100 protein-coding genes and 9 pseudogenes (1 of these 109 running past the window's edge) are annotated in these 107,519 nt (G+C 71.7%); 48 read left to right on the forward strand and 61 right to left on the reverse strand.

Going from position 1 to position 107,519, the window contains the following annotated elements; genetic code table 11:
* Nucleotides 1–1,486 carry the 3' portion of a right-handed parallel beta-helix repeat-containing protein gene (locus tag ABTX62_RS11920; protein WP_352116029.1) on the forward strand. 950 nt of this gene lie to the left of the window's left edge, so only the last 1,486 of its 2,436 coding nucleotides appear in the window; its start codon lies beyond the left edge, outside the window; the stop codon is at nucleotides 1,484–1,486.
* Between the two features lie 7 nt (nucleotides 1,487–1,493).
* On the opposite strand, the gene ABTX62_RS11925 is transcribed toward ABTX62_RS11920, so the two are convergent.
* Nucleotides 1,494–3,848: a hypothetical protein gene (locus ABTX62_RS11925; RefSeq protein WP_352116030.1), complete on the reverse strand. Its 2,355-nt coding sequence runs from the start codon at nucleotides 3,846–3,848 to the stop codon at nucleotides 1,494–1,496.
* Between the two features lie 288 nt (nucleotides 3,849–4,136).
* Here ABTX62_RS11925 and ABTX62_RS11930 point away from each other — a divergent pair, with 288 nt between their 5' ends.
* Nucleotides 4,137–4,967 carry a DeoR/GlpR family DNA-binding transcription regulator gene (locus ABTX62_RS11930; RefSeq protein ID WP_352116031.1) on the forward strand — a complete coding sequence of 277 codons (831 nt, stop codon included), beginning with the start codon at nucleotides 4,137–4,139 and terminating at the stop codon, nucleotides 4,965–4,967.
* Nucleotides 4,968–5,706: 739 nt separating this feature from the next.
* On the opposite strand, the gene cds1 is transcribed toward ABTX62_RS11930, so the two are convergent.
* The gene (cds1, locus tag ABTX62_RS11935; protein ID WP_352116032.1) at nucleotides 5,707–6,831 is read right to left on the reverse strand and encodes an L-cysteine desulfhydrase Cds1; all 1,125 of its coding nucleotides are present in this window, start codon (nucleotides 6,829–6,831) and stop codon (nucleotides 5,707–5,709) included.
* 488 nt (nucleotides 6,832–7,319) lie between these two features.
* Between cds1 and ABTX62_RS11940 the strand changes: the two genes are divergently transcribed.
* Both ABTX62_RS11940 and ABTX62_RS11945 read left to right on the forward strand, forming a co-directional pair.
* Nucleotides 7,320–7,643: a hypothetical protein gene (locus ABTX62_RS11940; RefSeq protein ID WP_352116033.1), complete on the forward strand. Its 324-nt coding sequence runs from the start codon at nucleotides 7,320–7,322 to the stop codon at nucleotides 7,641–7,643.
* 183 nt (nucleotides 7,644–7,826) lie between these two features.
* Nucleotides 7,827–8,360 carry an ATP-binding protein gene (locus ABTX62_RS11945; protein ID WP_352116034.1) on the forward strand — a complete coding sequence of 178 codons (534 nt, stop codon included), beginning with the start codon at nucleotides 7,827–7,829 and terminating at the stop codon, nucleotides 8,358–8,360.
* A gap of 223 nt (nucleotides 8,361–8,583) precedes the next feature.
* On the opposite strand, the gene ABTX62_RS11950 is transcribed toward ABTX62_RS11945, so the two are convergent.
* A complete protein-coding gene (locus tag ABTX62_RS11950) occupies nucleotides 8,584–8,757 on the reverse strand; it encodes a hypothetical protein (protein ID WP_502997940.1) in 174 nt (57 codons plus the stop codon).
* Nucleotides 8,758–8,778: 21 nt separating this feature from the next.
* On the opposite strand from ABTX62_RS11950, the pseudogene ABTX62_RS11955 reads away from it, so the two are divergent.
* Nucleotides 8,779–8,895, forward strand: a pseudogene (locus ABTX62_RS11955) (phosphotriesterase family protein); the annotation flags it as partial.
* A 579-nt stretch (nucleotides 8,896–9,474) separates the two neighbouring features.
* On the opposite strand, the gene ABTX62_RS11960 reads toward ABTX62_RS11955, so the two are convergent.
* The 4 genes from ABTX62_RS11960 to ABTX62_RS11975 all read right to left on the reverse strand — a co-directional run bounded on the left by ABTX62_RS11960 (nucleotide 9,475) and on the right by ABTX62_RS11975 (nucleotide 13,321).
* Nucleotides 9,475–9,792, reverse strand: coding sequence for a DUF6355 family natural product biosynthesis protein (locus ABTX62_RS11960; protein ID WP_352116035.1), 318 nt, complete (start codon nucleotides 9,790–9,792; stop codon nucleotides 9,475–9,477).
* Nucleotides 9,793–10,282: 490 nt separating this feature from the next.
* Nucleotides 10,283–11,173, reverse strand: coding sequence for an NAD(P)-dependent oxidoreductase (locus ABTX62_RS11965; protein ID WP_352116036.1), 891 nt, complete (start codon nucleotides 11,171–11,173; stop codon nucleotides 10,283–10,285).
* 142 nt (nucleotides 11,174–11,315) lie between these two features.
* Nucleotides 11,316–12,563 (reverse strand): ROK family protein, encoded by a 1,248-nt coding sequence (locus ABTX62_RS11970; protein ID WP_352116037.1) that lies wholly within the window; start codon nucleotides 12,561–12,563, stop codon nucleotides 11,316–11,318.
* A gap of 116 nt (nucleotides 12,564–12,679) precedes the next feature.
* Nucleotides 12,680–13,321, reverse strand: a complete 642-nt coding sequence (locus ABTX62_RS11975) for an alpha-ketoglutarate-dependent dioxygenase AlkB family protein (RefSeq protein ID WP_352116038.1) — start codon at nucleotides 13,319–13,321, stop codon at nucleotides 12,680–12,682.
* Nucleotides 13,322–13,389: 68 nt separating this feature from the next.
* Here ABTX62_RS11975 and ABTX62_RS11980 point away from each other — a divergent pair, with 68 nt between their 5' ends.
* Nucleotides 13,390–14,520, forward strand: a complete 1,131-nt coding sequence (locus tag ABTX62_RS11980; RefSeq protein WP_352116120.1) for a methyltransferase — start codon at nucleotides 13,390–13,392, stop codon at nucleotides 14,518–14,520.
* Here the strand turns inward: ABTX62_RS11980 and ABTX62_RS11985 are convergent.
* Nucleotides 14,510–15,370, reverse strand: a complete 861-nt coding sequence (locus ABTX62_RS11985; RefSeq protein WP_352116039.1) for a class II fructose-bisphosphate aldolase — start codon at nucleotides 15,368–15,370, stop codon at nucleotides 14,510–14,512. The genes ABTX62_RS11980 and ABTX62_RS11985 overlap by 11 nt on opposite strands.
* Nucleotides 15,371–15,383: 13 nt before the next feature.
* Nucleotides 15,384–16,265, reverse strand: coding sequence for an SIS domain-containing protein (locus ABTX62_RS11990; RefSeq protein ID WP_352116040.1), 882 nt, complete (start codon nucleotides 16,263–16,265; stop codon nucleotides 15,384–15,386).
* Between the two features lie 116 nt (nucleotides 16,266–16,381).
* On the opposite strand from ABTX62_RS11990, the gene ABTX62_RS11995 reads away from it, so the two are divergent.
* The 3 genes from ABTX62_RS11995 (at nucleotide 16,382) to ABTX62_RS12005 (ending at nucleotide 20,139) form a co-directional block, all read left to right on the forward strand.
* A complete protein-coding gene (locus tag ABTX62_RS11995; protein WP_352116041.1) occupies nucleotides 16,382–17,161 on the forward strand; it encodes a DeoR/GlpR family DNA-binding transcription regulator in 780 nt (259 codons plus the stop codon).
* 91 nt (nucleotides 17,162–17,252) lie between these two features.
* A complete protein-coding gene (locus ABTX62_RS12000; protein ID WP_352116042.1) occupies nucleotides 17,253–19,088 on the forward strand; it encodes a glycoside hydrolase family 15 protein in 1,836 nt (611 codons plus the stop codon).
* Nucleotides 19,089–19,437: 349 nt separating this feature from the next.
* Nucleotides 19,438–20,139 carry a phosphatase PAP2 family protein gene (locus ABTX62_RS12005; RefSeq protein ID WP_352116043.1) on the forward strand — a complete coding sequence of 234 codons (702 nt, stop codon included), beginning with the start codon at nucleotides 19,438–19,440 and terminating at the stop codon, nucleotides 20,137–20,139.
* Nucleotides 20,140–20,419: 280 nt separating this feature from the next.
* On the opposite strand, the gene ABTX62_RS12010 is transcribed toward ABTX62_RS12005, so the two are convergent.
* From ABTX62_RS12010 to ABTX62_RS12030, 5 genes are all read right to left on the reverse strand, one after another.
* Nucleotides 20,420–21,184: a cupin domain-containing protein gene (locus tag ABTX62_RS12010; RefSeq protein ID WP_352116044.1), complete on the reverse strand. Its 765-nt coding sequence runs from the start codon at nucleotides 21,182–21,184 to the stop codon at nucleotides 20,420–20,422.
* Entirely contained in the window at nucleotides 21,178–22,104 is a 927-nt protein-coding gene (locus tag ABTX62_RS12015) for a DUF6807 domain-containing protein (RefSeq protein ID WP_352116045.1), read from the reverse strand. Before ABTX62_RS12015 ends, ABTX62_RS12010 begins: the two co-directional genes overlap by 7 nt.
* Nucleotides 22,101–23,216, reverse strand: coding sequence for a Gfo/Idh/MocA family protein (locus ABTX62_RS12020; RefSeq protein WP_352116046.1), 1,116 nt, complete (start codon nucleotides 23,214–23,216; stop codon nucleotides 22,101–22,103). The genes ABTX62_RS12015 and ABTX62_RS12020 overlap by 4 nt, the downstream gene beginning before the upstream one ends.
* A 414-nt stretch (nucleotides 23,217–23,630) precedes the next feature.
* A complete protein-coding gene (locus ABTX62_RS12025) occupies nucleotides 23,631–24,122 on the reverse strand; it encodes a hemerythrin domain-containing protein (protein WP_352116047.1) in 492 nt (163 codons plus the stop codon).
* 92 nt (nucleotides 24,123–24,214) lie between these two features.
* Complete coding sequence (locus ABTX62_RS12030; protein WP_184567467.1) at nucleotides 24,215–24,385, reverse strand: DUF5670 family protein; 171 nt, start codon at nucleotides 24,383–24,385, stop codon at nucleotides 24,215–24,217.
* A 249-nt stretch (nucleotides 24,386–24,634) separates the two neighbouring features.
* Here ABTX62_RS12030 and ABTX62_RS12035 point away from each other — a divergent pair.
* The 4 genes and pseudogenes from ABTX62_RS12035 to ABTX62_RS12050 form a co-directional block, all read left to right on the forward strand.
* Nucleotides 24,635–24,868: pseudogene (locus ABTX62_RS12035) on the forward strand (FAD-dependent oxidoreductase); the annotation flags it as partial.
* Between the two features lie 238 nt (nucleotides 24,869–25,106).
* Nucleotides 25,107–26,090 carry a Bug family tripartite tricarboxylate transporter substrate binding protein gene (locus ABTX62_RS12040; protein ID WP_352116048.1) on the forward strand — a complete coding sequence of 328 codons (984 nt, stop codon included), beginning with the start codon at nucleotides 25,107–25,109 and terminating at the stop codon, nucleotides 26,088–26,090.
* The gene (locus ABTX62_RS12045) at nucleotides 26,087–26,626 is read left to right on the forward strand and encodes a tripartite tricarboxylate transporter TctB family protein (protein ID WP_352116049.1); all 540 of its coding nucleotides are present in this window, start codon (nucleotides 26,087–26,089) and stop codon (nucleotides 26,624–26,626) included. Before ABTX62_RS12040 ends, ABTX62_RS12045 begins: the two co-directional genes overlap by 4 nt.
* A 22-nt stretch (nucleotides 26,627–26,648) precedes the next feature.
* A pseudogene (locus ABTX62_RS12050) lies at nucleotides 26,649–26,847 on the forward strand (tripartite tricarboxylate transporter permease); the annotation flags it as partial.
* Nucleotides 26,848–26,932: 85 nt separating this feature from the next.
* Here ABTX62_RS12050 and efeB read toward each other — a convergent pair.
* Both efeB and efeU read right to left on the reverse strand, forming a co-directional pair.
* Nucleotides 26,933–28,219: an iron uptake transporter deferrochelatase/peroxidase subunit gene (gene efeB / locus ABTX62_RS12055; protein WP_352116121.1), complete on the reverse strand. Its 1,287-nt coding sequence runs from the start codon at nucleotides 28,217–28,219 to the stop codon at nucleotides 26,933–26,935.
* Nucleotides 28,220–28,269: 50 nt separating this feature from the next.
* Nucleotides 28,270–30,321, reverse strand: coding sequence for an iron uptake transporter permease EfeU (gene efeU / locus ABTX62_RS12060; protein ID WP_352116050.1), 2,052 nt, complete (start codon nucleotides 30,319–30,321; stop codon nucleotides 28,270–28,272).
* Nucleotides 30,322–30,895: 574 nt separating this feature from the next.
* On the opposite strand from efeU, the gene ABTX62_RS12065 reads away from it, so the two are divergent.
* From ABTX62_RS12065 to ABTX62_RS12080, 4 genes and pseudogenes are all read left to right on the forward strand, one after another.
* The gene (locus ABTX62_RS12065) at nucleotides 30,896–32,005 is read left to right on the forward strand and encodes a GDSL-type esterase/lipase family protein (protein ID WP_352116051.1); all 1,110 of its coding nucleotides are present in this window, start codon (nucleotides 30,896–30,898) and stop codon (nucleotides 32,003–32,005) included.
* 473 nt (nucleotides 32,006–32,478) lie between these two features.
* A complete protein-coding gene (locus ABTX62_RS12070; protein WP_352116052.1) occupies nucleotides 32,479–34,116 on the forward strand; it encodes a cellulase family glycosylhydrolase in 1,638 nt (545 codons plus the stop codon).
* 68 nt (nucleotides 34,117–34,184) lie between these two features.
* Nucleotides 34,185–34,523, forward strand: a pseudogene (locus ABTX62_RS12075) (CBM35 domain-containing protein); the annotation flags it as partial.
* Between the two features lie 175 nt (nucleotides 34,524–34,698).
* Nucleotides 34,699–35,046, forward strand: coding sequence for a hypothetical protein (locus ABTX62_RS12080; RefSeq protein ID WP_352116053.1), 348 nt, complete (start codon nucleotides 34,699–34,701; stop codon nucleotides 35,044–35,046).
* A gap of 345 nt (nucleotides 35,047–35,391) precedes the next feature.
* Here ABTX62_RS12080 and ABTX62_RS12085 read toward each other — a convergent pair whose 3' ends face one another.
* Together ABTX62_RS12085 and ABTX62_RS12090 are read right to left on the reverse strand one after the other, a co-directional pair.
* Entirely contained in the window at nucleotides 35,392–36,372 is a 981-nt protein-coding gene (locus ABTX62_RS12085; RefSeq protein ID WP_352116054.1) for a M56 family metallopeptidase, read from the reverse strand.
* A gap of 6 nt (nucleotides 36,373–36,378) precedes the next feature.
* Entirely contained in the window at nucleotides 36,379–36,765 is a 387-nt protein-coding gene (locus ABTX62_RS12090; protein WP_283968860.1) for a BlaI/MecI/CopY family transcriptional regulator, read from the reverse strand.
* Between the two features lie 144 nt (nucleotides 36,766–36,909).
* Between ABTX62_RS12090 and ABTX62_RS12095 the strand changes: the two genes are divergently transcribed.
* The 3 genes from ABTX62_RS12095 (at nucleotide 36,910) to ABTX62_RS12105 (ending at nucleotide 38,465) form a co-directional block, all read left to right on the forward strand.
* Nucleotides 36,910–37,485 carry a TerD family protein gene (locus ABTX62_RS12095; protein WP_283968859.1) on the forward strand — a complete coding sequence of 192 codons (576 nt, stop codon included), beginning with the start codon at nucleotides 36,910–36,912 and terminating at the stop codon, nucleotides 37,483–37,485.
* Nucleotides 37,486–37,561: 76 nt separating this feature from the next.
* The gene (locus ABTX62_RS12100) at nucleotides 37,562–38,125 is read left to right on the forward strand and encodes a hypothetical protein (RefSeq protein ID WP_352116055.1); all 564 of its coding nucleotides are present in this window, start codon (nucleotides 37,562–37,564) and stop codon (nucleotides 38,123–38,125) included.
* Nucleotides 38,126–38,213: 88 nt separating this feature from the next.
* Entirely contained in the window at nucleotides 38,214–38,465 is a 252-nt protein-coding gene (locus tag ABTX62_RS12105; RefSeq protein WP_352116056.1) for a twin-arginine translocase TatA/TatE family subunit, read from the forward strand.
* A 13-nt stretch (nucleotides 38,466–38,478) separates the two neighbouring features.
* On the opposite strand, the gene htpG is transcribed toward ABTX62_RS12105, so the two are convergent.
* From htpG to ABTX62_RS12135, 6 genes are all read right to left on the reverse strand, one after another.
* Complete coding sequence (gene htpG, locus ABTX62_RS12110) at nucleotides 38,479–40,377, reverse strand: molecular chaperone HtpG (protein WP_352116057.1); 1,899 nt, start codon at nucleotides 40,375–40,377, stop codon at nucleotides 38,479–38,481.
* An 86-nt stretch (nucleotides 40,378–40,463) separates the two neighbouring features.
* On the reverse strand, nucleotides 40,464–41,180 hold the full coding sequence (locus tag ABTX62_RS12115; protein ID WP_352116058.1) for a class F sortase: 717 nt from the start codon (nucleotides 41,178–41,180) through the stop codon (nucleotides 40,464–40,466).
* A gap of 175 nt (nucleotides 41,181–41,355) precedes the next feature.
* Nucleotides 41,356–42,177, reverse strand: coding sequence for a hypothetical protein (locus ABTX62_RS12120; protein ID WP_352116059.1), 822 nt, complete (start codon nucleotides 42,175–42,177; stop codon nucleotides 41,356–41,358).
* Between the two features lie 193 nt (nucleotides 42,178–42,370).
* Nucleotides 42,371–42,658 carry a DUF3040 domain-containing protein gene (locus ABTX62_RS12125; RefSeq protein WP_352116060.1) on the reverse strand — a complete coding sequence of 96 codons (288 nt, stop codon included), beginning with the start codon at nucleotides 42,656–42,658 and terminating at the stop codon, nucleotides 42,371–42,373.
* 559 nt (nucleotides 42,659–43,217) lie between these two features.
* The gene (locus ABTX62_RS12130; RefSeq protein ID WP_352116061.1) at nucleotides 43,218–44,681 is read right to left on the reverse strand and encodes an L-fucose/L-arabinose isomerase family protein; all 1,464 of its coding nucleotides are present in this window, start codon (nucleotides 44,679–44,681) and stop codon (nucleotides 43,218–43,220) included.
* Nucleotides 44,682–44,683: 2 nt separating this feature from the next.
* Nucleotides 44,684–45,970 carry an MFS transporter gene (locus ABTX62_RS12135; protein WP_352116062.1) on the reverse strand — a complete coding sequence of 429 codons (1,287 nt, stop codon included), beginning with the start codon at nucleotides 45,968–45,970 and terminating at the stop codon, nucleotides 44,684–44,686.
* A gap of 208 nt (nucleotides 45,971–46,178) precedes the next feature.
* Here ABTX62_RS12135 and ABTX62_RS12140 point away from each other — a divergent pair, with 208 nt between their 5' ends.
* The gene (locus ABTX62_RS12140; RefSeq protein WP_352116063.1) at nucleotides 46,179–50,135 is read left to right on the forward strand and encodes a glycosyl hydrolase; all 3,957 of its coding nucleotides are present in this window, start codon (nucleotides 46,179–46,181) and stop codon (nucleotides 50,133–50,135) included.
* Here ABTX62_RS12140 and ABTX62_RS12145 read toward each other — a convergent pair.
* The 3 genes from ABTX62_RS12145 to ABTX62_RS12155 all read right to left on the reverse strand — a co-directional run bounded on the left by ABTX62_RS12145 (nucleotide 50,132) and on the right by ABTX62_RS12155 (nucleotide 52,279).
* The gene (locus ABTX62_RS12145; protein ID WP_502997941.1) at nucleotides 50,132–51,199 is read right to left on the reverse strand and encodes a LacI family DNA-binding transcriptional regulator; all 1,068 of its coding nucleotides are present in this window, start codon (nucleotides 51,197–51,199) and stop codon (nucleotides 50,132–50,134) included. The genes ABTX62_RS12140 and ABTX62_RS12145 overlap by 4 nt on opposite strands.
* A 69-nt stretch (nucleotides 51,200–51,268) precedes the next feature.
* A complete protein-coding gene (locus ABTX62_RS12150) occupies nucleotides 51,269–51,547 on the reverse strand; it encodes a hypothetical protein (RefSeq protein WP_352116065.1) in 279 nt (92 codons plus the stop codon).
* A 300-nt stretch (nucleotides 51,548–51,847) separates the two neighbouring features.
* Nucleotides 51,848–52,279, reverse strand: coding sequence for a helix-turn-helix domain-containing protein (locus tag ABTX62_RS12155; protein WP_352116066.1), 432 nt, complete (start codon nucleotides 52,277–52,279; stop codon nucleotides 51,848–51,850).
* Nucleotides 52,280–52,367: 88 nt separating this feature from the next.
* On the opposite strand from ABTX62_RS12155, the gene ABTX62_RS12160 reads away from it, so the two are divergent.
* Genes ABTX62_RS12160 through ABTX62_RS12170 form a run of 3 tightly spaced genes read left to right on the forward strand, consistent with a single transcriptional unit; the run spans nucleotide 52,368 to nucleotide 55,060 of the window.
* Nucleotides 52,368–53,219 carry a class I SAM-dependent methyltransferase gene (locus tag ABTX62_RS12160; RefSeq protein WP_352116067.1) on the forward strand — a complete coding sequence of 284 codons (852 nt, stop codon included), beginning with the start codon at nucleotides 52,368–52,370 and terminating at the stop codon, nucleotides 53,217–53,219.
* Nucleotides 53,220–53,270: 51 nt separating this feature from the next.
* A complete protein-coding gene (locus tag ABTX62_RS12165; RefSeq protein WP_352116068.1) occupies nucleotides 53,271–53,981 on the forward strand; it encodes a ThuA domain-containing protein in 711 nt (236 codons plus the stop codon).
* Nucleotides 53,951–55,060: a Gfo/Idh/MocA family protein gene (locus ABTX62_RS12170; RefSeq protein WP_352116069.1), complete on the forward strand. Its 1,110-nt coding sequence runs from the start codon at nucleotides 53,951–53,953 to the stop codon at nucleotides 55,058–55,060. The genes ABTX62_RS12165 and ABTX62_RS12170 overlap by 31 nt, the downstream gene beginning before the upstream one ends.
* Before the next feature lie 2 nt (nucleotides 55,061–55,062).
* Here the strand turns inward: ABTX62_RS12170 and ABTX62_RS12175 are convergent, their stop codons facing one another.
* The gene (locus tag ABTX62_RS12175; RefSeq protein ID WP_352116070.1) at nucleotides 55,063–56,541 is read right to left on the reverse strand and encodes a glutamate-cysteine ligase family protein; all 1,479 of its coding nucleotides are present in this window, start codon (nucleotides 56,539–56,541) and stop codon (nucleotides 55,063–55,065) included.
* A gap of 441 nt (nucleotides 56,542–56,982) precedes the next feature.
* On the opposite strand from ABTX62_RS12175, the gene ABTX62_RS12180 reads away from it, so the two are divergent.
* Both ABTX62_RS12180 and ABTX62_RS12185 read left to right on the forward strand, forming a co-directional pair.
* Nucleotides 56,983–57,861, forward strand: coding sequence for an SDR family oxidoreductase (locus ABTX62_RS12180; protein WP_352116071.1), 879 nt, complete (start codon nucleotides 56,983–56,985; stop codon nucleotides 57,859–57,861).
* A 65-nt stretch (nucleotides 57,862–57,926) separates the two neighbouring features.
* Entirely contained in the window at nucleotides 57,927–58,655 is a 729-nt protein-coding gene (locus tag ABTX62_RS12185) for a maleylpyruvate isomerase family mycothiol-dependent enzyme (protein ID WP_352116072.1), read from the forward strand.
* Nucleotides 58,656–58,671: 16 nt separating this feature from the next.
* Here the strand turns inward: ABTX62_RS12185 and ABTX62_RS12190 are convergent.
* Nucleotides 58,672–58,843: pseudogene (locus tag ABTX62_RS12190) on the reverse strand (winged helix DNA-binding protein); the annotation flags it as partial.
* A 107-nt stretch (nucleotides 58,844–58,950) separates the two neighbouring features.
* Here ABTX62_RS12190 and ABTX62_RS12195 point away from each other — a divergent pair.
* Nucleotides 58,951–59,226 carry a DUF6332 family protein gene (locus ABTX62_RS12195; RefSeq protein ID WP_352116073.1) on the forward strand — a complete coding sequence of 92 codons (276 nt, stop codon included), beginning with the start codon at nucleotides 58,951–58,953 and terminating at the stop codon, nucleotides 59,224–59,226.
* On the opposite strand, the pseudogene ABTX62_RS37885 reads toward ABTX62_RS12195, so the two are convergent.
* Nucleotides 59,196–59,334 (reverse strand): annotated as a pseudogene (locus ABTX62_RS37885) (DNA-binding response regulator); the annotation flags it as partial. The gene ABTX62_RS12195 and the pseudogene ABTX62_RS37885 sit on opposite strands and share 31 nt — an antisense overlap.
* A 320-nt stretch (nucleotides 59,335–59,654) precedes the next feature.
* Nucleotides 59,655–60,347, reverse strand: a complete 693-nt coding sequence (locus ABTX62_RS12200) for a TetR/AcrR family transcriptional regulator (RefSeq protein ID WP_352116074.1) — start codon at nucleotides 60,345–60,347, stop codon at nucleotides 59,655–59,657.
* A 170-nt stretch (nucleotides 60,348–60,517) separates the two neighbouring features.
* Between ABTX62_RS12200 and ABTX62_RS12205 the strand changes: the two genes are divergently transcribed.
* Nucleotides 60,518–60,967 (forward strand): nitroreductase family deazaflavin-dependent oxidoreductase, encoded by a 450-nt coding sequence (locus ABTX62_RS12205; protein ID WP_352116075.1) that lies wholly within the window; start codon nucleotides 60,518–60,520, stop codon nucleotides 60,965–60,967.
* On the opposite strand, the gene ABTX62_RS12210 is transcribed toward ABTX62_RS12205, so the two are convergent.
* A complete protein-coding gene (locus tag ABTX62_RS12210; protein WP_352116076.1) occupies nucleotides 60,951–62,192 on the reverse strand; it encodes a geranylgeranyl reductase family protein in 1,242 nt (413 codons plus the stop codon). The genes ABTX62_RS12205 and ABTX62_RS12210 overlap by 17 nt on opposite strands.
* 190 nt (nucleotides 62,193–62,382) lie before the next feature.
* Here ABTX62_RS12210 and ABTX62_RS12215 point away from each other — a divergent pair, with 190 nt between their 5' ends.
* Together ABTX62_RS12215 and ABTX62_RS12220 are read left to right on the forward strand one after the other, a co-directional pair.
* Nucleotides 62,383–63,738 carry a dipeptidase gene (locus ABTX62_RS12215; protein WP_352116077.1) on the forward strand — a complete coding sequence of 452 codons (1,356 nt, stop codon included), beginning with the start codon at nucleotides 62,383–62,385 and terminating at the stop codon, nucleotides 63,736–63,738.
* A 60-nt stretch (nucleotides 63,739–63,798) separates the two neighbouring features.
* Nucleotides 63,799–64,304: pseudogene (locus ABTX62_RS12220) on the forward strand (MBL fold metallo-hydrolase); the annotation flags it as partial.
* 133 nt (nucleotides 64,305–64,437) lie between these two features.
* On the opposite strand, the gene ABTX62_RS12225 reads toward ABTX62_RS12220, so the two are convergent.
* From ABTX62_RS12225 to ABTX62_RS12285, 13 genes are all read right to left on the reverse strand, one after another.
* The gene (locus ABTX62_RS12225) at nucleotides 64,438–65,523 is read right to left on the reverse strand and encodes an ABC transporter ATP-binding protein (RefSeq protein WP_352116078.1); all 1,086 of its coding nucleotides are present in this window, start codon (nucleotides 65,521–65,523) and stop codon (nucleotides 64,438–64,440) included.
* Nucleotides 65,524–65,549: 26 nt separating this feature from the next.
* Nucleotides 65,550–66,650, reverse strand: coding sequence for an ABC transporter ATP-binding protein (locus ABTX62_RS12230; RefSeq protein ID WP_352116079.1), 1,101 nt, complete (start codon nucleotides 66,648–66,650; stop codon nucleotides 65,550–65,552).
* A 26-nt stretch (nucleotides 66,651–66,676) separates the two neighbouring features.
* A complete protein-coding gene (locus ABTX62_RS12235) occupies nucleotides 66,677–67,669 on the reverse strand; it encodes an ABC transporter permease (protein WP_352116080.1) in 993 nt (330 codons plus the stop codon).
* Between the two features lie 74 nt (nucleotides 67,670–67,743).
* Nucleotides 67,744–69,420: an ABC transporter substrate-binding protein gene (locus ABTX62_RS12240; RefSeq protein ID WP_352116081.1), complete on the reverse strand. Its 1,677-nt coding sequence runs from the start codon at nucleotides 69,418–69,420 to the stop codon at nucleotides 67,744–67,746.
* Between the two features lie 75 nt (nucleotides 69,421–69,495).
* Entirely contained in the window at nucleotides 69,496–70,527 is a 1,032-nt protein-coding gene (locus ABTX62_RS12245; RefSeq protein WP_352116082.1) for an ABC transporter permease, read from the reverse strand.
* A 307-nt stretch (nucleotides 70,528–70,834) separates the two neighbouring features.
* Nucleotides 70,835–71,878 (reverse strand): NUDIX hydrolase, encoded by a 1,044-nt coding sequence (locus ABTX62_RS12250; protein WP_352116083.1) that lies wholly within the window; start codon nucleotides 71,876–71,878, stop codon nucleotides 70,835–70,837.
* 143 nt (nucleotides 71,879–72,021) lie between these two features.
* Nucleotides 72,022–72,219 (reverse strand): hypothetical protein, encoded by a 198-nt coding sequence (locus tag ABTX62_RS12255; RefSeq protein ID WP_352116084.1) that lies wholly within the window; start codon nucleotides 72,217–72,219, stop codon nucleotides 72,022–72,024.
* Between the two features lie 64 nt (nucleotides 72,220–72,283).
* Nucleotides 72,284–72,520, reverse strand: coding sequence for a hypothetical protein (locus ABTX62_RS12260; RefSeq protein WP_352116085.1), 237 nt, complete (start codon nucleotides 72,518–72,520; stop codon nucleotides 72,284–72,286).
* Between the two features lie 50 nt (nucleotides 72,521–72,570).
* Nucleotides 72,571–72,846, reverse strand: coding sequence for a hypothetical protein (locus ABTX62_RS12265; RefSeq protein ID WP_352116086.1), 276 nt, complete (start codon nucleotides 72,844–72,846; stop codon nucleotides 72,571–72,573).
* A gap of 143 nt (nucleotides 72,847–72,989) precedes the next feature.
* Nucleotides 72,990–75,386, reverse strand: a complete 2,397-nt coding sequence (locus tag ABTX62_RS12270; RefSeq protein ID WP_352116087.1) for an ATP-binding cassette domain-containing protein — start codon at nucleotides 75,384–75,386, stop codon at nucleotides 72,990–72,992.
* A 148-nt stretch (nucleotides 75,387–75,534) separates the two neighbouring features.
* Nucleotides 75,535–75,951: a VOC family protein gene (locus tag ABTX62_RS12275; RefSeq protein WP_352116088.1), complete on the reverse strand. Its 417-nt coding sequence runs from the start codon at nucleotides 75,949–75,951 to the stop codon at nucleotides 75,535–75,537.
* A 10-nt stretch (nucleotides 75,952–75,961) separates the two neighbouring features.
* A complete protein-coding gene (locus ABTX62_RS12280) occupies nucleotides 75,962–76,405 on the reverse strand; it encodes a helix-turn-helix transcriptional regulator (protein WP_283974724.1) in 444 nt (147 codons plus the stop codon).
* 593 nt (nucleotides 76,406–76,998) lie between these two features.
* Nucleotides 76,999–77,952, reverse strand: a complete 954-nt coding sequence (locus tag ABTX62_RS12285) for an ROK family protein (RefSeq protein ID WP_352116089.1) — start codon at nucleotides 77,950–77,952, stop codon at nucleotides 76,999–77,001.
* A 274-nt stretch (nucleotides 77,953–78,226) separates the two neighbouring features.
* Here ABTX62_RS12285 and ABTX62_RS12290 point away from each other — a divergent pair, with 274 nt between their 5' ends.
* Both ABTX62_RS12290 and ABTX62_RS12295 read left to right on the forward strand, forming a co-directional pair.
* The gene (locus tag ABTX62_RS12290; RefSeq protein ID WP_283974730.1) at nucleotides 78,227–79,213 is read left to right on the forward strand and encodes a LacI family DNA-binding transcriptional regulator; all 987 of its coding nucleotides are present in this window, start codon (nucleotides 78,227–78,229) and stop codon (nucleotides 79,211–79,213) included.
* Nucleotides 79,214–79,220: 7 nt separating this feature from the next.
* The gene (locus ABTX62_RS12295; RefSeq protein WP_352116090.1) at nucleotides 79,221–80,036 is read left to right on the forward strand and encodes a hypothetical protein; all 816 of its coding nucleotides are present in this window, start codon (nucleotides 79,221–79,223) and stop codon (nucleotides 80,034–80,036) included.
* Nucleotides 80,037–80,236: 200 nt separating this feature from the next.
* Here ABTX62_RS12295 and ABTX62_RS12300 read toward each other — a convergent pair.
* Nucleotides 80,237–80,809 (reverse strand): annotated as a pseudogene (locus tag ABTX62_RS12300) (serine/threonine-protein kinase); the annotation flags it as partial.
* A gap of 176 nt (nucleotides 80,810–80,985) precedes the next feature.
* On the reverse strand, nucleotides 80,986–82,281 hold the full coding sequence (locus ABTX62_RS12305; RefSeq protein WP_352116091.1) for a DUF6986 family protein: 1,296 nt from the start codon (nucleotides 82,279–82,281) through the stop codon (nucleotides 80,986–80,988).
* Between the two features lie 194 nt (nucleotides 82,282–82,475).
* Between ABTX62_RS12305 and ABTX62_RS12310 the strand changes: the two genes are divergently transcribed.
* A complete protein-coding gene (locus tag ABTX62_RS12310) occupies nucleotides 82,476–83,381 on the forward strand; it encodes an endonuclease/exonuclease/phosphatase family protein (RefSeq protein ID WP_352116092.1) in 906 nt (301 codons plus the stop codon).
* 65 nt (nucleotides 83,382–83,446) lie between these two features.
* Here the strand turns inward: ABTX62_RS12310 and ABTX62_RS12315 are convergent, their stop codons facing one another.
* The 4 genes from ABTX62_RS12315 to ABTX62_RS12330 form a co-directional block, all read right to left on the reverse strand.
* Nucleotides 83,447–84,409 (reverse strand): electron transfer flavoprotein subunit alpha/FixB family protein, encoded by a 963-nt coding sequence (locus tag ABTX62_RS12315; RefSeq protein WP_352116093.1) that lies wholly within the window; start codon nucleotides 84,407–84,409, stop codon nucleotides 83,447–83,449.
* Between the two features lie 55 nt (nucleotides 84,410–84,464).
* The gene (locus ABTX62_RS12320; RefSeq protein WP_352116094.1) at nucleotides 84,465–85,253 is read right to left on the reverse strand and encodes an electron transfer flavoprotein subunit beta/FixA family protein; all 789 of its coding nucleotides are present in this window, start codon (nucleotides 85,251–85,253) and stop codon (nucleotides 84,465–84,467) included.
* Nucleotides 85,254–85,471: 218 nt separating this feature from the next.
* Nucleotides 85,472–85,963: a flavin reductase family protein gene (locus ABTX62_RS12325; protein WP_352116095.1), complete on the reverse strand. Its 492-nt coding sequence runs from the start codon at nucleotides 85,961–85,963 to the stop codon at nucleotides 85,472–85,474.
* An 83-nt stretch (nucleotides 85,964–86,046) separates the two neighbouring features.
* Nucleotides 86,047–86,460, reverse strand: a complete 414-nt coding sequence (locus ABTX62_RS12330) for a thioredoxin family protein (RefSeq protein ID WP_352116122.1) — start codon at nucleotides 86,458–86,460, stop codon at nucleotides 86,047–86,049.
* A 65-nt stretch (nucleotides 86,461–86,525) separates the two neighbouring features.
* Between ABTX62_RS12330 and ABTX62_RS12335 the strand changes: the two are divergent.
* Both ABTX62_RS12335 and ABTX62_RS12340 read left to right on the forward strand, forming a co-directional pair.
* A pseudogene (locus ABTX62_RS12335) lies at nucleotides 86,526–86,960 on the forward strand (DUF4395 family protein).
* 187 nt (nucleotides 86,961–87,147) lie between these two features.
* Nucleotides 87,148–87,876, forward strand: coding sequence for a lysophospholipid acyltransferase family protein (locus tag ABTX62_RS12340; protein ID WP_352116096.1), 729 nt, complete (start codon nucleotides 87,148–87,150; stop codon nucleotides 87,874–87,876).
* 18 nt (nucleotides 87,877–87,894) lie between these two features.
* Here ABTX62_RS12340 and ABTX62_RS12345 read toward each other — a convergent pair whose 3' ends face one another.
* The 5 genes from ABTX62_RS12345 to ABTX62_RS12365 form a co-directional block, all read right to left on the reverse strand.
* Entirely contained in the window at nucleotides 87,895–88,596 is a 702-nt protein-coding gene (locus ABTX62_RS12345) for a B3/B4 domain-containing protein (protein ID WP_352116097.1), read from the reverse strand.
* A gap of 12 nt (nucleotides 88,597–88,608) precedes the next feature.
* Nucleotides 88,609–89,181, reverse strand: a complete 573-nt coding sequence (locus ABTX62_RS12350) for a transglutaminase domain-containing protein (protein WP_352116098.1) — start codon at nucleotides 89,179–89,181, stop codon at nucleotides 88,609–88,611.
* Between the two features lie 69 nt (nucleotides 89,182–89,250).
* Nucleotides 89,251–90,321, reverse strand: a complete 1,071-nt coding sequence (locus tag ABTX62_RS12355) for a threonine aldolase family protein (protein ID WP_352116099.1) — start codon at nucleotides 90,319–90,321, stop codon at nucleotides 89,251–89,253.
* Entirely contained in the window at nucleotides 90,318–91,112 is a 795-nt protein-coding gene (locus ABTX62_RS12360) for an SDR family NAD(P)-dependent oxidoreductase (RefSeq protein ID WP_352116100.1), read from the reverse strand. Before ABTX62_RS12360 ends, ABTX62_RS12355 begins: the two co-directional genes overlap by 4 nt.
* Entirely contained in the window at nucleotides 91,109–92,506 is a 1,398-nt protein-coding gene (locus ABTX62_RS12365) for a DUF6421 family protein (protein WP_352116101.1), read from the reverse strand. The genes ABTX62_RS12360 and ABTX62_RS12365 overlap by 4 nt, the downstream gene beginning before the upstream one ends.
* A 250-nt stretch (nucleotides 92,507–92,756) precedes the next feature.
* On the opposite strand from ABTX62_RS12365, the gene ABTX62_RS12370 reads away from it, so the two are divergent.
* Nucleotides 92,757–93,440, forward strand: coding sequence for a glycerophosphodiester phosphodiesterase (locus ABTX62_RS12370; protein WP_352116102.1), 684 nt, complete (start codon nucleotides 92,757–92,759; stop codon nucleotides 93,438–93,440).
* Nucleotides 93,441–93,637: 197 nt separating this feature from the next.
* Here the strand turns inward: ABTX62_RS12370 and ABTX62_RS12375 are convergent, their stop codons facing one another.
* From ABTX62_RS12375 to ABTX62_RS12390, 4 genes are read right to left on the reverse strand one after another with little or no spacing between them, the layout of a single operon-like run.
* The gene (locus ABTX62_RS12375; protein ID WP_352116103.1) at nucleotides 93,638–94,645 is read right to left on the reverse strand and encodes a COX15/CtaA family protein; all 1,008 of its coding nucleotides are present in this window, start codon (nucleotides 94,643–94,645) and stop codon (nucleotides 93,638–93,640) included.
* A gap of 54 nt (nucleotides 94,646–94,699) precedes the next feature.
* Nucleotides 94,700–95,416 carry an ABC transporter permease gene (locus ABTX62_RS12380; protein WP_352116123.1) on the reverse strand — a complete coding sequence of 239 codons (717 nt, stop codon included), beginning with the start codon at nucleotides 95,414–95,416 and terminating at the stop codon, nucleotides 94,700–94,702.
* 56 nt (nucleotides 95,417–95,472) lie between these two features.
* Nucleotides 95,473–96,396: an ABC transporter ATP-binding protein gene (locus ABTX62_RS12385; protein ID WP_352116104.1), complete on the reverse strand. Its 924-nt coding sequence runs from the start codon at nucleotides 96,394–96,396 to the stop codon at nucleotides 95,473–95,475.
* A gap of 49 nt (nucleotides 96,397–96,445) precedes the next feature.
* Complete coding sequence (locus ABTX62_RS12390; protein ID WP_352116105.1) at nucleotides 96,446–97,240, reverse strand: AAC(3) family N-acetyltransferase; 795 nt, start codon at nucleotides 97,238–97,240, stop codon at nucleotides 96,446–96,448.
* A 161-nt stretch (nucleotides 97,241–97,401) separates the two neighbouring features.
* Between ABTX62_RS12390 and ABTX62_RS12395 the strand changes: the two genes are divergently transcribed.
* The 8 genes from ABTX62_RS12395 to ABTX62_RS12430 are packed head-to-tail and all read left to right on the forward strand — an operon-like array spanning nucleotide 97,402 to nucleotide 103,992.
* Nucleotides 97,402–98,124 (forward strand): helix-turn-helix transcriptional regulator, encoded by a 723-nt coding sequence (locus ABTX62_RS12395; RefSeq protein WP_352116106.1) that lies wholly within the window; start codon nucleotides 97,402–97,404, stop codon nucleotides 98,122–98,124.
* Entirely contained in the window at nucleotides 98,121–99,542 is a 1,422-nt protein-coding gene (gene sufB / locus ABTX62_RS12400) for a Fe-S cluster assembly protein SufB (RefSeq protein WP_062926168.1), read from the forward strand. Before ABTX62_RS12395 ends, sufB begins: the two co-directional genes overlap by 4 nt.
* Before the next feature lie 54 nt (nucleotides 99,543–99,596).
* Entirely contained in the window at nucleotides 99,597–100,817 is a 1,221-nt protein-coding gene (sufD, locus tag ABTX62_RS12405) for a Fe-S cluster assembly protein SufD (RefSeq protein WP_352116107.1), read from the forward strand.
* Entirely contained in the window at nucleotides 100,814–101,131 is a 318-nt protein-coding gene (locus ABTX62_RS12410; RefSeq protein WP_351359864.1) for a non-heme iron oxygenase ferredoxin subunit, read from the forward strand. Before sufD ends, ABTX62_RS12410 begins: the two co-directional genes overlap by 4 nt.
* 7 nt (nucleotides 101,132–101,138) lie before the next feature.
* Nucleotides 101,139–101,924 carry a Fe-S cluster assembly ATPase SufC gene (sufC, locus tag ABTX62_RS12415; protein ID WP_352116108.1) on the forward strand — a complete coding sequence of 262 codons (786 nt, stop codon included), beginning with the start codon at nucleotides 101,139–101,141 and terminating at the stop codon, nucleotides 101,922–101,924.
* Nucleotides 101,921–103,177: a cysteine desulfurase gene (locus tag ABTX62_RS12420; protein ID WP_352116109.1), complete on the forward strand. Its 1,257-nt coding sequence runs from the start codon at nucleotides 101,921–101,923 to the stop codon at nucleotides 103,175–103,177. The genes sufC and ABTX62_RS12420 overlap by 4 nt, the downstream gene beginning before the upstream one ends.
* 15 nt (nucleotides 103,178–103,192) lie before the next feature.
* Nucleotides 103,193–103,663 carry a Fe-S cluster assembly sulfur transfer protein SufU gene (sufU, locus tag ABTX62_RS12425; protein WP_033310795.1) on the forward strand — a complete coding sequence of 157 codons (471 nt, stop codon included), beginning with the start codon at nucleotides 103,193–103,195 and terminating at the stop codon, nucleotides 103,661–103,663.
* On the forward strand, nucleotides 103,660–103,992 hold the full coding sequence (locus tag ABTX62_RS12430) for a metal-sulfur cluster assembly factor (RefSeq protein WP_028809645.1): 333 nt from the start codon (nucleotides 103,660–103,662) through the stop codon (nucleotides 103,990–103,992). Before sufU ends, ABTX62_RS12430 begins: the two co-directional genes overlap by 4 nt.
* A gap of 59 nt (nucleotides 103,993–104,051) precedes the next feature.
* On the opposite strand, the gene ABTX62_RS12435 is transcribed toward ABTX62_RS12430, so the two are convergent.
* Nucleotides 104,052–104,900, reverse strand: a complete 849-nt coding sequence (locus tag ABTX62_RS12435; protein WP_352116110.1) for an AbfB domain-containing protein — start codon at nucleotides 104,898–104,900, stop codon at nucleotides 104,052–104,054.
* Between the two features lie 180 nt (nucleotides 104,901–105,080).
* Here ABTX62_RS12435 and ABTX62_RS12440 point away from each other — a divergent pair, with 180 nt between their 5' ends.
* From ABTX62_RS12440 to ABTX62_RS12455, 4 genes are all read left to right on the forward strand, one after another.
* The gene (locus tag ABTX62_RS12440) at nucleotides 105,081–105,401 is read left to right on the forward strand and encodes a DMT family transporter (protein WP_352116111.1); all 321 of its coding nucleotides are present in this window, start codon (nucleotides 105,081–105,083) and stop codon (nucleotides 105,399–105,401) included.
* Nucleotides 105,401–105,937 carry a TetR/AcrR family transcriptional regulator gene (locus ABTX62_RS12445; RefSeq protein WP_352116112.1) on the forward strand — a complete coding sequence of 179 codons (537 nt, stop codon included), beginning with the start codon at nucleotides 105,401–105,403 and terminating at the stop codon, nucleotides 105,935–105,937. Before ABTX62_RS12440 ends, ABTX62_RS12445 begins: the two co-directional genes overlap by 1 nt.
* Before the next feature lie 147 nt (nucleotides 105,938–106,084).
* A complete protein-coding gene (gene dapD / locus ABTX62_RS12450) occupies nucleotides 106,085–107,074 on the forward strand; it encodes a 2,3,4,5-tetrahydropyridine-2,6-dicarboxylate N-succinyltransferase (RefSeq protein ID WP_352116113.1) in 990 nt (329 codons plus the stop codon).
* A 114-nt stretch (nucleotides 107,075–107,188) separates the two neighbouring features.
* Entirely contained in the window at nucleotides 107,189–107,419 is a 231-nt protein-coding gene (locus ABTX62_RS12455) for a hypothetical protein (RefSeq protein ID WP_352116114.1), read from the forward strand.
* The last annotated feature ends 100 nt before the right edge of the window (nucleotides 107,420–107,519 follow it).

The raw sequence follows: 107,519 nt of genomic DNA on the forward strand, positions 1-107,519 counted from the left end.
GACGGCGGTGCTCGACTCGTGCCGGGTGCACGACGTGCCGGACGCGCTGTTCGTCCTGGACCGCGGTTCGCGCGCGGACGTCGTCGACACCGACCTCTCGCAGGTGCGCAACACGGCCGTGTCGGTGAGCGACGGCGCGACCGCTCAGCTCGACGACTGCCGGATCCGGGACGCGGCGACGGGCGCCTGGTTCCGCGACCACGGCAGCGGTGGCACGCTCAGCAACTGCACGGTGGACGGCACCCAGACCGGCGTGATCGTCACCAAGGGCGCCGATCCCACCGTCGAGCGCTGCACGATCGACTCCCCGGCGGAGGCCGGTGTCTACGTCTCGGCCGGTGGCCGCGGCAGCTTCCTGAACTGCCGGGTCACGGGCAGTGGCGGCTACGGCTTCCATGTGATCGACGGCAGCCGTACGACGCTGCGGAAGTGCCGCACGGAGCGGTGCGTGCGCGGCGGCTACGAGTTCGCGGACGGCGGTGCGGACGCGGCCTCCGGAGCGAGCCCGCTGGTCGAGGACTGCACGAGCGACGAGAGCGGTGGGCCGCGCACGCCCGCGGCGCGGGAGACGGCCGTGCAGACGGCGAGTCACTCCCCCGGCCTGCTGGGCGCGGTCCCGGGGCAGCGCGCCGAACCGGAGCCCTTGGCACCGGTCGCCGAGCCCGAGCAGCCGGGCCGCGCCTCCAAGGATGTCCTGGGTGAACTGGACGCGCTGGTGGGCCTGGAGAGCGTCAAGCGTGAGGTGCGTGCCCTCACCGACATGATCGAGGTGGGCCGGCGCCGGCAGGAGGCGGGTCTGAAGGCGGCGTCGGTCAAGCGGCACCTGGTCTTCACGGGCTCCCCCGGCACCGGCAAGACGACGGTCGCGCGGCTCTACGGCGAGATCCTCGCCTCCCTCGGTGTGCTGGAGAAGGGCCATCTGGTCGAGGTGTCCCGCGTCGACCTGGTCGGCGAGCACATCGGCTCGACGGCGATCCGCACCCAGGAGGCCTTCGAGAAGGCGCGTGGCGGCGTGCTGTTCATCGACGAGGCGTACGCGCTGTCCCCGGAGGACGGGGGCCGCGACTTCGGCAAGGAGGCCATCGACACCCTGGTGAAGCTGATGGAGGACCACCGGGACGCGGTCGTGGTGATCGTCGCGGGCTACACGGCGGAGATGGAGCGCTTCCTGTCGGTGAACCCGGGGGTGGCGTCCCGCTTCTCACGGACCATCACCTTCAGCGACTACGGCCCCGATGACCTGCTGCGGATCGTGGAGCAGCAGGCCGAGGAGCACGAGTACCGGCTCGCGCCGGGCGCGGCGGAGGCCCTGCGGAAGTACTTCACGGTGCTCCCCAAGGGCCCTGCGTTCGGCAACGGCCGTACCGCGCGGCAGACCTTCGAGGCCATGGTCGAGCGGCACGCGAGCCGGGTCGCCCAGGTCGTGGAACCGAGCACGGACGACCTGACGCTGCTCTACGCCGAGGATCTGCCCGAGTTGCTGTGAGACCCCCTCAGGCGGCGGGCGGCTCGGGTTGGGGACGGGGCGAGGGCACCTCCGGGACGTCCGGCCGCAGCCGGGCCAGCAGCTTGCGGCGTTCCTCGGCGAAGGCCGGATCGGCCCGGTAATCGGAGTGACCGAGGATCGGCGCGGGCAGCGGCAGGAGATCGGTGCGGCCGTAGGCGAGCGGGTCCCTCAGCGGGGCGTGGTCGACCTGCGGGGCGCGGTCGCCGGGCAGGCGCACCGGGCCGCCGATGGGGTCGGTCAGCCGGTACAGGTTTCGCCAGCAGTCGACGTCCCGGTGCAGGGAGCTGAGCGCGGCGGGTCCGAAGTGCGCCGGGAACCAGCGGCCGTAGAGGCGCTCCAGAGGTGAGCCGTAGGTGAGCAGTGCGACCCGTTTGCGGGCGGACGGGGCGAGTTGCCAGGCCGCGGCGGCGGCGAGCACGCTGCCCTGCGAGTGGCCGGAGAGGACCAGCCGTCCGCCGGTGACTCGGGTCCAGGTCGCTATCCGCCAGGTCAGGTCGGGCACCGCGCGCTCGGCGTAACAGGGCGGGGCGAAGGGGTGGGAGGCGCGCGGCCAGAAGGTGCCGACGTCCCACAGGATGCCGATGGTGCGGCGGGCCGCGGCGTCCTTGTAGGCGCGACGGCCCCAGGTGACGAAGAGTATGAAGCCGAAGCCGATGAGCCAGGACCCGAGCGCCTGAGCGGTCTCGGCGGCGCCGTGGACGACGGGGTAGGTGCCCTGCGCGGCCTCGCCCGGGGTTTCGTCGGTGACCAGGGCGCCCACCAGGGCTCCGGCGCCGAGCAGCAGCGTGACACCGGAGGTGACGGCCACGACGCGGGGTCCCCGGTCGGTGAGCGCGGCCATCGCCCGGGTGTAGGCGATACGGCGGGTGCGGGCGGGGTCCAGGTTCTCGTCCGGGTAGTCGAGTGCCACGGCGGTCCGCTCGGCCCGGGCGAGTCGCCAGGCACGATGGCCCAGCCAGCCGATGAGCCCCAGCAGGACGACGAGCAGCGGCGGGATCACGGACGCCTGCCAGGTCAGCAGGACCGGCGGGCCCTCGATCGACGCTCCGGTGCCGTCCAGCCAGTCGGACACGCGCTGGGACACGCCGCCGGACATCACCCCGCCCAGTGCGCAGGCCAGCATCGCCACGGCCGGTCCGCCCAGGCCCCGCAGCACGGCCCGCCGGTCGGGGTCGGTACGGTGGAGAACGTGGGCGACGGCACCGAGGACGACCACGAGCAGGCCCTGGATCAGGGCGATCCCGCCGAAGGTCGTGTCACCCGGCAGTCTGCCGTGCGACGTCCATCCGGGGCGCTCCCATCCGGCGTACAGCAGGGCGAGGGCGAGCAGGACGAGCGCGGCGAGCGGCAGACGTCGTACCAAGCGCTCGTCGAGCTCCCGGTCCAGCCGTTTCTCGCTGCGGCCCCGGCGGCACACCACGCACAACACGGCGACCGCGCAGGCCGCGAGGGCCGCTTCCAGGATCAGACCCAGGGTGTCGAGGACGGCGGGGCCGCCGGGCCGGCGGTCGTGGCGGGCGGCGGCGCCGCCGACCGCGGCGGCGACCGTGATCAGGCCGGCGGCGGTGTGGGCGGCACGCAGGCGCGCCACCAGCCGGCGTCCGTACCAGAACCCGGGCCGGCCGAGTGCCGTCGGGCCGCCGTCGGCTTCGGCCTCGGGGGCGCGTTCGATCGGCTGCTGGGACTCGTAGTCGCTCCACGTACGCCGGGACAGGTACCACAGCAGGAGGGTCAGGGCGGTGGGGACGGCCGCGGCGAGGGCTAGCCTGCGGCCCGGGGCGCTCCACCAGCCGCCGTCCGAGACAGTGGGTGAGAGGAAGCCCAGCCAGGTGTGGCGGTCGGCGCAGGCGGTGGTGCCCGCGCACTGCCAGGCCGCCAGATCCAGGGCGACCTCGCAGGCCGCGGCGACGAGCAGCACCGTCAGTGTGAGCCCGGCGAGCCGCACCAGGAGGCCGTACAGACGCACGGCGCGGCGGCGGCCTCGGGCGGTGGGGCGCATCCAGTGGGCGAGGTTGACGACCATGAAGGGCAGCAGCAGCAACCACAGGGCGCGGGTGCCGTTGCCGGAGGTGAGGTTGCACCAGACGTACGCCTCGGGCACCGGTCCGTCGCGGCGGCGGTCGTCGGGGCTGTGCTCGGCGTCGACGTCGTCGGCGCGCCGGAAGACGGCCGCGGTGTCGTCGCCGGTGATCCGCACCGTGCGCGGATCGTTGAGCATCTCCTGCGGCGTGGTCCCGCCCACGCCGTGGACCAGGAGTTCCAGTGCGGTCCCGGTTTCGCCGGGCCGCGCGGCGGGACCGTCCGGTCCGCCGGTCGAGGCATGTTCCCGCGCACGTTCCACTGATTCGCACTTCCCCCGTGACACGCCGTCGGCTCCGTCCGTGCGGGCACAAGGATCTCCACTTCCGCGGCGGCGTACACCTCCTGTCACGGAATCTCCCCGATCCGTGATGAACCGCGGCGACGCATGAACCACGGGTGACATGTGCGCGACGAGCAGTCGGTGGCGCTCCCCGCCCCGCGACATGCGAGGATGAGACGTCCTCGCACCGGAGCCGGGAAGAATGTCCCAGTCGGAGCCGGTGTGGGGTGTGTCGGACGGCATTGAGGCGAAAGGACCGGAGCGTACGTGAGCGAGAATCAGAACCTCCTCGCGGAGCAGCGGAGATCCCTGATCCTCGACGAGGTCCGCCGCCGGGGCGGTGTCCGGGTCAACGAGCTGACCCGCAAGCTCGGCGTGTCGGACATGACGGTCCGCCGCGACCTCGACGCGCTCGCCCGCCAGGGCGTGCTGGAGAAGGTGCACGGCGGCGCGGTCCCGGTGGTCGAGGCGAGTACCCACGAACCGGGCTTCGAGGCCAAGTCCGGCCTGGAGCTGACCGCCAAGGAGGACATCGCGCGCGCCGCGGCCAAGCTGGTCGCGCCGGGCGCGGCGATCGCCCTGTCGGGCGGTACGACGACCTTCGCGCTGGCGCACCAGCTGCTGGACGTCCCGGACCTCACGGTGGTCACCAACTCGGTGCGGGTCGCCGACGTGTTCCACGCGGCGCAGCGCACCTCGGGCCCGCGGCAGGGCGCGGCCACGGTCGTGCTGACGGGCGGGGTGCGCACGCCCTCCGACTCGCTGGTGGGTCCGGTGGCCGACCAGGCGATCGCGGCGCTCCACTTCGACCTGCTGTTCCTGGGGGTGCACGGCATATCGGTCGAGGCCGGTCTGTCGACGCCGAACCTCGCCGAGGCCGAGACGAACCGGCGGCTCGTCCAGTCCGCGCGCCGTGTGGTCGTGGTCGCGGACCACACCAAGTGGGGCAAGGTGGGCCTGAGTTCGTTCGCCTCGCTGGAGCGGATCGACACGCTGGTCACGGACGCCGGTCTGCCGGAGGAGGCGCGCGGGGTGGTCGCCGAGCACCTGCGGCGCCTGGTGGTGGCCGGGGAGCCCGAGGGCGATTCGGACGCCTGACGGGGCGCCGGCCGGGGCGACGATCCACGGTCGCGACCGCTCCCCCTGACGGGGCTCCGGCCGGGGTTGACGCACCTCGGTCTCGACCATTCCCGTTCAGGAGAGCTTGGTCCCTGGCTCGTCGACTGCGCCCGATCCCGGACACCCTCACCGACCGCGGCAACGCCAAGCTCTTCGTCAAGCTCTACGCCTCCGACTACCGCTACGTGTCCCGGATCGGCTGGTTCCGGTGGGACACCACCCGCTTGGGCTCGACTTCGTCGGGAGCGCGCCCGTCCGGCACGTTTTCGCCCGCGTGTGCTGCGCCCCGGTGGAACAGCTCTACGACGGCGGAACAGCTCTACGGCGCGCTCGCGCGCGTGCCCGGCTGCACCGACTGGTTCCGTTCCCGCAGGTGACGGCCGCCCGCCCGGTCGACGCGGGCGCGAGGCGCGAGGCGCCAGGCGCGACATCAGGCTCACGGGCCGCATCCGCTTCCGCGAGTCGATCATCGAGGCGGAGGCGCCCGAGGTGTACGCCTGTGCGTCGACGTCACCGACGTGCCGGGCGTGCGGGCGAGGGCCGAGGAGTGGCGGCTCGCGCCGGTCGGTGGCGGTACCCGGGGTGCGGTGGACGTTCGCCACCGACGGGGCGGCTGCGCACCGGCCGGTCGTGCGGGCGGTGTGCGGGGGCCAGGCGCACGCGTTCCGGGACGCCAGGACGGCACCGGAGCGGCGGCTGGGCACCTGAGGGTCCGGATTCAGTCGTGCCAGACGCCCGTTTTCAGCAGCGAGTCGATCGCGGCCGTGTACGGCTCGATGTCCAGCCCCTGGGCCGCCAGCCAGGCGTCCGAGTAGTACTTGTCGAGATACCGGTCCCCCGGATCGCACAGCAGGGTCACGACGCTGCCCCGCCGCCCCTCCGACACCATCTCGGCGACGATCTTCAACGCGCTCCACAGCCCCGTGCCGGTCGAGCCGCCCGCCTTACGGCCGATGGCGCGCTCCAGGGCCCGCACGGCGGCGACGCTGGCCGCGTCGGGCACCTTCATCATCCGGTCGATCGCGCCGGGCACGAAGCTCGGTTCCATCCGGGGCCGGCCGATGCCCTCGATACGGGAGCCGCAGTCGCAGGTGACGTCCGGATCGCCGGCGGTCCAGCCCTCGAAGAAGCACGAGTTCTCAGGGTCGGCCACGCAGACGCGCGTGTCGTACTGCATGTAGTGGACGTAGCGCGCGAGGGTCGCGGAGGTGCCTCCGGTGCCCGCCGTGGCGACGATCCACGCCGGCTCGGGGAACCGCTCCAGGCGCAGCTGACGGAAGATGGATTCGGCGATGTTGTTGTTCCCGCGCCAGTCCGTGGCCCGCTCGGCGTAGGTGAACTGGTCCATGTAGTGGCCGCCGGTCTCGGCCGCGAGGCGGGCGGACTCCTCGTACATCGTGCGGGGGTCGTCCACGAAGTGACACCGGCCGGAGTGGAACTCGATGAGGCGGATCTTCTCGGCGCTCGTCGTGCGCGGCATGACGGCGATGAAGGGCACGCCGATCAGCTTCGCGAAGTACGCCTCGGAGACGGCCGTCGAGCCGCTGGAGGCCTCGATGACGGGGCGGTCCGGCCGGATCCAGCCATTGCAGAGGCCGTAGAGGAAGAGGGAGCGGGCGAGGCGGTGCTTGAGGCTGCCGGTGGGGTGGGTCGACTCGTCCTTCAGGTACAGATCGATGCCCCACCGCTCGGGCAGGGGGAACTGGAGCAGATGCGTGTCGGCCGAGCGGTTGGCATCGGCCTGGACTCTGCGGACGGCTTCTTTGAGCCACGCCCGGTAGGCGGTGTCGCTGTGGTCGACGTCGAGGGTCACACCGGTCCGGGTCTGCTGGGGAGTGCTCACGAGGGGGCTCCTAACGCCGCGCGCCGTCGACGCGCCGCGCGGCCGACACCTCCGATCATAAGCACCTTGCTCACGCTTCTCACCTGCATAAACGCATCTTTGAGCCCCCCAAAGCGCCCCCAGGGGCAGGGCCGGTGCAAGGGGGCGCGCAGACCGGGGGGCGCATGGGCGGGCGTGCTGCGGGCGCCCCCCGGCGACGGGCTCGCGGGCACTGGTGCTCACCGCCCGGCGGAGGCAGACTGCACGGCGGGACCAAGGCCCCGGCGGGTGACCGCAGGGGTACGACGCAGCGTCCGGAGCCGGCTTCCGGGTACGGGCCGGCGGGGGTTCGGTGGACAACACCGTACGGTCAAGCCGACGTTCGGGCCGGGCACCGCCCCTGAGGGGACCGCGGGTCCGGACGGGGCACACTGGATCAGGACACGAGCCCGTACCGGGCGTCGCGCACGGCGCGCCGGTACACCGAGACGCACCAGGGGGCGGGTGGCATGGGAGAACCGGAGTTCAGGGCCACGGGCGTGCGGATCGGGAAGCGGCTGCGGTCGCTCACCCGGGCCGGGCAGGTCCGGATCAGCGACGGCAGGCTCGAGCTGCTGACCAGCTACGGCAGTGAGATCGACAGCGCGCCGGTGCAGGCCGTGCGTGCCTCCAGGCCCTGGTTCGGCCCCGATGACCGGGCCACGGCGGATCTCAACGGCAATCGGTACCTGCTCACCCTGGGCGATCACGACCCCGCACCGGGAGAGCCGGGCCCGCCGGCCGCGCGGCGCTTCATCGAAGCCGTGCGCCGGGCGTCGGGGCGTGACGGCTGAGATGTCCGCGAGTTGCGGTACCTCATCCCCTGCGCCACTCTGGTCTCACGTCACTCTGGGTTTACCGGCGATAACGCTGCGAACCAGCCCGCCGGCCACGACAGCAGGCGGCAGCGTCACGCAGGCGCCCTGCTGGATCCGAACTCCGTGTTCTTCCGGACCTCACGTCGGGGAGTCGCAGCCGTGATCAGCTACCCAAGCAGGCACTGCACGGTGGAGCTCCAAGCCCTGCCGTCGCGGATCGGCCAGGTCCGCAGAATCGTATCTGCGCAGTTGCGCTACTGGCATCTCGACCCCCTGATCGACCGGGCCTCGCTCGGCGTGACGGAGCTGCTGTCCAACGTCCACCGGCACGCCCAGCCCGACAAGACGTGCACCGTGGAGATAGAGCTGCTGCTCGACCGGCTCACCGTCTCGGTGCGCGACGGCGATCCGCGGATGCCCGTGGTCGACGACGCCGAGCCGCTGGCGACCTGCGGACGCGGGCTCGCGATGGTGGCCGCCATGAGCGAGAGCTGGGGCGTCCGGCCGGACGGCGAGTCCGGCAAGGTCGTGTGGTTCACGCTACCGACGTCTCCTCCCGTGGTGACGGCGCCGCCGCTCCGGTCGCGGCGCACGGTCCAGGAGAAGCCCGCGCGCAGGTTCGCCGAGGTCGGGGCCTCCACCGACGGGCTCCGGCCCGACCATGCTCCCGCCCGGTCCGCCGTTGCCGGCTGACCGGGCGGTGACCACCGTTCCTCCGGGGGTTCGGGACACGTGCGCCGCCGGGTGCGCCCCCGGGGCGCACGTCGCTCCGTGGCGACGACCCGCAGTACGTCCGGGCATGCCGCGCGCCGGGCCGGACGCGGTCCCGCAAGAGGAGCGGCCGGGGTGTCGAGGCCGGCCGGTCCTCTTGCCCTTGCGGGACTGACCGAGGCGTCGAGGCCGGCCGCGCCGCGCATCAGGGCGGACGGGCCGGAGCCCAAGGGCCCCGCGACCGCGGTGAAGCGGCCGGGAGGGTCATGGTGACGACGTCGAGGGCGCGTACGGCGCTGCCGCCACCGCCGTACGCCTTCACCGCGCCGACGACCGGGGCGGCGGGTCGCGTCGTCGTCGGGGCGGCCATCGTGGTCATGCCGCGCCTCCCTTGCGGCCGCATCTGGCTCCTGACGGCCCGTCATTAGCCCACCACGCCACGGACTCGCGGATGCCGGAAGCCGTACTCGCCCTCGCCGAGGCGGGGTTCGGCGACCGGCTGCTGCTGGGCGCGGACAAGCCGCCTGTTCATGACAGAAGGGGAGAGCTGATCACGCGGGGCGGGACCGGAGCAACCCCTTGGCAGGAGTCTTTGAACGCTGGTCGTGAGGTGTGCACGGCTGGATGATCTGGCATGTGGCGTCTGACGGGGAGGGCAGGCGGTACTGCCGGGAGTGTGGTGATCCGCTTCCGTTGTCGATGGCGGCAGAGGGACGCTGGGCTGCGGCCTTCGCAGCGCCGGGCGTCGGCGAGGTGCCGCAGCCGCCGTCCGAGGCCACCGTCCAACCCGTCGACGGGGACGGGCGGACGGTGGGCGTTTCGGGGGGCTCCGCGACGGGTGTGCCACGTCTCCTCAAGGGACTCGCAGGCGCTCCTCACGGATCTGGGGCGCCCGGTCACGGCACAGGTGACGAGACGGGACCCGGCGGGTCTAGTGCCGTGGCAGGCAACGTTTGCCCGTCAAGGAGCGGCGTCCGGTGCGTGCTCTCGGCGTGCCGGGTGCAAGCCCTCGTACTGGGTGTACTTGGGCTTGCGCCCGGTGCGGCGAGAGTGCGTGCCGGGCGTCGCGACGGGGCGAACGTTGCCTGCTGCGGCACTAGCCGCAGGTGCCCTCGATGGCCCAGGCGTTGTCGATCTCGTCGGTCGTGCCGAGATGGGTCTCGCCCGGCGGGACGCACCTCTTGATGTCGGTCGGCCACCAGTCGATGTCGACCTGGATCTTGACCCAGGTGCTGCCGCAGTGTCCGTAGTACGAGTCTGTCTGCGTCTCGTAGTAGCCGCAGGCCTTGACCCCCATCTCTGCGGCTTTCCCCTCGGGCGCGGCGTGGGCACTTCCGGAGAGCGCCGTGCCCGCGAGGAGTACAGCGCTGAACGCGGCCGCGGCGAGACGGAGCTTGCTTGCGGTTTTCTGCATGGAAGGGTTCCTCACTTGTGCGAGTCGATGGAAGGAGGCGACTTCGGCTGGTGGAAAGGTGCCTTGCCTGCGAGCGGCTGTCGGCACGCGAGGTGCAAGGCGGCACTCGCGCCGCCCGGCTCACGGACAAAGTCCCCCGGCTGCCGCGGTGTCGTGCACACCGCGGTCCGCCCGTCGACCGGGATGGCGCGTCCGGCGATCGGGGCAGCGCTCACACACTCACACGGCGGTGTCATTGCTGTCAGCACCTGGGGCCATGCACGATCCCTGGCCGTCGATAAGGTCGACCTTATGACTGCAGGCAGGCAGTGGGGAGCTGACGCCGGTTCAGGCGCTGGCAAGTCGGGGAACCGAGCCTTCATCAACTTCGGCTCTACCTCACGCTGCGCGAGGAACTCCACTTCCACCCCGGAGCCGTTCCCCTTCCCCCAACCTCACTCCGGGAAGCTGCCCACGATCGACCGAGACCACCCAACGTAACGAAGCACTGCTAAGAGCCGGTCTTCTCGTCGAAGCTGGCGAAGTAGGCCGCCGCCATGTCCTCGTCGGCGTGGCCCTGGGCGGCGGCGCGCTCCATGCGGGCGGCGGCCGCTTCGGCGACATCCAGGCGTACGCCGTTGTCGGCGCCGGCCTGGACGATCAGCCGGGCGTCCTTGGCGGCCGTGGTCACCGCGAACTGGGGCGGTGTGAGCCTGTCCTGGAGAACGAGATCGGACTTGGCGCGCAGATAGCCCATGTCGAGCGGGCCACCGGCGACGAGGTCGAAGAAGCCGTCCGGGTCGACGCCGAGGGCCTTGGACAGGGCGAGGGCTTCGCCGGCGGCGGTCGTGACGGCGAGGACCCAGCTGTTGGCGACCAGCTTGAGGCGGGTCGCGCCGCCCGCCGCGCCGTCCTCGCCCGACCAGACGGTACGGGCGCCGACCGCGTCGAACACCGGTGTGACCCTCTCCCGCCCCTCGGTGGGGCCGGCCGCGAGCACGGTCAGCTTCCCGGCCTCGGCGGGCTGGCGGGTGCCCAGGACGGGGGCGTCGTAGAAGACCAGGCCGTGCCGGTGGGCGAAGGCGGCCAGTTCGGCGATGTCCTCGATGCCCGCGGTGGTGGACTGCACCCAGGCGGTGCCCGGGCGCAGGGCGGGGACGGCCTCGCGCATGGTGTCCAGCGCCGCGGGACCGTCGTAGAGCATGGTCAGGACGACGTCGGCGTCCTGGACGGCCTGCGCGGGGGTGTCGGCGATGCGCACGCCCTCGGCGGCCAGCGGTTCGGCCTTGGCCCGGGTGCGGTTCCAGGCGTGGACCGTGTGTCCGGCGCGGGCGAGGTTGCGGGCCATCGCGGCGCCCATGATGCCGGTGCCCAGGACGCTCACGGTGAGCTTGTCGGTCATTGCGTCTGCTTCCTCGGTGGTGCGGTGTGGGCGGACTGCCCGAGGACCAGCCTGCCCGCTCGGCGACGAGCCTTCCCGCAGGCGGCGCGGACAAGCCTGACACCCGTGGGGGCAGGCTCTTCGGAGCACGTCCGGACCGCGCTCACCCCCGCGCGGTCAGCGCTCGGAGCGGATCGTCCAGGACGGGCTGCCAGGCCAGTTCCGCCGCGCCGACCAGGCTGTTGTGGTCGAGCGTGCACGGCAGGATGGGGACGCCGCCGCTCTGCCCCCACAGGCTGCGGTCGGCCACGACCGCGCGCAGGCGGCCGGGGTCGGCGTCGAGGAGGGTGCGGTGCAGGCCGCCGAGGATGATGCGGTCCGGGTTGAGGATGTTGACCAGGCCGGCCAGGCCCAGACCGAGACGGTCGATCAGGGCTTCGGCGGCGGCGCGGACGCCCGGGTCGTCGTAGTGGTGGCGGATCAGGTCGATGGACTGCTGGAGCAGGGACACCTCGGGGCCGGGTTCGCGCCCGGCCTGCGTGAGGAAGGCCAGCGGGTCGGTCTCGACATCGAGGCAGCCGCGGCCGCCGCAGTGGCAGGGACGGCCCTCCGGGTGCACGGTGAGGTGCCCGACCTCCAGCGCGAGGCCCGAACTGCCCCGGTGCAGGCGGCCGTCGAGGACGAGCGCGCCGCCGACACCGCGGTGACCGGTGGCCACGCACAGCAGGTCGCGAGCGCCGCGGCCGGCGCCGTGCCGGTGCTCGGCGATCGCGGCGAGGTTGACGTCGTTCGCGGCGAACGCGGGCCCGACGATTCCGGCCGCGCGCACCTGCTCGGCGAAGATGTCCCGGACCGGCGCGCCCGCGGGCCAGGCCAGATGGAGGGGGTTCAGCGCCAGACCCTCGGGTTCGGCGACGGCGGACGGTACGGCGAGACCCGCGCCCACACACCGCAGTCCGGTCTCGCGCAGCAGCTCGGCACCGGCCGCGACGACCGAGGCGAGCACCTTGGCCGGGTCGGCGTCGACGACCTCGCAGCCGGGCGCGGTGGCGACGATCCGGCCGCCCAGCCCGACCAGCGCCGCCCGGAAGCCGTCGGAGTGGACCTGCGCCGCGAGCGCGACGGGCCCGTCGTCGGCGACGGCCAGCCGGTGCGAGGGCCTGCCCTGCGAGCCGGCCGCCGCGCCGGGCCGGGCGTCGACCCGGATCAGCCCGAGCGCCTCCAGCTCGGCGGCGACCGCGCCAGCCGTCGCCCGGGTCACCCCGAGCTCGGCGGTGAGGACGGCCCGGGTCGGCGCGCGTCCGGTGTGCACGAGCTCCAGCGCCGGTCCGAGCGCTCCGCGCCCCCGGTCCAGCCGCGTCCTCGACGTGCTCCCGTCCCCCGCCTGCCGGGGGTCCGCCTTCCCGCTCATGAGGGCGAGTCTCCCATGATCCGCCCGGTGGTGGCCCGGCGTGCCCGCCGGGAGCCGGGGTGTCCGCGGAGTCCTGCCTGCCGCGACGCCCGTGGCCACCCCCCTCGTGCACACCTTCAGCGGCCACTGACCCGGAGTGTGATGTTGAGCCGGCCTGTCAGGCCCAGCCCCGGCGGTGCCGTGCCGGTGTGGACGCGGGGGACGCCGTGGTAGGCGAGGCGGGCAGGGCCTCCGAAGACGAACAGGTCGCCGCTGCGCAGTGCGACGTCGGTGTAGGGCCGCGTGCGCGTCCGCGTGTTGCCGAAGCGGAAGACGCAGGTGTCACCGAGGCTCAGCGACACCACCGGCGCGTCCGACTTCTCGTCGCTGTCGCGGTGCATGCCCATGCGGGCGCCGGCGTCATAGAAGTTGATCAGCGCGATGTCGTAGTCCGGGGCGGGTCCTCCCAGGGTGTCGCGGACCGCCCGGCGGCCCAGTTCGCCGAGCCACCGCGGGAACGGCTTCACCGGGGCGCCGTCCCCGTCGGCGACCGTGCGGGCATAGCCGTACGGGTACCAGTGCCAGCCGAGGCAGACCTGCCGGGCGGTCATGGTGCCGCCGCCCGGGGTGCGGACGGTGCGCAGGCCGGCGGGTGGCCGGGCCCACGCGCGGCAGGCGTCCAGCAGTGCCCTCTGTTGTTCCGCTTCCAGCCAGTCAGGCAGGTGGACGGCACCGGGCGCCACCTGCGTATGGGCTCTGGAGAACAGCTCGGCGTCCATGCCTTCCATGGTGCCCGACCCGTCCTGAGCTGCGGCTCGGCTAGCCTGGTCGCACGATGAACGACCGTATGACGACGCCGTGGGGCGAGCCGGCGCTGACCCGTTTCCCCGAGGACCCGCGCGACAGGCTGCGCGCCTGGGACGCCTCGGACGCATATCTGCTGCGGCATCTCGCCGAGGAGCGGGTGCCGCTGGACGGCACGGTCGTGGTCGTCGGGGACCGTTGGGGGGCACTGGTCACGGCGCTCGCGGCGCACGGGCCGGTGCAGATCACCGACTCCTACCTCGCGCAGGAGGCGACCCGCGCCAACCTCGCGCGGGCCGGGGCCGAGCCGGGCGCGGTCCGGCTGCTCACCACGCAGGACCCGCCGCCGGAGCGAGTCGACGTGCTGCTGGTGCGGGTCCCCAAGAGCCTGGCGCTGCTGGAGGACCAGTTGCTGCGTCTGGCGCCGGCCGTGCACGCGGGGACGGTCGTCGTCGGCACGGGCATGGTGAAGGAGATCCACACCTCGACGCTGCGGCTGTTCGAGCGGATCCTCGGCCCGACCCGCACCTCGCTCGCCGAGAAGAAGGCCCGGCTGATCTTCTGCACGCCTGATCCGGCGCTGGAGCGGCCCGGCAGTCCGTGGCCGTACGTCTACGCGCTGCCGGACGACATCGGCCCGGCTGCGGGCAGCACGGTCGTGAACCACGCCGGGGTCTTCTGCGCCGACCGGCTCGACATCGGGACGCGGTTCTTCCTGCGGCACCTGCCGGACGGCCGGGGCCGCCGGGTGGTGGATCTGGGGTGCGGCAACGGCGTGGTGGGCACCGCGGTGGCGCTCGCCGATCCGGACGCCGAGGTGCTGTTCGTGGACGAGTCGTTCCAGGCCGTGGCCTCGGCGGAGGCGACGTACGAGGCCAACGGCGCGCCGGGGCGTGCCGAGTTCCGGGTCGGCGACGGGCTGGCGGGCGTGCCGTCCGGCAGTGCCGACCTGGTCCTCAACAACCCGCCCTTCCACTCCCACCAGGCGACGACCGACGCCACGGCCCGGCGGATGTTCACCGGGGCGCGGCGCACGCTGCGGCCGGGCGGGGAGCTGTGGGTGGTCGGCAACCGGCACCTCGGTTACCACGTCACGCTGCGGAAGCTGTTCGGCAACAGTCAACTGGTCGCGAGCGACCCGAAGTTCGTGGTGCTGAAGGCGGTCAGGCGCTAGCGGCACCGAGGATCCGCAGGGTTCTGGCCACCGCCCGTGTCATCGCCTCCCGCGCGAGGGTCAGGTAACCGCGCGGGTCGACCGCCTCGGGCCGCTCGGCGAGGAACTCCCGGATCGCGCCGGTCAGTGCGATGTTCAGGGCGGTGCCGATGTTGACCTTGGCGATGCCGCCCGCGACGGCCGCCGTGAGTTCGCCGTCCGGTACGCCGGAGGAGCCGTGCAGGACGAGCGGGACGTCCAGTGCGGCCGACAGGCGTGTGAGCAGGGCGTGGTCGAGGGCCGCCGTGCGGGTGGTCATGGCGTGGGAGCTGCCGATGGCGACGGCCAGGGCGTCCACGCCCGCGTCGGCGACGAACGCCCGGGCCTCCTCGGGGTCGGTGCGGGCGCCGGGGGCGTGCGCGTCCAGCGGGGGGCTGCCGTTCTTTCCGCCGATCTGGCCCAACTCGGCCTCGATCCAGAGCCCGTGGGCGTGTGCCCAGTCGACCGCCGCCCGGGTCGCGGCGAGGTTCTGGGCGTAGGGGAGCCGGGCCGCGTCGTACATCACGGAGCTGAAGCCGGCGTCCGCGGCCCGGCGCAGCAGTGCGTCGCTCCGCACGTGGTCGAGGTGCAGGGCTACGGGGACGGCGGCGTGTTCGGCGGCGGCGACGGCGGCCCGGGCGAGCGGAAGCAGTTGTCCGCCGCGGAACTTGACCGCGTTCTCGCTGACCTGGAGGACGACGGGGGCGTGCGCGGACTCGGCGCCCGCGATGACGGCCTCGACGTGTTCCAGGGTGATGACGTTGAAGGAGGCGACGGCCGAGCCGGCCGCGGCGGCGCGGGTGACGAGGTCGCCGGTGGTGGTCAGGGGCACGGGGCCTCCCGGGTCAGGGCGCGAGGATCACCGAGCGGGTGAGGTGGCGCGGGCTGTCGGGGTCCAGCCCGCGGGACGCGGCGACGGCGACCGCGAGGCGCTGGACGCGGATCAGTTCGGCGAGCGGGTCGAGGCGCCCGGCGATCCACAACGCGCCGGTGCCGCGCACCTGTTCGGCCAGTCCGTCCGGCGCGTCGCCCAGCATCCAGGTCGCCGTCCCCGTCGTGCTGACGCTGATGGGGCCGTGCCGGTACTCCATGGCCGGGTAGGACTCCGCCCAGGCCAGTGCGGCCTCGCGCATCTTCAGCCCGGCCTCGTGGGCCAGACCGACGGTCCAGCCGCGCCCCAGGAAGGTGAACTGCCCACATTCCACCAGTGGTTCGGGCAGCGGTTCCGTCAGGGCCGTGCGGGCGTCGGTGACGGCCGCGTCGGGGTGGAGGCCGAGGTGGGCGCGGAGCAGGGTGAGGGCCGTGGTCGCGAACCGGGTCTGGACGACGGAGCGTTCGTCCGCGAAGTCCAGGACGGCCAGGTCGTCGGCGGCCGTCCGCACGGGTGTGTCCGGGTCGGCGGTGACCGCGGTGGTGGCGGTGCGGCCCCGCAACCGGCTCAGCAGGTCCAGGACCTCGGTCGTGGTGCCGGAGCGGGTGAGGGCGACGACCCGGTCGTAGTGGCGGCCGTGGGGGAACTCGGAGGCCGCGAACGCGTCGGTCTCGCCCTGGCCCGCGCCCTCGCGCAGGGCCGCGGCCGCCTGCGCCATGAAGTACGAGGTGCCGCAGCCGACGATCGCGACCCTCTCCCCCGGCAACGGCAGCACTTTCGCGTACCGGGCCGCCTGGGACGCGGCGCGGGCCCAGCAGGCGGGCTGGTCCGCCAGCTCGTCCTCGACATGCGTCATACCGCACCCTCCGTTCTGATTTTTCCTGCACGATATAGCCAGCTTTCGAGCATCATCAAGCATCTGGCCGGATCGGGTGCGCTAGGGTCGCCGGAAATCGAGAGAGGGAGGTCCTGATGTCGCGCGACGCCCGCTGGAAGGCACTGCTGGAACTGCTCGTGGAGCGCGGCCGGCTGGACGTCGAGGACGCGGCGGCGGAGCTCGGGGTGTCGGCGGCGACGATCCGCCGTGACCTCGACGGGCTCGCCGAGCAGCAGATGCTCGTGCGCACCCGGGGCGGGGCGGTCGTGCACGGCGTGTCCTACGAACTGCCGCTGCGCTACAAGACGGCCCGCCACGCCTCCGAGAAGCAGCGCATCGCCAAGGCGGTGGCGGATCTGGTGGCGCCGGGCGAGGCGGTCGGGCTGACCGGGGGGACGACCACGACCGAGGTGGCACGGGCCCTGGCGCTGCGCGGGGACCTGACCTCCGGATCGCCCGCCCTGACCGTCGTGACGAACGCGCTGAACATCGCCAACGAGCTGGCCGTACGGCCTCAGTTCAAGATCGTGCTGACCGGCGGGGTGGCGCGGCCCCAGACGTTCGAGCTGGTCGGGCCGCTCGCGGACGGGGTGCTCGGGCAGATCACCGTCGACGTGGCGGTGCTCGGCGTCGTCGCCTTCGACGTGACCCACGGCGCCGCGGCGCACGACGAGGCGGAGGCGGCGATCAACCGGCTGCTGTGCCAGCGGGCGGAACGGGTGGTGGTGGCCGCCGACTCCAGCAAACTCGGGCAGCGGGCGTTCGCCCGGATCTGCGCGGCCGAGGCGGTGGACACGCTGGTCACGGACACGGCGGCCGACGCGCAGACGGTGCGGCGGTTCGAGGAGGCCGGGCTGCGGGTCGTCACGGTCTGACGGTGAGGGCCCGACGGCGGCGCTCCGACAGCGCACGTCCGTCCGCGGCCCTAGGCTGGGGCTGAGGCGCCTACCGGGCAGGGAGGCCGTCATGGGCGGAGCGGCACGCGACCGGGGCGTGGCGAGCGGCCGGCGGTATGTACCGATCGCCGAGCACGGGCTGATCGGCGATCTGCGCAGTGTGGCCCTGGTGGGCACCGACGGCACGATCGACTGGTACTGCTGCCCGGCCTTCGACGCGCCGAGCGTGTTCGCCGCGATCCTGGACGCGGAGCGCGGCGGCTGCTTCGAACTGGCGGCGACCGTGCCGGCGCGGACCAAGCAGTTCTACTTCCCCGACACCAACGTCCTGATCACCCGGTTCTTCACCGAGGACGGGGTCGGCGAGGTGCAGGACTTCATGCCGGTCGGCGGCGGGCCGGCCGAGGCGGAGCGGCACCGGCTGATCCGGCGGGTGGTGTGCGTGCGGGGCTCGATCCCCTTCCGAACGCGCGTGGCGCCCCGGTTCGACTACGGCTCCCTGCCGCACACCCTCCGGCTGAGCGGGGACACGGCGGTGTTCGAGACGGAGGGGATGGCGCTCGCGCTGACCGCGACGGTGCCGCTGGAGGCCGACGGCCCGGACGTGCGCGGCGAGTTCAAACTCTCCGAGGGCGAGCCGGCGGTGTTCGCGCTGGACAAGGTCGGCGGCGATGTGGCGCCCCGGAGGTGCGCGCGCACGGAGGCCGAGGAGCAGTTCGAGGCGACGGTGGCGTACTGGCGGCACTGGCTGGCGGCGTCCCGGTACAAGGGCCGCTGGCGGGAGATGGTGCACCGCTCGGCCCTGACGCTGAAGCTGCTCACCTACGCGCCGACCGGGGCGATCGTGGCCGCGCCGACGACGAGCCTGCCCGAGGAACTCGGCGGCGAACGCAACTGGGACTACCGGTACGTGTGGGTGCGGGACGCGGCGTTCTGCGTCTACGCCCTGCTGCGGCTGGGCTTCAGCGGCGAGGCCGAGGCCTTCATGGACTTCGTGACCCGGCACATCAGCCCGGGCGACGGCAAGCACTCCGGCCCGCTGCAGATCATGTACGGCATCGACGGCCGCGCCGAGCTGCCCGAGCGCGCCCTGGACCACCTGGAGGGCCACCACGGCTCCGCGCCGGTGCGGGTCGGCAACGCGGCGGCCGATCAGCTCCAGCTCGACATCTACGGCGCGCTGATCGACTCGATCTACCTGTACGACAAGTGGGCCAAGCCCATCTCCAGCGGTCAGTGGGACGACGTGTGCGCGCTGGTGGACTGGGTGTGCCTGCACTGGGACCAGCCCGACGAGGGGATCTGGGAGACGCGGGGCGGGCGCAAGAACTTCCTGTACTCGCGGTTGATGTGCTGGGTGGCGATCGAGCGGGCCATCCGGATGGCCAACCGGCGCGGCCTGCCCGCGGACCTGCCGAGCTGGCGGGAGTGCCGCGACACGATCTACCGGCGGATCATGAGCCGGGGCTGGTGCGCGCGGCGCGAGGCCTTCGTCCAGCACGAGGACGGTGACGTGCTGGACGCCGCCGTGCTGATGATGCCGCTGACGAAGTTCATCGCCCCGACCGATCCGAAGTGGCTGTCGACGCTGGACGTGCTCACCGAGGAGCTGGTGTCCGACTCCCTGGTCTACCGCTACGACCCTCGGTCGAGCCCGGACGGGCTGCGCGGCGACGAGGGCACGTTCTCCATCTGCTCGTTCTGGTACGTCGAGGCGATGGTGCACGCCGGCCGGATCGACGAGGCGCGCCTGGCCTTCGAGAAGATGCTGACGTACGCCAACCATCTCGGTCTGTACGCCGAGGAGATCAGCCACACCGGGGAGCAGCAGGGCAACTTCCCGCAGGCGTTCACCCACCTGGCGCTGATCAGCGCGGCGTTCAACCTGGACCGTGCGCTGGGCTGACGCTCAGTGCCCGTGGCCGTCCTCCGCATGCCCCCTGGGGGGGTGCCGGGTGCGGCCACCGCTTCCCCGGCGCGGACCTGGCCGCCTCCGGCCTGCTCACCCCCGATGATCGCGGGCCCGGCTCTCGTCGGTCTTCGTGGTCGGCAACTCGCTGCGGCTGCGGGCCTTCCGGGCCGCGGACCGAGACGTCGGCGGATCAGCGGAGGCGCCACACGCTCAGTGTCCCTGCTCACCGCCGGTGGCCGTCCGCCGTCCGGGCACTCGGGAGGTACCGGCCCGCAGGGGCGCCGAGCGTGCGCCGGGCGTGAGCCGGTACCGTGCTGGGGAAGGCCACTGCGGGGAGAAGCACATGACCGATCCGACGACGACAGACGCGGACGCCCCCCGTCCGCTCCGAAACGCCCGGGACTTCACGGAGGGACGGGACCGGCTCCTGGGCGCCGTGTTCGGCGATCTCAGGGCCGTGGACGGCGCGTTGTACGCGGCGGTGGCCGCCACCCCCACGCCGACCCTGGACCGGACACTGCGCCACCTGTCGCACGCGGCCGATCACTCCAAGATCTCGTTCGCCATCGCCGCCGCCCTGGCGCTGGCCGGAAAGCGGCCGCGCAGGGCCGCCCTCGTCGGCGTCGGCGCGATCGCCGTGGCATCGGCTTCCGCCAATCTGCTCGGCAAGCGCCTGGTGCGCCGGGCGCGGCCCGACCGCGAGGCAGCCCGGGTGACGGTGGACCGGCACGTCAAGATGCCCACCTCGGCGTCGTTCCCGTCCGGGCACACGGCGTCGGCGGTCGCGTTCGCCACCGCCGTGGGCGTGGTCCTCCCTCCCGCCGCGGTACCGCTCGGGGCGCTGGCGAGCGCCGTCGGCTACTCCCGTGTGCACACCGGCGTGCACTACCCGGGCGATGTGGCGGCGGGCGCGGTCCTCGGGATCGCGAGCGCCGCTGCGGCGCTGGCGGCGGCAGCGGCCACTCCATCGGCGCGGACACAGGCCCTCCTCACGGCGGCTGGTTCATGGCCGCGGATCAGCGTCGTCGGCGCCCTGCGCGGGTGACGCGCGGCCGGGCCGGGGGAAGGGGGCTCAACCCCCGCGCCCGGCCCGGCTGTACTGACGAACGCGTACGCGGCTCGGGCGGCCCGGTGCGCACCGGGCCGCCCGCCCAGGTGCTGGAGCCGGACCCGCTGGTCCGCGTCCGGCGGGAGTAGCACCCGCGGCCCGTCGGCGGGGCGGCACCGGTCCTCGTGGCGGTGGCGAGGGCCCTGGGGCGCACCAGCGGCCCCTGGACGGAGTTTCGTTTGAGCCCCCTCAAGCCCTCCCTCAAGGCGCTCTGCCGCTACATCCCCTGGTGCGGCGGCGTCGTTCCGGGCAGCGCGTACTCGTCACGCCGGCCGCACATGCCGAAGCCGCCGAGCCGGGTGGGCGCGGCCTCGTGGGCGGTGGCCTCGCCCAGGTAGGCGGGATCGCCGGCGGCCAGGGCGTCGAGCTGGGCGCCGGTGCGTTCCGCGGTGGCCAGGGCGCCCTCGCGCCACAGGGCCTGCCAGGTGGGCACCTTGTCGCGCACGATCCGGGCGGCGGCGTGCTGGAACTCCAGGTACGGGCCGTTGTCGCCGGCGACGAGGGCTTCACGCAGGACGAGGTAGCCCTCGACGGCTAGGTCCCTGCGGCGCCGGGCGGCGGCGGCCGTCTCCGGTCCGGTGCCGGGCGGCAGTGACGCGGCGGCGGCGTACCGGCCGGGGTCGGCGAGCACCTCGGGCGGGAAGGTGAACACGGCGTCCCCGGCCTCGGGCAGACCGCTGTTCTGCATCAGCACGGTGATGCGCAGATCGCCGCCCTGGACCATGCGGTGCACGGTGCCCGGTGTGAACCAGGCGAGGGAGCCGGCTTCGAGGGGGATGTCCCGGTAGCCGTCGGGGCTCAGCGTCTGCACCGCTCCCCGGCCGCCGGTGACGACGTACGCCTCGGTGCACACCAGGTGCAGGTGCGGGCTGCCGCCGCAGACCCCGTCGGCGGCCTCCCAGTCGTAGGCGCTGAGGTGGGAGAGGCCGATCGCGCCGGGCAGCGGGTGCGCAAGGCCCGCCGGCTCGGCTTCGCTCACCACGGCAGGTCCTTCAGATGCGCGCCGACCCGGTCGCGGTCCCAGGCGCCGTCGGCGACGACGAGGCGGTACCGGTAGGCGAAGGACTCCCCCGGCGGCAGCTCGAACTCCTCGAAGAACGCCCAGGAGAACGCGACCGTCGGGAACGGCTCGGAGCGGACGAACCAGTGCGACGCGTGGACGGCGGACGTCTCGTCGAGGTTCTCCGGCGCGTGCGCGAAGACCAGGGTGGAGTGGCCGTCGACGTCGTCGTGCTCGGTGGTGAAGGCGAGCCAGGGCCCCTGGGTGCCCATCAGTGTGCCCGCGTCGCCGTCGGTGTCCGGGGCGAAGACCGCGCCGCCGGTGAAGTCGCGCGGGCCGCGCCACTGGAGTCCGGTGTATCCGGCCATCTCACGGCCCGCGGTGGTCGGGGAGCCGAAGGCGAGAGGTTCCGAACGGGTGTTGGTGAGTCGGATCGACCAGTCCAGGGCCCAGGAACCGGCCTCCTCGTCCACCGAGTGGACGGTCAGCCCGCGGACCTCGCGCGCCCACTCCTCGCCGCCGTGTTCGATCCAGGTGAGGTGTTCGGTGAGGGCGAGGCGGTCGTCCTCGACGGTGAGGGCCGCGAAGCCGTCGTGCCGCATCGAGCCGACACGCTCGGGCAGGGGGAGGTAGCCCTCGCCGTGGACGTAGCAGTTGCCGCCCCAGAAGTTCTGGCCGGACAGATGGCTCGCGGTCATCTGCAGACCCTTGTGCCAGCGGTGGTCGTTCGGGCGGTAGCCGGTGACCGTGCGGCCGGAGAGCGTGCGCACCGGGTGGGCGTAGGGCTTGCGGGACTCGAAGGGATCCGGGTCGGGGCGGTAGACGTAGCGGAGGATCTCCGTGCCGTTCGCCGCCGTGACGGCGATGTTCTCGCCGTACGTGTGGGTGACGCGGATGGTCATGCGCGCTCCTTGGGGGCCCAGTCGGGGTACTCGCCGTGCATGGCCTCGTAGAAGGGGTCTCCGGGCACGATCTCCCCCGCGTGCACCGGCCGGCCGGTGAACGCCGCCTTGTACAGGGCGGCGGCGAACTCCAGGGTGGCGCGGGCGTCGCGGCCGCTGCCCGGGGGCCTGGTGCCGGTGTCATAGGCGTCGAGGAGTGCGCCCAGCTGGGCGGTGTGCGAGCTGGGCACGTCGCTTACGGGGGTGCGCCAGGCGGTGGCCCGCTCGGAGGCGACGTGCGGGGCCGGGGTGTAGGTCCAGCTGTCGTTGCCGTGGCCGTACAGGTGGGTGAGCTCGACCGTGGCGTCCGCGCAGTCGACCCGGATGCGGCTCACCTCGTCCGGGGACAGCACGCTGTTGACGACGGTGGCGAGGGCGCCGCTACGGAAACGCACCAGGGCGGTGGAGACGTCCTCGCTCTCGGTGTCGTGGACCAGACGGGCCGCCATCGCGCGGATCTCCTCCCACTCCCCGAGCAGGTGCAGCATCAGGTCGTACTGGTGGATGCCGTGGCCCATGGTCGGGCCGCCGCCCTCGCTGGCCCACTTCCCGCGCCACGGCACCGCGTAGTACGCGGCGTCCCGGTGCCAGGTGGTCTGGCAGTGCGCGACCAGCGGGGCTCCCAGCTCGCCGCTCGTGATCAGCTCGCGGGCGTGCACGGCGCCGGATCCGTAGCGGTGCTGGAAGACGACCGCCGCGTACGCGCCGGAGGCCTCCTCGGCGGCGGCGATCTCGTCGTACTCGGCGAGCGACAGGGTGAGGGGCTTCTCGCACAGCACCCAGGCGCCCGCCTTCAGCGCGGCCACCGTCTGGTCGCGGTGCAGGGAGGGTGGGGTGCCGATGAGGACCAGGTCGGGGCGTTCGGCGTCCAGCATCGCGTCCGTCGAGGTGTATCCGGCGACCTGGTCACCGGCCAGCTCACGGAAGGCGCCGAGCCGTTCCTGGTCCACGTCGACGGCGGCCACCAGTTCCACCCGGTCGGAGTGGGCCCGCAGCGCGGGCAGATGACTCCCGGCGACGATGGCTCCGGTGCCGACGACGGCCACGCGGCGGCGGGTGGGGGACAAGGACATGCGGCGCTCCTCGGACGGCCGGCGGACACACGCTGGGAAAGCGCTTGCACTCGGTAGGGACCCTAGGCGGGAGAGAATGTCTGGACAACCCCCTGCGACGACCTGCACAAGGTCTGCCCGCGCATCGCCCCAGCTCGGGACAGAGATGCGGATGGTTGTCCCCGCCATGGAAACGGTGTTCTCCGCGTCGTCGCCGGGCCCGACCGCCCCCGGGGCGATCGGATGACAGGCCGTCCCCGCCGTCGTGTCGCACCGCGTCTTCCGCAGGTCCCGGCCGACAGCCCGGCCACCGTCGCGGGACGTCGGCCGCGGCATCCGAGGGGCCGTCGGCCGCGCCGCGCGGTTGTGACCACGACGACCGGCCCTGATGGTCACCGCCCGCGGGAGGTGACCATCAGGGCCGGTCCGGTCGAGTCAGGACTCGACGATCTTGCGTACGTTCTCCACGGAACCACAGCCGGCCTTCAGCTGACGCTCGCGCTCCTGCGCGAACGCCCGGCCCAGCTCCTCCCGGCGCTCCATCGCCACGTTCTCCCGCGCGCCGTTGAGGATGGTGCGCTCTTCCTCGTCGGCGTGGTGGGTGACGGCTTCGACGAGCTCCTCGAGCTTCGAATCCCACTCCTCGGAGCCGACCTCGTCGACCTCGAGGAGCTCCAGGAGGGCCTCGTTACCCTCGTCGTGCTCGTGCTCGCCGTGCTCGACCTCTTCGTCGTCGATGTTCTTGTACCGCTTGAGCGCCGGGTAGACCTTGGATTCCTCGGCCTGCGCGTGCGCGATCAGCAGATCCGCGAATTCCCGCAACGCACCGGCCCGGTCGGCTTCGACGCTCCGCATCTGGCGGAAGAGGTCTTCCATACGCCGGTGGTCCTGAAGAATGAGTTCTACGACGTCTCGTGTGTCGGCCATGGAACAGGAACGCCTTTCCTCGAAGACATACGGGTCACTTTCGTTTACCCCATTCCTGATGTTCTGTTCGCCTCGGGTGATGGCCTGTCGGCCTACCAGCGATACCAGCGGCCCTTTCGGCCACCACTGTCCGCGGTGCGCAGCACGAAGCCGAGCAGCCACAGGACCAGCACGATCACCGCGATCCACCACAGGGCCTTCAGGGCGAAGCCCGCACCGAAGAGGACCAGGGCCAGCAGCAGGACGAGAAGCAGGGGAACCATAGTTATCAACCTCCGTCCCTCTGATGCCCTGGCTTTAGGCGAACACGCAGTCGCATTTCCGTGTTTCTTCACCCGGATGAGGGGCACCTGGGTCGCTTTTGCCCGGGCGCCGAAAGTGAGGCGGCCGGGTTTCATGGGAACTTGCCCTCGGGAAAGGGGGTTGTCCGCAACTCCCCGGGTGATCGGAGCGCCGGCCGACGCCGGTGTACTGCGCCAACGCCCGCGGCGACGGCTTCGTCCCCCGGCCACCAGCGCATCGAGGTCTTCCACGCCGGCGCCGGCCGTACCCAGAGCTGGCTGCGCGATCCCTACGCCTACGGGGAGGCGTCCGTGCTGCTGCCCGGACAGCACACCGGGCTGCTCCCGGTCATTGCCGTGCGGGAGGGGCCCTTGCACTTCGCCGGTGACCACAGGTCCGTCACGCCGGCCTGGATCGAGGGAGCCCTGGAGTCCGCCGTGCGGGCCGCGCTGGAGATCCACACCTTGCAAGGGGCGCTGAACCGTCACACCCGCGACGGCCCCGGCGCTCCGGCACCGGGGCCGTTCGCTCGCCGTGGTGCGGACGAACCACCACGCGGGCGCCGTTACCGCAATGACCAAAACCTCGGTTGGTCCCGCAAGCGAGACAGCGCGTCCATGCCGCGTGCACCATGTGGCCCACGCCCCCTCCCCCACAGGGCGTGAACTACCCGCATCGACGAACCGACAGGTGGTGGCACTCGTGCGCCTGCGTACCCCCCTCGCCCTGCTCGGGGCCGCCGTGCTCGTGCTCGTCGGACCGCCGCTGCTCACCACCGGCAGCGGCTCCGAGACCGGCACACACATCCCGGGCCTGCGCTTCATGGTCCCCAACACGCCGGGCGGCGGCTACGACATCACGGCCCGCACGGCCGCGAAGAACGCCGAGGACGCCGGACTGACCCACAACGTCGAGGTGTTCAACCTGCCGGGCGCCGGCGGCACGGTCGGCCTGAGCCGGCTGGTGAGCGAGCACGGCAACGGCACGCTCGCCATGTCGATGGGCCTCGGGGTCGTGGGCGCCGTCCGTTCCAACGACGCGCCGAAGACGCTCGCCGACACCACACCGATCGCCCGGCTCACCGAGGAGCAGGACGTGGTCGTGGTCGGCAAGGACTCCCCGTACAAGACGATCGACGACCTGATCGGCGCCTGGCAGGAGGACCCGGGCAAGCTGCCGGTGGGCGGCGGCTCCTCCCCCGGCGGGCCCGACCACCTCGCGCCGATGCTGATGGCCCGGGCCGCCGGCATGTCGCCGAAGCAGGTCAACTACATCCCCTTCGACGGCGGCGGCGAACTGCTCGCCTCGATCCTCGGCAGCAAGGTCGCCTTCGGTGTCTCCGGCGTCGGCGAATACCTGGACCAGATCAAGGCGGGCGAGCTGCGCCTCCTCGCGGTCACCGGCCCGGAACGCGTGGAGGGCCTGGACGCACCCACGCTGAAGGAGGCGGGGTACGACGTGAACTTCACCAACTGGCGCGGCATCGTCGCCCCGCCCGGTCTCAACGACGCCGAGCGCGGCAAGCTCGTGAAACTGGTCGAGGAACTCCACGACTCGGACGAGTGGCGCAGGTCCCTGGAGCACAACGGCTGGGACGACGCCTTCCTCGCCGGTGCGGAGTTCGGCGCGTTCCTCGACGCCGAGGACAAGCGCGTGGTGTCGGTGCTGAAGGAGCTGGGACTGTGACAACGCGGACCGACCATGCCCCCGCCGGGAACGGTGGCGAACGACGCTCCTGGCTGTGCGAGCACTCCGAACTCGGCGTGTGCGTCCTGCTGCTGGCGCTGGGCCTGCTCGTCCTGACGGACTCGCTCACCATGGACGTCGACATCGCCCAGCGCGGGCCGGTGGGCCCGAAGACCGTGCCGGTCGTGGTCGGCGCCGGTCTGCTGGTCATCGCCGCGCTGCTCGCCGTGGACGTACTGCGCGGCGGCCGGGGCCAGGCCGAGGGAGGCGAGGACGTGGACCTGTCCGAGCCCGCCGACTGGCGCACCGTGCTGCTGCTCGCCGGGGTGTTCCTCGGCGCGGCCGTCCTCATCCAGCCGGCCGGCTTCCCCGTCGCGGGTGCGCTGCTGTTCTGGGGTGTGGCGTTCGCGCTGGGCAGTCGCCGGACCGACCGTGATCCGCTCATCGCGGCAGGGCTCTCCCTCGTCACCTACACCGTGTTCGACAACCTGCTCGGAGTGCCCCTGCCCGGCGGCCCCCTGATGGGAGTGCTGTGACATGAACGCCTTCGCCTCCCTCATGAACGCCTTCGCCTCCCTCATGGACGGCTTCGGTACGGCCCTCACACCGGGCAACCTGCTGTGGGCCGCGATCGGCGTCCCGCTCGGCACGGCGATCGGCGTGCTGCCCGGCAGGCCCGGCGATGGCGGTGGCGCTGCTGCTGCCGGTGAACCACGGACTCGACCCGACCCGCGCGTTCATCATGTTCGCGGGCATCTCCTTAACGTCGCGCGTGCGGGTCGCTGGTCACCCCGCTCACATCGCGCGTACGGGCCGTTCACCCCGCTCCGGGGGCGCACCGGTCAGCCCGTCCGCCCGGTCGACAGCAGCCCCCTGCCCAGCCAGTCGGAGGAGTCCCGCACACCGGGCAGGGCGAAGAAGTAGCCGCCGCCGGTGGGGGAGATGTAGTCGACGAGGGGCTCGTCGATCAGCCGGGTCTGGGTGGCCTCGAACTGGCGGTGCGCGTCCTGCTGGTAGCAGCAGAAGATCAGTCCCATGTCGAGGTCGCCGACGCTGTCGATGCCCCGGTCGTAGTTGTAACCACGCCGTAGAAGCCGGGAGTCGTCGCTCTTCGCCGTGCGCGGGTTGGCGAGCCGGATGTGCGCGTCGAGCGGGATCGCCGTGCCGTGCGGGTCCTTGGCGTAGTTCGGGCTGTCCGTCTCCTCGGCGCCGTCCAGCGGGGCGCCGGTGTCCTTGCGCCGGCCGAACATCAGCTCCTGCTCGGACAGCGAGACCCGGTCCCAGAACTCCACGAGCATCCGGATGATCCGCACGACCTGATAGCTGCCCCCGACCGCCCAGGCGGGCTCGCCCTGCCCCTGTCCGACCCACACCAGACGGTCCATCTCGCGGGCCGACGCCACGTCCGGGTTGGCGATGCCGTCCTTGAAGCCCAGCAGATTGCGCGGGGCACCGCTGGGCCGGGGCGTGTTCTGGAAGCCGTCGACGCGCCACCGGATCTGCAGGGCGCCCCGCGTGTGCTTGGCGATGTCGCGCAGGGCGTGCAGCACGGTGTCCTGCCGGGACGCGCAGATCTGCAGGGACAGGTCACCGTGGCACTCGGCGGGGTTCAGGTTGTCGTTGGGGAAGGTCCGCATGGGCGTGAGCCGGCGCGGTTTGGCCCGGGCGAGTCCGTAGCGGTCGTCGAAGAGGGAGGCGCCGAGACCCACGGTGACGGTGAGCGCGTCGGCCGGGACGACCGGGCCGAGAAGGCCGTTGTCCGAGGGCGGGGCGCCGACGCCGAGGTCCACCGGTGTGCCGCCGGAGGTGAGGAAGCGGGCCCGCTCGGTGAGGCTCCGCAGCAGATCGGCCAGTTCGGCGCGGTCGTCGGCGATGACGTCGAAGGAGACGAAGGCGGCGGCCGCCTGGGCGGGGGTGAGGATCCCCGCCTGGTGGGTTCCGTGGAAGGCCACCCGTTCGGCGCTCTGCCGCCCGGCCGCCCGGGCCGTGCCGCTGCCGCTCTCGGCGACTGCGAGCCCGCCCCCGGCCAGGACTGCTCCGGCGGCTCCGGCGCCCAGGGCCGTCTTCACGAAGGAGCGGCGGCCGGTGTGGGCGGGGCAGCCCGGCGGCGGCGTGTCGGCGGACGGCATGGGGGCGTTCCCTTCGGTGTCTTCTGCGCGCTGGTCCCGACGCCGGGCGCTCATGCGGACCTCCTGATCTCGAGCAGGTCCGGCACCGGCGCGAGGTCTTCGAGGAGTTGCCCCGCGGCCCCGTCGATCCGGGCCTTCACGGCCGGGTCGAGCCGGTCGACGGGGGTCCACCCGGCCCCGTGGTGCCCGGAGTCGAGCAGCCTCCGCAGTCGCGTGCTGTCCGCGTCGACGGTGGGAAGCAGCTTCGGGGCACGCGAGGTGAGCAACGGCCCCAGCACGGTGAGCAGTTCGCGGGTACCGGCCAGGTCGGCCCCGGCGGTGGCCAGCCCGGTGCCGCTGCCCTGGTCGGTGTCGCCGGTCAGCTCGAACTGGAGGGTGTTCTCCAGGATCTCGTGGGCGCGCAGGGGCAGGTCGGAGGGGTCGAAGTCCTGGTGCGGGAAGGCCTTCCGCAACCCGGCGGCGTCGTCGGCCAACCGCTGGGCCACGTCCTTGAGCCCGGCCGCGGACTCCCCGTGCCACAGTCCGTACTCGATCCGGTGGAAGCCGGTGAAGTCCTTGTCGTGGACGCCGGCCGGCAGCCCGTCGGGCCGTCCGTCGATCTTCCGGTCGAAGTCCTCGAAGGTGCCGTAGGCGGCGCCGAGGGAGGCGTAGGTACGGTGGGCGGTCAGCCAGTCGGCGCGGGCGGTGTCCAGGTGCCCGGCGCGAATGTCGTCGCTGAGTCTCCCGGTGCGGGTGACGAGCGCGGCCAGTCCCCGGTTCGCGTACGCCTTGTACGCCTTGAGCGGTGCGGCGAGGTCCTGTGCGGAGACGGGGGCGACGGCGTGGGCGCGGGCGGCGCCGTCGACCCGGACCGCCTTCGAGGTGACGGCCCTGCCGTCGGCCGGCACACAGCGCCAGGCGTACGTTCCGCCCGCCACGGTGGCGACGAGGTCCCGGGTGGTGCCGGGGGCCAGGCCCTCGATCTCGCCGTAGACAGCGTTCGAGGACGGGTCGATCAGATACACCTCGGACGTCTGAGTCCCTGTGTTGTGCATCCGGAAGTCCTGCCGCCCCGGCTTTGGCGCGGTGAAGCCCTGGCCGCAGGCCGTCTCGGAGACGGCGACGGTCTCCCCGGCGTCGGGTTCGGGGTCTGCCAGTGCGACGACGAGCCCGGCCAGGAGGGCGGGAACGGCGACGACAGCGACGGGCAGGAGCCGCCGGGTACGGGTCGGAGCGGGGCCGGTGGGCCGGTCGGCCGACGCGTCGACGTGCCCTCGGCTCCGGTCTTCCGGCGTTCCCCGCCCACCCCGCCCACCCCGTCCTCCCCGCACGAACAGCGCCATCACCACGGCGAGATAACCGGCGTACCCGGCCACCTGGAGCCAGGTCATCGCCGGCGTCAGATTGAGCACGCCTTGGAGCAGGGCGCCGTACCAGGAGCCGGCGTCGACACTGCCGCTCAGGTCGAAGGCGTACGCCGTCCCACCGGGCAGGACCGCGCCCTCCTGGAGGTCGCGCAACCCGTAACCGAGGACGCCCGCGGCGATGACGACGAGGACGGCGCCGGTGACGGTGAAGAAGCGGGTGAGGTCGATGCGCAGGACCCGTCGGTAGAGCCCCCAGCACAGGAGGGCCGCGAGGACGAGCCCGGCACCCGCGCCGGTCAGGGGGCCGGCCGACTCGTGGGCCGCGCGGGCCGTGGTCCACAGGAACAGGGCGGTCTCCAGGCCCTCACGCCCCACCGCGAGGAAGGAGGTGAGGACCAGGACACCGGCGCCCATGGTCAGTGCCTCGGTGACCTTCCCCTTGAGCTCGCTCGCCAGGCTGCGGGCGGATCGCCGCATCCAGAAGACCATCGCGGTGACGAACGCGACGGCGACGATGCTCAGTGCGCCGCCGAACGCCTCCTGCGCGGTGGTGGGCAGGGAGGCGGCCGTGAAGGTGAGGACCGCACCGAAGCTCATCGAGAGCGCGATCGCGGCCAGCACGCCGGTCCACACCTGCGGCAGCCTCGATCTGGCTCCGGCCCGCACGAGGGTGGCGACCAGCACGGAGACGACGAGCCCGGCTTCCAGTCCTTCCCTCAGCCCGATCAGGAAACTCGGAAACGCGTCGTCCCACATGTACCGCGGCCCTCCCGACCCGATGCCCCGACGCACTCCAACCGAGTTAGCCAAGGCATGCCTTACCGACGCCGACCATCATGGACCCGGCTCTCTGGGCATCCGGTCATGGATGCCTCATGGCCTGGCAAAAGGTCCCGGCGAGGGTCAACGGCCCGGAACGGTCACGGAGTCGGCCGGCTCTTCTCGACCGAAGACCTCCGCGGTGTGCTCGCCGGAGGCCGGTGGCGGCAGCCGGGCACTCCCCCGCAGCCCCTGGTCCCGCGGCGCTGCTGAGCCGGTGTTGCGCAGGCGTGCCGGTGTGCCGGTCGGCGTGATGGACAGGCCGCCTGCCGAGACTCCGCCGCGCCCCCGCACCCGGCACCGTGACGATGCCGGGCAGTCCCGAGCCTGGACGCCACGCTCCAGCTCCACGTCCGCCTCCGAGTGTCCACGTCCGCCTCCGAGTGATCGTCGCCGCGTGTGTCCGACTTCCGCGCGTCACCCTCTCACCGTCCCGCCTATTGACGCGTCAATGACAACGATGGCTTGATGAGGTGGGAGCGCTCCCACCTCATCAAGGGAAGGGACCACCATGCGCAGAACCCCCCACTCGTCCCCGCGCTTACGACTCATGTCCGTTCTCGGGCTCCTGGCCGCCCTGTTCCTCCCGCCGGGCATGGCGTCCGCATCGCACGCGGCGACCTCGAAAGCGGCGGACCCCGTGCGCGTCATGCCGCTGGGTGATTCGATCACCGGCTCGCCGGGCTGCTGGCGCGCCGTGCTGTGGAACCGGCTGGTGAGCAGCGGATACAAGGACATCGACTTCGTCGGCACCCTCCCCCCGCAGGGCTGCGGACAGGCACACGACGGTGACAACGAGGGACACGGCGGCGAACTGGTCACCACCGTTGCCGACCAGAACCTGCTTCCCGGCAGGCTGGCCTCCACGCGGCCGGACATCGTTGTCATGCACTTCGGCACGAACGACGTCTGGAGCGGCATCTCCCCCGACCGCATCCTCGCCGCCTACACCAAGCTCGTGGCGCAGATGAGGGCCTCCGATCCGGACACGCGGATCCTCGTGGCCCAGCTCATCCCCATGAACCCGAGCAGTTGCGGGGCCTGCGCGCAACGCGTCGTCGACTTCAACGCGCGCATTCCCGGCTGGGCCCGGGCGACCGGCACCGACCGCTCCCCCGTCACCGTGGTCGACCAGTGGACCGGCTTCAGCACGGCCACCGACACCTACGACGGCGTGCACCCCAACGCCTCCGGCGACAACAAGATCGCCGCCCGCTGGTTCCCGGCCCTGGCCGCGGTCCTCGACGCCGGCACCCCGCAGGACCCGGGCGATCCGGGTGACCCGGGCGAGGAACCGGCCGCCTGCACCGCGCGCTTCCGGGCCGTCTCCTCCTGGCAGGGCGGCTATCAGGGCGAGGTGACGGTGACCAACACGTCGGCCTCCACCGTCTCGGGCTGGACCGCGACCGTCGCACCGGCGAACGGAGCGCGACTCACCCAGGTCTGGAACGGCACCCACACCACGGCCGCGGACGGCACCGCCACCGTCGCGAACGCGACCTGGAACGGCGCGCTCGCCCCCGGCGCGAGCGCCACGTTCGGCTTCGTCGCCACCGCCCCGGCGACGGCGGGCACCCCGGCGGCGACTGTCACCTGCACCGCGAAGGCACCGGCGGGATGACAGCCGTGCCGGGATCCACGGACGCCCATGGCCGACGGCGCCGAGCCGCCGGCGACCCGCGGGCGCGGGCTCGCGATGGCGGCCTCCAGGACGTCCCGGCCACGGGCCCGCGCCGACCGGGCCCCGACAGCAGCAACACCCCGTTCAGACCGCAGCGTGACTGACCACACGCCCCGCCCGACCCCACCCCACGGGCCCGCGCGGACCGGCCCCCGACAGCACCAGCACCCCCTTCACCACCACAGCGTGACCGCCCACACACCCCACCCGACCCCCACCCCACGGGCCCGCGCGGACCGGCCCCCGACAGCACCAACACCCCCTTCAGCACCACAGCGTGACTGACCACACACCCCACCCGACCCCCACCCCACGGGCCCGCGCCGACCGGCCCCCGACAGCACCAACACCCCCTTCAGCACCACAGCGTGACCGCCCACACGCCCCACCCGACCCCCACCTCTGGAGCCGTCATGAGACTCCGCCCCACGCTCACCACTCCACGCCCGGCCACCGTGGCCGCCGCCCTTCTGGGCCTCTTCCTGTCCTTCCTCGTGCTCACGCCGCCGGCCCAGGCCGCCCCCACCGGCTTCCGGGTCCAGAACGGCCGGCTGCTGGAGGCGAACGGGAACGACTTCGTGATGCGTGGCGTCAACCACGCCCACACCTGGTATCCGGACCGGATCAGCTCCCTGGCCCACATCAAGGCCAAAGGCGCCAACACCGTCCGTGTGGTCCTCTCCAGCGGAGACCGCTGGACGCGCAACGACGCCGCCGACGTGGCGAACGTGGTCTCCCAGTGCAAGCAGAACCGGCTGATCTGCGTCCTGGAGGTGCACGACACCACGGGTTACGGCGAGCAGAGCGGAGCCGTCACGCTCTCCCGCGCCGCCGACTACTGGATCAGCGTGCAGAGCGCGTTGACCGGCCAGGAGGACTACGTCATCGTCAACATCGGCAACGAGCCGCACGGCAACACCGGCTACACGGCCTGGACGGCCGACACCAAGGGCGCCATCCAGAAGCTGCGCAACGCCGGGTTCGACCACACGATCATGGTCGACGCCCCCAACTGGGGCCAGGACTGGGCGTTCACGATGCGCGACAACGCCGCCTCGGTCTTCGCCGCCGACCCGGACGCCAACACGGTCTTCTCGATCCACATGTACGGCGTCTTCGACACCGCCGCCGAGATCACCGCCTATCTGGACCGCTTCGTCACGGCCCGGCTCCCCATCGTGGTCGGCGAGTTCGGTCACGACCACTCGGACGGCAACCCCGACGAGGACACCATCCTGGCCGTGACCCGGCAGCTCCGCCTCGGCTACCTCGGCTGGTCGTGGAGCGGCAACAGCAGCGAGGTCGGCTACCTGGACATGGTCACGAACTTCGACCCGGGCCAGCTCACCTCCTGGGGCCGGCGCCTCTTCAACGGCGCGAACGGCATCGCCGCCACCGCCAAAGAGGCCGCGGTCTACGGGTCCGGCGGCGGCGACACCACACCCCCGACGGCCCCCGGCACCCCGATCGCCTCCGGGGTGACCTCCTCGTCCGCCACCCTGACCTGGGCCGCCGCCTCCGACGCGACCGGCGTCACCGGCTACGACGTCGTGCGGATCAGCGGCGGCGGCGAGTCGGCCGTCACGAGCACCACGAGGACCACCGCCAGCCTCACCGGCCTGTCCCCCGCCACCTCCCACACCTTCGCCGTCTACGCCCGCGACGCCGCCGGCAACCGCTCGCCCCGCTCGGGCACGGTGACGGTCACGACCTCCCCCGGCGGCTCACCTGCGGCCTGCGGTGTCGGCTACCGGGTGACGGGCAGTTGGTCCGGCGGCTTCCAGGGCGAGATCGTCCTGCGCAACACCGGCACGTCGGCGATCAACGGCTGGACGCTGCGCTGGACCTTCCCGGACAGTCAGCGCATCACCAACCTGTGGGGCGGTACGGCGACCCAGAGCGGCTCCGAGGTGAGCGTCGCGGCCGCCTCCTACACCGCGACGATCCCCGCGTCCGGCTCGGTCACTCTCGGCTTCACGGCCACCCGTTCGACCGTGAACCCCAGCCCGACGGCCTTCACCCTCAACGGCGCGAACTGTTCGGTGAGCTGAGCGCACCCGCGTACGGCGGTGCCGCCCGGCTCCGGGCCCGGCGGCACCGCCCCCGACTCCCCGCACGCGTCGGCCGGCTGGGCAACAGCCCCTCCAGCACCGCCGAGTTCACGGTGAACGCACCCCGGTCCGGCCGCTATGTGCTGGTCGTGCACTACGCGCACAACGACCGCCGGGACAACGGCCACGCCTACAACACGGACATCATGTCCCGCACGGCGGACATCACGGTCGGCAACGCCGCACCCCGGAAGGTCACGTTCAAGAACACCTGGAGCTGGGACGACTACTGGACGGTCGGCGTCCCGGTGGATGTGGCGAAGGGCGCGAACAAGGTGGCGTTCGGCAACGCCGGTGCATGGGCGCCGAACATCGACCGGATCGAGCTCGGCCGGGTCGTGGGCTGAGAGTGCGGTGACGCGGGACGGTCACGGAGGAGTGAGGTGCGCTCCTCCGCAACCGAGGTCCCCTCACCCACCGTCTGTTGCCATGGCCGCCTCCGCACGTGCGGTCGGCCTTGACAACGGCCCGGTCGGGCCATGACCACGGGGAGTTCCATGCGTACGAAGCTCGGTTCGGTTCTTGCGGCGACGGTCCTGGCCGGCGGCCTGGGGGCGCGATGGCGCCCAGCGCCTCCGCCGCCGACAACTGCTGGGCGTACGGGACGGCATCCGCACCTGGTGCCACAACGTGTCCGGCGCGGCGGTCTACGGCTCCATCGGCAACAACCGCCGCTATCCCGACCCCACCACGGTGGTGGGCCACATGTACTCCAACCCCAGCTGGTTCTACTGCAAGCTCGACAACCAGGCCTGGGTCGGCGGCCCCCACCCCACCCGCTGGGTACTGACGGTGGCCGACAACGGGCAGCTCGGCTGGATGAAGGACACCGCGATCTACAGCGAGACCAATCCCCTACGCGACTGCTGAGGTTCTTCAGCGGGTACCGGTGCCGCGGTCCGCCATGGAGGCGGGCTGCGGCACCGTCGCGTCGGGAGGTGATCCCGGCAGCGGCCCGCCGAGGGGCAACCGCTCGGACACACCGGGGCTCGCGCTCCTCACAGACACCGGGGCGTCGCCGCGTGCATCGCATCGAAGGTGATCACGGCCCCGGCGCACCATCGGCCCCACCGACGTGAACACCGGAGACCGCCGGCGCACGACGGCGGGTCCGGCCGTGGGGCGGCACTCGGACACGTGCACGTGCTGCCCCGGCAGGCCCGCCCGCCCGGTCGTCCGGCCCCGGCCCGCCACGGAGACTGCCTCGCCGGCCCCTCAGAGAGGCGTCGCCGCGTACAGGATGAGGACCATCGTCACGGCCGAGTTCGCGGACGACATCGCCGAGACGGCCGTCCCCGCGGCGGCCCCCCACATCGCCAGCCCCACCGATGTGAACGCCGGGGGCCAGTGGTGCCCGGCGGGGGGCGGGCCGAGCAGCGCCGCCACCCGGCGCGGTACCGGCCCGGGAGCGGCGAGTCCCGCGAGTGTGGGCAGCGGCGTGCCCCGTGAGACGAGGGCGGCTCTGCCGATCGCCCGCGCCACCGTGCGGCGGCTGCCGACCACCCGGGCCGCCTCCTCGTCCGCCCACCGCTCCGCGGTGTACGCCACGGCGGTGCGCAGCGGCCGCAGGAACGGATTGGCCCGGGCCGCGAGCTGCACGGCGAGCAGGTACCGGTCGTGCCGTGCGGCGAGGTGGGCCCGCTCGTGGGCGAACAGGGCCCGCCGCTCGGCCGGCCGCAGCTCGTCCAGCAGGGCCGTGGTCACCACGACTCGGCCACGCCCCCCACGCCCGTCGGCGCCGGCACCCGGCCCGGCGCCGCCCCGTAGCCCCCCGGGCGGCAGCGCGTACGCGTAGGGCACGGCGTCGGGCAGCACCGCCACCTCGGTCCCCCGCAGCCCGGACAGGGCGAGATGCGCCTGGCGGCGTACCCGCCCGTGCCGCCGCACCGTCCGCACGCAGGCGGCGACCACCGCGCACAGCGCGGGAATCGCGGCCTTGCCCACGACCTCGTCGTAGGGCACCGTCGCCCGCACCTCGGGATCGGACCAGCCGTCGGGCAACGGGTTGCCGGGGAGCTGTGCGGTGCCGACCACCATCACCAGCGCCAGACACACCGTGCTGCACAGGGCCAGCACCATGGCCAGCGCCGTCAGCAGCCGCGTCGCGGTGCGCGGATGCAGATGCTGTTCGGCGAGACGCGCGACCGGCCAGGCCGTGAGCGGAAGGATGAGCGGCAGAAAGACGAAGACCCCCATCAGGTGTCAGTCTTCCCCTGGGCTCTGTGCCTGGTCCAGCAGGTCACGCAGCAGCTTCTCCTCGTCCGGGCCGAGGCCGGTGACGAAGCTGGCCAGGACGGCGCCCCGGTCGCTCTCGGCGTCCAGCACCTTGCGCATCTTGCGGGCGGCCAGACCCGCCTGGTCCGAGGCGGGTGTCCAGGCGAAGGACCGGCCGATCCGCTCCCGGGTCACCGCCCCCTTGCCCAGCAGGCGGGTCAGGATGGTGATCACCGTCGTGTAGGCGAGGTCGCCGCCGAGGCGTTCCTGCACCCAGCCGGCCGTGGCCGGGCCGTCCGCCTCCCGCAGCGCCGACAGCACCAGCGCCTCCAGCTCACCCTGTCCCCGCCGGGGACGCTGCCCGGGATCGGTCACCACCCTGCCTCCTGTTCGCCGCCCTGCGCTGCCCGTTCGGACATCGTATAGATCCGCCGGTCCCGGCCCATGTACTTCTACATTGTTGTAGATTTCAAAGTGGCATCCGCGCCGCACACGTCAGCGTTCAAGAAGGAGTACCCCGTGGGAGTTTCCCTGTCCAAGGGCGGCAACGTCTCGCTCAGCAAGGAGGCGCCCGGCCTCACCGCCGTCCTGGTCGGCCTCGGCTGGGACGTGCGCACCACCACCGGCACCGACTACGACCTCGATGCCTCCGCCCTGCTCCTCGACGCCTCCGGCAAGGTCCCCTCGGACCAGCACTTCATCTTCTACAACAACCTGAAGAGCCCGGACGGTTCGGTCGAGCACACCGGCGACAACCTCACCGGTGAGGGCGAGGGCGACGACGAGTCCGTCAAGGTGAACCTCGCCGCCGTGCCGGCGGAGATCGACAAGATCGTGTTCCCGGTGTCCATCCACGACGCCGAGAACCGCGGCCAGAGCTTCGGGCAGGTCCGCAACGCCTTCATCCGGGTCGTGAACCAGGCGGGCGGTCAGGAGATCGCCCGCTACGACCTGTCCGAGGACGCCTCCACCGAGACCGCGATGGTATTCGGCGAGCTGTACCGGCACGGCGCCGAGTGGAAGTTCCGCGCCGTCGGCCAGGGATACGCCTCGGGTCTGGCCGGTATCGCCTCCGACTTCGGCGTCAACGTCTGACACGTGCCGCCGGGCCGCCGGGTCCGCCGCGTGCCGGCGGGCCCGGCGGCCGCATCAGCGACGACCGGGAGACCATGTGGCCGAACCGTCCCGCCTCCGCCCGGAGGACCGCGCGGACTTCGAAGCCGTACTGCACCACGCGATGAACACCACGGACCCACGCGGTGCCCTGGGCGCCGACCCGGCCGGCCGGGCGGCAGCCCACCTGCGCGCCCACGCGCTCGCCCACGCCGACGACATCGCCGCGGCGGCCGGCGAGCCGTACCGCTCCTGTCTCGCCGTGCGCAGGGCCGACCGGCACGAAGCGCGGAGCCTGCTCGGGCCGGGCAGCCTGCTGCCGGCCCTCGTGGTGCTCACACCGCTCGTGTCCGGCACGTCCGCCGCCGCGCTGCTGCTCCTCGGCGGTCTCCTGCACCTCGCCGGCGCCCTCGGCCCGTTGCCCGGCTCGCTCGTCGCGGCCGGCTGGACCCTGGCGCCGGTGGCGGCCGTGTCCGGTCTCGTCACCCTGGCCGCCGTGCTGCACACGGCCCGGCGCCGGCGCGGCTCGCTCCGGCCGCCGACCGGGTGGAGCACGCCCGGCTGGTCTGGCGGCAGGAGTTGCTCGACCGCGGGATGCTGCCGCACCTGCGCCGGCACCTGATGCCGCATCCCGAGACGGCGATCACGCCGTGCTCCCCGCCCGATACGCTCACGCCGTGCCCGGCCCGGGCGAGAGAGGACAGGACACCATGTTCGGACTGAGCGAGCTCGCGATCATTCTCGTAGTCGTCATAGCCGTCATCGGGGTGAAGAAGCTCCCCGAGCTGACCCGCTCGGCCGGCAAGGCGGCCCGCATCCTCAAGGCCGAAGCCCGCGCGGCCAAGGACGAGGAGACCGGCACGGCCCCGGCCCCGAAGGTGGTCCGGGGCGAGGTCGTCCCGCCGGGCACCGGCACGACCCCGCCCGGCGCCCGGGCGACGGGCTCCCCGGACCACCCCTGATCCCGCCCCGTGACTACAGCGTGCGCTCCAGGCGGTTGGACACCAGCCTGACGAAGCGCGCCGGGTCCTTGGGCTGACCGCCCTCGGCGAGCACCGCCAGGGTGTGCAGCAGCTCGGCGGACTCGGCGAGCTCCGTACGGTCCTCACTCGCCTGGTACGCCTGGTGCAGACCCTTGACCAGCGGGTGGCCGGGGTTGAGCTCCAGGATCCGCTTGGTCCGCGGCACCTCCTGACCCATCGCCCGGTACATGTTCTCCAGGGCCGGGGTCAGGTCGTGCGCGTCGGAGACGACGCAGGCCGGGGAGACGGTGAGCCGCGTCGAGAGTCGGACGTCCTTGATGTCCTCGTCGAGCTGCTCCCGCATCCAGCCCAGCAGCCCGGCGTACTCCTCTGCCTGCTTCTCCCGCTCCTCGCCGGTCTTCTCCTCGCCCTCGGCGTCGAGGTCGATCTCGCCCTTGGCGACGGACCGCAGCTTCTTGCCCTCGTACTCGCCGACGGTGTCGACCCACACCTCGTCGACGGCGTCGGTGAGCAGCAGGACCTCGATGCCCTTGTCCCGGAACGCCTCCATGTGCGGGGAGTTCTCGATGCTCTGCCGGGACTCGCCGGTGATGTAGTAGATGTCGTTCTGGCCGTCCTTCATCCGCTCCACGTACTGCGCGAGGGTGGTCGGCTCCTCGTCGGAGTGCGTGGTCGCGAACGAGGAGACGGCGAGGATGGCGTCGCGGTTGTCGGAGTCGGTGACCAGACCCTCCTTCAGGGCGGTGCCGAACTCGCGCCAGAACGTGGCGTAGCGCTCGGCGTCCCCGGTCATGAGTTCCTTGACCGTGGACAGGACCTTCTTGGTCAGCCGGCGCTGCATCATCCGGATGTGCCGGTCCTGCTGGAGGATCTCGCGGGAGACGTTGAGCGAGAGGTCCTGTGCGTCGACGACACCCTTGACGAAGCGCAGGTACGGCGGAAGCAGCGCCTCACAGTCGTCCATGATGAAGACGCGCTTCACATACAGCTGGACACCGCGCTTGAAATCCCGGGTGAACAGGTCGTGCGGGGCGTGCGAGGGGACGAAGAGCAGCGCCTGGTACTCGAAGGTGCCCTCGGCCTGGAGCCGGATCGCCTCCAGCGGGTCGCGCCAGTCGTGGCTGATGTGCTTGTACAGCTCGTGGTACTCGTCGTCGGAGACCTCGTCGCGCGAGCGCGCCCACAGGGCCTTCATGGAGTTCAGCGTCTCGGGCTCGGGCGTGTCCTCCCCGTCCTTCGCCCGCGGGACCATCCGGATGGGCCAGGTGATGAAGTCCGAGTAGCGCTTGACGATCTCCCGGATGGTCCATTCCGAGGTGTAGTCGTGCAGCTGGTTCTCGGGGTCGGCGGGCTTGAGGTGGAGGGTGACGGACGTGCCCTGCGGGGCGTCGTCGACCCTCTCCAGCGTGTACGTGGCCTCGCCGCGCGACGTCCAGCGGGTCCCCTGACCCTCGCCGGCGCGGCGGGTCATCAGCGTCACCTCGTCGGCCACCATGAATCCGGAGTAGAAGCCGACACCGAACTGGCCGATGAGTCCCTCGGCCCCGGCCGCGTCCTTGGCCTCCTTCAGCTCCTGGAGGAACGTGGCCGTCCCGGAGTTGGCGATGGTGCCGATGAGCCGTCCGACCTCGTCGTACGACATGCCGATGCCGTTGTCCCGCACCGTGAGGGTGCGGGCTTCCTTGTCGACGTCGAGTTCGATGTGCAAGTCCGACACATCGGCGTCGAGCGAGTCGTCCCGCAACTTCTCCAGACGCAGCTTGTCGAGCGCGTCGGAGGCGTTGGAGACGAGTTCCCGCAGGAAGACATCCTTGTTCGAGTAGACCGAGTGGATCATCAGCTGGAGCAGCTGACGTGCCTCTACCTGGAACTCAAACGTTTCGGTCGTCATGGTGTGCGCATACCTCGCAGGTCCCACAGTCGCCTGAACTGGTGCCAGCCACTCTAAAACACCAAGTCAGGCCGTGGCACCGGATGTCAGACGAGGTGCGCGAAGACCACCAGGTTCTCGGTGTAGTCCCGGGCCTGACGGTCGTAGTCACCCGAGCAGGTGATGAGCCGGACCTGGGCCTCCGCCGTGTCGCCGTAGACACGGTCGTTGGGGAAGGCGTCCTTGTCGAACGACTCCGCGGCGTCCACGACGAAGGTCGCCTTGACTCCGTCGGCCCGCACCACCTGGAACCGGTCGCCCTTCTTCAGCGCGCTGAGCCCGGCGAACACGGCAGGGGAGGTCGTGGTGTCCACGTGCCCGGCGATGATCGCGGTACCGGCCTCACCGGGCGTGTGCCCCTTGGCGTACCAGCCGACGAGGTTGGTGTCGTCGGACGGCGGCGGCTCCAGTTGCCCCGAAGGGCCGATGGCGAGGTCGGTGAAGGGCGCGTCGACCGAGATCTTGGGGATGATCAGACGGACCGGCCGGGAGGGCGGCAGGTGCGGACCGGCCGCCGCGTCGGCGGACCGGTGCGGCGCCGCGGACGTGTTCGGCGTGTCGGGCAGTTCGGGTACGGCCGAGGCGGCCGACAGGGCGGACGGTGCGTGCGGCGGGTCGGCGTCGGGCGACGCGCCCCGGCCGCCGACCATGCTCACGGTCAGGGCGAGGGCGGCAGCCGCCCAGAGCACCGTCACCACGGTACGGAGTCGCCGCCTCGACGGTTCGGGGCCGGGGTCGGGAAGAGCGGGGGGACTGGCTGCCATCAGGGACCACCTCATTCGAGCACGGCAGCGGGCACGGCACGCGGGAGGACGGGCCGGGCCGCCGCGACGTGAGAGGCACGTGCGGCGGGCACGGCACGTGAGAGGACGAGCCGGGCCGCCGCGACGTGAGAGGCACGTGCGGCGGCCACGGCGGCTATGCGCGGTCAGACTCCGGTCAGACGGTGCCCTGCGAGGCCCGCTGACGTCGCAGCGCGTACAGGCCCGCGCCGGCCACCGCCAGCACCGCCAGACCGCCGGCCGTCACGCCCGGCCCCGAGGCCAGCCCGCCGCCACCGGTGTGCATCCCGCCGTGCGGCTTGTCGTGCTTGCCGTGCTTGCCCTCCTTGCCGCCCCAGTCGCCCTTGTCGCCCTTGTCGCCCTTGTCGCCGGAGCCCATCCCTTCCTGCTTGTCGCCCCAGCCGTCCTTGCCGTCCTTGTAGATGTCCGCGTCGTGCTTGGGGTTGTCCCAGTCGTCGTTCGAGTTCACGGCCGCCAGGGCACCGCCGCCGGTGCGCATCCCGCCGTGCGGCTTGCCGTGCTTGTCGTGCTTGCCCTCCCAGCCCTTCTCGTGCCCGTCGTCGTTCGAGTTCACGGCCGCCAGGGCACCGCCGCCGGTGTGCATCCCGCCGTGCGGCTTGCCGTGCTTGTCGTGCTTGTCGTGCTTGCCCTCCCAGCCCTTCTCGTGCCCGTCGTCCTTGCCGTGCTCCTCGTGCTTGCCCTCTTCCTTGCCCTCTTCCTTGCCCTGGTCGCCGGAGGTGTCCTTGCCGTGCTCCGAGGGTTCCCGGTCGTTGTCCGAGGTCAGCGCGGCCAGCGCACCTCCGCCCGTGTGTACGCCGCCACGCGGCGCGTGGTGGTCGCCGTCCTTGTGGTGCTCCTTGCTGTAGGAGTTGCTGTCGTGGTCCCAGTCACCCATCGCCTCGGCGTAGGCGGCGGGTGCGGCGATCGCGAGGGCGGCCGTGGCGGTGGCCGTCGCGAGCAGCATGCGGGCAGAGCGCATCGGTGAGTCCTTCCGTCGCGAGCCGGGCAGCTGACGCCTTGCCAGCTCACGGGACCCGGCCTCGACGTAAACCACCGTCAGTCAGACCGGGCCGTCCCACCATCCGAGGCGTTCACACGGGTTACTACGCCACCCTGACGGCGGCATATGGCGGGTCCGGACGCCTGCGGAGGGGCCCCGAGACCCGCCCGCGTCAGCGCCGCCCGAACCGCCCGTTCGTCATGCGGGCCGGGTCCGGATCGGCCAGCTGGGCCGCCATGCCGACGAGAACCAGACCGCCCGCGATGAGCAGCCCCTGGGCCAGGACGATGCCCGAGCCCAGTACGGCCACGCCGAGTCCCAGCCCGCACCAGGCTCCGGTCCTGCGGTACTCCCGTGGCCGGGTGGGGCGACCGGATCGCATGGCCCGGGTGAACCGGGGATCCTCCCGTTCGAGTCGTGCTTCGAGATCGACCAGACGCCGGTCTTCGGACTGCGGCACGGCTTCTCCTTCCCGGAAACCCGAGCACTTCGAGGCAGGGCACGGCCGAGGCCATGACAAGTCCTGGGGTGTCGGGCCCTGTGACGGTGCGCAGGGAGACGGGCCGCCGATGCGGCGGTACGGCCCTCTCACCAGGGCTTCGGCTTCTCCCCCCTCCAGCGGCTTCCACCATGGGCCCCACCCTCATCCTTCCCGGTGGCCGCGCTGTCCGAACGCTCGTCCGCGAGGGGGTGTCCGAGGGGAGTGCTGTCACGGATGCCGGCGCGGCCGGGCAGCGCACATGTGGGGTTGACGACGGTGGTGAGGAGGCCGTTCACCGTGGTGTCGCACCGGCGGATTTTCCTGCGGAACGCCCTGCTGCCGCGGATCGGGTTCGCCCCGCTCCGGCGACCGGCCCGTCGCAAGCCAGGCCTCAGCGACCGTCCGGAGCTGACGCGGCGCGCCATCCGTGTCGGGCCGATCGAACCCTGAGCGGGCCGGGGACCGGCCGCCTCCTGCCGCTCGGCCCTCGGCGGGCCGGGGAGAGGGGCGGCCCCCATCCTCGACGAGGCCCGGCCCGTCACACCTGCCGGTGGTCGATGCCCAGCAGGCTCGCTGCCGCCCGGAAGTCGGCCGTATGGCGGCCGACCGTCACGGACCAGTGGTGACCGACGCCCGTGGCGCTCCAGGCGTCGACCCATTCTCCGGGGTCGCGGCCGAAGTCGACGCGGCTGGTGGTGTTGCCGATCTCCAGCAGCGGCCCCGGCACGACGGTGCCCTCGGAGGTGACGAACGACAGGCTGCCGTCGGCGTCCTGGCCGAGGCCGAGCAGGGTGACGGGCCCGTGCCGGACGTCGCACTCGACGCTCACGCCCCAGCCGCGCTTGCCGTGGTAGACGCCGAGGCCGCGCAGCAGCGGGGTGCGGGCGCCGACCGCCAGGTGGGCCGGGCCGTCGTGGCCCATCTCCACCACGCCTTCCTCGAAATCGAGGGCCTGGATCTCGGTGAAGGAGCCTCCGGCGCCGATGCTCTGGGAGGCCAACTGGGCCACCGACGTCCGCAGTTCGTACTCGCCGGCCGCGGGCACGCCCCGGGCGGTGAGCAGGGAGGCGCCGAGGATCATGCCGGCCCCGAGCCGCTCGTGCAGTTCGCCGTCGAGGCCGCGGTGGTAGTAGGCGAGGCTGTCGAGCTCGAAGTCCGCGACCAGACGGTCCAGGGCGACGGACACGGTCGCGCCCCAGGCGAAGTCCTCCTCCCGCACGCTCTCGTCGAGGGTGAAGATCTGCCGGGCGAGCGCCATCCGTTCCCGGATCTCCGTCTCGGTCACCCGTTCCACGCGGTGCCTCAGGTCGTCGAACTCCAGCACCTCCACGTGCGAGCCGAACGTGGTGGCCAGCAGTGTCGGATCGGTCTGCACGTCGAGCATGCCCGGATACACGTGCCCCATGAGGCCGTGCCGGGCGTGCCGGAGCCCGGCACGGATGTGCGCGGCCCGGATCCACTGCTCGATGCGACGCCAGGCGGACTCCTGCCGCAGCCAGCCCGACACCGACCGGAAGGGGAGGCCGGCCCGCCGGAAGACGTTGCCGACCTCCGGGACGGGGCACTGCCCGCAGTAGGCCAGCCAGGCCCCGGTGTCGAAGGAGGCGTGGTCCATCTTCTGGGACGGCTGGAGGTCGATGACCAGCACCGGTGTGTGCGAACGCTGGGCGATCGGCAGCACCATCGACGAGGTGAGGTATGTCGTCAGGAACAGCACGATCAGATCGCAGTCGGCCCTGCGCAGTTCCTCGGCGGCGCGGGCGCCTTCCTGGGCGTCGGAGACGAACCCGGCGTCGGTCACCTCCACGTCCATCTCCCGGAGGCGGTCGGCGACATGGGCGGCCGACTCCTTGAGCTGTGGGAGGAGGCCCGGGAACTGCGGCCAGTAGGTCCCGAGTCCGCCGGCGACCAGCCCGATCCGGGTGCGGCGACGGGTGACCGGCGGCAGCAGGTCGCGCAGCGCGGCGGCTCGTACTGCCATGTGATCCGCGGTCGTTGCCATGGTCAGTGCTCCTTGTCGGGAAGGCCGACGGGCCGGGTGCCGGGGACGCGCGGCTCCGCCGCGTCCCGCACCGCGCTCGCGGAACGGGGGATCAGGACGCGGATGATGAACACGCCCGCCGAAGCCGCCGCCGTCATGCAGGCGGTGATCGCCCAGAGCAGGACGGACGGGCTGTGGTCGGCGAGGGCGGGGGTGAAGAACGCGGCGACCGCGAAGACGCCCCTGGACAGGGCGTAGGTGAGGCCCTGGGTGGTGGCTCGGGTGTCGGCGGGCAGTGTGAGCTGCGACCACACCTTGTAGTTGGCCTCTCCGGCGAAGGGGTTGGAGAGCTGGTAGAGCACGAAGAAGACGAGCATGCCGGCGAGTGCGCCCGCGGTCAGGGAGGCGATGACGAAGGCGAGGATCTGCACCACCGCGGCCACGTGGAACAGCCGGTCGCGCCAGGGGCTGTCGGCGACGCGCACGAAGGCGAAGGTCAGCAGCACACCGATCGGGATGAACGCCAGGTTGATCCCGGTGGCCAGGCTCTGCGAGGCGTCGCTCACGGTGACGAGCAGATAGGTGCCGAACTGTCCGAAGGTGTTGGCCCCGAGACCCCAGGTCACGTAGAAGACGAACGTCGCGGCCATCGGGAGCAGGGCGGCGCGGGTCCACACGCTGGTCAGTGCGGGGCCCGCCGGGGCCGTCTCCGGGGCGGGCTCCGCGAGCTCGTCGGGCAGTCGCAGCCGGGACCGCAGCGCCCAGGTGACGAGGGCGGCGACGGCCAGTTGCCCGGTGATGAGCCGGGCCCCGGTCAGGCCCGTGGTGGACAGGACGAAGCCGAGGAAGATGGCGACGGCGATGCCCAGCATCCACATGACCTGTGTGAACGCCACGAGTCTGCCCCGGGCCCAGGAGGGCGCAGCGTCCGAGACCACGGCGAGGGACGTCGGCAGGTCGGCGCCGGCCGCGAGCCCCGCGACGAGGACGCCGATCAGCAGGGTGACGTCGTTCGGCGCGAGTGTGATGACGAGGGCGCCGAGCGCGAAGCAGAAGATGTCCCAGTTGTAGACGCGGCGGCGGCCGAAGAGGTCGGCGAGGCGTCCCCCGATGAGGGATCCGACGGCGATGCAGCCGGTGACGATGGCGCTGATCGCCCCGGCCATCCACACGCCCATGGAGTAACTGTCGCGGTAGATGGCGAGGTTGACTGCGATGCTCACGATCAGCCCGGCGTCGAGGTAGGAGGCCATGCCCGACAGGGCGGCGGCCTTCCAGAGCGGTGGGGGGATGGGGCGGGTACCGGCCATGATGCGACTCCGTCGTCTGGTGACATCGCGGTTCCGGGGGCCTGGTCGCAGCGAGGATAGGGCGAGAAAAACGTTGCAACAAGGTGTCGCACACGTGTGGGTGAGGTGAGGGCGGATTGCCCATTCCCGTCCCGGGATATGGCGTGACCGCTCCAGCTCGCCTACGGTGAAGGCGGTCTGAAAACGTTTTAGGGGAAGGACCGCGTCCGTGCTCTCCCCCACGCTTCGGCAACTGTTCGAGAACCCGCCCCGCGACTTCGGCCCCACTCCCCTGTGGTGGTGGTCGGGTGCCAAGGTCACCCGCGAGCGACTCGCCTGGCAGTTGCGGGCGTTCGCGGAGGGCGGGGTGCACAACCTGGTCGTCATCAATCTGGCACCGGCCGGGCCCACGTTCGGGGCACCGGCCGACGATCCGGCGTGGTTCGGCGAGGAGTGGTGGGCACGCTTCACCGACACCTGCGAGACGGCGGCGGAGCTGGGCACCCGGCTGTGGTTCTACGACCAGATCGGGTTCTCCGGAGCCAATGTGCAGGGCGGTGTGACCCGGCGTCATCCCGAGGCGGCCGGACTGGCGCTGCGCTGCCATGACGTCCGCGTCTGCCGGGGCTCGGTCGCTCTGGAGGATGCCGAGATACCCCTGGCCGCGTACGCGCCGGGGGGCCGGCGTCTCGGCCTCTCCGGCGACGGGCGGATCGCCGCCCCCGACGGGAGCGAGGCGCGGCTCGTCACGGCCGTGCCGACGGCGTTCGACTACCTGGACCCGCACGCCGTGGACCTGTTGATGGACGCGGTCCATCACGCGTACGACCGCCGCGTGCCGGAGTACCTCGGCACCGTCATCGCGGGCAGCTTCCAGGACGAGCTGCCCGGCACCAACGCCTGGAGCCGTCGTTTCGCCGACGAGTTCCGCGCCCGGCGCGGCTACGACCTGCTCGACCACCTGCCCGCCCTGTTCGGCACGGACGCCGGCGTATCGGAGGGGAAGATCCGCGCCGACTACTACGCGATCCGCGCGCAGTTGACGGAGGAGGCCCTGTTCCGGCCGCTCGCGGACTGGCACCGCGAGCGCGGCCTGCTGCTGGGCAGCGACCAGAGCCACCCCGCCCGCGCGGGCTACCCGGCCCAGTCGACGCAGATCTACACGGACTACTTCCGCACCCACCGCTGGTACGGCGCGGCGGGCAGCGACCACCACGGCGACGCCAAGGTGCACTCCTCCATGGCCCACCTCTACGGCCACGAGCGCGTCTGGATCGAGGCATTCCACTCCTCGGGCTGGGGCGGCACGCTGGAGGACACCTACGACTGGCTGTTGCCGTTCCTGCGCAGCGGCGCCAACCTCTACAACCCGCATGCCAGTTACTTCGGCACGGCGGGCGGCTGGTTCGAGTGGGCGCCGCCGTCCACCGACTGGCGCCAGCCCTACTGGAAGCAGTACCCGGCGTTCTCCCGGGCCGTGGCCCGGATCTGCTCGATCATGTCGTGGGGCGGCTACGCGGCCGAGGTGGCGGTGCTGCACCCCACCGCCACCATGCAGGCCCTCGTCCCGCTGGACGCGCCGGTACGGCACTTCGGCGACGGGCGGCTGGGCGACGGCCACGCCCGGGCCGACGAGACACAGCGGCACTACCTGGACCTGTGCGGCACCAACAACTGGCTCGGGCCGCATGCCGGTGCGCTGGACCGGCGCGGCGTCTCCTTCGATGTCCTCGACGACGACTCGGTGCGGCGCGCCAGGGCCGCGGACGGCGCCCTGCGGATCCGGGACCTGGCGTACCGCGCGGTGCTGCTCCCCTCGGCGAGCGTGCTGGAGGAGGCGACGGCACGGCGGCTGACCGAACTGCTGGACGCGGGAGGGCGGGTCGTGGTCGTGGGCCGACCGCCCGCCACGGCCGCCGGCCGGTCCGGTGACGACACGGTCGTGGCGGCCCTGCTGGCCCATCCCCGGCTGGAGCGGGTGGGCGGCCCCGAGGCCGGCGCCGAGGCGGTGGCCGACGCGGCCGGGCACGCGACGGGTGAGGTACCGCTGCTCGTCCGCCGCAGGGGGGACGAGGCGGTGGCACTGGTCACGGCCGCCTTCCCTCAGATCGGCACGCATCCGCTCCGGCCGCCCGGCCCTGCTCCCGAGCCCGTTCGCACCTCGTCCGTCACCGTCCGGGCGCGCGTCGCGGAGGCCGAGGTCTGGAACCCGGCGACCGGCTCGCGCTCCCCGGCCCGCGTCACCGTGTCCGACGGCGGCGCCCGGTCGACCATCGAGGTGCCGCTGGACGGGGCTCCCGCGGCCCTGGTCGTCTGGCGGGAGGGCCGTCCGACGCCGGCGCCTTCCCCGGCGGGGAAGGCGGTCCGGGTGCTCGACCTCTCGGCGGGCTGGCACGGCAGGTTGGTCCCCACGATGGACAACACCTGGGGCGATCTGGCGCTGCCCGCCGGAACCTCCGTGGAGGAGCCACAGATCTGGACCATGGAGTGGACCGGGGGTGGGGCGTGGCAGCGGGCCCGCGTCACCTACGGCAACCGGGTCCGGGTCCTGCCTCCGGTGCCGCTCGATCGGGTTCCCGAGCCGCTGGACGCGGCGTGTGCACAGCGGGTCCTGGCCGGTGAAGTCCCCCTCGTGCCACCGGAGTCCGGCTGGGACGTCGCGGTGTACTCGTCGAGCCGGGGCATCCCGGACCAGGGCGGGTTGCTGGGCACCAAGGGGCTGGTGAACGAGGAGTTCGTACGTGTCCCCGTGCCGGTCGGCGCGACGGCCGCCCGGGTTCGGACGATCGTCGAGACCGGCCGCCGGGGGCTCGCCGAACTGCACGTCGGCGCGGAGGCGGTCAAGCGGGTGTGGTGGAACGGCGAACCGCTGTATCTGGACGGCGGCGGCTACGTCGTCTCCGCCCGGGTCACCGTGGTCCGCGACCGCAACGTCCTGGAGTACGAACTGTCGGGTGCCCAGGACCGGCCCTCGACGATCTCGGCCGCCGCAGGCACACCGCTCGGCAGCTTCTTCTGCCTGACCGAGCCGGGCGGGTTCGGACCGCGCCCACGGTTCATGCGCCCGCCCGACGGGGTCCGGCCCGACGGCCGGGTCGGCTATCGCGCCCGGTTGCGGGCCCCGGCCGGGGATGCGCGGACGGTGCTCGTCGTGGGTGCCGCCTCGGCGGTGACCGTGCTCCTCGACGGGGAGGTGGTGGCGCGCCAGGAGAAGGCGGAGTACTACGCGGCGGACTGGGGCGCCGTGCCCGTGTTCTTCCGTCACGAGGCTCGGATCGGGGCGGGCGCGCACACGCTGGAGGTCGTGGCCGACAGCGCCGATGTCCGGGACGCGGTGTTCGTCGACCTGGTGGCACGGTCGGGGTCCGGGGTGACGTCCCTGGTCAGCGGTGCCGGCTGGGAGGCCGAGACGGGCGCGTGGCGGGGCCGGACCGTCGAGGACGAGCGCAGGCGGGGCGAGTTGCAGCACTGCCACGCCGCCGTGAGGCCGCACCCGCTGCCGGACACCGCATGGCTCAACGGCCGTCCGGTGCCCGGCGGGACGGTGTGGCCGTCGCGTTCCACCGATGACGTCCACCCGGCGCCGCAGCGGTTCCGGTTCACCGTTCCGCCGGGGACGGTGTCGCTGGAGCTGCCGTTGGCGCTGCACGCGCGGGTGCGGGTGGGGGGTGGAGAGGAACTCGCCCTGGCGGGCGATCGGCTGACCCTCCGGGAACCTCTCCCGGAGCCCACCGCGGTCGGGGTGGTCACCGAGCCCACGGCGGTGCTGCGGGGCGGCTCCGCCTGGCGGGGGCCGGTACGGGTGCGGACCGTGCCCGCACCACTGGCGCTGGGCGACTGGCGCGAGCGGGGACTGGGCGGCTGGAGCGGGGGTGTGACGTACGCGCGGGTGGTGGAGGTGCCGCCCGGGTGCGATCCGGTGCTGGATCTCGGGCGGGTGCGGGGCAGCGTGGAGGTGTCGGTCGACGGGGAGTTCGCCGGTGAGGCGTTCTGCGCGCCCTACCGCTTCCCGTTGCGCGGTGCCGCCGGGCGTACCGTCCGGCTGGAGGTGACGGTCCGGGGCACGCTGGCGCCGTATCTCGCGGAGGCCACCCCGACCGCCTGGGCCTTCGCGTCCCAGTTGTCCTCGGGGCTCTTCGGTCCGGCGACGCTGCGGATCCCGACCGACTCGCCCCTGGCCGGCTAGTCCTCCGAGGACGGCCGGGTGGAGTCGCGACGGACGAGGCCGGGGGCGAAGACGCGGGTTTCGTGGAGGTGGTCCGCGCGGGCCTCGATCTCGTCGAGCAGCATCTCCACGGCCGCCCGGCCGAGGTCCTCGACCGGCTGCCGGACCGTCGTCAGGGTCGTCGCCCCGAACGTCGCGACATCGAGGTCGCCGTAGCCGACGACCTGCAGGTCCTCGGGGATGCGCACGCCCCGTTCGGTGAGGCCCCGGCACAGGCCCGCGGCGAGGAAGTCGTTGGTGCAGAACACCCCGTCGGGCAGGTCCTTGAGCCCGCGGGCGATCTCCGTGCCGTACGCGACGGTCATCCGCTCGGCGACGACCTGGTCGAGCCGGGCCTCGCGGCGACTGCGCACGGCCTGCCGGGCGCCCTGGTAACGGTCGGCGCACTGCCGTATACCGCGCTCGCCGTTGACGACGAGGACGTCACGGGCACCGCTGTCGAGGAGGTGCTGTACGGCGATGCGGCCGCCGGCGATGTCGTCGACGGAGGCGGAACAGCCCTCCCGGTCGGACATCGCACGGTCGGCCAGGACGAGCGGGATGCCCCTTTCCCGCAGCCGTGCCAGCCGGCCCGGGTCGGCGCTGAGCGGGACGACCACCGCTCCCACGGCCCGCTGCTCGACGAGCATGCTGAAGTAGCCCTGCTCCCGTTCCGGGGCGTCGCCGCTGTGGCACAGCACGAGGGAGTAGCCGTGGTCGTAGGCCGCGTCGGCGGCGCCTCGCGCGATGCGCGCGTAGAAGGAGTTGGTGACGTCGGGCAGCACGAGCCCGATCGCGGAGGAGTGGCCGGTGCGCAGGCCCGCGGCTCCCGGGTGGGGAACGTAATCGAGCGCGGCGACCGCGACGCGGACGCGCTCGGCGGTCCGGGCGTTGACCCGCTCGGGCCGGTTGAGCACGTTCGACACCGTGGACACCGACACGCCGGCGGCGGCCGCGACGTCCTGAATGCGGGCGGGGCGTGCCGGAACGGCCTCCACCCCCCTCGCTGTTGCAGCCGTGCGACCAGGCACGACGGTGACCTTCATGGGCGTCGCGAGTATATCGCGACCGGATGTGGAACGTTTTTGCCGACCTGCTGCCCGATGGGCTCCTCGTCACGCGGTGGGCCGCCGCGCGAGCGGGTGCCGCGCGAGCGGGTGCCGCGCGAGCGGGTGCCGCGCGAGCGGGTGCCGCGCGAGCGGGTGCCGCGCGAGCGGGTGCCGCGCGAGCGGGTGCCGTCGGTGGCGATCGGCGACGGCGACGGCGACCGGTGGGACGCCCTTCTCTCCCAGGGCTGCACCGTCCCGGTCGCCGCGCCGCTCGGCGCCATCGCCCCGCCGCTCTCGAAGCGGATCCCCCTTGGCCTCCTTGCCGAGTGGGCTCAGCAGGATCACCACGGCCAGGGGGGCACGAGGGTCCACACCATCGCCGACGGATACCCGTGGCGCTCGGCGGGGGCCTCCTGGATCGGCCGGAGTCGCAGCGAAGGCTGGTGCCGCGGCAGGCGATGTTCGCCCCGTCGCGACGCCCGGAACGCTCCCCATGCTCGGCTCCGCCCGAACGGAAGGGACCCCTGCCGCCGCACCGGACGCCGCTCCTCAACGAGCCAACGTTGTCTGCCGCGGCACTGGGCAGGCGGCGACGCGATGCGGGCCGAGCGCGGCCCAGGACCGGACCGAGAGCGCCGACGCCCGTCAGCGGCGCTCGGGAACCCGCCGTCCCGGCGCCGTGACGTCGCCGGACGCCGCCGCGTCGATCAGGCGGCGGAAGGTGGCGCACTCCAGGTGGCTCGGTGCGGGGCAGGCGGCGGCGTGCCGCAGGGAGTCCCGCAGGACACCCAGTTCGCGGATCCTGCGGTCCAGTTCGTCCGCCTTGGCCGACAGCTTCCGCCGGTCGATGCGCGGCTGCCCGTCCGGCGCGAACATCTGCGCGATCTCGTCGAGGGAGAACCCGGCCGTCCGTCCCAGCGCTATCAGTGCCAGCCGCTCCAGGACCCCGGGGTCGTACTGCCGCCGCAGGCCGCGCCGGCCGGTCGAGGTGATCAGCCCCTTCTCCTCGTAGAACCGCAGGGTCGAGGCCGGCACTCCGGTGCGGTGCGCCACCTCGGCGATGTCCAGCTCTGCCATTGTCTTGACCTCAAGTCGACTTGAAGTAGAACGCTGTCATCCCGTCCGCACGAAGGCAAGACGAAGGCAAGCAGAGGGAGAGACGACGATGGATGCCTCACACACGTCCCATGACGAGCAGGCCGCCCGCTGGAACGGGCCCGCCGGTCATGCCTGGGTGGATCTCCAGGGGCTGCTGGACGACATGTTCAGGCCCTGGGAGGAGCTGCTCGTCGACACCGTGGCCGTCGAACACGCGGCGAGTGTGCTGGATGTCGGCTGCGGCACGGGAAGCGTGACCCGTGCCGTCGCACGCAGGGTGGGTCACTGCGTCGGTGTCGACATCTCCGGCCCGATGCTCGACACGGCCCGGGCGCGCGCCGAGCAGGAGGGCGTACCGGCCTCCTTCATCCAGGCCGACGCGCAGGAGCACGCGTTCGAGCCGGCCGCCTTCGACGCCGTCGTCTCGCGCTTCGGCGTCATGTTCTTCAGCGACCCCGTGCGGGCCTTCGGCAATCTGAGGAGCACGGTGAGGGACGGAGCGGCACTGCGGTGCGTCGTGTGGCGGGGCCCCGAGGAGAACCCGTTCATGACGACGGCGGAGCGCGCCGCGGCCCCGTTCCTGCCGGAGCTTCCCGCCCGGCAGCCGGACCAGCCGGGCCAGTTCGCCTTCGCGGACCCCGAGCGGGTCCATCGCATTCTGGCGGAGAGCGGCTGGGCCGGGATCGACATCCAGCCGGTGGACGCGGTCTGCGCCCTGCCGGAGAAGGACCTCGTCACGTACTTCACCCGGCTCGGTCCGCTCGGCACGGTCCTGCCCGGGGCCGACGAGCGGACCCGGGCCGAGATCATCGAGGTGGTCCGGCCCGCCTTCGATCCCTTCGTGCAGGGCGCGGAGGTCCGCTACACCGCGGCCTGCTGGATGGTCTCGGCGCGGGCCGCCGGGGCGAAACTTTCGTGAGGTCCGGCCCCCTTTTCCGGACGCGGGCGACCCGCGCATAGTGAGGTCACGATGACGCAGAAGAGAGCCCTGGTGGTCCGAGGCGGCTGGGAAGGGCACCAGCCGGTCGAGGCCACGGAACTGTTCCTGCCCTTCCTCCGGGCCAACGGATACGCCGTCCGGGTCGAGGAGTCGACCGAGATCTACGCGGATACCGCCGAGATGGCCGGCACGGACCTGATCGTGCAGTGCGTGACGATGTCGGAGATCACGCGCGACCAGCTGGCGGGGCTGTCCTCGGCGGTCGTGGCCGGTACCGGCTTCACCGGCTGGCACGGCGGCATCGCCGACTCCTTCCGGGCCTCCTCGGACTATCTGCACCTGGTGGGCGGCCAGTTCGCCACGCACCCGGGCAAGATGCCGTGCGAGCGCCGGGGTGAGGCGGCGGACAACTTCCTGCCCCACACCATCACCCTCACCGATGCCGGTCGCGCGCACCCGATCACGGCCGGCATCGAGGACTTCGTGCTGGAGACCGAGCAGTACTGGGTGCTCCACGACGACCTCATCGACGTCCTGGCCACCACCACGCATCCGGTGCGGTCGTGGGAGCCCTGGCACCGGCCGGTCACCTCGCCGGCGGTCTGGACCCGCCGGTGGGGCGCCGGGCGGATCGTGGTGACGACCCCGGGGCACAGCGTCGACGTCCTGGAGAACCCCCACGTCCGCACCATCGTCGAGAGGGGCATGCTGTGGGCGACGCGCACCGCGTCGGCATCGTAGGGCTCGGCGTCATCTCCCGCGCGTACCTGGACACGCTGGTGGGACATCCCGGTGTGCGGGTCACCGCGGTCGCCGACCTCGACGCCTCCCGGTCGGCGGTGGCCGCCGCCGAACTGCCCGGCGCCCGGGCGCTGTCGGTCGAGGAACTGCTGAGCAGCCCGGACGTGGACACGGTGCTGAACCTCACCACCCCGGCCGCCCACGCGGAGATAGCACTCGGGGCGATCCGCCACGGCAAGAACGTCTACGGGGAGAAGCCGCTGGCGGCGGGCCTGGCGGACGCCCGGGCCGTCCTGGACGCCGCCGCGAAGGCGGGTACCGGGGTGGGCTGCGCCCCGGACACCGTCCTGGGCACGGGAGTTCAGACCGCGCGGGCGACCGTGGAGGCGGGAAGAATCGGGCGGCCCCAGTTCGCCTCGGCCGTGATGGTCACCCCGGGCCACGAACGCTGGCATCCCCACCCCGACTTCTACTACACGGCCGGGGGCGGCCCGTTGCTGGACATGGGGCCGTACTACCTCTCGTCCCTGGTCCATCTGCTCGGGCCGGTGCGGGCCGTGATCGGGGCGGGCGGGAGGCTGCGCTCCGAACGCGTCATAGGTTCCGGCCCGCGTGCGGGCGCGCGCATACCGGTCGAGGTGGACAGCCATGTGTCGGGAGTGCTGGAGCACGTGAACGGGACGCTGACCACGCTCACGACGAGCTTCGACGGCGTGGCCACCACGGCCGCCCCCATCGAGGTCCACGGTGAGAGCGGCTCCCTCGCGGTCCCCGATCCGAACCGCTTCGACGGCGAGGTGCGCCTGCACGCGCTCGGCGGCACCGGGTGGCGCGCCCTCCCGGTGTCGGCGGGCTACGCGGACGGCGCGCGCGGCCTCGGCCTGCTCGACTTCCTCACCGCCGACGGCGAGCGGGCGCCTCGCGCGAACGGTGAACTCGCGCTGCACGTGCTGGAGACGATGACCGCTCTGCTGCGGGCGGCGGCCGAGGGACGGCGGATCGAGCTGACGACATCGGCCCGGGTACCCGCCCCCGTGCCCCTGACGGCGGCCGCGCAATGGCACGGCCGGACCGTCTGACGTCAGTCCACGGGCCAGGTGTGCGCGGGCGCGTTCATGTGCATGTAGTCCATGTACGTCCGGGTCATCTGCCGCAGCGCCTCCCGCCGGTCGGAGATGCCGGCCTTCTCCAGGTGGTGCACCATCTCCGCCTGCCACAGGGCGCCGTTGCGCCCGGTGACGCAGCGCTGCTCGATGATGCCCAGCAGGGGCTCGCGCCACTCGGTGTCCATGCCGGTCAGCTCCAGGCCCTTGTGGGCCAGGGGCAGCAGCCGTCGCAACACCAGTTCGGTGACCGGTACTTCGCCCACGCCGGGCCAGTACAGGCGGGCGTCGATGCCGTCGCGGGCGGCGGTGTGCAGGTTCTCCTCGGCGACCGAGAAGGACATCCGCGTCCACACCGGCCGGTCCTCGTCGACCAGGGCGCGGGTCAGTCCGTAGTAGAAGGCGCCGTTGGCGATGATGTCGGCCACGGTGGGGCCGGCGGGCAGCACCCGGTTCTCGATGCGCAGATGGGGGCCGCTGTCGGTGACGGCGTAGATGGGGCGGTTCCAGCGGTAGATCGTGCCGTTGTGGAGGGTCAGTTCGCCCAGCTGGGGAACACCGCCGCTGTCCAGCTCCTGCTGCGGGTCCTCGTCCTCGCACAGGGGCAGCAGGGCCGGGAAGTAGCGCACGTTCTCCTCGAAGAGGTCGAAGACGCTGGTGATCCAGCGCTCCCCGAACCACACCCGGGGCCGTACGCCCTGGGCCTTGATCTCCTCGGGGCGGGTGTCGGTGGCCTGCTCGAACAGGGGGATGCGGGTCTCGCGCCACAGCTCCTTGCCGAACAGGAAGGGCGAGTTCGCCGCGAGGGCGATCTGTACACCCGCGATGGCCTGGGCCGCGTTCCAGTAGTGCGCGAACTCCTTGGGCTCCACCTGGAGATGGAACTGGGTGCTGGTGCAGGCGGCCTCGGGGGTGATGGTGTCGGCGTACGTCGACAGGCGCTCCACTCCGTCGACCTTGATCCGCAGATCCTCGCCCCGGGCGGCGAAGATCTGCTCGTTGAGCAGCCGGTACCGCGGGTCGCCGGAGAGCGCGGACTCGCTGACGTCCGACTCGCCCAGGGTGGGCAGGATGCCGACCATGATCAGGTGGGCGCCCACCGCCGCGGCGCGGTCCTCCGCGTGGTTGAGGGCGTCGCGGATCGCCTGCTCCCAGGAGCCGGGGCCACCGGCCGTCAGCTGCCGGGGCGGGATGTTGATCTCCAGGTTGAACCGGCCCAGCTCGCTCGACCAGGCGGGGTCGGCGATCGCCCGGAGCACGTCGGTGTTGCGCATCACGGGCAGCCCGGCGTCGTCCACCAGGTTGAGCTCGATCTCGAGACCGACCTGGGGGCGTTCGCTCTCGAACCCCGACTCGTGGAGCATCCGGGCGAGCACCTCGAGGTCGGTGTGCATCTTCTCCCGGTACCGACGGCGGTCCTCCCGGGTGAACACCAGGGCCGGCACGTCACGTCCCATGTGCCCTCCTGCGCTCCTTCGGCGGATGCGTCCGCACCCTCGGCGGATACGTCTCGTCCCAGAGTCGCACCTTGTCCTCGACCACGCACCCACCCGGCCTGAGTTTGTGCCGAAAACAAACAAACCCCGGACGCCCAACGACGTGCCGGGCGACGGAGCGGGTCCTGCCCTGCGCGAGGTGCTTCTTCGCGCGGTGGCCGACTCCCTGACCCGACTCCGCACAGCCCTCGCCTTCTGCTGGGCGGAAGGGCTCTCCGCCGGCCGCACTGACCGGTGTGGCGGTGGCGGCGGCCGCAGGGGCGCTGGTGGGGGCGGTGGCCCGGCGGGCGGACGGGGACTGAGGAGGGCAGGCTGCCAGGAGGGAGCCCGGTGATCCTGGGTACCCGTGGCCGGGCCCGTGGTGATCACCGGCCCGTACGTCAGGTACAAGGAGGCAGATCCGTGACCGAACAGCAGCACCCCGGCGAGCAGCACCCGACCCCGGAATTCCCCACCCAGGACCAGCCGCACCCCGGCTGGACGGGGCCGATGGACCCGCCCCCGGACCACGGTGAGGAGTCCTACCGGGGCAGTGGCCGGCTGGCCGACCGCAAGGCCGTGATCACCGGCGGCGACTCCGGGATCGGCCGCGCGGTCGCCCTGGCGTTCGCCCGCGAGGGAGCCGACGTGCTCTTCACCCATCTGGAGGACGAGAAGGACGACGCCGGCGAGACGGTCCGGCTGATCGAGGAGGCCGGCCGGCGTGCCGTGCCCGTCGCGTGCGACGTGCGCGAGGAGGAGAACTGCCGGGCCCTGATCGACCGCGCCGTGCAGGAGTTCGGCCGGATCGACGTCCTCGTGAACAACGCGGCGTACCAGATGGCCCAGCCCGACGGCATCGAGGCGATCACCACCGAACAGTTCGACCGGGTGCTGCGCACCAACCTGTACGGCATGTTCTGGCTGTGCAAGCTGGCCCTGCCGCACATCCCGGAGGGCGGCAGCATCATCAACTCCACCTCGGTGCAGGCGTACAAGCCCAGTCCGCATCTGCTGGACTACGCGACGACGAAGGGCGCGATCGTCACGTTCACGCAGGGGCTGGCACAGATGCTGATCGAGAAGGGCATCCGCGTCAACGCGGTCGCACCGGGCCCGGTCTGGACGCCGCTGATCCCTGCGACCCTGCCGGACACGCAGACGTTCGGCAAGCAGGCCCCGATCGGACGGCCCGCGCAGCCCGCCGAGATGGCTCCGGCGTATGTCTTCCTCGCCTCGCAGGAGGCGTCGTACATCACCGCCGAGATCGTCAACGCGACGGGCGGGACGCCGCTGCCGTAACCACCGGGGACGGCCACCGGAAAACCCCGGTCCCGCGGAGCGCTCCATGCGGCAGACTCGGCGCCATGGAGACCGCCGAGTTCCTTCAGACCCTGGAGACGGAAGGCCGGTTGCTCGCCGCGGCCGCCGAGGAGGCCGGGACGGACACCACGGTGCCCACCTGCCCGAAGTGGCAGGTGGGCGACCTGTTGCGGCACACCGGCGCGGTGCACCGCTGGGCCGCCGCCTACATCGCGGAGCGGAGCACCGAACGCCGCCCGCTGGTGGAACCCACCGGCCTCGACGGCGCGGGGCTCGTGGCCTGGTACCGCGACAGCCACCGGCATCTCGTCGGCACGCTGGCCGGTGCCGCGCCCGACGTGGAGTGCTTCACCTTTCTGCCCGCGCCGTCCCCGCTGGCCTTCTGGGCCCGGCGGCAGGCGCACGAGACGGCCGTGCACCGGGTCGACGCGGAGTCCGCACGCGGCGGCGGCCCGACGTCCCTCACCCCCGAGTTCGCGACCGACGGCATCGACGAACTGCTGCGCGGCTTCCACGCCCGCCCCAGGAGCCGGGTACGCACCCCCGAGGCGCGCGTCCTGCGGATCCGCACCGAGGACACCGGCGCGGTGTGGACGGTACGGCTGTCGCCGGAGCCGCCCGTGACCACGCGGGACGCGTCCGCGGAGGCGGCGTGCGAACTGTCCGGCCCGGCCGAGCAGTTGTATCTGGCGCTGTGGAACCGCGCGCCCCTGCCGAACGTCACGGGCGATGGGGCGCTCGCCACGCTGTGGCGGGAGACATCGGGGATCTGAGCGCGGCCGACGGGGATCAGCCGTCGGTGAGCATCCGCGCCGGTACCCGCGCGCTGCACGGGAAGCACCTCTCCGTGCCGCGCGCGTCCCTTCGCCGTGAGACAGACCTTCACACCACGCCGGTCCTCGGGGTACATGCCGCGCTCGACGAGTCCTTCCCTCTCCAGCCGTGCGAGCTGGGAGGAAAGGCAGGGCCGGGACATGGGCTCAGTGCGGGTACGGGTCGGGCGCTGACACGGGCGGGCAGCGGGCCGTGGAACTTGCCCGCCGGGCGCACCCCTGTTTCACTCGTCGGATGACCAGTCACGGGGGACGGCGTACCCAGGCCGAACGCGACGCGATCACCGTCGAGATCGGGTACGCGCTGTGCAGTGCGGCCTTCGCCGCCGCGGTGGTGTTCGGGGCCGTGGCCGGGCCCGCGCTGCTCTTCGACCTGCCGGACACGCCGGAGCGCCTGCTGCTGCGCGCGGGTCTGGTGCTGGCGCCGGTGCTCTTCGCCGCCCGGGCGGTCAGTGTGCTGGTCCGCTTCCGCAAGGCCGATCAGCCCGGGCGCACCAGCCCCGACTCGTAGGCGACCACGACCGGTTGGGGCCCTGTCACGGGCCCCGAGTGTCACCATCGTGCGGCTCACGTGGGTCTTCGCGGTGAGCGGGCTGACGACCAGGCGGCGGGCGATCTTCCCTTTGTGCCAGGGCCACCGGGGCGCCCGCCCTTCCGACCGGTCCCAGCGCGCGGGCCCGTGCCGCCACCACTGCGGCGGGCCCGCCCCGCGTGCGCTGCTCGTCCATACCGGCCACGCTGGACGCCGCGCCCGCGGCGGCGTCGCCCCGGCGGGCTGGTCACGCGTACTCCCCGGGAAGTAGGGCCGCCCATCCCGTGCCGCTCGACGCCGTCCGCGCCGACGACGCGAGCCGCGACCGGTGCCGGACCGCAGGTCGTGCTCGGCCGCTCGCCGACGGGGGGTGCGGCGGGCCGGCGGGCCCATCGTGCGGCGGCGGCTCACGCGGGCCCGGGCATCAGCCCCACCCCCCGGGCGAGTTGCCCCACCGCGTGCCGGAAGAACGCCTCCCGGTCCTCCACCATCCGGTTGAACTGGCCGAACACCTCGAAGCTGACCAGTCCGTACAGCTGGGCCCATGCCGCGACGAGTACCGTCACGACCTCCAGCGGGACGTCGGGCGCGAAGTCGGCGGCCATTCGTTCGGCCTCGGGGCGCAGACCGTCCGGCAGCGAGGGCAGGGCAAGGCCCGGACCCCGATGAGCGTCGCGCGCGATGCCGATGAGCAGGAGGCCCACCCGGGCGGCGGCCGGAACGGTCGCGTCGGGGGCGGTGTAGCCGGGGACCGGCGATCCGTAGATCAGCGCGTACTCGTGCGGGTGCTCCAGCGCCCAGCCCCGCACCGCCTCACACACCGCGACCCAGCGCTCGAAGGGGCCGGCGGTGTCGTCGTGGGCCGCTTCGGCGCTCTCCCCCAGCGAGTCGTAGGCGTCGATGATGAGGGCGGTCAGCAGGTCGTCACGGCTGGGGAAGTAGCGGTACAGGGCGGAGGAGACCATACCGAGCTCACGGGCCACGGCCCGCAGGGAGAGCCGGGCGGCGCCCTCCGCCGCGAGTTGCCTGCGGGCCTCGTCCTTGATGGCCGCGGTGACTTCGATCCTGGCCCGGGCACGGGCGCCGTGTGCGGTGCTCATGCCCGGCAGTCTCCCATGAGAGCGGAGCAGCGCACACAAATGAGAGCGATGAACAAAAAAGAGAGCAGTGCTCTTGTAATTACTCACCCCGCCCGGCAGACTGGGGGCGAAGAGAGCGAGAGCAGCGCTCACACAAGAGAGCACTGCTTCGCCGCAGACGAGGGGTCCTCATGTCCACGCACGTCCGGAAGCCCGGCTGGCTCACCGTCAACGTCCTCAACCGTCTCGTGGCCTGGCTGACCCGCCGCGGCATCAGCGTCTGGGGCTCGCGTGTCCTCGCCGTCCGCGGCCGCAAGAGCGGCCAGTGGCGCACCACGCCGGTCAACCTGCTGACCCTGGACGGCAAGCAGTACCTGGTCGCCCCCCGCGGCCATGTGCAGTGGACGCGCAACCTGCGCGCCGCGGGCGGCGGTGAACTCCACCTCGGCAGGCGTGTGGACAGCTTCACCGCGACCGAGGTGAGCGACGACGACAAGGCACCGGTCCTGCGCGCCTACCTCAAGCGCTGGAAGGCGGAGGTCGGGGTCTTCTTCAACGGAGTCGGCCCCGGCTCCACGGACGACCAGTTGCGCCGCATCGCCCCGGACCACCCGGTCTTCGAGATCACCCCGACGAGCTGATCTCGCCGTCCGTCGCGGGACGGCGGTCCAGCGCGGACAGGGCCCGCTGGGCCACCGGGTACGAACGGACGATCTCGCCCAGCGACGTCGACCCCTGCGTGATCTCCTTGAACGCCTTCCAGGCCGGACGCAAGCCCGTCAGCGCCGCGTGGAACAGCCCGGGACGGCGCTCGAACGCCGTCAGCAGCCGCTTGCCGACACTCATCTCCACTCCGAGCCCGGCCTTCACGGCGAACGCGTAGTTGAGGGCCTGCCGACGCGTGTCCACCGCGTCGTGCGCCTCGGCGATCCGCACCGCCCACTCCCCCGCCAGCCGGCCCGACCGCAGCGCGAAGGAGATCCCCTCACGGGTCCACGGCTCCAGCAGCCCCGCCGCGTCACCGCACACCAGCACCCGTCCGCGCGAGAGCGGGGAATCGTCGGCGCGGCATCGGGTCAGGTGCCCCGAGGAGATGCTCGGCTCGAAGCCGGCGAGGCCCAGGCGTCCGATGAACTCCTCCAGGTACCGCTTCGTCGCGGCGCCTTCACCCCGGGCCGAGATCACTCCGACCGTCAGGGTGTCCCCCTTGGGGAAGACCCAGCCGTAACTGCCGGGCATGGGGCCCCAGTCGATGAGCACCCGGCCCTTCCAGTCCTCTGCGACGGTCTCCGGCACCGGGATCTCCGCCTCCAGGCCGAGATCCACCTGGCCGAGCTTGACCCCGACATGCGCCCCTATGCGGCTGGCACTGCCGTCCGCCCCGACGACGGCCCGTGCCAGCACGACCTCGCCGCCCTGGAGGACCACGGCGACCGTGCGCCGGTCCGGCACCGACGAGCCGTGCTGTTCGACCCGCTGCACCGTGACACCCGTGCGCAGCTCGGCGCCCGCCTTCTGCGCGTGCTCGACGAGCTGCTGGTCGAACTCGGGCCGGTTGATCAGCCCGAACAGCATCTGCCGGGACCGCCGCGTGCGCGTGAAGCGGCCGTTGTTCGAGAACGTCACCGCGTGCACCCGGTCCCGGAGGGGCAACTCGAAGCCGGGCGGCAGCGCGTCGCGCGAGGGACCGATGATGCCGCCGCCGCACGTCTTGTACCGCGGCAGCTCCGCCTTCTCCAGCAACAGCACGCGTCTGCCCGCAACCGCCGCCGCGTACGCGGCCGAAGCGCCCGCGGGTCCCGCGCCCACCACGACGACGTCCCACACCTGGCGCACGTCGTCCGCCGAAGAGTTCTCGCTGCTCACGATGGTCTACTGCTCCCGATCAAGCCGCCTGCCGCTGTCTCCCGCATCCTACGGCGGCGGTCACCGCAGGCCGCTGTGGGAGGATCGGCGACGTGGGTGGCCCTTACACGGGGCCGTGCCCGCACCACACGATCACCGCGTACCGAGACGTACGCATCCGTACAACGTCGCACCCACGAGGAGCGTGCCCATGCCGTCGAATCCGGTCGCCGAAACCGTCGCCTCGCTGATGCCCAGGGCGAAGGAAGAACTCACCGAACTGGTGGCCTTCCGGTCGGTGGCGGACTTCGACCAGTTCCCGAGGAGCGAGTCCGAGGGCGCCGCCCGCTGGATCGCCGACGCGCTCACCGCCGAGGGGTTCGAGGACGTGGCCCTGCTCGACACCCCCGACGGCACGCAGTCGGTCTACGGCTTCCTGCCCGGGCCGGCGGGCGCGAAGACCGTTCTGCTCTACGCCCACTACGACGTGCAGCCGCCGCTGGACGAGGCTGCCTGGACGACCCCGCCCTTCGAGCTGACCGAGCGGGACGGGCGCTGGTACGGGCGCGGGGCCGCCGACTGCAAGGGCGGGCTGATCATGCACCTGCTGGCGCTGCGGGCGCTGAAGGCGAACGGCGGCGTTCCCGTTCATGTGAAGGTGATCGCCGAGGGTTCGGAGGAGATGGGCACGGGCGGCCTGGAGCAGTACGCCGAACAACACCCCGGCCTGCTGGAGGCGGACACCATCGTGATCGGCGACGCGGGCAACTTCCGCGTCGGCCTGCCGACCGTCACCTCCACCCTGCGCGGCATGACCATGGTGCGCCTCCAGGTCGACACGCTCGCGGGCAATCTGCACTCGGGCCAGTTCGGCGGTGCCGCGCCCGACGCGCTGGCCGCCCTCATCCGCGTGCTGGACTCGCTGCGCGCCGAGGACGGTTCGACGACCGTCGAGGGGCTCTCGGGTGACGCGGCCTGGGAGGGGTTGCAGTACGAGGAGGAGCAGTTCCGCCAGGACGCCAAGGTCCTGGACGGCGTCGAGCTGATCGGGTCCGGGACGGTCGCCGACCGCATCTGGGCACGGCCGGCCGTCACGGTCATCGGCATCGACTGCCCGCCCGTGGTCGGGGCCACCCCGTCCGTGCAGGCCCGTGCCCGGGCGCTGATCAGCCTGCGGGTGCCGCCGGGCGTGGACGCGGGTGAGGCGACCAAGCTGCTCCAGGCGCACCTGGAGGCACATACGCCGTGGGGCGCACGGATCGGCTGCGAGCAGATCGGCCAGGGCCAGCCCTTCAGCGCCGACACCACCAGCCCGGCGTACCGGGCCATGGCGGACGCGATGGCGGTGGCCTACCCCGGGCAGGACATGCAGTACGCGGGACAGGGCGGCTCCATCCCGCTGTGCAACACGCTGGCCGCCCTCTACCCGCGAGCGGAGATCCTGCTCATCGGGCTGAGCGAGCCGGAGGCCCAGATCCACGCGGTGAACGAGAGCGTCTGTCCCGAGGAACTGGAGCGTCTGTCGGTGGCGGAGGCGCTGTTCCTGCGCACCTACGCGGCGAACTGACCGCTCTGCCCGCAGCAGAAGGCCCTCGTCCCCGGACGGGGGCCTTCCTGGGGTCGTCGCATGGACGTCATCGAGCTGTCCCCCCGACTGCACCTGCTGCGCTTGCGCTTCCCGGTCGGCCAGGCCTACCGCTGGCGCGACGGCGGCGAACTGACGCTGGTCGACGCCGGCCCGGCCGGCTCCGGTGCCCCGATCGCCGAGGCGGTGACCGTCCTCGGCCGGCATCCCCGGGACGTGCGGCGCATCGTGCTCACCCACTTCCACGAGGACCACGCGGGCGGAGCGGCCGAGTTCGCCGCGCTCAGCGGCGCCGAGGTGCTGGCCCACCGGCTGGACGCGCCCGCCGTACGCGGCGACGTCCGGGGCCCCGAGCCGTTGTTCGAGGACTGGGAGCGGCCCCTGCACGAGCAGGCGCTGAGGCTGTGCCCCAGGGCGCCCCCGCCCGGCCCCGGGAGGTCACCGAGGTGTGCGGCGGCGAGGTGCTGGACATCGGCGGCGGGGCACACGTCGTGCACGTGCCGGGGCACACGAACGGCAGCGTCGCGCTCCGTCTCCCGCGGCACGGGGCGCCCCGGCCCTTCACCTGGACCGAGACAGCCGACGAGATCCTCAACCTACTCGCCGACTACCTCGCCAAGGTCGGAACCACCGGCCAGAAAACAGAGCAGGACCAACCCTCAGGATTTCCGGCGCAGCACACTAGCCGAGAGCCGGGTCCAGGACGATGTCCTCCTCGCGCGCCGTGACGGACGGCTCCTCGGGAAAGTGGCAGGCGGTCAGATGGCCCGAGGGGCTGCCCTCGACGTGCACCAGCCGCGGTTCCTCCAGGGCGCACTTCTCCCGCGCCTTCCAGCAGCGGGTGCGGAAGCGGCAGCCCGAGGGCGGGTCGATCGGGGAGGGCACGTCCCCGGCCAGCCGGATGCGTTCGCGCCGCTCGACGGCGTCCGGGTCTGCCTCGGGGACGGCCGACAGCAGTGCGTGCGTGTAGGGGTGCCGAGGCCGGGTGTAGAGCGACTCGCGCTCGGCGACCTCCACGATCTTGCCGAGGTACATCACGGCGACCCGCTCGGAGAAGTGCCGTACGACGGCGAGGTCGTGGGCGATGAAGACGAAGGCGATGCCGAACTCCCGCTGGAGGTCCTGGAGCAGGTTGACGACCTGCGCCTGGATGGAGACGTCCAGAGCGGAGACGGGTTCGTCGGCCACGATCAGCTTCGGCCGCAGGGCGAGCGCGCGGGCGATGCCGATGCGCTGGCGCTGACCGCCGGAGAACTCGTTCGGGTAGCGGTTGTAGTGCTCGGGATTGAGCCCGACCGTCTCCAGGAGTTCCTGGGCGCGTTTCTTGTGCCCCTGCGGCGGGTTGATGCCGTTGAGCCGCATCGGCGTCTCGACGATGGTGCCGACGGTGTGCCGGGGGTTCAGCGACGAGTACGGGTCCTGGAAGATCATCTGGAGGTTGCGCCGGGCCTCTCGCATCCGCCCGGGTGGCCGGTGCGTGATGTCCTCGCCGTCGAAGACGACGGAGCCGCCGGTGGGTTCGAGCAGCCGGGTGATCAGCCGGCCCGTGGTCGACTTGCCGCAGCCGGACTCTCCGACCAGGCCCAGCGACTCGCCCGGCCCGACGGAGAAGTCGATGCCGTCGACGGCCCGGACGGCCCCGACCTGCCGTTGCAGGATGATGCCCTGACGGATGGGGAAGTGCTTCTGCAGACCGCGTACCTCCAGGAGGTTCTCGCCGGCCGGGCGGTCGGTGCTGTGCCCGGTGGGGGGCTCGGTGGTGCTCACGGCATGCTCCCTTTCGTCCGCCGCCGTCACGGTGCGGTCCGTGCGGTCGCGGCGCCGCGGTCGTCCGGACCGGTCCCGCCGCGGATCTCCTGCTTGGCCTCGTCGCCGAGGTGGCACGCGGCGAGGTGCCGTTCGCTGCCGGGGACCTGGCGCAGCTCGGGCCGTGCCGTCGTGCAACGGCCCTGCGGGACCCAGCCCTTGTAGGCGCAGCGCGGGTGGAAGGAGCAGCCGTCCGGCAGGTTGATCAGGCTCGGCGGGTTGCCGGGGATCGGGTCGAGCCGTTGGCCGACGTCCCCGCTGAGATGCGGCATCGACTGCAACAGGCCCCAGGTGTAGGGGTGTTGTGGCTGTCCGAGCACGTCGCGGGTGGTGCCGTACTCGATGCGCCGGCCGCCGTACATCACCAGGATGTCGTCGGCGACGTCGGCGACCACGCCGAGGTCGTGCGTGATGATGACGACGGCGGAGCCGAACTCCTGCTGGAGGTCGCGGATCAGGTCCAGGATCTGCGCCTGGACGGTGACGTCCAGGGCGGTGGTGGGCTCGTCGGCGATGAGCAGGGCCGGGTCGCACACCAGCGACATGGCGATCATGGCGCGCTGGCGCATGCCGCCGGAGAACTGGTGCGGGTAGTCCCGGACCCGGCGCTCGGGCTGCGGGATGCCGACCCGCTTCAGCATCTCCACCGCGCGGTCCCCGGCCTCCTTCTTGGAGACCTTGTGATGCACCCGGTAGGCCTCGGCGATCTGTGAGCCGACGGTGAAGAAGGGGTGCAGCGCGGACAGCGGATCCTGGAAGATCATGGAGACCGTGCGGCCGCGCAGTGCGCGCATGTCGGCCTCGGGCAGGGCGACGAGTTCCCTGCCCTCCAGCCAGATCTCGCCGGAGACCCGGGCGCGGGTGCCCTTGTGCAGTCCCAGCAGGGCCAGTGAGGTCACCGACTTGCCGGAGCCGGACTCGCCGACGATGCCGAGGGTCCTGCCCTTCTCCAGGGTGAAGGAGACGCCGTCGACGGACTTGACGAGGCCGTCCTCGGTCGGGAAGGCCACCCTCAGGTCGCGTACGTCGAGGAAGGGGGCGGACGCGGGGGCGACATCCGCGGGCTGCGGTGAGGTCGATACGGGCACGGGTGTTCCTAAGGACGAAGAAGGGCTCAGGCGAGGCGCACGCGCGGGTCGACGAGGCCGTACACCAGGTCGACGACGACGTTGGCGAGGACGACGAACGTCGCGGCGAAGAGCGTGGTGCCGAGGATGACCGGCAGGTCGGAGTTCTGGACGGAGTCGACCGCGAGCTTGCCGATGCCGTTGATGCCGAACACCGACTCGGTGATGACCGCGGAGCCGCCGATCAGTGAGCCGACGTCCATGCCGAAGATGGTGATGATCGGGGTGATGGCGGCCCGCAGACCGTGCTTGAGGACGACGGTGGCGGCGGGCAGGCCCTTGGCGCGGGCGGTGCGCATGTAGTCCTCCGCGAAGACCTCCAGCATGGAGGAGCGGGTGAGCCGGGTGTACATCGCGAGGTAGACGATGACCAGGGTGCTCCAGGGCAGGATCAGCCCCTGGAACCAGCCGGCCGGGTCCTCCGTGATCGGCGTGTAGCCGGAGGTCGGCAATATCTGGAACGTGTCGACGAAGAGGTACAGCAGGAGCAGGCCGACGAAGTAGATCTGCACCGACACGCCGAACAGGGCGAGTCCGACCGCCGCCTTGTCGGCGGCCCGGCCCCTGTGCACCGCCGCGACGGTGCCGAGGCCCACGCCCAGGACGAGAAACGCCACCGCGGCGCCGAGGCCGAGGGAGAGGTCCGCCGGGAAGTCCTGGAGCAGGGTGGTCAGGACGGGGGTGTCGGTCTGGAAGGAGATGCCGAGGCAGGGCGCGCCGCAGTGCACGCGCACGCTCTGGTCGCCGTAGTCACGGCCCGCGACCAGCCCCTTGACGAACTCCCAGTACTGCGTCAGGTAGCTCTGGTCCAGGCCCAGCGAGTGCTTGATCTCCGCGAGACGGGAGGGCGAGCAGGTCTTGCCACAGGCCAGGAGCGCGGGGTCGGACGGCAGCGCGAAGAAGATGAAGAAGGTGATCGTGGTGATCACCAGCATGATCACGGCCGCTGCCAGCAGGCGTCTGATGAGGTAACGAAACATGGGGTGCCGGGACCTGACGTGAGGGGGATGCCCGCCGGCGGCCGGGGCCGCCGGCGGGGTTCAGAGGGGATGCGTCACTGCTTGATGTAGGCGTGCACCAGGCTGGGTTCGGCCATGATCGAGTCGTTGATGACCCCGCCGACCTTCGAGCCGCTCACCTCGCTGAAGTTCATGTACATCAGCGGGACGACGGCGGCGTCCTTCAGGATCTGCTGGTCCAGGGCCCCGTAGGCGGCGTTGCGCTGCTTGATGTCGGTCATCCTGCCGATCCTGTCGATCTGCGCGTTGACCTTCGGGTCGTTCAGGTACGAGAGGTCGTTGTTGGACTGCGGGAGCTTCTTGATCTGGCGCCCGTCGAAGAGGGTGGGCAGCACGGTGGAGGCGTTCGGCCAGTCCGCGATCCAGTCGCCCCAGGTCAGGTCGTACTGGTTCTTCACGTTGTCGACGGTGCTGAAGTAGTTGTTCTTGTCGATCGGGGTGATGTTCACCGTGATGCCGATCTTCGCGAGCGCGGTCTTCACGGCGTCGGCGAAGTGCTCGTGCGTGGGGATGTTCTCCACCGCGAGGGACATCGTCGGCTTGGGGTCGCCGGCCTGCTTCATCAGGGCCTTGGCCTTGGTGAGGTCACCGGCGGGGTTGCTGCTGTAGAGGTTGAAGTCCTTGTGCCCGTCGATGCCGGGGGCGAGCATCGTGGTGGCGTAGCCGCCGTAGGCCGAACCGCCGAAGGCTCCGCGTACGGTCGTCTTGTCGACGGCGTACTCGATGGCCTGACGGACCTTGAGGTCCTTGACCCGGTTCATGTTGATCGCCATGTAGTTGATGCCCGGGGCCGGGATCTTGTAGTAGCGCGACTTCAGCGACGGGTCGCCCGCCATCGTCGTCAGGTCGGAGCCGGCGATCGGGGTCTGCGTGATCGCGGTCTGCGCGGAGCCGCCGTCGGACTTGATCTGCTGATCGATGGCAGCCTGGTCCTGCCCGAACTTCGCGTCGATCTCGTCGAGGTTCTGCTGGCGGATCGGGTCGGTCGACCGGCTCCAGTTCTTGTTCCGGACGAGGACCATTTCCTTGTTCTTGGTGTACGACTTGATCATGTAGGGCCCGTCGGACCAGACATGCGTGTCGTACGTGGCGCCGGTGTCGTGGGCCTTGGGCACCGCAGACCAGCCGGTCATGGCCGTCGTCTCGTTGAAGTCGGCGACGGGCTGGTTGAGATGGAAGACGAGCGTGTACTTGTCCGGTGTCCCAATCGAGGCCAGTTGCTTGCCTTGGTACGGGCCCTTGTAGGAGCCGCCGCCGACCAGCCACTGACTGGCGTACGGCGGACCGCCGTTGATGTCCGGGGAGAAGGCCCGCTCGACGCCGTACTTGACGTCCTGGGCGGTGACCTCGGAGCCGTCCTGCCACTTGACGCCGTGGCGCAGGTGGAACGTCCACACGGTCGCGCCCTTGGTGGCCGTTCCGGTGTCGGTCGCCAGATCGCCGACCAGCTTGGGCTGGGGCCCCGTCTCGTCCCAGCCGGTGAGGGTGCGCACGAGCTCGTAGTCCATGCTCGAACCCTCTGTGGTGTAGGTCCGCTGAGGGTCGATGTGGTTGAAGTCGGCGTCGTCGAGGATCGTCAGCGTGCCGCCCTTGGACGGGGAGCCGCTGGCGCTGCTGCCGGAGGACCCTCCACAGGCGGTGGTTCCGAGGGCGATCGCGACGGCGGTTGCCGCGAGAGCGACCGTGCGGGATCTGCGCGTGCTGCGCGTCATTGAGGAAACTCCGTTCTTGCTACGGGTCGGCGGCCGTTGGTGGGACCGCCGTGCCGAGACTCGGGGGGTGGTTCGTCAGCCGCGGCGGGCGCGGGGATCCAGGGCGTCCCGGACGCCGTCCCCGAGCAGGTTGAGCGCCAGGACCAGGAGGAGGAGCAGGACGCCGGGCACGAAGAGGTACATCGGGTCCTGGAGGAAGAACTGGGAGGCGTCCGACAGCAGCGACCCCCAGTCGGGGTTGGGCGGGATGACACCCACGCCCAGGTACGACAGGGCCGCCTCGGTGGTGATGTTCTGCGGGACGGCGAGCGCGAAGGAGATCAGGATCGGCGCCCACAGGTTGGGCAGCAGCTGCCGGAAGAGGATGTGCCGCCGGCCGGCACTCATCAGCCGCGCGGCGTCGACGAACTCCCGCTCGCGCAGGGACAGTACCTGTCCCCGCACCAGGCGGGCGGTGTACGCCCAGGCGAAGACGGCGATGTTGAGGACCAGGACGAGCAGCCGGAGGTTCTCGTCGGTGCCGCCGTGGCTGTTGGTCTGCAGCGCGTTCTGGATCACCGGGGTGAGCGCGATGATGAACAGCAGCTGCGGGAACGCCAGCATCACGTCCATGATCCGGGAGAGCAGGGAGTCGACCCAGCCGCCGAAGTAGCCGGCGGCGAGCCCTGCGACGACGCCGACGGCTGTGGACAGCAGCGCCGAGGCGAATCCCACGTAGAGGGAGGTGCGCAGGCCGTAGACGATCCGGGCGAACAGGTCGTAGCCGGTGCCCGGTTCGACGCCGAGCAGGTGCTGGGCGCTGATGCCGCCCAGCGATCCGTAGGGGAAGTTGCCCGTGTCCGGGTCGATCGCCCGGTTGTCGGGGGTGATCGGTCCCCAGCCGGTCAGCGCGGTGAGGACCGGTGCGAGGAGGGCGATCGAGATGAACAGGAGGGTGGCCGCCAGGGCCACCGTGGTGACCTTGTCCCGCCTGATCCGCCGCCAGGCCATCCGGGCCGGTGAGCGGCCGGCGACTTCCGTGCCGCCGGGTCTGGAGTCCTGCGTCGACGGCTCGGCGTGCAGCGCGGTGCCGCCGCCGGTGTCGACCGGCTGGTGTTGCGTGGTCATCGTACGGACATCCCGGATCTGCCCCTGGGGCAAGGAAATGGGGGTGGCGGTCATTGCTTCCGCCGTGAGACTCTGCGGACTTTCGCAATGGCGTGCGAGTCCGGTCAAGCCGCGCAGGGGCGAGAAAAGGGAGTGTTTGCGGACATGGTGAAGTGTTGACGAGAGCGGGGAACGCGATTACCCGGCGCGTGAAGGTCCGAGGGGAGTTCCTTGGGCAGGGATTGGCCGTGGCTCCGCCGTCGTTTCCTCTCGCTTTTCCCTCGGAATTTCCCGTGCCGGGTAAAGAGCACGCGTACGGCGCCCGCCGTCAGCCGACGGGAACCCCGGCCTCCAGGTAGAAGGCCGCTCCGCGCTCACGGGCCCGCAGGGCCCAGCGCAGCCGCTCGTAGCGCACCGGGGGCAGCAGGCCTGCCGCCTCCTCCTCGGTGACGAACCGCCAGGCGCGCAGCTCCGGACCCGGCAGCAGCAGCCGGCCGGCCTGCGCGGAATGGAGGAGGCCGCCGTCGAAGAGCAGCCGCAGACCGCCGAACCCGGGGGGCACGGGGCGCTCCCAGTCGACGACGAGCAGGCCGGGCACCTCGTCGAGGCTGATGCCGGTCTCCTCGGCGACCTCGCGCATCCCGGCGCGCGCGGGTGCCTCCCCGGGTTCGACGACGCCGCCGGGGAACTCCCAGCCGGCCTTGTACGTGGGGTCGACGAGCAGCACCCGGTCCCGCTCGTCGAAGAGGAGCACTCCGGCGGCGAGTGTCTCGGCGGTGGGCTCCGGCGTCTGCACGATGTCGCAGGCGGGCACGGAACCGCTGGTGACGGCGTCGGCGATCCGGACGGCCGTCTGGTACGGCGTGAGGTCGCTGTTGTCGACCGGGTGGGCGTCGGCGGTGAGCCAGGAGGCGAGTGCGGCCCGGTACGGCTCGATGTGGTCGAAGGACCACTGGCGTATTCGTATCTCGTCCTCGGGCAGGTCCCCCGGAACCTCGCGGCCCGCTATGCGTTCCCGCAGTATCGTTTCAGCCGGTGCGAGCAGGATGTGGCTGACCGGAATCCTGCGCGCGGCCAGCCCGCCGAAGATCTCGTCGCGGTACTCCTGGCGCAGCAGGGTCATGGGGACGACGAGGGTTCCGCCGAGTTCGGCGAGCATCGCGGCCGCCGTGTCGATCACGAGCCGTCGCCAGATGGGCAGGTCCCGGAAGTCGCCGGCCTCGGCGAGGCGTTTGGGCGGCAGCAGGTGGGCGAGCGTGCCGCCGATGACCTCCGGGTCGAAGAGTGTGCTGTTCGGGATCAGGTCGATCAGCTCCCGTGCGGTGGTGGTCTTCCCCGCACCGAACGCGCCGTTGATCCAGACGACGGTCACAGGTCCCCCTCTTCTGTTGGCCCCCTGAGGCTTGCCCGTTCCACCCTGCCACGGAAACCAGCCGCAGTTGAGGGCGCATGACGACGGCGCCGGCGCCCCCTCTGGCGGGAGTGCCGGCGCCGTGGCCGCGAACCGTGGGGCCGTCAGCCCTTCTTGTGCTGGGCGCCGTCCTCCCGGTCCAGGGACAGGCTTTCCTTGGCGACGGTCTCGTCGAGGGTCTTGAGGGTCTCGTCGACGCTCAGGGTGCCCAGACCGTCCCCGAGGGCGTGGGACGGGGTGACCGCCGCGACGACGAAGCCGGTGGCGAGGGAGGCGATGGCGAGCATGCTGCGCTTCTTCATGCCCGGCTCAACGGCCGGACCCGCCGCGGGGTCACGCAGCCTCCTACGACCGGGCGACGGCGCTTCAGGCGGTGTCCCCGTCCCGGTCGGCCGCCCACGCCTCGGGGCCGCCGCCGCGCCACTCGATGAGCCCCGTGGCCGCCACGTACGCCTCGTCCGCGTCCTCGATACCGGCCCGCCGCAGGAACTCGGCCACATCGATCGGTCCGTAGGCGATGCCGAGGAACTGGGCGTCCACACGGACCCGACGGCCGCCGTCCGCGGCGGGCGGGTAGACCACGACGGGTTTCACGGACGCCATGGCACCAGGGTGGACGGGAAGTGCTCCCGCCGCGCGCCGGGCTGGGCCGTTCAGCCCGCCTTGCGCGTGGGCCGGAACTCGTGGACGTCGGCGGTGAGGCTGCCGTCGTGCTGCTCGTAGTGCGACAGGGCGAGGCCGAGCCCGAAGAAGGTGGGGGCCCAATCGCCCACGAAGATGCCCCGGCGGTCTTCGCGGGCGAGGCCGGTACCGGCCTCCCCCTTCAGGGAGCCGTCCCAGGCGACGACGCCGAGGCCGATGGAGGCCAGGCCGGCCGGGCAGGCGCGCTCGCTGCGGACACCCGTCTCGTGCATCTTCATGATGATCATCAGCGGCTCCGATCCATGGAGGACGGCAGGAGACGGCGTGCGCGCGACAGCGGTCGATATTCTCCCTGCTCGCACCGTTTGCCCGACATGGAGGCCGTGAGGCGAGCACGGGAGCGCCCGCCTCACGGCCCGGAGCGTCTTCGTCAGGCACCCACGTAGGCCGCCAGGTGCTCCCCGGTCAGCGTGGAGCGGGACTCGACGAGGTCGGCCGGGGTGCCCTCGTAGACGATCCGGCCGCCGTCGTGGCCCGCGCCGGGGCCCAGGTCGATGATCCAGTCGGCGTGCGCCATGACCGCCTGGTGGTGCTCGATCACGATGACCGACTTGCCGGAGTCCACCAGCCGGTCGAGCAGGCCCAGCAACTGCTCCACGTCCGCGAGGTGGAGGCCGGTGGTCGGCTCGTCGAGGACGTACACGCCGCCCTTCTCGCCCATGTGCGTGGCCAGCTTGAGCCGCTGCCGCTCGCCGCCGGACAGCGTGGTGAGCGGCTGGCCCAGCGTGAGGTAGCCGAGCCCCACGTCGGCGAGCCGCTCCAGGATCTTGTGAGCGGCCGGGGTGCGGGCCTCGCCGCCGCCGAAGAACTCCTCCGCCTCGGTCACCGGCATGGCCAGCACCTCGCTGATGTCGCGGCCGCCGAGGCAGTACTCCAGCACCGACGCGTCGAACCGCCTGCCCTCGCACTCCTCGCACGGCGTGGCGACGCTCTGCATGATCGCCAGATCGGTGTAGATGACACCGGCCCCGTTGCAGGTGGGGCAGGCTCCCTCGGAGTTGGCGCTGAACAGGGCCGGCTTCACCCCGTTGGCCTTGGCGAAGGCCTTGCGGATCGGGTCGGCCAGCCCGGTGTACGTCGCCGGGTTGCTGCGCCGGGAACCGCGGATCGGGGTCTGGTCGATGGCCACCACGCCCTCGTCGGCCGGGATCGAGCCGTGCACCAGGGAGCTCTTGCCGGAGCCGGCGACGCCCGTGATGACCGTGAGCACCCCGAGCGGGATGTCGACGTCGACGCTTCGCAGGTTGTTCGCCGAGGCGCCCCGGATCTCCAGCGCGCCGGTCGGCTCGCGGACGGCCGCCTTGATCTTGGCCCGGTCGTCGAGGTGACGGCCGGTGACGGTACCGCTGCCCCGCAGCCCCTCCAGGGTTCCCTCGAAGCAGACGGTGCCGCCCGCCGTGCCCGCGCCGGGACCGAGGTCCACGACGTGGTCGGCGATGGCGATCGTCTCCGGCTTGTGCTCCACGACCAGCACCGTGTTGCCCTTGTCGCGCAGGCGCAGGAGCAGGTTGTTCATCCGCTGGATGTCATGGGGGTGCAGGCCGATGGACGGCTCGTCGAAGACGTAGGTGACGTCGGTGAGCGAGGACCCGAGGTGGCGGATCATCTTGGTGCGCTGCGCCTCGCCACCGGAGAGCGTGCCCGACGCCCGGTCGAGCGAGAGGTAGCCGAGACCGATCTCCACGAACGAGTCGAGGGTGTGCTGGAGCTTGGCAAGCAGCGGCGCCACCGACGGCTCCTCCAGCCCCCGCACCCACTCCGCCAGGTCGCGGATCTCCATCGCGCAGGCGTCGGCGATGTTGACTGTGCCGATCCTGGAGGAGCGCGCGAGCTCGCTGAGCCGGGTGCCGTCGCACTCGGGACACCGGGTGAAGGTGACCGCCCGGTCCACGAAGGCGCGGATGTGCGGCTGCATCGACTCACGGTCCTTGGACAGGAAGGTCTTCCGGATCTTCGGGATCAGCCCCTCGTAGGTGAGGTTGACACCGTTGACCTTGACCTTGGTCGGCTCGCGGTACAGGAAGTCGTGCCGCTCCTTCTTGGTGTACGCGCGGATCGGCTTGTCCTTGTCGAAGAAGCCCGACTCGGCGATGACCCGCACCACCCAGCCGCCGCCGGTGTAGGTGGGAATCGTGAACGGGTCCTCGGACAGCGATTTGGAGTCGTCGTAGAGCTGGGTGAGGTCGATGTCGGAAACCCTGCCCCGGCCCTCGCAGTGCGTGCACATGCCGCCGGTGCGACTGAAGGACACCTTCTCGGTCCTGGTCTTCTCGGCACCGCGGTCCACCGTGAACCCACCGCTCGCCGACACCGAGGCGGTGTTGAAGGAGAACGCGCCGGGCGGGCCGATGTGCGGTGTGCCGAGCCGGCTGAAGAGGATCCGCAGCATCGTGTTGGCGTCGGTGGCGGTGCCCACGGTGGAGCGGGGATCGGAGCCCATGCGCTGCTGGTCGACGGCGATCGCGGTCGTCAGCCCGTCCAGCACGTCGACCTCGGGCCGGGCCAGGTTCGGCATGAACCCCTGCAGGAAGGCGCTGTAGGTCTCGTTGATCAGGCGCTGCGACTCCGCCGCGATCGTGTCGAACACCAGCGAGCTCTTGCCCGAGCCGGAGACGCCTGTGAACACCGTGAGCCGGCGCTTGGGGATCTCGATGCTGACGTCCCTGAGGTTGTTCTCGCGTGCGCCGTGCACGCGGATCACGTCATGGCTGTCGGCGACGTGCGGCCCTGCCGGCCGTCTGTCCGTCGTCGTCGTGGCCTTGCTCATGGTGTCTCCATCTGTCGGGCGGTGCCGCCGCGCTCGGACGATCTCGCTCCCCCGCGCCCCCGCCGGGGGCACGGAGGGCGGAAACCGACGGCACCGCGCGGCCGTGCGGGAACCCGCGGGTGACGCGTCGTGCTGTGCGGGCTTGCCGCTACTGGGTCTTGAGCTGCTGGATGCGGACCATGTTGCCCGCGGGATCGCGGAAGGCGCAGTCGCGCACTCCGTAGGGCTGGTCCACCGGCTCCTGGACCACCTCCGCGTCGCCCGCCTGCACCCGCTCGAAGGTGCCGTCGACGTCGGTGGAGGCCAGCACGATGCTGGCGTAGGTGCCCTTGGCCATCATCTCGGTGATGGTGCGGCGCTCGTCCTCGGTGATGCCGGGGTCGGCGGCCGGCGGGTGCAGCACGATGTTCGTGCCGGGCTGGCCGACGGGGCCGACCGTGATCCAGCGCATGCCCTCGTACCCGACGTCGTTTCTGACTTCGAAGCCGAGGGTGTCGCGGTAGAACGCCAGGGCGGCGTCCGGGTCGTCGTGCGGAAGGAAACTGGCGTGAATCCGAAGGTCCATGGCCCTCACGCTAGTTTCGGCTCGACGCGGGCGCTTCTCGATTCCTGACCGGTCTGGTCACCTGCTTGGCCACGCACGACGGAATGCCCGCCGTCGCCCGGGCCGCCTCGCGCCGGTAGGCACTGGGCGGCATGCCCACCAGCTCGGTGAAACGGGTGCTGAAGGTGCCCAGCGACGCGCAGCCGACCTCGAAGCAGACCTCCGTGACACTGAGGTCGCCCCGGCGCAGCAGCGCCATGGCGCGCTCGATGCGCCGCGTCATGAGATAGCTGTACGGCGACTCGCCGTACGCCTGCCGGAACTCACGGCTGAGGTGTCCCGCCGACATGTGCACGCCCCGGGCGAGCGCCTCGACGTCCAGAGGCTTCGCGTACTCCCGGTCGATCCGGTCCTTGACGCGGCGCAGTCGGGCGAGATCGCGCAGGTGCTGTGCCGAGGCGGGTCTGCTGCTCACACACGTGATCGTGCCACATCACACCTCCATGCGGTCGATGTCCGGGTGTCCCGGACGACCGGGTCCCATGGCGGGAGGGGGCGGGTCAGAAGCACCCTGCCTGCATCCGGGAAGGGGCGTGAGCCGGCAGGCCCACGGTCGGCCCGCTCCCCCGCTCACCCGCCCCGCGAGCCCCGGCACCCTCCCCACGCTAACGTTCCTGCCGGATCGGCCAGGTCGCGGTCTCAGACCCCCGCCGCCGCGTCCGCCCCCTTCGCCAGGGCCGTCACCGCGCCCACCCACCCCCGTAAGCCCTCGGCACCCTCCCCAGGCCGAACGTTCCTGCCCGATCGACCGAGCCCCGACCTCAGCCCTCACCGCCACCGCGCCCCTCCGCTTCGCCAGGGCCGCCACCGGCCCCACAGGCCTCGTGAGCACTCGGCACCCTCCCCAGGCCGAACGTTCCTGCCCGATCGACCGAGCCCCGGTCTCAGACCCCCACCGCCACCGCGCCCCTCTACTTCGCCAGGGCCGCCACCGGCCCCACAGGCCTCGTGAGCACTCGGCACCCTCCCCAGGCCGAACGTTCCTGCCCGATCGACCGAGCCCCGACCTCAGACCCCCGCCGCCGCCGCGTCCGTCCGCTTCGCCAGGGCTGCCGCCGCCGCGCCCACCAGACCGGCGTCCGTGCCCATCTGCGCGGGGGCCACGGTCAGGTTCCGGACGAAGGACAGGGTGGCGTAGGCGCTCAGGGCCTTGCGCAGAGGGGCGAAGAGGGCCTCGCCCGCCTTGCCCACACCCCCGCCGATCACGGCGATGTCGATCTCCACGAGCGTCGCGGTGGCGGCGATTCCGGCCGCCAGGGCCTGGGCGGCCCGCTCGAAGGAGGCGACGGCGACCGGGTCGCCGGAGCGCGCCGAGGCGGCCACCGCGGCGGCGGAGGTGTCCCCGTCGGGGCCGGGCCGCCAGCCGTTCTCCAGGGCGCGCCGGGCGATGTTGGGGCCGCTCGCGATGCGCTCCACGCAACCGTGTGAGCCGCAGGGGCAGGGATCGCCGTCGAGGTCCACGCTGATGTGGCCGATGTGCCCCGCGTTGCCGGTCGGCCCCGGGTGCAGCCGGCCGCCGAGCACCAGGCCGCCGCCGACGCCCGTGGAGACGACCATGCACAGCGCGTTGTCGTGACCGCGGGCGGCGCCCTGCCAGTGCTCGGCCGCCGTGATCGCCACACCGTCGCCGATCAGTTCGACGGGCAGGCTCCCGGCAGCGGCCCGGACCCGGGCGACGAGCGGATAGTCGCGCCAGCCCGGCACGTTCACCGGGCTCACCGTGCCCGCGGAGGCGTCCACGGGCCCGGCGCTGCCGATGCCCACAGCCCTGGCCCGCCCCCACAGCGGTGACGCGGTGAGCTCACCCAGCACCTCCTCCACCGCCCGCATGACGGTGTCGCCGTCCTCCCGGGCGGGCGTCGGCCGCTGGGCGCGGACCTGGATCCGGCCGTGGCCGTCCACCAGGGCGCCCGCGATCTTGGTGCCGCCGATGTCGAGCGCGGCCACGAGGTCGGTGTGCATCAGAGTCGGATCTCCCCGTCGGGCATGAGAAAAACGCCGAGAAAGCCATGAAGAGCAGGGCAAGCAGCGGACCGGTCCCGCGACGGTACGCGAGGCCGGAGATCGCGGTGGACAGTCTCTCCCGACCCTGACAACGTTGTCCAGGCTCTATGCTCGACGCCACATCCTCATACAAACCCAGGATCGACGCACCCCCGTGGACGACAGGACAGGACACCGCACCGTGCCCCAGACCCCCCTCCGATCCGCAACGCGCTACGGCACCCGGCCGACCATGAAGGACGTCGCGGCGCGCGCCGGAGTCGGCCTCAAGACGGTCTCCCGTGTCGTGAACGGGGAGCCGGGGGTCACCCCGGAGACGGAGCGGCGGGTCCAGGAGGCGATCGACGCGCTCGGCTTCCGTCGCAACGACAGCGCGCGGGTGCTGCGCAAGGGGCGCACGGCGAGCATCGGCCTGGTCCTGGAGGACCTCGCGGACCCGTTCTACGGGCCGCTGAGCCGTTCCGTCGAGGAGGTGGCCCGCGCACACGGCGCCCTCCTGATCAACGGCTCCAGCGCGGAGGACCCCGAGCGGGAGCAGGAACTGGTGCTGGCCCTGTGCGCGCGGCGGGTGGACGGGCTGGTGGTGATCCCGGCCGGGGACGACCACCGGTATCTGGAACCCGAGCTCAAGGCCGGTGTCGCCACGGTGTTCGTGGACCGGCCGGCCGGTCACATCGACGCCGACGTGGTCCTGTCGGACAACTTCGGCGGCGCCCGCGACGGCGTCACCCATCTCATCGCGCACGGGCACCGCCGGATCGGCTTCATCGGCGACATGCCGCGCATCCACACCGCCGCCGAGCGGCTGCGCGGCTACCGGGCGGCGATGGAGGACGCGGGCATACCGGTGGCGGACCCCTGGATGTCACTCGGCGTCACGGATCCCGAGCGGGTGCGCAGGGCCGCCGAGCAGATGCTGGCGGGCCCGGACCCGGTCACCGCGATCTTCGCGGGCAACAACCGGGTGACGGTCACCGTGATCCGGGTGCTCGCCGAACAGACCCGCCGCGTCGCCTTCGTCGGATTCGACGACATCGAGCTCGCCGACCTGCTCCAGCCGGGCGTCACCGTCGTCGCCCAGGACGCCTCGGACATCGGCCGCACCGCCGCGGAGCGCCTCTTCCGGCAGCTGGACGGCACCCTCGTCACCCCCGAGCGCATCGAGCTGCCGACGCGGCTGATCACCCGCGGCTCGGGCGAGATCCCACCGGCGGACTGAGCGGCTCATGGACGACGCCACCGATCGCACGCTGCGGGCCCTGGGTCTGGCCGAGGCGCCGCGTGAGCATCCCCTGCTCTACCCGGGCGCGTGGCCGGCGGATTCCGGGCTCCTCGACGGGGACCGCTTCCTGCCGCCGGAGCGGTTGGTGTACGAGGACCGCACCCCGGTCATCGCCATCGGCTCCAACGGCTGCCCGGGCCAGCTGCGGCACAAGATGGCGGAGTTCGGGATCAGGTCACCCCTGCCGATGGTGAAGGCCCGGGTGACGGGTGTCGACGCGGGCGTCTCGGCGCATGTGAGCCGCATGGGGTACGTGTCGGCCTCGCCGGTCGGCGCCCCGGAGACGGTGCGGGAGCTGTTCGTCCTGTGGCTCGACGCCGAGCAGCTCGCCGTGATCGACGCCAGCGAGGGCGTGCCGGTGCCGGGCGGCAACTTCGACCGGGCCTGGCTTCCGTCGCCCGACGTGCGGATCGACCTCGCCGACGGCACCCGGCTGCCCGGCGCCTATGCCTACGTCAACCGGCACGGCGTCCTCCACGACGGCACGGGCACTCCGCGCACGCATCCCGGTGAGCGGGAGCTGCTGACCGAGCTGCTGGTGAGCGTGGAGCGCCTGCGGGAGCTGTTCGGTGTCGTGCCCGAGGAGTTCTGCGCGCGGGCCCGCGGAGACCGGCGGCTGTGCGAGCGGGGTACGCGGCTGTTCGTCGAGGAGAAGCTGGTGACGGCCTCCGGTCTCGAACGGTACGCGGCCGCCTCGGCACGGGGTCAGCACAGCGGCAGCCCGGGGACCGGCGCGTCGTTGTCGCCGCCCTTGATGTAGACGTCGCTGACCCAGACGTCGGTGTTGCCGCTGTCGTCGTCGGTCTTCGCCCACCAGATGTTGGTCCACTCCCCGGACGTCTCGCGGCGGCCCAGGTTCTGCTGGCAGTAGAAGTAGTTGGTGCCGGCCTTGAGGATGCCGACCTTGGTGCCGGAGGCGTTGTGGGAGTCGGCGGTCTTTCAGACCCGGCGGTTGTACTTGGATCCGACGAGTTCGCCGCTGCGCGTGAGGTGCGTGGCGGAACCGTCTCCGGGATCCTCCATCGTGGCGATGCCGAAGTCGGTGAGGACGACCCGGCCCGAGCGGTCGAGCAGGATGTTGCCCGGCTTGACGTCCCGGTGCAGGACGCCCGCGCGGTGGGCGGCGGACAGCGCGTCCATGACCTTCGCGCCGATCCCGGCGGCTTCCGCCGGGTCCAGCGTGCCGCGCTCGTGCAGGACGTCGTCCAGGGACGGTCCGTCGACCAGTTCCATGACGATGATCGGACGGCCGTCGACCTCGGCGATGTCGTGCACGGCGATGACGCCGGGGTGGCGCACCCGGGCCGCCGCACGCGCCTCGCGCTGCATCCGCAGTTGCAGACCGGCCAGTTCCGGACCGGCCGCGTCGGTGTAGGTGCGCAGTTCCTTGACCGCGACCTCACGGCCGAGGACCTCGTCGACGGCCTTCCAGACGATGCCCATGCCGCCGCGTCCCAGCGCCGCCGTGACGCGATAACGGCCTGCCAGCAGCCGTCCGATCCCGTCCGTCCGCCCGTGCTCCCCCGTCGACACCCCTGCCCCGTTTCTGCGACCCACCGGATGCACTGACACCGTCAGTGCGTGGCGTACAGACTACGGGGCGGGGGTGACGGCGCCGGTCGCGGTTGACGGCTGCGACAGGGCCGATACGTGCGGGCCCAGCCGTCGGGGGGAGGCCGCTCGGAGGGAGGCCGCTCGGAGGGAGGCGGTCAAGCGGACGCCGTCAGATCCCCGCGCCGGGGCACCGCGAAGCTTTCCAGGTCCGCCCGGGTCAGGCCGGCCAGCCGGGCGACCTCGCCGATGTCCAGGGCACCGCAGTCCAGGCCGCGCAGCAGGTAACCGCTGAGGGCCTTGGCGGTGGCGGGCTCGTCCATGACGTCGCCGCCGGTGCGGTTGGCGTAGCGGGACAGGCGGGCGGCGGCCTGCTCGTAGCCCTCACGGTAGAAGGCGAAGACGGCCGCGTAGCGGGTGGGGATGTGGCCGGGGTGCATGTCCCAGCCCTGGTAGTAGGCGCGGGCCAGGGCGCGGCGGGTGAGGCCGTAGTGCAGGCGCCAGGCGTCGTGGACCTTGGCGGTCGGGCCGACCGGCAGGACGTTCGTCGAGCCGTCCGAGACGCGTACGCCCGTACCGGCGGCGGCGACCTGCATGACGGCCTTGGCGTGGTCCGCGGCGGGGTGGTCACTGGCCTGGTGGGCGGCGGAGACGCCGAGGCAGGCGCTGTAGTCGAAGGTGCCGTAGTGCAGACCGGTGGCGCGGCCCTCGGCGGCCTGGATCATGCGGGCGACGGTGGCGGTGCCGTCGGCGGCGAGGATGGCCTGGCTGGTCTCGATCTGGATCTCGAAGCCGATCCGGCCCGGTGCGAGGCCGTGCGCCTCCTCGAAGGCGTCCAGCAGCCGCGCCATGGCGGTGACCTGCTCGGCGTACGTCACCTTCGGCAGGGTGAGCACCAGCCCGCCGGGCAGGCCGCCGGACTCCATCAGGCCGGTGAGGAAGATGTCGAGGGTGCGGATGCCCCGGGCGCGTACGGGCGCTTCCATGCACTTCATGCGGATGCCCATGCAGGGGGCCGCCGTGCCGGTCGCGTAGGCCTCGGCGATGAGACGCGCGGCGCGGGCGGCGGCCTCGTCCTCCTCGGCGTCGGGGCGGTTGCCGTAGCCGTCCTCGAAGTCGACGCGCAGGTCCTCGATCGGCTCGCGCTCCAGCTTGGCGCGCACGCGCGCGTGGACGGGCTCGGCGAGTTCGTCGGCGAGGCCGAGGACGGCGGCGAAGGCCTCGGCGTCCGGGGCGTGCTCGTCGAGGGCGGCCAGCGCCCGGTCGCCCCAGGTGCGGACGGTGTCGGCGGCGAAGACGTCGCCGGGTACGTAGACGGTGTGGACGGGCTGGCGGGTGCCGGGGTCTCCGGGATAGCGGCGCTCCAGCTCGGCGTCGACCGGCGCGAGGGAGGCGCTGATCTCCTCGCTGACGGCGCCCGCGAGGCTCGTCGCCACCTTCTCCTGCTGACCCATGCCGAGACCCTCCCATTTTCCGCTGTACGGAATCAACAATCCGTAGAGCGAAGTTATCGGCCGACCTTCGGCCTGGTCAACACCGTCGTGAAGTGGGATTCTCCATCCTTCACCCATGGTCACCTCAGACCCGTCTGCATCTTCCGTATTCAGCAGGCAAGCTTCATCCTGACGCCCAAGGGGAGGGAGACCACGTGTCGAACGAGGTCGGAGTGACGCGCCGCCACGGGCTCAAGGCAGCCGCGGCGGCCGCCGTCGCAGGACCGCTGCTCACCAGTGCGGGCCCCACACAGCCCGCTACCGCCGACGAGCACCCGGGCGCCCTGAACGTCATGACGTTCAACGTGCGCTTCGCGACCGTCGTCGACGAGACACCGCGCTGGGCCGTGCGCCGACCGGTGATGCGAGAACTGCTGCGCCGCGAGCGACCGCACCTCATCGGCATCCAGGAAGGGCTCTACCGGCAAGTGCGCGCGATCGAGCAAGATCTCGGCGGGCATTACGACTGGATCGGCATCGGACGCGGAGGCGGCAGCAAGGACGAGTTCATGGCGGTCTTCTACGACACACGCAGACTCGAACCGATCGAATTCGATCATTTCTGGCTGTCCGACACCCCGTACACGATCGCTTCGAACACCTGGGACGCCGACTGGCTGCGGATGGTGACCTGGGTCCGTTTCGCCGATCTGACCGACGGGGGACGGGAGTTCTACGTCCTCAACACCCACCTGGACAGCGTCAGCCAGTACGCCCGGGAGCGCTCGGCGGGGCTCATCGGCGAGACGATCGCCGCGTGGGACCGGTCGATACCGGTCATCGTCACCGGCGACTTCAACGCGGCCGCCCACGACAACCGGGTGTACGACCTCATGCTGGACATCGGACTGGTGGACGCCTGGGACGCGGCCGCCTCGCGGAGTCCGGCGTACGGGACGCACCACGGCTACCGGACGCTCAAGCCCGGCGGGCGGCGCATCGACTGGATCCTCACCACCCCAGGGGTGACCACCCACTGGGCCGGGATGAACACCTTCAGCAGGGACGGGACGTATCCGAGCGACCATCTGCCGGTGCAGGCCTCGATGACCCTGGGATGAGAAGAGGCCCCCGTGACCGTGCTGGAGTTCGCGCGGTCACGGGGGCCTTCCACGGCCGGGGCCGATCAGCCCTTGCGGGTCTTGATCTCCTCGGTGAGGGCCGGGACGACGTCGAAGAGGTCGCCGACGACGCCGTAGTCGACGAGGTCGAAGATCGGGGCCTCGGCGTCCTTGTTGATCGCCACGATCGTCTTCGAGGTCTGCATGCCGGCGCGGTGCTGGATCGCGCCGGAGATGCCGTTGGCGATGTACAGCTGCGGCGAGACGGACTTGCCGGTCTGGCCGACCTGGTTGGTGTGCGGGTACCAGCCCGCGTCCACCGCGGCCCGCGAGGCACCCACGGCCGCGCCGAGGGAGTCGGCGAGCGCCTCGATGATCGCGAAGTTCTCCGCGCCGTTGACGCCACGGCCACCGGAGACCACGATCGCGGCCTCGGTCAGCTCCGGACGCCCGGTCGACTCACGCGGCGTACGGCCGGTGACCTTGGTGCCGGTGGCCTGCGCGGAGAAGGACACGTTCAGGGCCTCGACCGCACCGGCGGCCGGGGCGGCCTCCACGGCCGCGCTGTTCGGCTTGACCGTGATGACCGGGGTGCCCTTGGAGACACGGGACTTGGTGGTGAACGAGGCGGCGAACACCGACTGGGTGGCCACCGGACCGGAGTCGCCGGCCTCCAGGTCGACGGCGTCGGTGATGATGCCGGAGCCCAGGCGCAGCGCCAGACGGGCGGCGATCTCCTTGCCCTCGGCGGAGGACGGCACCAGCACGGCGGCCGGGGACACGGCCTCGACCGCGGCCTGCAGGGCGTCGACCTTCGGTACGACCAGGTAGTCGGCGTACTCGGCGGCCTCGTGCGTGAGGACCTTCACCGCGCCGTGCTCGGCGAGCGCGGCGGCGGTGTCACCGGCGCCGTTGCCCAGCGCGACGGCGACCGGCTCGCCGACGCGGCGGGCCAGGGTCAGCAGCTCCAGGGTGGGCTTGCGGACGGCGCCGTCCACGTGGTCGACGTAGACGAGAACTTCAGCCATGGGACTTCTTCTCTCCTGCTTGCGAAAGATGAGGGACGGACAGCGACTGCGGGGCCTAGATGAACTTCTGGCCCGCGAGGAACTCAGCGAGCTGCTTGCCGCCCTCGCCCTCGTCCTTGACGATCGTGCCCGCGGTGCGGGCCGGGCGCTCGACCGCGTTGTCGACCGTGGTGTAGGCGCCCTCCAGGCCGACCTCCTCGGCCTCGATGTCGAGGTCGGACAGGTCCCAGGACTGAACCGGCTTCTTCTTGGCCGCCATGATGCCCTTGAAGGAGGGGTAACGCGCCTCGCCCGACTGGTCGGTCACCGACACGACCGCCGGCAGGGAGGCCTCAAGGTTCTCGGAGGCGGCGTCGCCGTCGCGGCGGCCCTTGACCGTGCCGTCCTCGACCGACACCTCGGACAACAGGGTGACCTGCGGAACGCCCAGACGCTCGGCGAGCAGCGCGGGCACCACGCCCATGGTGCCGTCGGTGGAGGCCATGCCGGAGATCACCAGGTCGTAGCCGGCCTTCTCGATCGCCTTGGCCAGGACCAGGGATGTGCCGATGGCGTCGGTGCCGTGGATGTCGTCGTCCTCGACGTGGATCGCCTTGTCGGCGCCCATGGACAGCGCCTTGCGCAGGGCGTCCTTGGCGTCCTCGGGGCCCACCGTCAGGACGGTGATCTCCACGTCGTCGTCGGAGTTCTCGGAGATCTGCAGCGCCTGCTCGACCGCGTACTCGTCGAGCTCGGAGAGCAGACCGTCCACGTCGTCCCGGTCGACGGTCAGGTCATCGGCGAAGTGCCGGTCGCCAGTGGCGTCGGGCACGTACTTCACAGTGACAACGATCCTCAAGCTCACGCCGGCTCTCCTACTGCATCGTCATTTCCATGCTGCCTACTTGCAGGCAGCATAGGCGCCTCTAGCGTCCGTTCCCGGTCGGGGCGACCCACGCCCCGAGCGAAATATTACTCGTCAGTACACTCAGTTCGTTCCCGCTAAGCAAGCGCTTTGAACTGTGACCTTCGCAACGCAGCGTAACCGGAACTCGACGGTCACGCAGCCCCGGGGGCCCGGACTCAGTCCCGCAGACGCTGGAAACGCCCCTGGTGGTAGAGGAGGGGACGGCCGGTGCCCGAAGGGTCGCCCCGTACGACCTCGGCGAGCACGATCCGGTGATCCCCGGCGGGCACACGCGCGACGACACGGCCCACCAGCCAGGCGAGCACGCCGTCGAGGACGGGGACGCCCTCGGGCCCCTCCCGCCAGGCGGTGGGCGGGGCGAAGCGGTCGGCTCCGCTGCGGGCGAAGGTGGCGGCCAGTTCCCGCTGGTGCTCGCCGAGGATGTGGACACCGACGTGGTCCGCCGCCGCGATCGCGGGCCAGCTGGAGGCGCCGGTGCCGACACCGAAGGACAGCAGGGGCGGCTCGGCCGAAACGGACGTCAGGGAGGTGGCGGTGAAGCCCACCGGGCCCGCCTCGCCACGGGCGGTGATGACGGCGACTCCCGCCGCGTGCCGGCGGAAGACCGAGCGCAGGAGATCGGGCGGGGCGAGAAGGTCCGCAGGCATGAGGGCAGGCTGACGATGAATGGCAGGGGCAGTCAAGTTCGTTCCCGGATGTGGGAGATGACTCACTGGCGGCGTCACACCCGTCACACCGCCTCTCCCAGCGCGGCGATCACATCGGCCTTGCGCGGCTGCCCCGCGGCCCGCCGCACCACCCGTCCGTCGGCGTCGAGGACCAGCACGGTCGGGGTCTTGAGGATCTCCAGCCGCCGGACGAGGTCCAGGTGGGCCTCGGCGTCGATCTCGACGTGGGTCACCCCGGGCACCACCGCGGCGACCTCGCCGAGGACCCGCCGGGTCGCCCGGCAGGGCGCGCAGAACGCACTGGAGAACTGCACGAGCGTGGCCCGCTCGCCGAGCGGCGTACCCAGCTCCGCCGCATCGAGCCGTTCACCCTCGTCCCGCCCGTACACGCGCACTCTCCCGCTCCGCCGCCGTTGCGGCACTCCGTGGGCGCTCGCCGCCGCGAGCACCACCACGCACACCACCAGTCCGGTCATCACCTGCTGCAAGCGTTCCCGATACCGCGAAGATTCCCGCCCCCGCTCCGCGACCGCGTCGCGGAATGCCTGCTTCCCAGGGACATCCGGACATCGACGCGAGAGGGCCGCGTTCCGGACGGCGGCCGTCACGGCCGCCGTCCTGGCGGTCGTGACGGTCACGGGGAGCGTCCGGCCGACGGCCCGGCAGACACTCGCGTTCCCGCTGGGCGCGGCGGGCGCAGTGAGCCGCTCCCTCGACGGCCTGCCGTTCCGCGGTGCCCGTCCGTCGACGGCTCGGGCCGTGGACGGAGTTCGAGGCACCCGGACCACCGCGTTGCGCCCAGGGGGTGGGTCTGCCGTCCGCCGGACTCGCGGGCCACGCCCTGGCACCCGGCCGACCGGGTGGCGCGGCGACCGGCGCGGCGCTCGTCGCCGCCTTCCTCAATGCGGCGTTCGGGTACTGCCCGGGCTGGGCGTTGTACCTGCTCGTGCGGCGGGTGACGGTCCGTGCGGAGTAATGGGGGCGCAAAAGCACGAGGTGGGAACCGGCGGGCGACGTGATGAGAATCTCTCCGCCCACGGGCACGAGGACTGGCTACCCGGCCGTTCTTGGGGCACCATCTGCGACAAGCCGTAAACCTACGGCTGCGTAACTTTCCACTGGGAATCCCTTCCCAGGCAGAGCAGGAGGGGTCCGGCCCGCCCATGGCAGAGCTCGTCTACCGTCCCGTCGTCGGTTTCGCCCGCACCCTGTTCAAGGTGTGGGACCTCAAGATCGACTGTCAGGGTTCGGAGAACATCCCTCGCTCGGGCGGCGCCGTGCTGGTGAGCAATCACATCAGCTACCTGGACTTCGTCTTCGACGGCCTGGCGGCGCTGCCGCAGAAACGTCTCGTGCGTTTCATGGCGAAGGAATCCGTCTTCCGGCACAGGATCTCCGGGCCGCTGATGCGGGGGATGAAGCACATTCCGGTGGACCGCAAGCAGGGCGAGGCGGCCTACGCGCACGCCCTGGACTCGCTGCGGTCGGGCGAGATCATCGGAGTCTTTCCCGAGGCCACCATCTCACAGTCGTTCACGCTGAAGAGCTTCAAGTCGGGCGCCGCGCGCCTGGCCCAGGAGGCCGGGGTCCCGCTGATCCCGATGGCGGTGTGGGGCACGCAGCGGCTGTGGACCAAGGGCCAGCCGCGCAACTTCAAGCGCAGCCACATCCCCATCACGATCCGGGTGGGCGAGGCGATCGAGGCCTCCCGCGACAAGTACGCGGGCGCCATCACGCGCCAGCTGCGCGAGCGGGTCCAGGAACTCCTCGAAGCCGCCCAGCGCGCCTACCCCGTCCGTCCGAAGGGCCCGGACGACACCTGGTGGATGCCGGCCCACCTCGGGGGAACGGCCCCGACGCCGGAGCAGGTGCGCGAGGCCGAGGCGCACTGACGCCCGGCCGGCCGCGGCTCAGGCGGAGGGCTCCGGAGCGCGTACGGCGATGTCCGCTCCCGGGCTGAACTTCGCCAGCAGTTCGGCGAGTTCCGCCGCGGCCGCCGTCACCTCGGCGACCGGCATCGGGGCCAGGCTCTCCAGCAGGAAGATCCCCGACGTGGTCTCCTCGGTGAGCCGGGTGCGCGGGCCCTGGCGCCAGTTCCACCGGCGGCAGGTCACGCCGGCGTCGTCGCGCCACACCACCTCGCCCGCATCGGGGTGCTCCACGGTCTCCTCACCGCCGGCGACGGTCACGAAGTCCTCCTCCCCCGTGGCACGGATCAGACGCATGCCACCCTCGATGCGGTCGGCGTCCTCGCCTCCGACGGGGATCAGACGAGCCACGGAGACGGCGTTGTAGAGGTCCACGAGCAGGTTGATACGGGGCAGTCCCGCTTTCGAGAGGGCCCGCCTGGCCAGGGCCTCCGCCGAGTTGCGGGTACGGGACGGCTTCGAGCCGAACGCCGTGTAGGTCGCGCGCCAGGCTGCCATGTGCGGGTCCTCGTGCGGGGCGCGACCGTCCAGCCGTGCGGCGAGCCGGCGCGTCGCGTCGTCGAGGAGCGCGGAACCGGCGTCGTTGCTCGGTCCGCCGACGAGGCCGTGCGCCTCGACCGCGATGTGCGTGAAACCGGGCGCGAGAGCGCGTACGTCGTCGGACACGGTCGGCGTGAGCGTCATGGTCGCCTTGCCTCAGAGTGCGGTGGGGAGCGTCTGCCAGAGGTGCGGCCGGTCGCGCGCTGCCGCGAGCGCATCGAGCACGACCGGATGCGGTGCAGCATACAAGACTGGATAGTCCAGTTCATTGGCCGCAGGGTCGGGCACGAAGGCCAGCCGCTCACCACGGAGGGAGAACTGGGCGTCGACGCCGGGCTTGTTGCCCCGGGGGTCCTGCCGGTGCCACGCGCCGTCGAACCGCACGGCGACCAGCCCGTGCACCACATCGAACTTCTGGTAGCACAGCGCGGTGGGGATGCCCTCGGCCCTGAGCAGGGCGGCCAGCGCGTGGGCCTTGGCGTAGCAGATGCCGGTGCGCTGCTCCAGGACGTCGGAGGCGCGCCAGGTGACGCGGAGATCGCCGGAGTCCTGCGAGTGCGGGAGGGTGTCGCGTACGAACTCGAAGGCCGCCCGCGCATAGTCATACGAGTCGGTCACACCATCGGCGAGCCTGGCCGCTGCTTCCCGCACGAGCGGATGGTGGTGGTCGATCGCCTCGTCAGCGGCCACGTAGGCGGAGAGGTCGGGATTTTGCTGGATCAGCTGCATGCAGGCAGAGCGTAGAAAAGGGATCACTCCCCCGTCAATTGATTTACGCCCTGCCGCATACGTATGCAGCTAGCGGGCCATCTCCTCCTTCAGCGCCGCCAGGAACGTGTCCACGTCCTCCTCGGTCGTGTCGAAGGCGCACATCCAGCGGACGTCGCCCGCGGCCTCGTCCCAGAAGTAGAAGCGGAACCGCTTCTGGAGTCGCTCGCTCACATCATGGGGCAGGCGGGCGAACACCGCGTTGGCCTGCACCGGGTAGAGGATCTCCACACCGTGCACGGCGCGCACGCCCTCGGCGAGGCGCTGGGCCATCTCGTTGGCGTGGCCGGCGTTGCGCAGCCACAGGTCCCGGGCGAGCAGGGCCTCCAGCTGCACCGACACGAAGCGCATCTTGGAGGCGAGCTGCATGGACAGCTTGCGCAGGTGCTTCATGTGGCTGACGGCGTCCTGGTTGAGGACCACGACGGCCTCGCCGAACAGGGCGCCGTTCTTGGTGCCGCCGAGGGAGAGGATGTCGACACCGGCGGCATTGGTGAGCGTGCGCATCGGGACGTTCAGGGTGGCGGCGGCGTTGGCCAGCCGCGAGCCGTCCAGGTGCACCTTCATGCCGAGCGCGTGGGCATGCTCGCAGATGGCGCGTATCTCCTCCGGCGTGTAGACCGTGCCCAGTTCGGTGGCCTGGGCGATGGAGACCACCTGGGGCATCGCGCGGTGCTCGTCGTCCCAGCCGTACGCCTGCCGGTCGATCAGCTCGGGCGTGAGCTTGCCGTCGGGCGCCGGAACGGTCAGCAGCTTCAGACCGCCGACCCGCTCCGGGGCCCCGCACTCGTCGACGTTGATGTGCGCGCTCTCCGCGCAGATCACCGCGCCCCAGCGGTCGGTGACCGCCTGGAGCGCGACGACGTTCGCGCCGGTGCCGTTGAAGACCGGGAACGCCTCGGCCGTGGGCCCGAAGTGGCTGCGGACCACCTGCTGGAGGTTCTCGGTGTAGACGTCCTCGCCGTACGCGACCTGGTGTCCGCCGTTGGCCAGGGCCAGGGCGGCGAGCACCTCCGGGTGGGCCCCGGCGTAGTTGTCGCTGGCGAAACCGCGGACCTCGGGGTCGTGACGGCGACGGGCGTCGGTCTTCGGCGGGTTCACGGCTTCTCGGTGAGCCACAGACGGTTTCCGTTCACTTCTGCGGCGGGCTTCTCCCAGACCTCGGTGATGGCCTCGGCCAGATCCTTGACGTCGGTGAAGCCCGCGAACTTCGCGTGGGGTCGATCGGCGCGCATCGCGTCGTGGACCAGTGCCTTCACCACCAGGATCGCAGCAGCCGACGTCGGGCCTGCGGCACCCCCGGCCTTGCGGAAGTAGTCCGCCATGGCCAGCGTCCACGCCTCGGCCGCCGCCTTGCCGGCCGCGTACGCGGCGTTGCCCGCGGTGGGCTTGGTGGCGCCCGCGGCACTGATCAGCACGTACCGGCCGCGGTCGCTGCGCTGCAGCGCCTCGTGGAAGGCGAGGGAGGTGTGCTGCACGGTGCGCACGAGCAGCATCTCCAGGAAGTCCCAGTCGTCGAGGCTGGTCCGGGTGAAGGTCTCGCTGCCGCGCCAGCCGCCGACGAGGTGGACCAGACCGTCGACGTGGCCGAAGTCCTTCTCGATGCGGGTGGCCCAGTCGCGGGTGGCCCCCAGGTCCAGTAGATCGACCGTGTCTCCGGTGACGGTGGCGCCGCCGGTCGCGTAGCTCGCCGCGTCCACCGCCTCCGCCAGCCGCTCCGGATCATTGTCCGAGCCGATGACGGTCGCACCCGCCTCGGCCAGCCTGAGCAGCGCGGCCCGGCCGGCGGGTCCGCCCGCTCCGGCCACCGCGATCACCGCACCGCTGAGCGCCCCGTTCCCCGCCATGGTCTTCGCCTCCTGAGCAGTGTTCTCGGCCCGCCGATCGCTCATGCGGCGATCCGCTCGGAGCTGTCCGCCGTGATGCCCTTCGTGGAGGCGATCACGTTCTTCAGCTTCTTGGACAGCGCCTCATAGAACATGCTCAGCGGAAACTCGTCCGGAAGCACGTCGTCGACGAGTTTGCGCGGCGGCTGCGTCGTGTCCAGCGCGTCGGGACCCTTGGCCCACTTCGAGCCCGGGTGCGGAGAGAGGTAGGTGGAGACCAGCTCGTACCCGGCGAACCAGTGGACGAGCTTGGGGCGGTCGATGCCGTCGCGGTACAGGTCCTCGATCTCGCCGCACAGCTGGTTGGTGACCTGCGGGGCGCGCTCCCAGTCGACGGTCAGTCTGTTGTCGGTCCAGCGGACGACGTCGTGCTTGTGCAGGTAGGCGAAGAGGAGCTGCCCGCCGAGGCCGTCGTAGTTGCGGACGCGCTCGCCGGTGACCGGGAAGCGGAACATGCGGTCGAAGAGGACCGCGACCTGCACGTCACGCGCCTGCGGGACGCCGTCCGCCTCCAGCTTCACGGCCTCCTTGAAGGCGGTGAGGTCACAGCGCAGCTCCTCCAGGCCGTACATCCAGAACGGCTGGCGCTGCTTGATCATGAACGGGTCGAAGGGCAGGTCGCCGTGACTGTGGGTGCGGTCGTGGACCATGTCCCACAGGACGAACGCCTCCTCGCAGCGCTTCTGGTCGTGGACCATCGCGGCGACGTCCTCGGGCAGTTCCAGGCCCAGGATGTCGACGGCGGCGTCGGTCACGCGGCGGAAGCGGGCGGCCTCACGGTCGCAGAAGATGCCGCCCCAGGTGAACCGCTCCGGGGCCTCGCGCACGGCGATGGTCTCGGGGAAGAGGACGGCCGAGTTGGTGTCGTAGCCGGCCGTGAAGTCCTCGAACTTGATGCCGCAGAACAGCGGGTTGTCGTAGCGGGTGCGCTCCAGCTCGGCCAGCCAGTCCGGCCAGACCATGCGCAGCACGACCGCCTCGAAGTTGCGGTCCGGGTTGCCGTTCTGGGTGTACATGGGAAAGACGACGAGGTGCTGGAGGCCGTCCACGCGGTGCGCGGCCGGCTGGAAGGCCAGCAGCGAGTCGAGGAAGTCGGGCACCTGGAAGCCGTTGTCGGCCCACCCGGTCAGATCCTTGACCAAGGCCTCGTGATACGCCCCGTCGTGCGGGAGCAGCGCAGAGAGCTCCAGGACGGCGTCGGCGATCTGGCGGACGGCGAGCTCGGCGTCGGCCGGGTCGGGTGCGCCCTCGGCGTCGAAGTCGATCGACCCGTCCTTGGACTGCCATGGACGGATCCGCTCCACGGCATCCTTGAGCACGGGCCATGCCGGGTGCTCCACCACCCTGGCCACGGGAGGAAGACCTTCCTCCGAACCCACCTGCACAAGAATTTCCGTCATGTCCCACCTTCCACGGGAGAATCTCACGTATGCAGACCGTATACACACGAGGTTCCTCCCAGCAAGGGCAGTCCCGGGAAATTATCCTGCCTAACCCGACCCTTCACCGCACTTTTTCCTGCCGGCCACGCTTCTGCCCATTCGGGCGGCAACCATGCCCTCACTCTCTGCACAGGGCAGGTGCAGGCGATACGGTCAGGGGGGCCGTCAGGCCCCTCAGTGCCGCCTGTCGACGGAAGAGAGTCGCGTCGTGAACTTCCTCACCATCGGTCACCGCGGAGTCATGGGTGTCGAGCCAGAGAACACCCTCCGGTCCTTCGTCGCCGCCCAGGAGGCCGGCCTCGACGTCATCGAACTCGACCTGCATCTGAGCAAGGACGGCGCGCTCGTCGTCATGCACGACGTCGATGTGGACCGCACGACCGACGGCACCGGGCCGATCGCCGAGAAGACCCTCGCCGAGCTGCGGGCCCTGGACGCGGGCCGGGGCGAGCGGGTCCCGGTCTTCGAGGAGGTCCTGGAGGCCGTCCACACGCCGCTCCAGGCGGAGATCAAGGACGTGCACGCGGCGCGGGCCCTGGCCGAGGTGATGAACCGGCGAGAACTGGCCGGCCGGGTGGAGGTGTCCTCGTTCCACGACGAGGCGATCGCCGAGATCAAACCCCTGGTACCGGGCGTGCGCACCGCACTGGTCGCCAGCCGCTACGGCACGGACATCGTCGACCGCGCGGTGCAGGCCGGCGCCGAAACCGTCTGCCTGAACATCCGCCGGCTCACGCTGGAGATCGTGGAGCGGGCCCGCAAGGCCGATCTGAAGATCATCGGCTGGGTCGTGAACACGCAGGACCAGCTGCGTCTGGTCCGGGCGTTCGGCCTGGACGGCGCGACCACCGACCACCCGGACATCAAGCGCACGGGCCGTTTCACGGCCTAAGGCCCTTCTGATGGATCTCCGCGGCGTCGCGACGCCCGGCACGCTCCCCCGCTCTCGGCTTCGCTCGAACGGGAGGGGCCCCCACCGCCGCACCGCGCGAAAGCCCAAGTAGCTCCGCTACGAGGGCTTCCGCGCCGCACGCCGAGAGCACGCACCGAACGCCGCTCCTTCTCCCACGGAGATCCATCAGAAGGGCCTTAGGCCCTCGTCAGGCCGGCCTCGGCGGCCGGGGCCGGGACCTCGGCCGTGGGCTGCGACCGTTCGCGCAGCGACAGCACCACCCGCAGCACCCAGATCCACATCACGGCCGAGCCGAGCATGTGCAGGCCGACCAGGACCTCGGGCAGGTCCGTGAAGTACTGGACGTAGCCGATGACGCCCTGCGCGAGCAGGATCAGGAACAGCTCTCGGGTGCGGTTCAGCGGGTCCTTGGGGGCGCCGACCGCCTTGAGGACGAACCACAGGGCGAACGTCAGCGTCACCACGATCCACGCCAGCACGGCGTGCAGCTTGCTCACCGTCTCCCAGTCGACGGGCATCCGCTCGACCTCGCTGGAGTCGCCCGCGTGCGGGCCCGCGCCGGTGACGACGGTGCCGACCAGGATGAGCAGGACGGCCGCCGCGACCAGGAACCACACCAGCTGCCGCACGGCGCTGCCGACCAGCGGGCGCGGTGCCGCGTCGCCCTCACGGGTGCGCTGCCACATCACCGTGGCCACCGCGATGAGCGCCGACGTCGCCACGAAGTGCGCCGCCACCGTGTACGGGTTGAGACCGACCAGCACCACGATGCCGCCGAGCACCGCGTTGCTCATCACGATCCAGAACTGCGCCCAGCCCAGCAGGATCAGGCCACGCCGGTACGGCTTCCGCGAGCGCGCGGCGATGATCGCCCAGCCGACGGCGGCGCACAGCACGTACGTGAGCATGCGGTTGCCGAACTCGATGGCGCCGTGCAGGCCCATCGCGCTGGTGGCGGTGAGCGAGTCGTCGGTGCACTTCGGCCAGGTCGGGCAGCCCAGACCCGAGCCCGTCAGCCGTACGGCGCCGCCGGTGACGACGATGAGCACCGACATCAGGAGCGCGGAGAGCGCCGCGCGCCGGACCGTCCGGGGTTCCGGGGTCCAGCGCTCGGCGATGAAGGCGAGCGGATTGCGCAGGGCGGCCAGGGCGTCGGCGCGGGTCACGTTTGGCACGCGAACCATCGTAAGCCGCCGCTTGTGCACGCTTTCACGAGGGCCCCTCACCGGACACCTCCCCTACTCCCAGCGGAAGAACTTCCCGGCCGCCGCCAGCCCCACGACCGCCCAGACGGCCAGGATCCCCACATCGCCCCAGGGCATCCCGGCGCCGTGCTGGAGCACGTCCCGCAGCCCGTCCGACAGGGCCGAGACGGGCAGCAGGCCGAGCACGTCCTGCGCGGCGGCGGGGAACTTGTCGAGCGGCACGATGACCCCGCCGCCGACGAGCAGCAGCAGGAACACCAGGTTGGCGGCGGCCAGCGTCGCCTCGGCCCTCAGCGTCCCGGCCATCAGCAGGCCCAGGCCCGAGAAGGCCGCCGTGCCGAGGACCAGGAGCAGCAGCACGGCGAACGGGTCGCCCTGCGGCGACCAGCCGAGCGCGAAGGCGATCGCCGTCAGCAGGATCACCTGGAGCACCTCGGTGACCAGGACGGACAGGGTCTTCGCCGTCATCAGACCCCAGCGGGGCAGGGGCGAGGAGGCCAGCCGCTTCAGCACGCCGTAGCGCCGCTCGAAGCCGGTCGCGATGGCCTGGCCGGTGAACGCCGTCGACATCACGGCGAGCGCGAGGATGCCCGGTGCGAGGAAGTCGACCGCCTCGCCGGCGCCGGTGTCGACGATGTCCACGGTGCTGAACAGCGTCAGCAACAGGGTCGGGATCACCACCGTCAGCAGCAGTTGCTCGCCGTTGCGCAGCAGCATCTTCGTCTCGAGCACGGCCTGGGCCGCGATCATGCGGTGGAGGGGCGCCGCGCCGGGCTTCGGCGTGTACCTCCCCGTGCCGGTGGCGGTCACGAGCGCAACTCCTTGCCGGTGAGCTCCAGGAAGACGTCCTCCAGGGTGTGCCGTTCGACCGAGATCCTCTCCGGCATCACGCCGTGCTGGGCGCACCAGGAGGTGACCGTCGCGAGCAATTGGGGGTCGACCTTGCCGACGACCCGGTACGAACCCGGAGTCAGCTCGGCGGCCGAGCAGTCGGCGGGCAGCGCCTTCAGCAGCGAGCCCACGTCCAGGCCGGGCCGGCCCGAGAAGCGCAGGGTGTTCTCCGCGCCGCCCCGGCACAGCTCCTCCGGGGAGCCCTGGGCGATGACCCGGCCCGCGTCGATGATCGCGACGTCGTCGGCGAGCTGCTCGGCCTCGTCCATGTAGTGGGTGGTGAGGATCACCGAGACGCCGTCGGCGCGCAGATCCCGGACCAGGTCCCAGGTGGCGCGGCGGGCCTGCGGATCGAGCCCGGCGGTCGGCTCGTCGAGGAAGACGAGTTCGGGCCGCCCGACCACGGCCATGGCCAGCGCGAGCCGCTGCTGCTGACCGCCCGACAGCCGCCGGTAGGCGGTACGGCCGCAGGAGCCGAGCCCCAGCCGCTCGATCAGCGCGTCCACGTCCAGGGGATGCGCGTGCAGCTTCGCCACGTGCCGGAGCATCTCGTCGGCACGGGAACCCGAGTAGACGCCGCCGGACTGGAGCATCACGCCGATGCGGGGCCGCAGGCCGGCGGAGTCCGCGACCGGGTCGAGGCCCAGGACGCGCACCGTGCCGGAGTCCGGCTTCCGGTAGCCCTCGCAGGTCTCGACGGTGGTCGTCTTGCCCGCTCCGTTGGGGCCGAGCACGGCGGTCACACCCGCCCGGGCCACCAGGTCGAGCCCGTCCACCGCGGTCTTCGGGCCGTACCGCTTCACCAGGGCCTGGACCTGGACCACGGGCTCACTTCGCATGGGTCCAGAGTCTAGGTACGCGCGCGGTGGCCCGGACCGCGGGGGGCGGCTACTCCTCCTCACGCGGCCGGTGGACCGCCAGCCACCGCTCGGCGAAGGCGACCGCGTCCGCCACCGGGAACAACCGCGCCTCGGCCGCGCCCACCCTGCCGCGGACGACGGGGCGGTCCCGTTCGAAGTCGTAGCCCAGCTCGTCGAAACGGTCCGAGCTGATCGACACCTCGGTCACGGTCTCCCAGCCGTCCGGCCCCGGCCGACCCACCGCGACGCGCGGGGAGGGTATCCGGTACTCGGCGAGGTGGAAGCTCGTGCAGGAGGCGTAGCCGGCGCCGAGCAGCAGCACGCGGGCGCCCATCGCCTCCAGCTTCGCCAGCGGGCTGCGCTCGCCGAGACGGCAGTCGGACGCGTGCCCGTCGATGATGTCCGCCGCGCGCGGGCCGAGCGCCGCGAACGAGGTCTGCGGATGCGCGCTGCGCAGCGCGCCGGGCCAGGCGCGCACGGTCTCCGGGACGACGCCGACCCCGCGGGCGGGCGTGATCCGCGGATCGTAGGCGGGCATGGTGGCGCGGATGGCCGTCCACCACTGCGGGGGCACGGGCGGGTTGCTCCACAGCGCCGGGTCGGAGAGGTCACCGGTCTGGGTGGGGACCACGAGGGTGCCCTCCGGGCCGAGGGCGTCGAGCAGTCCTCGCACCACCGCTACGGGGCCGCCGTTGACCCAGCCGAGGGCGCTGAGCGAGGAGTGCACGAGGAGGGTCTCGCCGGTGCGTACACCGAGCTCGCCGAGCTGCGTCCGGAGCGTCTCGCGGGTGACAAGAGGGCCGGTCGGAGGGGGTGTGGGCATGGTTCCGGAGTGTCCCCGAAGCGGCTGCCCCCATGCCACCGGTTTGATCGATCAGAGATCGTTTCCGCAGGTCACATTAGGTATGCCTAAGTGACGTAGGGCACCGCCGGATGGACGCGGGCGGCTTGCCCGGTCCGGAGGAATTACGCAACAATGGCGTTGTGAAAAACGTCGGCGAGACACCGCACGAGGAGCTGGCGACCGGGGAGCGGTCCACCCGCAACCGCGTCGCGCGGTCCATCCTGGACCACGGCCCCTCGACCGTCGCCGAACTCGCCGAGCGGCTGGGCCTCACCCAGGCGGCCGTGCGCCGGCACCTCGACGCCCTCGCGGGCGACGGTGTCGTGGAGGCGCGCGAGCAGCGGGTGTACGGCGCGCGCACCCGAGGCCGGCCGGCCAAGGTGTTCGCTCTGACGGACTGCGGGCGGGACGCCTTCGACCAGTCGTACGACAAGCTCGCGACGGACGCCCTGCGCTGGATCGCCGACCGCGAGGGCGGCAACGAGGCGATCGCGGCCTTCGCCCGCGCCAGGATCGCCGCGCAGGCGGGCGCCTACCGCCGCGCGGTCGAGACCGCCCCGCCCGAAAAGCGGACCCAAGCGCTGGCCAAGGCCTTGAGCGCCGACGGGTACGCTGCCACGGCGCGCAGCGCGCCCCACCCCCAGCTGGGTGAACAGCTCTGCCAGCACCACTGCCCGGTCGCCCACGTCGCCGAGCAGTTTCCGCAGCTCTGCGAGGCGGAGACGGAATTTTTCGCGGAGCTGCTCGGTACGCATGTACAGCGGCTCGCCACCATCGCGCACGGCGACGGCGTCTGCACGACGTTCATCCCCAAGATTTCCCACAACGCATCTGCAAGCACGGCCGGGAGGAACCCCGCATGACTCTCCCCACGGAGACTGCCCACCCCGAGCTCGAGGGCCTGGGCAAGTACGAGTACGGCTGGGCCGACTCCGACACGGCCGGCGCCTCTGCCAAGCGCGGCATCAACGAGGACGTCGTCCGGGACATCTCCTCCAAGAAGAACGAGCCGGAGTGGATGACCAAGCTCCGCCTCAAGGGTCTGCGCCTGTTCGAGAAGAAGCCCATGCCGAACTGGGGCTCGGACCTCTCCGGCATCGACTTCGACAACATCAAGTACTTCGTGCGCTCCACGGAGAAGCAGGCGGAGTCCTGGGAGGACCTGCCCGAGGACATCAAGAACACGTACGACAAGCTCGGCATCCCCGAGGCGGAGAAGCAGCGCCTCGTCGCCGGTGTCGCCGCGCAGTACGAGTCGGAGGTCGTCTACCACCAGATCCGTGAGGACCTGGAGGAGCAGGGCGTCATCTTCCTCGACACCGACACCGCGCTGAAGGAGCACCCGGAGCTCTTCAAGGAGTACTTCGGGACCGTCATCCCCGTCGGCGACAACAAGTTCGCGTCGCTGAACTCCGCCGTGTGGTCGGGCGGCTCCTTCATCTACGTGCCGCCGGGCGTGCACGTGGAGATCCCGCTCCAGGCCTACTTCCGCATCAACACGGAGAACATGGGCCAGTTCGAGCGGACCCTGATCATCGTCGACGAAGGTGCCTATGTGCACTACGTCGAGGGCTGCACCGCCCCGATCTACAAGTCGGACTCGCTGCACTCCGCGGTCGTCGAGATCATCGTCAAGAAGAACGCCCGCTGCCGCTACACGACCATCCAGAACTGGTCGAACAACGTCTACAACCTGGTCACCAAGCGCGCCGTCGCCTACGAGGGCGCGACCATGGAGTGGATCGACGGCAACATCGGCTCCAAGGTGACGATGAAGTACCCGGCCGTCTACCTCATGGGTGAGCACGCCAAGGGCGAGACGCTGTCCATCGCCTTCGCGGGCGAGGGCCAGCACCAGGACGCGGGCTCCAAGATGGTCCACATGGCGCCGAACACGTCGTCGAACATCGTGTCGAAGTCCGTGGCCCGCGGCGGCGGCCGCACCTCCTACCGCGGTCTCGTGGAGATCGGCGAAGGGGCCCACGGCTCGAAGTCCAACGTGCTGTGCGACGCGCTGCTCGTCGACACCATCTCCCGCTCCGACACCTACCCCTACGTGGACGTCCGCGAGGACGACGTGTCCATGGGGCACGAGGCGACCGTCTCCAAGGTCTCCGAGGACCAGCTCTTCTACCTGATGAGCCGCGGCCTCTCCGAGTTCGAGGCGATGGCGATGATCGTGCGCGGCTTCGTCGAGCCCATCGCCAAGGAGCTCCCCATGGAGTACGCGCTGGAGCTCAACCGGCTGATCGAGCTGCAGATGGAGGGCGCGGTCGGCTGACCCGCCCCCTCGACAGCAGACGTCCCACTCAGGAAAGAGAGCACTACGACAGCCATGGCTGAGGCCCAGAACTCCCCCACTCTCGGCTCCGCTCGAGCGGGGGGACCCCCACCCGTGGGTTCCACGACCGCGGGCTCGATCGCGGTCGCCGCGGAGTCGACCGTCGCCACGCGCATGAGCGCGCCCCCCTCCTTCGACGTGGCGGACTTCCCGGTCCCGCACGGCCGCGAGGAGGAGTGGCGCTTCACCCCGCTGGAGCGCCTGCGCGGCCTGCACGACGGCACCGCCGTCGCCACCGGCAACGGCGTGAAGGTCGACGTCCAGGCCCCCGAGGGCGTCATCGTCGAGGCCGTCGGCCGCGACGACGCGCGGCTCGGCAAGGCCGGCGCCCCGGCGGACCGCGTCGCCGCCCAGGCCTACTCGGCCTTCGAGAAGGCCTCGGTCGTGACCGTCCCCAAGGAGACCGTCCTCACCGAGCCCATCCGCATCGCGGTGCACGGCGAGGGCGGCACCGCCTTCGGCCATCAGGTGATCGAACTGGGCGCGTTCGCCGAGGCCGTCGTGGTCATCGACCACACCGGTGACGCGGTGCTCGCCGCCAACGTCGACTACCTCCTGGGCGACGGCGCCAAGCTCACCGTCGTGTGCGTCCAGGACTGGGACGACAAGGCCGTCCACGTCGCCCAGCACAACGCGCTCGTCGGCCGCGACGCCTCCCTCAAGTCCGTCGTCGTCACCTTCGGCGGCGATCTCGTCCGGCTGCACCCGCGTGTGCGGTATGCCGGGCCCGGCGGTGAGGCCGAGCTGTTCGGCCTGTACTTCACCGACCAGGGCCAGCACCAGGAGCACCGTCTCCTGGTCGACCACAACGTCCCGCACTGCAAGTCCAACGTCGTCTACAAGGGCGCCCTCCAGGGCGACGACGCGCACGCGGTGTGGATCGGTGACGTGCTCATCGAGGCCGCGGCCGAGGGCACGGACACGTACGAGATGAACCGCAACCTGGTCCTCACGGACGGGGCGCGCGTGGACTCCGTACCGAACCTCGAGATCGAGACCGGCGAGATCGTCGGCGCCGGCCACGCCTCGGCGACCGGCCGCTTCGACGACGAGCAGCTCTTCTACCTCATGGCGCGCGGCATCCCGCAGTACGAGGCCCGCCGTCTGGTGGTCCGCGGCTTCTTCGCCGAGCTCGTCCAGCAGATCGGCCTCCCGGACATCGAGGAGCGCCTGCTCGCCCGGATCGAGGAGGAGCTGGAGGCGGCCGTCGCATGACCTTCGTACGCGTCTGTGGACTGGGCGAGCTGGAGGAGGACACCCCCAAGCGGGTGGAACTCGACGGCACGCCCGTGTCCATCGTGCAGACCGAGGGCGAGGTGTTCGCGATCCACGACATCTGCTCGCACGCGAACGTCTCCCTGTCGGAGGGCGAGGTCGACGACTGCCACATCGAGTGCTGGCTGCACGGCTCGCGCTTCGACCTGCGTTCCGGCAAGCCCGACGCCCTCCCGGCGACACGCCCCGTCCCCGTATACCCCGTAAAGATCGATGGGGACGACGTGCTCGTCTCCCTCACCCAGGAGTCCTGAGGCATCCATGGCAACGCTTGAAATCCGAGACCTGCACGTCACCGTCGAGGCCGACAACGCCACGAAGGAGATCCTCAAGGGCGTCGACCTCACCGTGAAGCAGGGCGAGACGCACGCCATCATGGGCCCCAACGGCTCGGGCAAGTCGACCCTCGCCTACTCCCTCGCGGGTCACCCGAAGTACACGATCACCGGCGGCACCGTCACCCTCGACGGCGAGGACGTCCTGGAGATGTCCGTCGACGAGCGCGCCCGCGCCGGCCTGTTCCTCGCGATGCAGTACCCGGTCGAGGTCCCGGGTGTCTCCGTGTCGAACTTCCTGCGCACCTCCGCCACCGCCGTCCGCGGCGAGGCCCCCAAGCTGCGCACCTGGGTGAAGGAGGTCAAGGAGGCCATGGAGCGCCTCAACATGGACCCGTCCTTCGCCGAGCGCAACGTCAACGAGGGCTTCTCCGGCGGTGAGAAGAAGCGCCACGAGATCCTCCAGCTGGAGCTCCTCAAGCCCAAGATGGCGATCCTCGACGAGACCGACTCCGGCCTCGACGTCGACGCCCTGCGCGTCGTGTCCGAGGGCGTGAACCGCATCCGCGAGACGGGCGAGGTCGGCACCCTGCTGATCACCCACTACACGCGCATCCTCCGCTACATCAAGCCCGACCACGTGCACGTCTTCTCCGGCGGCCGGATCGTCGAGTCCGGCGGCGCCGAACTCGCCGACAAGCTGGAGAACGAGGGCTACGAGGCCTACGCGAAGCACGACGGGGCCGACACGAAGGGTGGCGCATCCGCGTGACATCGCAGCCGGGCCTCCTCGACACCGAGGCGATCCGCAAGGACTTCCCCATCCTGGACCGCCAGGTCCACGACGGTAAGAAGCTCGTGTACCTGGACAACGCGGCGACCAGCCAGAAGCCGCGCCAGGTGCTGGACGCCCTGAGCGAGTACTACGAGCGCTACAACGCCAACGTCCACCGCGGTGTGCATGTGCTCGCCGAGGAGGCCACGGCGCTGTACGAGGGCGCGCGCGACAAGGTCGCCGAGTTCGTCAACGCGCCCTCGCGCGACGAGGTGATCTTCACCAAGAACGCCTCGGAGTCGCTCAACCTCGTGGCGAACATGCTGGGCTGGGCCGACGAGCCCTACCGCGTGGACTCCGAGACCGAGATCGTCATCACGGAGATGGAGCACCACTCCAACATCGTGCCGTGGCAGCTGCTCGCGCAGCGCACCGGCGCGAAGCTGAAGTGGTTCGGCCTGACCGACGACGGCCGCCTGGACCTGTCGAACATCGACGAGGTCATCACGGAGAAGACGAAGATCGTCTCCTTCGTGCTGGTCTCCAACATCCTCGGCACCCAGAACCCGGTCGAGGCGATCGTGCGCCGCGCCCAGGAGGTCGGTGCGCTGGTGTGCATCGACGCCTCCCAGGCCGCGCCGCACATGCCGCTGGACGTCCAGGCCCTCCAGGCCGACTTCGTGGCCTTCACCGGCCACAAGATGTGCGCTCCGACCGGCATCGGCGTCCTCTGGGGCCGCCAGGAGCTGCTGGAGGACCTGCCCCCGTTCCTCGGCGGCGGCGAGATGATCGAGACGGTGTCGATGCACTCCTCGACCTACGCCCCGGCGCCCCACAAGTTCGAGGCGGGCACGCCCCCGATCGCCCAGGCGGTCGGTCTCGGCGCGGCGATCGACTACCTCGACTCGATCGGCATGGACAAGATCCTCGCCCACGAGCACGCGCTCACCGAGTACGCCGTCAAGCGACTGCTGGAAGTCCCCGACCTGCGCATCATCGGCCCCACCACGGCCGAGGAACGCGGCGCGGCGATCTCCTTCACGCTCGGCGACATCCATCCGCACGACGTGGGCCAGGTCCTCGACGAGCAGGGCATCGCGGTCCGGGTCGGACACCACTGCGCCCGGCCGGTCTGCCTGCGGTACGGAATTCCTGCGACCACGCGAGCGTCGTTCTATCTGTACTCCACGCCGGCCGAGATCGACGCGTTGGTCGACGGCCTGGAGCACGTACGGAACTTCTTCGGCTGAGGGGCGTGCTGAACGGTGAAACTGGACTCCATGTACCAGGAAGTCATCCTGGACCACTACAAGAACCCGCACGGGCGGGGCTTGCGGGATGGCGACGCCGAGGTGCACCACGTCAACCCGACGTGCGGTGACGAGATCACACTGCGTGTGAAGTACGACGGCACCACGATCGAGGACGTCTCGTACGAGGGCCAGGGCTGCTCGATCAGCCAGGCGAGCGCGTCCGTACTGAACGACCTCCTCGTCGGCAAGGACCTCTCCGACGCGCGGAAGATCCAGGAGACCTTCCTGGAGCTGATGCAGTCCAAGGGGAAGCTCGAACCCGACGACGCGATGGAGGACATCCTGGAGGACGCGGTCGCGTTCGCCGGGGTGTCCAAGTACCCGGCCCGGGTGAAGTGCGCCCTGCTGAGCTGGATGGCCTGGAAGGACGCTACGGCCCAGGTGCTGGGCGGAGCCGACGCCGAGAAGGAGACGACGGCATGAGCGAGACCGTTGAGATGAAGCCGGCCTCGGAGGAAGAGGTCCGCGAGGCGCTGTACGACGTCGTCGACCCCGAGCTGGGCATCGACGTCGTCAATCTGGGCCTGATCTACGGCATCCACATCGACGACGCGAACATCGCGACGCTCGACATGACGCTGACCTCGGCGGCCTGCCCGCTGACGGACGTCATCGAGGACCAGGCGAAGTCCGCCACCGACGGCCTCGTGAGCGAGCTGCGCATCAATTGGGTCTGGATGCCGCCGTGGGGCCCCGACAAGATCACGGACGACGGACGCGAGCAGCTGCGGGCTCTCGGGTTCAACGTCTGAGACCCACGGACACACAGGAGGGCGGCACCCTTTTCGGGGTGCCGCCCTCCTGTACGTGCTCAGCTCAGCCCGGCCACCATCCGGAACGACGCGTCCGAGCGGTACTGGTGGCTGTTCTCGTAGGGGTCCAGGCGGAGCCGGAAGTCGCGGTGGCGCAGGAAACGGCCGGGGTAGTTGACCGATTCCAGCGCCAGCGCGCCCGACGGGGACCAGGAGCGGGGGCAGAACGTGGCGTCCTGGCGGAAGAGGGACGAGCCGTCGTCGTCGTTCGCGACCAGGACGAAGCTTCGGTGGCGCAGATAGCGGCCGTCGGCGGTGGTGAAGGAGTAGCAGGAGGAGTCGGCGAGGCCGGTGACACGCTGGAAGGTGGCGTCCTCGCGCTGCCCGGTGCCTGAGCCGATCCGGTCCAGGAACACGTAGCCGTCGCGCACCCGCCAGTAGCGGTCGGAGAAGTTGACCGAGCGTATGGAGGTGCCGTGCGAGGCCGGCGTCTTCGGCGGCTTCGACGAGCCGGAGGACGCCTTCGGCGGCTTCGGCTCCTTCGGCGCCTTCTTCACGGGCTCCGGACTCGGGGCGGCGCTGGGCGCGCCGGAGGTGGGGGTGGGGCTGGGAGACGAGTGGACGCGCCCCGCACCGGCCTCCTCGGAGGCGCCCCGGGAAGGGGTCGCGAAGGAGATCAGACCGCCCGGGGCCGAACTGCTCAGGGTGCTCGGCTGCGCCGCCCGGTGTTCCGGCTCGCCCGCCTCGCCGTTCATCACGGTGACGGCCGTGGCGCACGCGGTGATCGTCGCCAGGGCCAGCGCGCCCGCCAGCCAGAGCCGTCGGGTCCCCGGCGCCCGGGTGGTGTCCGGTGCCCAGCCGCTCTCCCAGGGGCGGTCCTGCGGCGGCCGGGACTTCTGTTCTGACATGCGCTGTTCCTCCGGCGGGGCACCCTTGACGGCGGCGCAGTTGTGGTGGCCCGGTGTGCGATCGGTGACACCGTAGTGGACGTGCGGGGCCGCTGGGACGCGTTTGGTGAGAGCGATTTCTCACCGAGATCCAGGGTCGCGTTGTGTACGGCCGTACATCTGATGTGTACGCTCGTACACATGGGTTATCTGCTCCTGGCCGGGGCCATCGCCGCCGAGGTGGGCGCGACCACGGCCATGAAGTACAGCGACGGCTTCAGCCGGCTCGCGCCGTCGCTGCTGACGGTCCTCGGCTACCTGGTCTCCTTCGGGCTCCTCGCGCAGACGCTGAGGACCGTCTCGGTCGGCACGGCCTACGCGATCTGGGCCGGGGTCGGCACCGCCGCCATCGCCACGATCGGAATCGTCTTCCTCGGGGAGGGGATGACCGTCGCCAAGGCCGCCGGGATCGCGCTGATCATCCTGGGGGTCGTGGTGCTGAACCTGGGCGGTGCCCACTGATGCCCCGGCGGCACGACCCCGAGCGGCGGCAGAGGATCATCGACGCGGCGATCCGGGTGGTGGGGCGGAAGGGCATCGCCGGGCTGAGCCATCGCACGGTCGCCGCCGAGGCGGACGTGCCGCTCGGCTCGACGACGTACCATTTCTCGACCCTCGACGAGCTGCTCGTCGCCGCACTGCGACAGGCCAACGAGGGCTTCGCCAAGGTGGTCGCCTCCCGGGGCGGCCTGGAGGATCCCCGCACCGACCTGGCCGCCGAACTCGCCGCGTGGGTGGGGGAGTGGCTCGCGGGCGAGCGTACGGGGGTGGAGCTGGAGTACGAGCTCTACCTGGCCGCGCTGCGCCGGCCCGCCCTGCGGCCCGTCGCCGCCGAGTGGGCCGAGGGCGTCGCGGAACTGCTGTCCCGGCGTACCGACCCGGTGACGGCCCGGGCCCTGGTGGCGCTGCTCGACGGGATCTGCCTGCAGGTGCTGCTCACGGAGGCACCCTACGACGAGGCGTACGCGCGCGAGGTGCTGCGCCGGGTCATCCCGTGAGGTGGCATGGCGGCGGACCGGTACGGCGGTCCTGCGACCTGCCGGACCCGCCGTGAACTCTTCGCCGCCCAGCGGGGGTGGCTCGCACGCTGAGACGTCCCGCGCCCGAGTTAGCACCGACATGCCCCGGCCGGTTAGGTTGCCCTCATGACCGACACGACTGCTCCTCGCACCACCGGCGCCGTGGCCGCCGGCCTCGCCACGATCGCCGCAGACGGCACCGTTCTGGACACCTGGTTCCCCGCGCCCGAGCTGGCCGACCAGCCCGGCCCGTCCGGCACCGAGCGGCTCTCCGCCGAGCGGGCCGCGGAGCTGCTCGGCGGTGGCGCCACCGCTGCGGTCGGCCCGGACGCCCGCCGGGGCGTCGAGGTGGTCGCGGTCCGCACGGTCATCGCCTCGCTCGACGAGAAGCCGATCGACGCGCACGACGCCTACCTGCGTCTGCACCTCCTCTCCCACCGCCTGGTCAAGCCGCACGGCCAGAGCCTGGACGGCATCTTCGGCTTCCTCGCCAACGTCGCCTGGACCTCGCTCGGCCCGGTCGCCGTCGACGACCTCGAAAAGGTCCGGCTGAACGCGCGCGCCGAGGGTCTGCACCTCCAGGTGACCTCCGTCGACAAGTTCCCGCGCATGACGGACTACGTGGCCCCCAAGGGCGTCCGGATCGCCGACGCCGACCGGGTCCGCCTCGGCGCGCACCTCGCCGAGGGCACCACGGTCATGCACGAGGGCTTCGTCAACTTCAACGCCGGCACGCTCGGCACCTCGATGGTCGAGGGCCGCATCTCCGCCGGTGTCGTGATCGGCGACGGCTCGGACATCGGCGGCGGCGCCTCCACGATGGGCACCCTGTCCGGCGGCGGCAACGTCATCATCTCCGTCGGCGAGCGCTGCCTGATCGGCGCGGAGGCGGGCGTGGGCATCGCCCTCGGCGACGAGTGCGTCGTCGAGGCCGGTCTGTACGTCACGGCCGGTACCCGCGTCACCATGCCCGACGGCCAGATCATCAAGGCCCGGGAGCTGTCCGGCGCCTCCAACATCCTCTTCCGCCGCAACTCGGTCACCGGCACGGTCGAGGCCCGGCCGAACAACGCGGTGTGGGGCGGCCTGAACGAGATCCTGCACAGCCACAACTGACCTCCGGGCGGCCCCGTACGGATGACACGGCGTGACCTCGCGATGGTTTTGGCAGATGAACGGGTGGACGCAGTGTCCGATCAGACGCCGAACCGACGAGATGAGGACCGGGGCATGAAGAACGATCGTGGGCGGGCCGTGGCAGGCCGGCTGGCCGGGGTGGTCGTGGCGCTGGCGGTGTGCTGGCTGCCCGCGGGGGCCGCGCACGCCGACGAGACCAACACGGGTTCGCACAACGGCCACCGGGTCGGTCTGATCAACGTCAACGTCGGTCAGATCGACGACCCGGCGGAGGACGTGCTGGAGCACACGCTGCTGTTCGGCGACGGGTACGCCTGGAACTGAGCGGACAGGGGCTGAAGCCGAATGCCCCTAGGGCGACCGCTCGATAGCAAGGTGCTGGAGGATCCGTGGACCTGTCCCTGTCGACCGAAACCATGGGCGA

Source organism: Streptomyces sp. NPDC096046, from assembly GCF_040303285.1.
Lineage (GTDB): Bacteria > Actinomycetota > Actinomycetes > Streptomycetales > Streptomycetaceae > Streptomyces.

What these genes read in the sequence shown, in the direction of transcription:
- ABTX62_RS12135 (WP_352116062.1), bottom strand. Translation starts at nt 45,970, where the DNA reads ATGGCCGGTACCCGCCCCATCCCCCCACCGCTCTGGAAGGCCGCCGCC.
- ABTX62_RS12000 (WP_352116042.1), top strand. Translation starts at nt 17,253, where the DNA reads ATGGGCGGAGCGGCACGCGACCGGGGCGTGGCGAGCGGCCGGCGGTAT.
- efeU (WP_352116050.1), bottom strand. Translation starts at nt 30,321, where the DNA reads ATGTGGGACGACGCGTTTCCGAGTTTCCTGATCGGGCTGAGGGAAGGA.
- ABTX62_RS12430 (WP_028809645.1), top strand. Translation starts at nt 103,660, where the DNA reads ATGAGCGAGACCGTTGAGATGAAGCCGGCCTCGGAGGAAGAGGTCCGC.
- ABTX62_RS12195 (WP_352116073.1), top strand. Translation starts at nt 58,951, where the DNA reads ATGACCAGTCACGGGGGACGGCGTACCCAGGCCGAACGCGACGCGATC.
- ABTX62_RS12145 (WP_502997941.1), bottom strand. Translation starts at nt 51,199, where the DNA reads ATGAAGGTCACCGTCGTGCCTGGTCGCACGGCTGCAACAGCGAGGGGG.
- ABTX62_RS12340 (WP_352116096.1), top strand. Translation starts at nt 87,148, where the DNA reads ATGGCAGAGCTCGTCTACCGTCCCGTCGTCGGTTTCGCCCGCACCCTG.
- ABTX62_RS12105 (WP_352116056.1), top strand. Translation starts at nt 38,214, where the DNA reads ATGTTCGGACTGAGCGAGCTCGCGATCATTCTCGTAGTCGTCATAGCC.
- ABTX62_RS12360 (WP_352116100.1), bottom strand. Translation starts at nt 91,112, where the DNA reads ATGAGCGATCGGCGGGCCGAGAACACTGCTCAGGAGGCGAAGACCATG.
- ABTX62_RS12270 (WP_352116087.1), bottom strand. Translation starts at nt 75,386, where the DNA reads ATGAGCAAGGCCACGACGACGACGGACAGACGGCCGGCAGGGCCGCAC.
- ABTX62_RS11960 (WP_352116035.1), bottom strand. Translation starts at nt 9,792, where the DNA reads ATGCAGAAAACCGCAAGCAAGCTCCGTCTCGCCGCGGCCGCGTTCAGC.
- ABTX62_RS12235 (WP_352116080.1), bottom strand. Translation starts at nt 67,669, where the DNA reads ATGTTTCGTTACCTCATCAGACGCCTGCTGGCAGCGGCCGTGATCATG.
- ABTX62_RS12380 (WP_352116123.1), bottom strand. Translation starts at nt 95,416, where the DNA reads ATGATCGCGGCCCAGGCCGTGCTCGAGACGAAGATGCTGCTGCGCAAC.
- ABTX62_RS11990 (WP_352116040.1), bottom strand. Translation starts at nt 16,265, where the DNA reads ATGACGCATGTCGAGGACGAGCTGGCGGACCAGCCCGCCTGCTGGGCC.
- ABTX62_RS12255 (WP_352116084.1), bottom strand. Translation starts at nt 72,219, where the DNA reads ATGAAGAAGCGCAGCATGCTCGCCATCGCCTCCCTCGCCACCGGCTTC.
- ABTX62_RS12070 (WP_352116052.1), top strand. Translation starts at nt 32,479, where the DNA reads ATGAGACTCCGCCCCACGCTCACCACTCCACGCCCGGCCACCGTGGCC.
- ABTX62_RS12315 (WP_352116093.1), bottom strand. Translation starts at nt 84,409, where the DNA reads ATGGCTGAAGTTCTCGTCTACGTCGACCACGTGGACGGCGCCGTCCGC.
- ABTX62_RS12085 (WP_352116054.1), bottom strand. Translation starts at nt 36,372, where the DNA reads ATGGGGGTCTTCGTCTTTCTGCCGCTCATCCTTCCGCTCACGGCCTGG.
- ABTX62_RS12130 (WP_352116061.1), bottom strand. Translation starts at nt 44,681, where the DNA reads ATGGCAACGACCGCGGATCACATGGCAGTACGAGCCGCCGCGCTGCGC.
- ABTX62_RS12160 (WP_352116067.1), top strand. Translation starts at nt 52,368, where the DNA reads ATGGATGCCTCACACACGTCCCATGACGAGCAGGCCGCCCGCTGGAAC.
- ABTX62_RS12385 (WP_352116104.1), bottom strand. Translation starts at nt 96,396, where the DNA reads ATGCGAAGTGAGCCCGTGGTCCAGGTCCAGGCCCTGGTGAAGCGGTAC.
- ABTX62_RS12205 (WP_352116075.1), top strand. Translation starts at nt 60,518, where the DNA reads ATGTCCACGCACGTCCGGAAGCCCGGCTGGCTCACCGTCAACGTCCTC.
- ABTX62_RS12275 (WP_352116088.1), bottom strand. Translation starts at nt 75,951, where the DNA reads ATGGACCTTCGGATTCACGCCAGTTTCCTTCCGCACGACGACCCGGAC.
- ABTX62_RS12350 (WP_352116098.1), bottom strand. Translation starts at nt 89,181, where the DNA reads ATGCAGCTGATCCAGCAAAATCCCGACCTCTCCGCCTACGTGGCCGCT.
- ABTX62_RS11975 (WP_352116038.1), bottom strand. Translation starts at nt 13,321, where the DNA reads ATGGACGCCGAGCTGTTCTCCAGAGCCCATACGCAGGTGGCGCCCGGT.
- ABTX62_RS12175 (WP_352116070.1), bottom strand. Translation starts at nt 56,541, where the DNA reads ATGGGACGTGACGTGCCGGCCCTGGTGTTCACCCGGGAGGACCGCCGT.
- ABTX62_RS12375 (WP_352116103.1), bottom strand. Translation starts at nt 94,645, where the DNA reads ATGGTTCGCGTGCCAAACGTGACCCGCGCCGACGCCCTGGCCGCCCTG.
- ABTX62_RS11965 (WP_352116036.1), bottom strand. Translation starts at nt 11,173, where the DNA reads ATGACCGACAAGCTCACCGTGAGCGTCCTGGGCACCGGCATCATGGGC.
- ABTX62_RS12365 (WP_352116101.1), bottom strand. Translation starts at nt 92,506, where the DNA reads ATGACGGAAATTCTTGTGCAGGTGGGTTCGGAGGAAGGTCTTCCTCCC.
- ABTX62_RS12325 (WP_352116095.1), bottom strand. Translation starts at nt 85,963, where the DNA reads ATGCCTGCGGACCTTCTCGCCCCGCCCGATCTCCTGCGCTCGGTCTTC.
- ABTX62_RS12065 (WP_352116051.1), top strand. Translation starts at nt 30,896, where the DNA reads ATGCGCAGAACCCCCCACTCGTCCCCGCGCTTACGACTCATGTCCGTT.
- ABTX62_RS11980 (WP_352116120.1), top strand. Translation starts at nt 13,390, where the DNA reads ATGACGACGCCGTGGGGCGAGCCGGCGCTGACCCGTTTCCCCGAGGAC.
- ABTX62_RS12260 (WP_352116085.1), bottom strand. Translation starts at nt 72,520, where the DNA reads ATGGCGTCCGTGAAACCCGTCGTGGTCTACCCGCCCGCCGCGGACGGC.
- ABTX62_RS12025 (WP_352116047.1), bottom strand. Translation starts at nt 24,122, where the DNA reads ATGGCCGACACACGAGACGTCGTAGAACTCATTCTTCAGGACCACCGG.
- ABTX62_RS12265 (WP_352116086.1), bottom strand. Translation starts at nt 72,846, where the DNA reads ATGATCATCATGAAGATGCACGAGACGGGTGTCCGCAGCGAGCGCGCC.
- ABTX62_RS12345 (WP_352116097.1), bottom strand. Translation starts at nt 88,596, where the DNA reads ATGACGCTCACGCCGACCGTGTCCGACGACGTACGCGCTCTCGCGCCC.
- ABTX62_RS12285 (WP_352116089.1), bottom strand. Translation starts at nt 77,952, where the DNA reads ATGCACACCGACCTCGTGGCCGCGCTCGACATCGGCGGCACCAAGATC.
- ABTX62_RS12030 (WP_184567467.1), bottom strand. Translation starts at nt 24,385, where the DNA reads ATGGTTCCCCTGCTTCTCGTCCTGCTGCTGGCCCTGGTCCTCTTCGGT.
- ABTX62_RS12015 (WP_352116045.1), bottom strand. Translation starts at nt 22,104, where the DNA reads ATGACCATCCGCGTCACCCACACGTACGGCGAGAACATCGCCGTCACG.
- ABTX62_RS12115 (WP_352116058.1), bottom strand. Translation starts at nt 41,180, where the DNA reads ATGGCAGCCAGTCCCCCCGCTCTTCCCGACCCCGGCCCCGAACCGTCG.
- ABTX62_RS11995 (WP_352116041.1), top strand. Translation starts at nt 16,382, where the DNA reads ATGTCGCGCGACGCCCGCTGGAAGGCACTGCTGGAACTGCTCGTGGAG.
- sufD (WP_352116107.1), top strand. Translation starts at nt 99,597, where the DNA reads ATGGCTGAGGCCCAGAACTCCCCCACTCTCGGCTCCGCTCGAGCGGGG.
- ABTX62_RS12245 (WP_352116082.1), bottom strand. Translation starts at nt 70,527, where the DNA reads ATGACCACGCAACACCAGCCGGTCGACACCGGCGGCGGCACCGCGCTG.
- ABTX62_RS12200 (WP_352116074.1), bottom strand. Translation starts at nt 60,347, where the DNA reads ATGAGCACCGCACACGGCGCCCGTGCCCGGGCCAGGATCGAAGTCACC.
- ABTX62_RS12330 (WP_352116122.1), bottom strand. Translation starts at nt 86,460, where the DNA reads ATGACCGGACTGGTGGTGTGCGTGGTGGTGCTCGCGGCGGCGAGCGCC.
- sufC (WP_352116108.1), top strand. Translation starts at nt 101,139, where the DNA reads ATGGCAACGCTTGAAATCCGAGACCTGCACGTCACCGTCGAGGCCGAC.
- ABTX62_RS12445 (WP_352116112.1), top strand. Translation starts at nt 105,401, where the DNA reads ATGCCCCGGCGGCACGACCCCGAGCGGCGGCAGAGGATCATCGACGCG.
- ABTX62_RS12165 (WP_352116068.1), top strand. Translation starts at nt 53,271, where the DNA reads ATGACGCAGAAGAGAGCCCTGGTGGTCCGAGGCGGCTGGGAAGGGCAC.
- ABTX62_RS12455 (WP_352116114.1), top strand. Translation starts at nt 107,189, where the DNA reads ATGAAGAACGATCGTGGGCGGGCCGTGGCAGGCCGGCTGGCCGGGGTG.
- ABTX62_RS12290 (WP_283974730.1), top strand. Translation starts at nt 78,227, where the DNA reads ATGAAGGACGTCGCGGCGCGCGCCGGAGTCGGCCTCAAGACGGTCTCC.
- ABTX62_RS12155 (WP_352116066.1), bottom strand. Translation starts at nt 52,279, where the DNA reads ATGGCAGAGCTGGACATCGCCGAGGTGGCGCACCGCACCGGAGTGCCG.
- ABTX62_RS12120 (WP_352116059.1), bottom strand. Translation starts at nt 42,177, where the DNA reads ATGCGCTCTGCCCGCATGCTGCTCGCGACGGCCACCGCCACGGCCGCC.
- ABTX62_RS12215 (WP_352116077.1), top strand. Translation starts at nt 62,383, where the DNA reads ATGCCGTCGAATCCGGTCGCCGAAACCGTCGCCTCGCTGATGCCCAGG.
- efeB (WP_352116121.1), bottom strand. Translation starts at nt 28,219, where the DNA reads ATGCCGTCCGCCGACACGCCGCCGCCGGGCTGCCCCGCCCACACCGGC.
- sufB (WP_062926168.1), top strand. Translation starts at nt 98,121, where the DNA reads ATGACTCTCCCCACGGAGACTGCCCACCCCGAGCTCGAGGGCCTGGGC.
- ABTX62_RS12240 (WP_352116081.1), bottom strand. Translation starts at nt 69,420, where the DNA reads ATGACGCGCAGCACGCGCAGATCCCGCACGGTCGCTCTCGCGGCAACC.
- ABTX62_RS12305 (WP_352116091.1), bottom strand. Translation starts at nt 82,281, where the DNA reads ATGGGTCAGCAGGAGAAGGTGGCGACGAGCCTCGCGGGCGCCGTCAGC.
- ABTX62_RS12020 (WP_352116046.1), bottom strand. Translation starts at nt 23,216, where the DNA reads ATGTCCTTGTCCCCCACCCGCCGCCGCGTGGCCGTCGTCGGCACCGGA.
- ABTX62_RS12005 (WP_352116043.1), top strand. Translation starts at nt 19,438, where the DNA reads ATGACCGATCCGACGACGACAGACGCGGACGCCCCCCGTCCGCTCCGA.
- ABTX62_RS12390 (WP_352116105.1), bottom strand. Translation starts at nt 97,240, where the DNA reads ATGCCCACACCCCCTCCGACCGGCCCTCTTGTCACCCGCGAGACGCTC.
- dapD (WP_352116113.1), top strand. Translation starts at nt 106,085, where the DNA reads ATGACCGACACGACTGCTCCTCGCACCACCGGCGCCGTGGCCGCCGGC.
- ABTX62_RS12410 (WP_351359864.1), top strand. Translation starts at nt 100,814, where the DNA reads ATGACCTTCGTACGCGTCTGTGGACTGGGCGAGCTGGAGGAGGACACC.
- ABTX62_RS11940 (WP_352116033.1), top strand. Translation starts at nt 7,320, where the DNA reads ATGGGAGAACCGGAGTTCAGGGCCACGGGCGTGCGGATCGGGAAGCGG.
- htpG (WP_352116057.1), bottom strand. Translation starts at nt 40,377, where the DNA reads ATGACGACCGAAACGTTTGAGTTCCAGGTAGAGGCACGTCAGCTGCTC.
- ABTX62_RS12435 (WP_352116110.1), bottom strand. Translation starts at nt 104,900, where the DNA reads ATGTCAGAACAGAAGTCCCGGCCGCCGCAGGACCGCCCCTGGGAGAGC.
- ABTX62_RS12295 (WP_352116090.1), top strand. Translation starts at nt 79,221, where the DNA reads ATGGACGACGCCACCGATCGCACGCTGCGGGCCCTGGGTCTGGCCGAG.
- ABTX62_RS11950 (WP_502997940.1), bottom strand. Translation starts at nt 8,757, where the DNA reads ATGACCACGATGGCCGCCCCGACGACGACGCGACCCGCCGCCCCGGTC.
- ABTX62_RS12440 (WP_352116111.1), top strand. Translation starts at nt 105,081, where the DNA reads ATGGGTTATCTGCTCCTGGCCGGGGCCATCGCCGCCGAGGTGGGCGCG.
- ABTX62_RS12185 (WP_352116072.1), top strand. Translation starts at nt 57,927, where the DNA reads ATGGAGACCGCCGAGTTCCTTCAGACCCTGGAGACGGAAGGCCGGTTG.
- ABTX62_RS11970 (WP_352116037.1), bottom strand. Translation starts at nt 12,563, where the DNA reads ATGAGCGGGAAGGCGGACCCCCGGCAGGCGGGGGACGGGAGCACGTCG.